Consider the following 112,227-nt stretch of genomic DNA (forward strand, 5'->3'; position numbering starts at 1 on the left):
CGGTGTCGTCAGCCTTATCGGCCCCGACCCTGCGCACTGTTCAGCTTCGCGCGAAGCCCAACTCCAGCAGATCGAAGCACGCGCCAAGCCGGGAGACGTGGTGTTCCTGGCCTCGCTGCGCATGCCGGAACTCACCGGACGTGAGTGGCGCGAGGGTGAAACAAAACTGGTCGATGACGCATTGAGCGAACTGAGCGCCGAGAACATCGACGCCGCACGAGCGTCCGCCGACAAGGTGCTGAGCCGATTGCAGGCGGCACGGCTCACTGTGCTGATTGACGCCCCCAAACCGCTGTTCAAAGCCGCGCCCAATCGTTGCTCGGACTGGTTCAACCGCATGAACCCGGTGTGCGCGCCAGGCCTGACCCTGCAGCGCGAGCAACTGGAACGCCTGCGTGCACCGCAAATGAAGCTCCTCAAGCAACTGACGGCGGCCTATCCGGGCCTGAGGGTGTGGGACCCACTGCCGCCGCTATGCCCAGGCTCCACCTGCTCAGCCTATGACGACGATGCCAAGCCGCTGTTTTTCGACTCCAACCACCTCAGCGGGCACGGCAACCGTGTCCTGGAACCCGCATTCACTGAAGCCCTGCTGAAGCTATGGGAAGTGCCGCCTACTGAATGATCAGGTTGTTGAACAACAGATCTTCGACCACCGGTTTGCCGGTCTCGTCGTTCATCACTTGCTGGGTTTGTTTCAGGGCTTCCTGGCGCAGTTTCTCCTTGCCCTCAACGGTGCTCATGGTCTCGTTGGTCTGCTGGGTAAACAGCGCCACCAACTGGTTACGAATCAACGCGTCGTTGGCTTTGACCGCTGCGGCGGCTTCGGTGCCGGTCACGCGCAGGGCGATATCAGCCTTGAACACCTTGAGCTTCGCCGTACCGTCCAGGCCGTAGTTACCCACGAACGGCGGGCTCAGGCTGATATAGCTGACCTTCGGCGCCTCGCCTTCTTTGGCTTCTTCGGCCTGGGCTGCCATGGGCAAGGTCAGGGCTAGCATCAACAGGATCCACGCTTTCACAGTTCATTCCTCAAATTCGGTGCCGAGTAGCATAACGCTAGTAAGGCTGAGCACAAGCTTATGGCGACTTATCAGGGCCGGGCATGCTCGTTGACCCACGGGCCTACCCTCCTACACTTATCGGCCACGACACCAAAAGGAATAGCCCGATGAAAGCTGTGCTGTGCAAAGCCTTCGGCCCCGCCGAAACCCTGGTGCTGGAAGAAATCGCCAGCCCGGCGATCAAGAAGAACGAAATCCTGTTGGAGGTGCATGCGGCGGGGGTGAATTTCCCGGACACCTTGATCATCGAGGGCAAGTACCAGTTCAAGCCGCCCTTTCCGTTTTCGCCGGGTGGCGAGGCGGCCGGCGTGGTCAGCGAAGTGGGTGAGAAAGTCAGCCATTTGAAAGTCGGCGACCGGGTCATGGCCCTCACCGGCTGGGGCAGCTTTGCCGAGCAGGTCGCGGTGCCGGGCTATAACGTGCTGCCGATCCCGCCAAGCATGGACTTCAACACCGCCGCCGCCTTCAGCATGACCTACGGCACCTCGATGCATGCGCTTAAACAACGCGCCAACCTGCAACCTGGCGAAACCTTGCTGGTGCTCGGCGCGTCCGGCGGTGTAGGCCTGGCCGCCGTGGAAATCGGCAAGGCCATGGGCGCCCGCGTAATCGCCGCCGCCAGCAGTGCCGACAAACTTGCCGTGGCCAAGGCCGCCGGCGCCGATGAGCTGATCAACTACAGCGAAACCAGCCTGAAGGATGAGATCAAGCGCCTCACCGACGGCAACGGCGCCGATGTGATCTACGACCCGGTGGGCGGCGACCTGTTTGACCAGGCCATCCGCGCCATCGCCTGGAACGGCCGCTTGCTGGTGGTGGGTTTTGCCAGCGGGCGCATTCCAGAGCTGCCGGTGAACCTGGCGCTGCTCAAGGGCGCGGCGGTAGTCGGGGTGTTCTGGGGCTCTTTTGCCCAGCGCCAGCCGCAGGATAATGCGGCGAACTTCCAGCAATTGTTCACCTGGTATGGCGAGGGCAAGCTCAAGCCACTGGTGTCGCAGGTGTATCCGCTCGAACAGGCCGCCCAGGCGATCAATGACCTCGGCCAGCGCCGGGCGGTAGGCAAGGTCGTCGTCCAGACCCGCTGACCGACCTGCAATGCAATCAAATGTGGGAGGGGGCTTGCCCCCGATTGCAGTGGATCAGTTGACACATCTGTTGACTGAATCACCGCTATCGGGGGCAAGCCCCCTCCCACATTTAGATCTCCACCCGCCTCAGAAACCGTTTGCGACCACCACTTATCTATTCGCGACATGTTCGTAAGAGAACATGCACTTGCGCTCATTTCCCGTGTTTGCCGCCAAGATGCAATGCTATTTTCGGTAACGAAACTGTAACATTCGCATCCGCAGTCAAAACAAGAAATTTGGAGCTCTTGAATGTTTGCTTTCTTTCGTCCTGCCGCGCACCAGGCACCCCTGCCTGAAGAAAAAATAGACAGTACCTACCGACGACTGCGCTGGCAGATCTTCGCCGGTATTTTCTTTGGTTACGCCGGTTATTACCTGCTGCGTAAAAACTTCTCCCTGGCCATGCCTTATCTGATCGACGAGGGTTACACCCGCGGTCAACTGGGCCTGGCAATGTCGGCCATTGCGATTGCCTACGGCCTGTCCAAGTTCCTCATGGGCCTGGTGTCCGACCGTTCCAACCCTCGCTACTTCCTGCCTTTCGGTCTACTGGTGTCGGCAGGCGTGATGTTCATTTTCGGTTTCGCGCCCTGGGCAACGTCCAGCGTGACCATGATGTTCATTCTGCTGTTCATCAACGGCTGGGCCCAGGGCATGGGCTGGCCGCCAAGTGGGCGGACCATGGTGCACTGGTGGTCGCAGAAAGAACGCGGCGGCGTGGTTTCGGTGTGGAACGTGGCGCACAACGTCGGCGGCGGCCTGATCGGCCCGTTGTTCCTGCTGGGCATGGCCTTGTTCAACGACTGGCACGCTGCCTTCTACGTGCCGGCCACTGTGGCCTTGGCGGTAGCGGCCTTTGCCTTCATCACCATGCGCGATACCCCGCAATCGGTCGGCCTGCCGCCCATCGAGAAGTACAAGAACGACTACCCGGAAGGCTACGACGCCAGCCATGAAGAAGAATTCAGCGCCAAGGAAATCTTCGTCAAATACGTGCTGCGCAACAAAATGCTGTGGTACATCGCCTTCGCCAACGTGTTCGTTTACCTGCTGCGCTACGGCGTGCTGGACTGGGCGCCGACCTACCTGAAGGAAGCCAAGCACTTCGACGTGGATAAAACGTCCTGGGCGTACTTCTTCTACGAGTGGGCAGGCATTCCAGGCACGCTGTTGTGCGGCTGGATGTCGGACAAGATCTTCCGTGGCAACCGTGGCCTGACGGGCGTGGTGTTCATGGCACTGGTGACCGTGGCAACCCTGGTTTACTGGCTCAATCCGCCGGGCAACCCGATGGTCGACATGATTGCGCTGTTCTCCATCGGCTTCCTGATCTATGGCCCGGTGATGCTGATCGGCCTGCAGGCGCTGGAACTGGCCCCGAAGAAAGCCGCCGGTACGGCTGCGGGCTTCACCGGTCTGTTCGGTTACCTGGGTGGTTCGGTGGCCGCGAGTGCGGCGATGGGCTACACCGTGGACCACTTCGGCTGGGACGGTGGTTTCGTACTGCTGATCGGCGCGTGCCTGCTGGCGATCGCATTCCTGATCCCAACGCTGTGGCACACCAACAGCGTCAGCTCGGCGCGTTAATCGCCTGAGCAACCCTTTGCACACCGCTTGAGCCGCGCCTCCAGATTCTTATCTGGCATGGCGTGGCTACGCAGGGCGTTCACGGTCTGCTCGACATAATCGCGCGTAGTGCCGTAACGCCCGCAAGCGCTTTGCAACACGTGATTAAGGATGACGTCGGGTAAATTGCCTGCGTAACTGGGCAAATGCCGTTCCAATACAAACCCCAATGCCTGCACCTGACTGCCATCTTCCAGACGGCAGCTGAGCCAGTGTGGCCGGTACGACGGGTATGGCATCTCGCGCTGCCACAAGGCGTAAAGCGAGGCCTCCAGCTGATCCTCCGGCAAGCGGTAGGCGAACCCGCTGCACGAGCCACCGCGATCCAGCCCAAACACCAACCCCGGCGTTTCCGGCGTACCCCGATGCTCGTGGGACCACAGATACAGGCCCCGGTGATAACCGTGGACCCGTGCCCGCAGCCGCTCGGCGGACGAGCACTCAGGACGCCAGATCAGCGAACCGTACGCAAATAACCAGACCGGCCCACCCTTGTGCCGGCCCATGGTGGCCTGCATCGAGCTCATCAACTGTTCGTGAGTGAGTTGCGGCCCCAGATCGAGCCGCGGAGGGTAAGCCAATTGCTGAAGATCGGTTTCAATGGCGGTCATGGCGAAAAGCGGTACGCCTCCTGTGTGTTACCAGTTGTAAGCAACTTTACCGTAATAAAACGCGCCGCTGTAACCGTACGGCGAAAAAGTGCTATAGGCCAAATTGCCACCGCTGCTGGCGAAGGCGTTGACCTTCTCCGGGTATTTATCGGTGACGTTGTCGCCGCCCAGGGTGAAGGTCCAGTTCTTCAACTTGTAGTCGGCCGACAAATCCAGCACCCAGGCTGCCTTGAAGGTCTGGTCGTTGACCTTGTCCGCCTGGTAGCTGGTGAATTCACCATAGCGCACCAGATTGCTGTGCAGTGCCCAATTACCGAACGTGAAGTCGTTACCCAGACTCAGCTTGTGCTGGGGCGTGGTATCGCCGAGCAAACCGATGCGCTCGCGGCGGTCCACACGCACCAGGTTCGCACCAAGGCTGTCGAGGATGGCCGGGTTGGGTTTCACATCGGTCACTTTGGTGTGGTTGTAGTTGTAGCCTACGGTGCTGTTCCAGCGCACGCCGCTGTCGAACAGGTAGCGATAGTTGGCCACCAGGTCAACGCCATCGGTGCTGGTGTCGGTGGCGTTGGTGAAGTAGCGGGCGGTGGTGTAGTCGATGTTGCCCACGCCGTTGGCCTGCAGATAGGCCCGCGTCGCCGCGTTTATGCCAAGGTTGGAGGACAGGCTGATACGGTCACGGATGTCGATGCGGTACACATCCACCGTCACCGTCAGGTCATCGGCCGGCTCAAGCACCAGGCCCAGGCTGTAGTTGCGCGACTTCTCGGCCTTGAGGTCCTCGGCGCCGAGCAAGCGCGCCACCTGGCTGTTGGCCGGGAAGGTGCCGGCTTCCTGGATGGTACTGCCGATCAATTGCGACGAGGTGTAGGCAAAGTTCTGCTGCGCCAGGGAGGGCGCGCGGAAACCGTTGGAAACACTGCCGCGCAAGGCCACTTGCGGAGTGAAGTCATAGCGGGCTGACAGCGAGCCGCTGACATTGGAGCCGAAATCACTGTAATCCTCATGACGCACGGCGGCCGAGGCGCTGAGTTTTTCGGTGAAGTTGGTTTCCAGGTCCAGGTACTGAGCCCAATTGTGACGCGAGCTGGTGCCGGCATCGGCATCCCGGAAACCGCCCAGCCCGGAGCTGCCGCTCTGGAAGTAGGATGCCGGCTCGCCGGCTTCGATTTCATAGCCCTGGTGCAGGTATTCGCCACCAAACGCCACGGACACCGGGTACGGCAGCCAAACCACATCAAACTCACGGGACAGGTCCAGGCTGACTTGTTTCTGGTCGTTACTCAGGGTGCCGTTGTCGAACTTGCGCGGCGTGGCCAGGCCCAGGGAGGTGTTGATGGTTTCGGTGCTGAGTGCGTACTGGTTCTTGCCGTAGTTGGCCGACAAGTCGTAATGCCAGTCGTAGGCCAGCAAGCCGCGCAAGCCCACCACCAGCGAGGTGTCTTCGAGGTTGCCCTTGATCAACGGCAGGTAACCGTTGGGGTTGAGCGCAGGGATATTGTTGGCCGCATTGCTCGCCCGGTAGAACGCCGCTGTCTCGCCGCGCCGCTTGCTGTAGCCGCCGAAGGTGTAGAACTCGGCCGAGTCGTTGAAGGAATATTCGGAGTTGAACTGGAACTTGCCTTCATTGGTAGCCGGCTCGCCCTGACGGAAAACACGCTGGCCGTAGGTGGTAGAACCGACACTGCCCGCACGGTAGTCATCGCCGGCGCGGTTGGTGTAATCGTTGTCGGCGCCTTCGGCAGAGAGGTTGATAAAGCCGTTGTCGCCCAATGCCAGGCCGGTGTTGCCGCTGACGTTACGCTGGATACCGTCGCCCTTCTTGTATTCGCCGAACTTGGTGGAGATCGAGCCGCCGTGGTCGGCGTGCTTGAGGATCACGTTGATCACCCCGGCAATCGCATCCGAGCCGTAGCGCGCCGAGGCACCGTCGCGCAGCACTTCGATATGGTCCACCGCCGACAGCGGGATCGCATTCAGGTCCGCCGGCGCCGAGCCACGCCCCACCGCACCGCCCAGATTGACGAAGGCACTGGTGTGGCGGCGCTTGCCGTTGACCAGCACCAGCACCTGATCGGGTGACAGGCCACGCAATTGCGCAGGTCGCACCAGCTCGGCGCCATCCACCAGGCTTGGGCGCGGGAAATTGATGGATGGAATCAGGCGCGCCAGCACCGCGCCCAGCTCATCGGAGCCGGTGCTGCGCAGGCTTTCGCCGGAGATCACATCAATGGGTGACAGCGACGCACTGGCCGTGCGCTCCTGAGCACGGGTGCCGGTGACGATTACCGTGTCGAGTCTGGGTGCATCGGTGGCGGACGTTTCGGCCGCAAAGACTGGATTGAAACCCACAGCGGTCAGCAAATTGGCCGACAAAATCGCCATGTACAGCGCGTGTTTGTTGTAGCTCCCCATACCGCTCCCCTTGGAATCAAGACCCGGCGCTTCAATGCGCTGAGTGCGTACGATCGATCCGGCTGGCGGGCGGTGGCGGTCAGTTGTTGGTTATTGGCAGAAAATCGGTAGTCCGTTGCGTTATAGCTTAAAGATATTCATGTAACAAATTAAATACCTTTAAAGAATAAGCGAATGCATAAGCCCGGCACCCTTTCGTCAGGATTATGTGCAGCAATCCCGCTAGTTTCAGCCCCGGTTCAGCCTGGGCTCGCATCAAACCGTCAAAATAGTGCGCACATCACGACCCACTTAGCCGCCCATCAAACCGACTACCGAGGTCGCACCCATGAAAAGATTCCGACTGCCTGGCCTGTTATTGCTGGCCCAGGCCACCACCGCGCTGGCCAGCGAAGCGCCCGTTACCGAAGACGACAAAGGCTTCTGGTACGCGCAGACCAGCGTCTATACCCGCCACTTCGCGCCGGATAAGGACCACAACAACAACCAGGACCTGATTGGCCTGGAGCGCAATGAGGCATCAGGGTGGGTGTATGGCGGGGCGACCTTTCGCAACTCGTTCAGCCAGCGCTCGTACTACGCTTACGCGGGCAAGCGCTATGACATGAACGACTATCCGGTGTACCTGAAGGTTACGGGCGGGGCGATCCAGGGCTATCGCGGCAAGTACCGCGACAAGATCCCCTTGAACCGTTTCGGCGTGGCGCCGGTGATCATTCCGTCAGTAGGCACCTATTACGGGCCGGTGGCGGCGGAGTTGGTGTTGCTGGGGTTCAATGCGGCGATGGTGACGACCGGCGTGCGCTTTTAAGGGCGCGGCGCGTAGGCGAATACGTCGGCGCGCATCTGGTGCGCATCCATGCCAGCGTCGACCAGCGCATCCAAGGTGCCGTAGATCATCGCCGGTGAACCGCTGGCGTAGACGTGTACAGACTTGAGATCGACGATGTCCTCGCACACGGCTTCATGGAGCAAACCGCAGCGCCCTTCCCAGCCGCACAAATCGCTGACGACTTTGTGCAGGAACAGGTTAGGCAATTGCAGCCACTGGTCCCAGTGCTCGATATCGTAAAAGTCTTCCGGGCGACGCACGCCCCAGTACAGGTGCACCGGGTGCTTGAAGCCGGAGGCGCGGCAATGTTCGATCAGGCTGTGCATCTGCGCCATGCCGGTGCCGGCGGCGATCAACACCAGCGGACCGTCCGGCAACTCGGCCAGGTGAGTGTCACCAAACGGCAGTTCTACGCGGGCCATCCGGTTACGTTGCAGTTGTTCCAGCAGGCTGCGCGCACTGTCCTCGCGGGCCAGCACATGCAGTTCCAGCTCGCGTCCGGCGTGAGGCGCCGATGCCAGGGAAAAGGCTGATTTCTCGCCATTTTCCCGTTCGATCATCAGGTACTGCCCGGCGTGGTAACGCACCGTCTTGCCGGCCGGAGCCCGCAGGCGCACGCGCCACACATCACCACCGACCTCTACGCATTCACTCAATTGGCACGACAACTTGCGCAACGGCAACTCTCCCGGCGCCAGCACGCCATCCCACAACACAATGCAATCTTCCAGCGGTTCGGCGATGCAGGTGTAGAACTCACCGTGATCGCGTACCTCACCGGCTTGCTGCACCCGACCTTCCACCAGCAGCGCGGCACACACATGGCACACGCCGTTGCGACAGGCCTGGGGGCATTCGTAGCCCAGGCGGCGCGCGCCTTCGAGGATTCGCTCGCCGGGGACCAGCTCCAGCACAGCGCCGGAAGGTTGCAGGGTTACACGCATCAATCTATTCCCAATTCTTTCCACATCGCATCGACGCGCGCGGTCACGGCTTCATCCTTGACGATCACCCGACCCCATTCGCGGGTGGTTTCACCCGGCCATTTGTGGGTGGCATCCAGGCCCATCTTGGAGCCAAGGCCAGATACCGGCGACGCGAAGTCGAGGTAGTCGATCGGCGTGTTGTCGATCATCACCGTATCGCGCTTGGGGTCCATGCGCGTGGTGATGGCCCAGATCACGTCGTTCCAGTCGCGGGCGTTGATGTCGTCGTCGGTGACAATAACGAACTTGGTGTACATGAACTGTCGCAAAAACGACCACACACCCAGCATGACGCGCTTGGCATGGCCCGGATACGACTTCTTCATGGTCACGATGGCCATGCGATACGAACAGCCTTCCGGCGGCAGGTAGAAGTCGGTGATTTCCGGGAATTGCTTTTGCAGGATCGGCACGAACACTTCGTTGAGTGCCACGCCGAGAATCGCCGGCTCATCCGGTGGACGGCCGGTGTAGGTGCTGTGGTAGATCGGCTTGATCCGGTGGGTGATGCGCTCGACGGTGAACACCGGGAAGCTGTCGACTTCGTTGTAGTAGCCGGTGTGGTCGCCGTAAGGGCCTTCGTCGGCCATCTCGCCAGGGTGGATCACGCCTTCGAGGATGATTTCAGCAGTGGCCGGCACTTGCAGGTCGTTGCCACGGCACTTCACCAGCTCGGTGCGGTTGCCGCGCAGCAGACCGGCGAAGGCGTATTCGGACAGGCTGTCCGGCACCGGGGTCACGGCGCCGAGGATGGTGGCCGGGTCGGCGCCCAGGGCCACGGAGACCGGGAACGGCTGGCCGGGGTGTTTTTCGCACCACTCACGGAAGTCCAGCGCGCCGCCACGGTGGCTCAGCCAACGCATGATCACCTTGTTGCGGCCGATCACTTGCTGACGGTAGATGCCGAGGTTCTGACGGTCCTTGTTCGGGCCTTTGGTGACAGTCAGGCCCCAGGTGATCAGCGGGCCGACGTCGCCAGGCCAGCAGGTTTGCACCGGGAGCATGGCCAGGTCGACGTCATCGCCCTCAATGACCACTTCCTGGCACACGGCGTCCTTGACCACCTTGGGCGCCATGGCAATGATCTTGCGGAAGATCGGCAACTTCGACCAGGCGTCCTTCAAGCCCTTGGGCGGCTCGGGCTCCTTGAGGAAGGCCAGCAGCTTGCCGATCTCGCGCAGTTCGCTGACCGACTCGGCGCCCATGCCGAACGCCACGCGGTCGGGCGTGCCGAACAGGTTGCCGAGCACCGGAATATCAAAGCCGGTCGGGTTTTCGAACAGCAGCGCCGGGCCCTTGTTACGCAGGGTGCGGTCGCAAATCTCAGTCATTTCCAGCACCGGGGACACCGGCACCTGGATGCGTTTCAACTCTCCGCGCTGCTCAAGTTGCTGCACGAAATCCCGAAGATCCTTGAATTTCATTAACCATGCCACCCGTAAAATAGGCGTACATCCTACCTGCTCTGAGGCTGGCTGGCAGCCTATCGCGGTGCTTTTGGGTGCCAACGGTGCTTAAAAAGCAGGCGAAAAAAAATGGCGCCCCTGAGGGCGCCATTTTTTCGGACCTGAAACGTCGTATTACTTACGCTTCATTGACAGGAAGAACTCGTCGTTGGTCTTGGTGGTTTTCAGCTTGTCGATCAGGAACTCGATGGCCGCGACTTCGTCCATCGGGTGCAGCAGCTTGCGCAGGATCCACATGCGCTGCAGTTCGTCGTCGGCTGTCAGCAACTCTTCGCGGCGGGTGCCGGAACGGTTGATGTTGATCGCCGGGAACACACGCTTTTCTGCGATGCGACGGTCCAAAGGCAGTTCCATGTTGCCGGTACCCTTGAACTCTTCGTAGATCACTTCGTCCATCTTCGAACCGGTTTCAACCAGTGCGGTGGCGATGATGGTCAGCGAGCCGCCTTCTTCGATGTTCCGCGCAGCGCCGAAGAAACGCTTCGGTTTCTCCAGGGCGTGGGCATCGACACCACCGGTCAATACCTTGCCGGAGCTCGGGATCACGGTGTTGTAGGCACGGGCCAGACGGGTGATGGAGTCGAGCAGGATCACCACGTCCTTCTTGTGTTCGACCAGGCGCTTGGCCTTCTCGATCACCATTTCGGCAACCTGCACGTGGCGGGTTGGCGGCTCATCGAACGTCGAGGCAACCACTTCGCCGCGCACGGTGCGCTGCATTTCGGTTACTTCTTCCGGACGTTCATCGATCAGCAATACGATCAGGTGAACTTCAGGGTTGTTACGTGCGATGTTCGCTGCAATGTTCTGCAGCATGATCGTTTTACCGGCTTTCGGCGGTGCGACGATCAGGCCACGCTGGCCTTTGCCGATCGGGGCGCACAGGTCGATTACACGACCGGTCAAGTCTTCGGTGGAACCGTTACCGGCTTCCATCTTCATGCGCACGGTCGGGAACAGCGGGGTCAGGTTCTCGAAGAGAATCTTGTTTTTCGCGTTCTCTGGACGATCGAAGTTGATCGTATCGACCTTGAGCAGGGCGAAGTAACGCTCGCCTTCCTTCGGAGGGCGGATCTTGCCAACGATGGTGTCACCGGTGCGCAAGTTGAAGCGACGGATCTGGCTCGGCGAGACGTAGATATCGTCTGGGCCGGCGAGATAGGAGGCGTCTGCAGAGCGGAGGAAGCCGAAGCCGTCCTGGAGAATCTCCAGCACGCCATCACCGGAGATTTCCTCGCCGCTTTTCGCGTGCTTCTTGAGCAGGGAGAAAATCACGTCCTGCTTGCGCGAACGGGCCATATTTTCTATGCCCATTTCTTCGGCCAGTTGGAGCAGGTCGGTAATCGGCTTTTGCTTGAGTTCAGTCAGATTCATATAGGAATGACGTAATCATTTATGGAGGGGGGGAAATTAAGCTTTTGGCTTAATGAGGCCGCGCCGCAGAGAAGGCGACAGGATCGCGTACTAATCGAAAAGGAATGCGTCGGCGACGGCTTGCAGGGGGCAGTGGAGAAACCAGTGCGGGGCCGAATGTACCACCTGAGTTTCGGAGCGTCTAGCCCTGTTTAACGAAAAAGCCCCGCGATTTGCGGGGCCTTTTTGACGACGCTTAGATGTTGGCGTCGAGGAAAGCTTGCAGCTGGGACTTCGACAGCGCGCCCACTTTAGTGGCTTCGACGTTGCCGTTCTTGAACAGCATCAGCGTAGGAATACCGCGCACGCCGTGCTTGGCCGGGGTTTCCTGGTTATCGTCGATGTTCAGCTTGGCAATGGTCAGCTTGCCTTCGTAAGTGGTTGCAATGTCGTCCAGGACCGGAGCGATCATTTTGCAAGGGCCACACCATTCAGCCCAGTAGTCAACCAGCACCGGGCCGTCAGCCTTGAGTACTTCGGCCTCAAAGGTCGCGTCGGTGACGTGCTTGATAAGATCGTTGCTCATGGATGTCTCCGGATTGTAAGCAAAAAAAACGTTGCCCATCATAGCCGCCCTTCCCCCGTTCAGGAAGCCGCCTCTGATTGAGTCTTGCTATGGTGGTGCATGAGTTTGGGTATGGCCCGACTCACGGCGTGACAGGCGTCACGAAGGCAATGCCCGTACGCAACGCCGCGTTCCGTACGTGCTCCTGCATGGTTTTCTGTGCCGCCGCACTGGCGCGGCGGGCCAGTGCGCGCAGTATCTTGCGATGTTCCTGCCAGGTTTCCATGGCCCGCTCTGGCCGGATGAACGGTAGTTTCTGGCTCTCCAGGAACACCTCGGCGCTGGCACTCAGGATACTCACCATTGCCTGGTTGCCACTGGCCAGCAGGATGCGCTGGTGAAATTCGAAGTCCAATCGCGCCGCCGCTTCGAAGTCGCCGGCCTTGAGCACCTTGCGCATCGCCTCGACGTTATCCTCAAGACTGTCCAATTCATCGATGGTCAGCGTCACCGCCGCCAGCCCCGCCGCAAAGCCCTCCAGGGCATAGCGCAGCTGGAAGATATCCAGCGGCGTGGCCTGAGCCGCGAACGGCCAGGCAAATCCCGGCGCCTCTTCAGCCGCCTGCACGAATACACCTTTGCCCGGCTGCACGCTGACCAAGCCCAAAGCACTCAAGGACGACAATGCCTCGCGCAACGACGCCCGACTCACGCCCAACTGCACCGCCAGGTCGCGCTGGGACGGCAATGCGTCGCCCGGCACAAAACCCTGTTCCTTGATCAGTTTGCGGATGGCCTGCAGGGCCGCTTCCGGTACGGCTTGGGCGATGGAATTCATAAAAAACTCAAGGTTCCAGACAACTGAGTGGCTAGTTGTAAAGCTAATCGCGGCCGGCGGCAAGCCACGCCCCAAAGGGGCTCGCGGGGTTTTATCGGCGCTCGAAAAGAGTGCGAAAAGCTCACTCACTGTTCAGACCAGTAAGACCACAGCACCTCAACAAATCCCAGCCCCGCACGCCATTCCCTGCGTGCTGGCATGGGCTATGCACTGAGCAAATTCAGAAAATTCCTTCGCCCTTCTCGGAGAGTTGCCATGACCAAGCGCTACAGCGCCCTGCTCACTGCCCTGTTTGCCAGCCTGATGCTCATCCAGGCACCCGCCCAGGCCAACGGTCTGGACGATATTGTCGCCCGTGGCACCCTCAAGGTCGCCGTGCCCCAGGACTTCCCGCCATTCGGCTCGGTCGGCCCGGACATGAAGCCACGCGGCCTGGATATCGACACCGCCAAGCTGCTGGCCGACCAACTCAAGGTCAAACTGGAGCTGACCCCGGTCAACAGCACCAACCGCATCCCGTTCCTCACCACCGGCAAGGTCGACCTGGTGATCTCAAGCCTGGGCAAGAACCCTGAGCGGGAAAAGGTCATCGACTTCTCCAAGGCTTACGCGCCGTTCTACCTGGCGGTGTTCGGCCCACCGGATGCCGCCATCAGCAGCCTCGACGACCTCAAGGGCAAGACCATCAGCGTGACCCGTGGCGCCATCGAAGACATCGAGCTGACCGCCGTAGCGCCCAAGGAAGCCACCATCAAGCGCTTCGAAGACAACAACTCGACCATCGCCGCCTACCTGGCCGGCCAAGTTGACCTGATCGCCAGCGGCAACGTGGTGATGGTCGCGATCAGCGAACGCAACCCAAAACGCGTGCCGGCGCTGAAGGTAAAACTCAAGGACTCGCCGGTGTACGTCGGCGTAAACAAAAACGAGCCGGCGCTGCTGGAGAAGGTCAACCAGATCCTGGTCGCGGGCAAGGCTGACGGCAGCCTGCAAAAGAACGCGATGCAGTGGCTCAAAGAGCCGCTGCCTGCTGATCTCTGATACGACGGAGCTGACTTCATGGCGTATCAATTTGACTTTGTACCCGTGCTGGCCAATACCGACCTGCTGCTGCGCGGCGCGCTGTTCACCCTTGAGCTGACGGCCATCGGCGCGATCCTCGGCGTGGCCCTGGGTACCGTCGGCGCGGTGGTGCGGGCATGGAAGATCCAGCCGTTTGCCTGGTTCTTCGGCGTCTATGTCGAGTTGATCCGCAACACGCCGTTCCTGGTGCAACTGTTCTTCATCTTCTTCGGCCTGCCGTCCCTGGGGCTAAAGATTACCGAGTGGCAGGCGGCCGTATTGGCGATGGTAATCAACCTGGGGGCCTACTCCACGGAGATTATCCGCGCCGGCATCCAGGCCATTCCCCGTGGGCAGCTGGAAGCTGCAGCAGCGTTGGCGATGACGCGCTTCGAGGCGTTCCGCCACGTGGTGCTGCTACCGGCGCTGGGCAAGGTGTGGCCGGCCCTGAGCAGCCAGATCATCATCGTGATGCTCGGTTCGGCGGTGTGTTCGCAGATCGCCACCGAAGAGCTGAGCTTCGCCGCCAACTTTATCCAATCGCGCAATTTCCGCGCATTTGAAACCTATGCCCTGACCACCCTGGTGTACCTGTGCATGGCGCTGATGATTCGCCAGTTGCTCAACTGGATCGGCCGCTGCTTTGTGATGAGGAACAGCCGATGAGTGATTTTTCCTTCTGGGACATCGTGCGCAATCTGCTGACCGGCTTGCAGTGGACACTGTTGCTGTCGCTGGTGGCGTTTATCGGCGGCGGCCTGATCGGCTTGCTGGTGATGACCATGCGCATCAGCAACAAGGTGTTCGCGCGCAATGTTGCGCGCACCTATATCGAACTGTTCCAGGGCACGCCGCTGCTGATGCAACTGTTCCTGGTGTTCTTCGGCATCGCCTTGCTGGGAATTGATATTTCGCCCTGGCTGGCGGCAGCGATTGCCCTCACTTTATTTACCAGCGCCTACCTCGCCGAAATCTGGCGCGGCTGCGTCGACTCCATCGCCCACGGGCAGTGGGAAGCCTCGGCCAGCCTGGCGCTTAATCCGCTGGAGCAACTGCGCTATGTGATCCTGCCCCAGGCGCTGCGCATTGCCGTCGCGCCAACGGTGGGGTTCTCGGTGCAGGTGGTCAAAGGCACCGCAGTCACCTCGATCATCGGCTTCACCGAATTGACCAAGACCGGCGGCATGCTCGCCAACGCTACCTTCGAGCCCTTCATGGTCTACGGCCTGGTGGCCCTCGGTTACTTCCTGCTCTGCTACCCCTTGTCCCTCAGTGCGCGCTATCTGGAAAGGAGACTGCATGCCTCTGCTTAGAATTTCCGCCCTGCATAAGTATTACGGCGATCACCACGTCCTCAAAGGCATCGACCTGACCGTTGAAGAAGGCCAGGTGGTAGCGATCATCGGCCGCAGTGGCTCGGGCAAGTCCACCTTGCTGCGCACCCTCAACGGCCTGGAATCGATCAACGACGGCGTGATCGAAGTCGACGGCGAATACCTCGACGCCGCCCGCGCCGACCTGCGCAGCCTGCGGCAGAAAGTCGGTATGGTATTCCAGCAGTTCAACCTGTTCCCGCACCTTACGGTGGGCGAAAACGTGATGCTCGCCCCACAAGTGGTGCAGAAAGTGTCCAAGGCCAAGGCCGCGCAACTGGCAAGACAAATGCTTGAGCGCGTGGGACTGGGCGAGAAGTTCGACGCCTTTCCTGATCGCCTGTCCGGCGGCCAGCAACAGCGCGTCGCCATTGCCCGCGCCCTGGCAATGTCACCCAAAGTGCTGCTGTGCGACGAGATCACCTCGGCCCTGGACCCGGAGCTGGTCAATGAGGTACTCAGCGTCGTCCGTCAGTTGGCCAAGGACGGCATGACCTTGATCATGGTGACCCACGAGATGCGTTTCGCCCGAGAGGTTGGCGACAAGCTGGTGTTCATGCACCAGGGCAAGGTGCATGAAGTTGGCGACCCCAAAAGACTGTTCGCCAACCCGCAAACCCCAGAGCTCGCCAACTTCATCGGTTCAGTGGAGCAGCCGGGCTGACCAGTTCGAAATGACCCTGCCCTTCCAGCAAGGTCTGGCTGCGCACCTGCAAAACGTCGGCGGGCAGCTCGGTGTCGATGTCGACCTGGGCGGTCAGTCGCTTTCCGGCCACCGGTGCCACAAGGACCTGGCCCGGCAATAACTGCCCGTTGACAGCTTCACCGGGCAGATGTGCCACCCCCCACGTGACGGGCTGCCCATCCACCTGGGCATGCTTGAGGGTCAGACGAAAGCGCCCCTCACGACCAAAGCGAAAACCTTGCCCATCGGCCGCCCCGACAAACCGCAATGCCATTGCCGAAGGCTCTGCACAGAGTACGCTCAGGTGCACCGTGCGCGTTCCCAGCGGGAAGGATGCGCTTGGGGCCAGTGTCTCCTTGCGAATAACGCCATAGTCGATACGGGGCTGACTGACGGACACCCGGCAATTTTCAGCCCGTACACCCTGGACCATCAACAATGTGCACATCAGTGCAAAGCCCATACCTTTGCGATCAGCGGCCATGGCACACCGCCGATGCTGTCTCGTAGAACGTGTCATTGTCACGCGGGGTCTCGGTGGCCAGATTCAGCAGGCAGGTAGAAGAGTCCGGCAATGAAACTCGCAGGCTTTGCTCGTTATTGGCGTCGTTCAGGAAAATCATGCCCTCGCCCACCACGCTGGTCAGGAAGCGATTGTTGTTGTCGAACACCGAAGCGCCCTGAGGCAGCGGCCGACCCTGTTGATCAACGGCGGAGAGCAACATGCGGCGCACTGTCACCACATCAAACGCCAGGCTGTTGACCGACCCTCGGCCCGCGGCGAGCACCTGGGTGCCGTTCTTCAGGTCAACACGCTTGGGCAGGGACTGGGTTTGCACTTCGATGCGACTATTGGTGTAGGCCGGCAAGCCGGGGATCACGGCTTGCCCACTGAAGTCGGTCCATACCGGTCCGTGTGGGGTGTCGATTTTCGCGGCGCTGAGCTTGCCCACCGATGCGATGCCAAACGTGTCCTGCACGGCATACGGCGAGAACGTCAACCCACCTTCGTGAGCCACCATGCCGCCTTGCAACTGCCCGGTATAGCTTGTACCCAGCGGGTCCCGATTGACCCCCAGGCCGACGCGGGTGTATCGCGGCATCAGGTCCACCTGACCCCGAACCGATTGCTCCCTGGCACTGAGGTCACGTTCGATACCCACGTCGTAATTCACATACTCATTGACCCGTTCACTGAGCGCGACGCCTGCACGGGCCTGCTTTCCACGATGACTGGTATAGCTGTTCAGGCGACGATCACTGCCCAAGGGCACGCTGACCTGCAAACGCACGGACAGGTCATCGTCCTGGGCGGTGTCGCGCCGCCGGCCTCCACTCGCAGCATCACGGCGTACCTGGCTACCGCCCACTTGCGAGTCGGCGATCAACGCGACATCGGCGTGGCGAAACGACTTGTTCCATGAAGCGAACACATGGTCTGTAGCGTGCCCGTCAAGCTGCGCGCTGCGGGTGTAGCCCAGGGAGAATGCCCCCAGCGTGTTATCGACCCAGCTCAGGCCTGCCGTGTACTGATGACTGAAGCGCGACCCCAGTTCGTCGGCGTTACTCGGGCGACCCGCTTCCAGCACCTCGCGATACCCACGGGTCTGGGTGGTTGCGCTGAGACTGAGGTCGAGATTGCCGTACACCGGGCTGCTCACCGACACACTGCTGCGAGACCCGGATACCGCGTTGCGACTGTCCCGGGACACGTTATGACGTACGCCCACGGAAACCCGCTGGAAAAACACGCTGCTGAGGGTGCCGCCGGCCGACCAGTATTCGTCGGTATTCAACAGGCCAACGCCGGCCGAGGAGTCGCGGCCCAGGCCCCACGTGCCGCTGGCCATGGCGACTACCGGCGACGGCGCCTGCTCTTGCTCGTTTTCACGCACCTTGCCAAGGGAGAAGTAAAAGCCCGGCGCCGCTGGCGCAGCTCCTGCGAAAGAGGCGGCAGGCACCACGAAACTGCGCCTGGCGCCCCGTACATCGATGACGCTGACCTCCAGGTCGCTGGTGCCATTGAGCAAGGGCAGGCCCGTCAGCCTGAAAGGGCCTTCAGGCACCAGCGTGCTGTGAATCAGCACGCCTGCCTGGCGTACTTCAATGCGTGACTGGCTTTGGGCCAACCCTTCTACCACGGCATTGTTGCTGCCCGCCGGCGCCCGCGACTGGCCATCGGGGGAAAACTGCACACCGGACAATTGAATCCCACTGAACAACGGGTTGTTACTGGCGAGTTGGCCTACCTGGAAAGTCGACTGCAACGCAGCGAGGTCTCGCTGGGCATAGGCATACAGGTGCTCGGTACGGGCCACACCATTGTCAGATACATAGAATTGACGACTGCGAACAATCCAGTCACCCACGTTGAAGCCCGCCTCGGTATGGGCCGAGACGAACCGGCTGGGCCCACTGCGCGAATGGCTGTCGAAACCCTGCACGTCATAGTTGAACAACGCCGCCGTACCGCCTCGGGCAAATTGTCCGGCCTCCCATTGCGGCGCACGCAGTGATCCGGTCGGTACCACCAGCGCCACCTCGTCGCTGCCGGGGCGCAGTCGCACCATCGTCGTCGGGAAAGCGCCGAGGAAGTCATGGCAGGCCTGGTCCGCATCAGTCCCCTTGCCAAGCATGCCGCTGGGCGTTACCAACCCGGCTTTCTCCAGCAGCCCAGGGGTAAAACACAGCTGCCCGTTTGAACCGAACCGTGCATCCACCAAGCCAAGGGGGTTCCCGTTAACCCGCAGCCCCACCACCTGAACACCCTCGCGAAAACGCGCCGCACTACGGAAGTAGTCAGACACTTTCGGATCAATGCCATGGGTGGTGAGCGCCGCCAGATCGAACCCCTCGCCCAATTCCAGCGCGGGAGCAAGGCCAGGCAAACTCCATAACGTCGCAAATCCCACAAGCAGCGTGGGTCGGCGGGGCCACAACGACGTCATACGTTTGTTACTCGACAGGTTTGTCATGGAACGATCAATCCCCATTGGCATTGATCGGGGCGCGGTAGTTGTCCGCCGCAAACCCGTAGACCGTGGCCGGCTGGATATTGACGGCAGTCACACCCGCCAACGGCCCATCAACGCTCAACGCCAGCGCTTCCCCCGGCAATAGATAGGCGCGCGGCAGCGTTGCAACGATTTGTTGAGGCAGCAACTGCACCTCCGGCGCCAGGCGCACCACGTAAGCGCTGTCGTTATGAACCGTTAGGCGCTCCCCCACCTGCTTCCACTTCAGCAGCTCCCAAGGGGTGTGATGCAGAAGTAAACCTCGTGGGTGCAGGATCAGCGGCAAGTTCTGTCGCAGGGTGATGCCGATGGTCGTACCGCCAGGGGCTTTAGCCTGGGGAATGCCCTCGAAGGAAACGCGTTTCAACCGCTGGGTCTTCAAGGGCTCTTTCAACGTGCTGATGAAACGCACCAACTGGGTTTCACCTGCCTCTACGCGCGTAATGGGCGGCGTCACAATCAGCAGCGGCTCCACGTCCTCGGGCACGTTCTCGACGACAGAATGAAGCAGCGCCGGTGCCGCATCGGTATTCTTGATGTTTATGGTGGCTTCGCCCTGCTCTTCATAGAGCACAACCAGGGTAGTTTCCGGCAACATGCCGTCCGCCATTGCAAAACTTGCGAAATACAAACACACACTTGCACACAGCAACCGCACATTACTTATTGCTGAAAAACTAAGCACTCAGTACTCCCCGCAACATTTAAGTTGACGATTGACGCCCACATAAAAACAGCCGACAAGAAACATAGGGTTTCAGGCCGGCTGTAGTTCAGTCGCTTAGATGTAATTCAACTCAAGCGTTGCACGCCCATCAAGGGTAATGTCACGGCTCAGGTCCAGATCCTGACCTTTGTTGATCACCGCCCTCACAGCAATAGTTCCGGTCAACTGAGTGATCATGGCGGGAACCGCGGTTGTACTGCTGCGCCACGAATGTTGACTAGGCGACTGGGCAACTTTGCCGTCGCTGTTCTGCCACGCGCCGGTGCTCACACGTACGATGGGACTGAGCACTGTGGACGACGACCGGAGGTCCTTGAGGGTAACCGCAAAGCCGCCGGTCCTGCGACCAGAGGCGCTCCCCAAGCCGTAGTTATGAGCCTCGGTATAACCTGCCCCCAGTGCATTGAGGATGCCTGGCACTTTGCTGCCAGCCTGCAGGTCGACAAACTTCAGCCCGAACTGAGCAGCCGTGGTGCCACAGTTGATACTCAGGGGAGTGGTCATTTCCGCGAGCGGGTTGAACGCCGTCGGAAGCAGTTTGCCCGAAGGGATGATGCCGTAGTTGATAATGCCGCCACCGGTCATGCTGAGGTTGCAGGCGGCAGGTTTGATCGTACCCCTGACGATCAGTTCTGCACTGGTGGATGCCTGAGCGTTAAAGGCCGCAGCCAGATAAGCAATACCAAGAGTCAATCCAACAATTTTCTTCATATTCGACCTGTCACTGAAAGTTTTCAGGCGTATTTATTTTTGTCTTGAATTCAAACCATAAATAAATAACACCACGGCAAAATTGCCGAGTGACAGTCTGTCTCTTTGGCACTTACCTAAAGAATAAGACAACCCTTTAATTGGTGTCGGAGCGATAAAAATAAACTGTCATCCGTGCCTTCCCCATCAGTAGGCTTGAGCAAAATAATGAATAGAACACTGACTCACAGGCTGTAGGCCAAATCAAAGCTAAGCGTAAAAGGCCCCTAAGTTAAAATCCCCTACAGTGGCTCGCGCACTTGCGAGCAGCAGCTTAAGACGACAGCCTACACTTCCTACAAACAACACCTACAGACGTCGCCGGCGACATTCCCGAAGCACAACGCGTTGGCGTCAGCGGTCGATCGTGGCACGATGGTCAGGTTATCGACCGAGACCCCCAAACCATGCCGCAATCCCAAGCCAAGAATCTGTCCCTGATCGCCGCCATCGACCTGGGCTCGAACAGCTTTCACATGGTCGTGGCCAAGGCCCAGAACGGCGAAATCCGCATCCTTGAGCGGCTCGGAGAGAAAGTGCAACTGGCTGCCGGGATCGACGACGCGCGCCAGCTCAATGAAGAATCCATGCAACGCGGGCTCGATTGCCTCAAGCGTTTTGCCCAACTGATCAACGGCATGCCCCTGGGCGCGGTGCGGATCGTCGGCACCAACGCCCTGCGCGAAGCGCGCAACCGTGGCGAATTCATCCGCCGCGCCGAGGAAATCCTCGGGCACCCGGTAGAAGTCATCTCCGGTCGTGAAGAAGCGCGCCTGATCTACCTCGGCGTGTCCCACACCCTGGCCGACACCCCCGGCAAGCGCCTGGTGGCGGACATCGGCGGCGGCAGCACCGAGTTCATCATCGGCCAGCGTTTCGAACCACTGCTGCGCGAAAGCCTGCAGATGGGTTGCGTCAGCTATACCCAGCGCTATTTCAAGGACGGCAAGATCACCCCGGCGCGCTACGCCCAGGCCTACACCGCAGCGCGGCTGGAGATCATGAGCATCGAGCACGCCCTGCACCGCCTGACCTGGGATGAAGCCATCGGCTCATCCGGCACCATCCGGGCCATCGGCCTGGCCCTCAAGGCCGGTGGGCATGGCACGGGCGAGGTCAACGCCGAAGGCCTGGCCTGGCTCAAGCGCAAGCTGTTCAAACTCGGGGATGCGGAGAAAATCGACTTCGACGGCATCAAGCCCGACCGCCGCACCATTTTCCCGGCCGGCCTGGCGATTCTCGAAGCCATCTTCGACGCCCTTGAACTGCAACGCATGGACCACTGCGACGGTGCCCTGCGTGAAGGCGTGCTCTACGATCTGCTGGGCCGCCATCACCACGAAGACGTGCGTGAACGCACCCTCAGTTCGCTGATGGAGCGCTATCACGTTGACCTGGAACAAGCGGCACGTGTAGAGCGCAAAGCCCTGCATGCCTTCGACCAGGTGGCCGAGGATTGGGACCTGGAAGACGGTGTATGGCGCGAGCTGCTGGGCTGGGCCGCCAAGGTGCATGAAGTGGGCCTGGACATCGCCCACTACCATTACCACAAGCACGGCGCCTACCTGATCGAGCACTCCGACCTGGCCGGTTTTTCCCGGGAAGACCAGCAGATGCTTGCGCTGCTGGTACGCGGCCATCGCCGAAACATCCCCAAGGATAAATTCGCCGAGTTCGGTGATGAAGGCATCAAGCTGATCCGCCTGTGCGTGCTGCTGCGCTTCGCGATCCTGTTCCACCACATCCGTGGCACCCAGGAAATGCCCCAGGTCAAACTGCGTGCCGATGGCGACAGCCTGGAAGTGATGTTCCCCAAAGGCTGGCTGGATGAAAACCAGCTGACCCAGGCGGACTTTGCCCAGGAAGCGGAGTGGCTGACGCGGGTGGGGTTCAGCCTGAACCTGCGCTGACTCGATCCAAAGAACACCGCAAAAAAAATGTGGGAGGGGGCAAGTCGAATCGTCGCACCGCCCCTCCCACATTTTCAGACCTTATTGCGTGTCAGTTCACCGCAAGAATCGGGCTGCCCAACTTCTCCAGCAACGTCGCCTGCGCGCTGCGCGGGTTCTGGTTGCCGGTTGGCGTGTTGCGCACGTAACGACCGTCCGACTGCAGGCTCCAGCTGTGGGTATTGTCGGTCAGGTAGCTTTCCAGCTCCTTCTTCACTCGCATGATCAGTTTCTTGCCTTCCACCGGGAAGCAGGTCTCCACACGCTTGTCGAGGTTGCGCTCCATCCAGTCGGCACTGGAGAGGAACATCTGCTCTTCGCCGCCGTTGAGGAAGTAGAAGACCCGCGTGTGCTCCAGGAAGCGGCCGATGATCGAGCGCACATGGATGTTGTGCGACACCCCGACAATGCCCGGACGCAGGCAGCACATGCCACGCACCACCAGGTCGATGCGCACGCCGGACTGGCTGGCCTTGTACAGCGCGCGGATGATCTTCGGATCGGTCAGCGAGTTGAACTTGGCAATGATGTGCGCCGGTTTGCCATCGAGGGCGAACTGGGTCTCGCGGGCAATCATGTCGAGCATGCCCTTCTTGAGGGTGAACGGCGCGTGCAGCAGCTTCTTCATGCGCAATGTCTTGCCCATGCCGATCAACTGGCTGAACAACTTGCCGACGTCTTCACACAAGGCGTCGTCGGAGGTCAGCAGGCTGTAGTCGGTGTAGAGCTTGGCGTTGCCGGCGTGGTAGTTGCCGGTGCCCAAGTGGGCGTAACGCACAATTTCGCCGGCTTCGCGGCGCAGGATCAGCATCATCTTGGCGTGGGTCTTGAAGCCGACTACGCCGTAGATCACCACCGCGCCGGCCGCTTGCAGACGGCTGGCCAGTTGCAGGTTGGATTCTTCGTCAAACCGCGCACGCAATTCGATCACGGCCGTGACTTCCTTGCCGTTACGCGCGGCGTCCACCAGCGCATCGACGATTTCCGAGTTGGCACCCGAGCGATACAGGGTCTGGCGTACGGCCAGGACGTGTGGGTCCTTGGCGGCCTGGCGCAGCAGGTCGACCACCGGGGTGAAGGACTCGAACGGGTGCAGCAGCAGGATGTCCTGCTTGCTCACGACGCTGAAGATGTTCTCGCTGTTTTGCAGCAGTTTCGGAATCTGCGGAGTGAACGGCGTGTATTGCAGCTCCGGATGGCTGTCCAGGCCAGTGATGCTGAACAGGCGCGTCAGGTTCACCGGGCCGTTGACCTGGTACAACTCGGTCTCGCTGAGGTTGAACTGCTTGAGCAGGTAGTCCGACAGGTGTTTGGGGCAAGTGTCGGCCACTTCCAGGCGCACTGCATCGCCGTAGCGCCGCGAGAACAGCTCACCGCGCAGGGCACGGGCCAAGTCTTCGACGTCTTCGGAGTCCAGCGCCAGGTCGGCGTTACGGGTCAGGCGGAACTGGTAGCAGCCCTTGACCTTCATGCCTTGGAACAGGTCATCGGCGTGGGCGTGGATCATCGACGAGAGGAATACATAGTTGTCGCCAGCGCCCCCCACCTCTTCCGGTACCTTGATGATCCGTGGCAACAGGCGCGGGGCCGGGATGATCGCCAGGCCGGAATCGCGACCGAAGGCGTCGATACCTTCCAGCTCGACGATAAAGTTGAGGCTTTTGTTCACCAGCAACGGGAACGGGTGCGTCGGGTCGAGGCCGATAGGAGTGATGATCGGCGCGATCTCGTCGCGGAAATAGCGGCGCACCCACGTCTTGATCTTGGTGGTCCAGTGACGGCGGCGGATGAAGCGGACCTGATGTTTTTCCAGCTCCGGCAGCAAAATATCGTTGAGGATCGCGTATTGGCGGTCCACATGGCCGTGCACCAGCTCGCTGATGCGCGCCAGTGCCTGGTGCGGTTGCAGTCCGTCGGCACCGGCTTGTTCACGGGCGAAAGTGATCTGCTTTTTGAGGCCGGCGACGCGGATCTCGAAGAACTCGTCCAGGTTGCTGGAGAAAATCAGCAGGAATTTCAGGCGCTCCAGCAACGGGTAGGACTCATCCAGCGCCTGTTCCAGCACGCGGATGTTGAATTGCAGTTGCGACAACTCGCGGTGGATATACAGGCTGCTGTCATCCAGGTTGGTCACCAGGGGCGCCGGCGCCGGCGCTGGCACTTCGGCCACCACGGCAGGCGGGGCCGGCTCCAGCTCGGGAGGTGTCTCGGTGACTTGTTCAACCACCGGGTGAGCGTCTTTTACTGCAACTTCGGAGAGTCCTTCGGTATTCATCGAATGTTCCTGTGAGGGCTATTGTTGCTCTCTAAGCAATTGGGCGGCGCGGGCGGCAAAGTAGGTCAGAATGCCATCAGCCCCCGCGCGTTTAAAGGCCGTCAGGGATTCCAGAATCACCCCTTCACTCAACCATCCGTTCTGTATTGCAGCCATGTGCATCGCGTATTCGCCGCTGACCTGATAGACAAAGGTCGGCACCTTGAATTCATCTTTGACCCGCCAAAGGATGTCCAGGTACGGCATCCCCGGCTTGACCATCACCATGTCGGCGCCTTCGGCCAGATCGGCCGCCACTTCGTGCAAGGCTTCGTGGCTGTTGGCCGGGTCCATCTGGTACGAGGCCTTATTGGCCTTGCCCAGATTCAGCGCCGAGCCCACCGCATCGCGGAACGGGCCGTAGTAGGCGCTTGCGTACTTGGCCGAGTACGCCATGATCCGCACATTGACGTGGCCTGCCAGCTCCAGGGCTTCGCGAATCGCCTGGATACGTCCGTCCATCATGTCCGACGGTGCAACCACCTGGGCGCCTGCCGCAGCGTGGGACAAGGCCTGCTTGACCAACGCATCGACGGTGATGTCGTTCTGGACATAACCCTCTTCGTCCAGAATGCCATCCTGGCCGTGGGTGGTGAACGGGTCCAACGCCACGTCGGTGATCACGCCCAGCTCCGGGAAACGCTCGCGCAGGGCGCGGGTAGCGCGCTGGGCAATCCCGTCCGGGTTCCAGGCTTCGGCAGCGTCGAGGGACTTGAGTTCGGCCGGCGTGACCGGGAACAGCGCCAACGCCGGAATCCCCAATTCGACCCAACCCGCCGCCTCTTCAAGCAACAGGTCAATAGTCAGGCGCTCCACCCCCGGCATCGACGCCACCGCTTCCCGACGATTTGCGCCGTCGAGCACAAACACCGGCAGGATCAGATCATTCGTCGTCAGGACGTTTTCACGAACCAGACGGCGTGAAAAATCATCACGGCGATTGCGACGCAGACGAGTGGCGGGGAACAGGCGATTGGCAGGGGTAAAGCTCACGACAGACTCCTGAGCCCGGGTTTACGGGCGAGCGTTGCAGTTATAAGCGGCCATTATGACGAAGGTATGACAGTTGTGCTTATCGATGCGACCTGTAGTCGCATTCGTCGTTTATGTAGGAATTGTTCACTTCGTGACACATCTCGATACTTTCATGAATGTTCACGAAGGCGTAGGCTGCGCGTTCATTTCGCCAGCACCCAGACCATGCTTCAACAATTTCTGCATGACTTCGGCTACTTTGCCCTCTTCCTCGGGACCTTCTTTGAAGGCGAGACCATTCTGGTGCTCGCAGGCTTCCTGGCGTTCCGTGGCTACATGGATATCAACCTGGTGGTGGTCGTTGCCTTCTTTGGCAGCTACGCCGGCGACCAGCTCTGGTATTACATGGGGCGCAAGCATGGCCGCAAGCTGCTGGCACGCAAACCGCGCTGGCAATTGATGGGCGACAAGGCGCTGGAACATATCCGCAAACACCCGGATATCTGGGTGCTGAGCTTTCGCTTCGTCTATGGATTGCGCACAGTGATGCCGGTGGCGATTGGCCTGTCAGGCTACCCGCCACTGCGCTACCTGATCCTCAACGGGATTGGTGCTGCGATCTGGGCCGCGGCCTTGGGTGCGGCGGCTTACCACTTCGGCGCAGTGCTGGAAGGCATGCTCGGCAGCGTCAAAAAGTACGAATTGTGGGTCCTCGGCGCATTGTTGCTGCTGGGCTTTGCCCTGTGGCTGCGCCGCCGCTTCAAGAACGCCCGCATTGCCCGCCAGGCCTGTGCCGACGCCAAGGCCAGGCTCGCAGCCGAGCCGGCCTCGGTCGAAGCGCCTAAGACACCAGTCGAGTAAGCCGGCTTCTACAGCAGTAGAGGCCGATCACGCTGAGCAGGCTGTAACTCAGCAGCCCCAGCCAGCCAAGGTGGCTGGCCGGCCACAGCCCGACCTGCGGCGCCAGCCACACCAGCGGCACATTCAGCGCCAGGCGCGCCAGCTCGGCCTTCAAGGCCCACGGGCGATTCTCCAGGGCCACGCCCAAAGTAAACAACCCCAGCGCCATCCCACTCCAGCCCAAGACCAACGCTGCCGTGGGCAAACCCTCGCCGACATTCATCAAATAGCTGCCAAACCCCACATATGCCGCAAACTGCAGGGCGATGTACACCTGTTGGCGCACGTCCAGCGGCACTTCGAATTTTCGGAACTGGCTCAAGTCGGGCTTGGCCAGGGGGTATTTGGCCTGCACGTCCGCCGGACGCCAGCCGGTGCGCATGAACCAGATGCGCAGCTTGTCCCACTTGCTCTCGGTACGCCGTGCATCGCTCCACAGCTGCGCATAGAACTGCAGGTTGGCCCACAGCGGGTTCCAACTGGCCAGGGGCGTGGTCACGCCGAAAACCACCGGTTCGTTGTCGTCTTCTTCCTGGAAGGTGCCGAACAGCCGGTCCCAAAAAATGAACACCCCGCCATAGTTGCGATCCATGTAGAGAGCGTTCTGTGCATGGTGGGCCCGATGATTGGACGGCGTGACGAAGCACCACTCGAACCAGCCGAGCTTGGGCACATGGCGGGTGTGCACCCAGAATTGATAGAGCAGGTTGAGGGACGCCACGCTGATGAACACCACCAGCGGCACGCCGAGCACGGCCAGAGGCAGGTAGAAGACCCAGCTCAACAGGAAACCCGTGCTGGTCTGGCGCAGGGCGGTGCTGAGGTTGTAGTCCTCGCTCTGGTGGTGCACCGAGTGCGCGGCCCACAGGATGTTGCGCTCGTGGCCCATGCGATGCAGCCAGTAGTAGCAGAAGTCGTAGAGCACAAAGGCGAAGACCCAGGACCAGACGCTCTGGGTCGGCAGCTCGATCACGGCCAGGTGCTTGAGGGCGAATGCGTAGGTCAACAGCCCTACGCCCTTGGTCAACAGCCCGGTAGTGGTGGACAGCACGCCGGTGCTGAGGCTGTTGATGGCGTCCGCCACCCTGTAGTTGCGCTGACCACGCCAACGGTCGGCGAGCAGCTCCACTACGATCAAGGCAATGAAAAACGGTACCGCGTAAGGCACGAAGTCCATGGGCTAGTCCGGTCTATTTTTGTTACATCAAGATTAGGTGCAGAGGCGTGAGATCCCATTGGCAACAGGTTACAAATTAGTAGACATTTAACGCCAAGACTCCAGGAGAAATGCCCATGAGCAAAAAGATTGCAGTGATCCTTTCCGGCTGCGGCGTGTATGACGGCGCAGAGATCCACGAAAGCGTGATCACCTTGCTGCGCCTGGACCAGCGCGGCGCTCAGGTCCAATGCTTTGCCCCCGACATGCCACAGTTGCACGTGATCAACCACCTCACCGGCGAAGAAATACCCGAGTCGCGCAATGTGCTGGTGGAATCGGCGCGCATTGCCCGAGGCGAGGTGAAAGACATCAAAGAGGCCAATGCCGAAGACTTCGATGCGCTGATCGTGCCCGGCGGGTTTGGCGCGGCCAAGAACCTGTCGGACTTTGCGGTGAAAGGCGCCGAGTGCAGCGTCAATCCACAGGTGTTGGCACTGGCCGAAGCCTTTGCCGAGGCCGGCAAGCCGGTGGGGCTGATCTGTATTTCACCGGCCCTGGCTGCCAAGATCTACGGCCCCGGTGTGACCTGCACCATTGGCAACTGTGCCGACACTGCCGCCGCACTGGACAAGATGGGCGCCATCCACCAGGAGTGCGCGGTTGAAGACATCGTCGAAGACAAGGCGCGCAAGCTGGTGAGCACTCCGGCTTACATGCTCGGCAAGAGCATCAGTGAAGTGGCCTCGGGCATCAACAAACTGGTGGATCGGGTGCTGGAGCTGACCCACGAAAACGACTGACCCGCTCACAAAGCACTCAATTGTGGTGAGCGGGCTTTCCCGCGCGAGGCAAGCTCGCTCACCACAGGAGTCAGGCCGGGCGCATCAACTTAGTGAGGATGCGGTCCAGGGCATTGGCGAACGCCTGCTTATCCTTCTCACTATGGGGCGGTGGCCCGCCGCCCATCTGGCCTTGCTCACGCAGATCGGTGAACAGGTTACGCACCGCCAGGCGCTCACTCATGTTCGCGGGGCTGAACTCCTTGCCCCGTGGGTCAAGCGCCGTGACGGCCTTCTTGACCAGGCGATCGGCCAACGGCACATCGCTGCAGATCACCAGTTCGCCGGGCACGGCGTGCTCCACCAGGTAATCATCCGCCGCGTCCGGGCCGCTGGGCACCACAATCAGCTTCACACAGGCAAAGCTCGGCTTGATCTGACTCTGCCCGGCCACCAGCACCACCTCGAACTGGCGCTTGAGGGCAAACTTGACCACCTGGTCCTTCGCCGCCCGAGGGCAGGCGTCGGCGTCGATCCATACCCGCATGATCAAGCCGCCACGCGGCGTTTTTCGGCCAAACGGCTGCGGCCATACAGCACCACAATCGCCAGGATCGCCACCGCCTGCGCGCTCAACGAATAGGCGTCGGCGTGGATGCCCAGCCAGTCGAAGTCAAAGAACGCCACCGGCCGCGTGCCGAAGATGCCGGCTTCCTGCAACGCCTTGACGCCATGCCCGGCGAAGACCACCGACAGTGCGCACAACAGCGCTGCGTTGATGCCGAAGAACAGCGCCAGCGGCAACCTTGCCGAACCGCGCAGGATCACCCAGGCCAGGCCCACCAGCAGCACCAGCGCTGTGGCGCCGCCCGCCAGCACAGCGTTGTGCCCGGCCGGCCCGGCTTGCAGCCACAGGGTTTCGTAGAACAGGATCACTTCGAACAACTCGCGGTATACCGAGAAAAACGCCAGCACGGCGAAACCGAAACGCCCACCACCGCCCACCAGGCTGCTCTTGATGTAGTCCTGCCACGCCGCTGCATGGCGGCGGTCGTGCATCCACACGCCCAGCCACAGCACCATGACACTGGCGAACAGGGCCGTGCAGCCTTCAAGCAATTCGCGCTGGGCGCCGCTCACGTCAATCACGTACGCCGCCAAGGCCCAGGTGGCCAAGCCCGCCAGCAGCGCCAGGCCCCAGCCGACGTTAACGCTGCGCACCGCCGATTGCTGGCCGGTGTTACGCAGGAAGGCGAGGATCGCCGCCAGCACCAGAATCGCTTCCAGGCCTTCGCGCAGCAGAATCAGCAGACCCGAGATGTAGCTCAACGACCAACTCAAGCCGTCGCTGCCCAACAACCCGGCGGATTCGGTGAGTTTGCCTTTGGCGACGTCCAGGCGCTGCTGCACCTGCTCAAGCGGCAAGCCGTCCTGCAGCGATTGCCGATAGGCCATCAGGGCCTTCTCGGTGTCCTTGCGCACGTTGGCGTCGACGTTGTCCAGGGAGCTTTCCACCAGCTCGAAGCCTTCCAGATAAGCCGCTACGGACAGGTCGTAGGCTTGTTCGTGGTCGCCATTACGGAACGCGGCGAGGCTCTTGTCCAACGTCGTCGCGGTGTAATCGAGCAATTGCGCCGGGCCACGCTTGACCTGCGGCGGCTGCGCCCGCTGGGCGCGGAAGGTGGCGGCAGCGGCCGGGCCGTTGGCGGCCAACACTTCGTTGGGGGTTTGGCGTGCCAGATCGGCGAGGTTGAAGGGCTGCTCACTTTTTGCCGCCGTGGGGTCAGCGGTGAAGCCGGCGATGTAAGTGGCCAGGTCCCAGCGCTGACGGTCGTCCAACTGGTCGGCGAAGGACGGCATATCGGTGCCTTCGACGCCCAGGCCCAGGGTGTTGTAGATCGCGTAGAGGCTCAGGCGATCCAGCCGCGTGGCATCCCGCAGGTTGGCAGGCGGCGGCGTCATGCCCACGCTCGCCGGGCCATCACCGGCGCCGGCCGTGCCGTGGCATACCGAGCAATGCTGGGCATAGAGCGGTGCGCCGCGTGTCGGGTCCGGCGTGATGACCGGGGCCTGGCTGACTTCATACGCCACAGCCAGCTTCGCGCCCAACTGACGGGCCTGACGAGCGACAATCGCGCCGTCCTCGTGCGCTTTGACGGCTGACAGTAACTCATCAACACCCTTGACCAACTCGGCGCGCTCAGGCTTTTGCGGCAAGTCCGCCACCAGCCCCTGCAACACCCCGAGAAACTCCACCTGCTCGCGGTATTCCGAATCATCCACCACCTTGCCCGCCTCCACCGTCGGCGGATAGTCAGCGCCAATGTAGTCCAGTAAATGCAGGGCTTGTGGCGCGCCTTCGGCAGTCGCGGCCAACAGGTTGAAGCTGCACGACATCAACGCCGGCAACAACAGCCAGGCGAGAAAACGGAAGGGGGCAGTCATGAATGAATCTCAAAGGGAAATACGAAGTAACACATTGTTAGGGCTTCAGGGGTTTGACTCAAGCCGTAAGTGATCTGGCGTGGTCAAGCACGACGACTTTAACGCGAAGTGGTGGCATTTTTGTGGGCAGCATCACGGCAAAAAGCCATTGTTTTGCCAGTAACGGCGCCTATAATGCCGCGCCCTGTTAGTGCGAAAGGGAATTTCATTCCTCGTTTTTATGAGGAATTACCACACCGGCTGACTACTTTCAGGGAAGAAGCTGCATGGCACTTCGCGCCTTACCTCCGCTCGCGCTCGTGGCGGTCACCTTGCTCTCCGGCTGTTCGATGTTCCGCAGCTACGACTCCGAGCTGCAAGCCACCAACCAGCAACTGGCCAGTGGCAATGTCGACAGCGCCTTGACCCTGCTGGAAAAGAACAATACTGGCGAAGACAAGGACCTTCTGTATTACTTCGAGAAAGGCGAGTTGCTGCGAGCCAAGGGCGACCTGACCGGTAGCCAGACCGCCTGGCGCAGGGCCGACCTGCAAGTCTACACGTGGGAAGAATCGGTCAAGTTCGACAGCGCACGGTACCTTTCCCAGTTCGGCAGCTTGCTGGCCAACGACAAAGTGCGTCGCTACGAAGGCTACGACTACGAAAAAGTCATGCTGACCACCCAGATGGCCCTGAACCTGCTGGCCCTGAATGACTTCGACGGTGCACGCACCGAAATCAAGAAAACCCACGAACGCGAAGCCGTGATCGCCGACCTGCGCGACAAGCAATACCTCAAGCGCGAGGATGAAGCCGAGCGCCAAGGTGTGACCACCCAGATGAAAGACCTGAGCGGTTACCCGGTGGAAGCCCTCAACGCGCCGGAAGTGGTCGGCCTGAAAAACAGCTACCAGAGCGCCTTCAGCCATTACCTGGCCGGTTTCGTCTACGAAGCCCTGGGTGAAAAAGACCTGGCCGCGCCTGGTTATCGCAAGGCTGCGGAGCTGCGCCCTGACACCCCGCTGCTGGAAAAGGCCCTGCTGGATCTCGACAAGTCCAAGGTCGGCGCCGATGAAACCGACGTGCTGATCGTGGTCCAGAGCGGCCTGGCGCCGGCCCGCGATTCGATCCGCCTGCCGCTGCCAATCCCGATCAACGGCAACCTGGTGATCACCCCGCTGTCTTTCCCGGTGATCAAGGCCGACCGCTCCACCGCGACCTTCACCCAGATTGGCGTCGACGGCCAGCAACAGAACCTCACGGCCCTCAATAGCACCACAGCCATGTCGCGCCGAGCCCTGCGCGATGACATGCCCGGCATCATTCTGCGCACCACCGTGCGTGCGGTCACCCGTGGCGTGGCACAAAACAACCTGAACAGGACCAACCCCATGGCGGGCCTGGTGCTGGGCATCGCCTCGGCCGTGACCGAAGGCGCCGACACCCGCACCTGGCGCACCCTGCCGGACATGACCCAAGTCACCCGCCTGCGCCTCAAGCACGGCGAGCATCAGGTCAGCCTGCCCAACGCCCTGGGCGGCACGCGAGTGATGGTCAAGGCCGACCAGCGCTACCAGGTCATCACCCTGCGCGTGGTCGGTAACCAGGTGTTTGCCGGTGGTCTTGCGGCGCATGTGGTACCGAGCACGCCGCCCCAGGCCATCGCCACCCTCAAACAACCTTAAGGAGCACGCTATGCGTCGTTTCATCCTCGGCGCCCTGGCGCTGATCCTGCTCGCCGGCTGCGCCACCCCGCCGCCGCCGGAACCCGGCAGTGCCGCGAGCAAAATCGTGGTGATGGGCAAGTTCAAGGGCGTCGCCGTCGGCGCCATTCGCGTCGCCCGCGAGAACGGCTTTCTCACCGCCAAGGTGCAGTTGAGCAATATCACCAGCAGTAACCAGACCCTGTATTACCGCTTCGCCTGGCTGGGTGCCGACGGTTTCCCAGTGGGCGATGAAGACACTTGGAAGGTGCTGAACCTTTACGTCAATCAGGCCACCTTCCTGCCGGCCATCGCCAATCTGCCCCAGGCAGCGGACTTTCGCCTCGAAGTCAAAACCCCTTGAGCCGTCCATCCTTCTTGAGAGATTTCTCCATGTTTGCACGCGTTTCGATGCTCGCCGTGGTGGCCGTCCTGGCCAGCGGTTGCTCCAATACTTCGCCCGTGTTGGGTAGCAAGAACATCAACTACGGCGATACCAAGGCCGTGGAAACGGTCACCAACGAGTTCGGTTCCACCGACCTGCAGATGATCGCCGAAAGCATGACCCGCTCCCTGGCCCAGTCCGGCATCCTGCAAGGCCGCCCGGTGGTGCAGGTGTATGACGTGAAGAACAAGACCAGCGAGTACATCGACACCCGCGAGATCACCACGTCGATCAAGACCCAGTTGATGAAGACCGGTACCGCACGCTTTGCCAGCGACAACACCGACATGCAAAGCCAGGTCGACCAGCTGAAACTGCAGAACCAGAGCGGCCTGTACAAGAAGTCCACCGTGAGCAAGACCGGCAACATGATCGCGGCCAAGTACCGACTGGAAGGCTCCATCAGTTCCATCGTCAAGCGCAGCGCGGACTACAAAGACGTGTTCTACAAGTTCAGCCTGCAACTGATCGACGTCGAGAGTGGCCTGGCCGAATGGATGGACGAAAAAGAAATCCGCAAGACCACGGAGCGCTAAGCAATGCGTGCATGGATCGGTTTGATCGGCCTGCTGTGCGCCTTTGGCGCGTCGGCGGCGCCGAAGATCGCGGTGACCGACCTGGCCTACGAGGCGCGGGTTGAGGAATACATCCACCAGGTCTCGGCCAGTAACAATTTCCAAGCCAGCAGCTACCAGGCCAGCGGCGCGGCGAGCTACAGCGAGTACGAAAGCCGCAACAGCTACATCGAGCAGACCGAGCTGCGCAAATTCAGTGGCGACATCAAAGGCGAGATCCTCAAGTCCCGCCAGTTTCAACTGGTGCAGGGCACGCCTTACACGGCCGATGCCAAGGGCGACGTCTACGACGTGATCAAGCGCATCAAGGCCGGCCACTTCAAGGGCGCGGACTACGTGCTGTTCGGCACGCTGTCAGACATCGACTTCACCCAGGACATCAACGCGCTGGACCACACCAACAGCTACTCGGCGGTGCTGGGCCTGACGCTGGTGGCGGATTTCAGCCTGATCAACACGCGCACCTTTGAAATCACCTCGGCGTTTACCGCCATGGGCGAAGGCCAGGACACCAAACTGGTGAGCAGCCGTGACCAACGCATAAGCCTGAACCGGCCACGGGTGGTGAAGGAAGTGTCGAAGACGTTGGGTGAGGATGTGGCGCGGCAGTTGGCGGAGCAGTTGGGTGGCGGCTATCAAGCGCCTGGCCAGCCGGTGTTGCGTAATAACCTGCCAAGGGATGAAGCGCCGAAAATCCTGCGCTGAGCCCAAGCTTTACAACCAACCACAAAATCAATGTGGGCGGGGGCTTGCCTCATCCCACACTTTGATTGCGTTTCGTCAGCTCAAGCCGTTGCGCGATGCAGGCTGGCGAGGAAGCCCGCTGCCCCCACAAACAACCCCGCAAACGTGCGGTTCACACGCTTCTGCTGCTTCGGCGTGCGCAACAGGCGCAGCACCTTGGACGCCAGCCCCGTGTACCCCGCCATCACAATCATATCGACGCTGATCATCGTCGCACCCAGGATCAGGTACTGGATCAGCAACGGTGCCTGCGGGTTCACGAACTGCGGCAGTACCGCCAGCATGAACACCAGGGCTTTCGGGTTGCTGGCGTTGACCAGAAAACCGCGGAACATCATCGCCATCGGTTTGCCGATCGCGCGTGGCGCGGCGTCATCGCTCATGTCCATGGGCAAGGCGCGCCATTGCTTGACGGCCAAGTACACCAGGTAGGCCACGCCGAACCATTTGATCGCATAAAACGCGGTGGACGACGCCGCCAGAATCGCACCCAGACCACCCGCCACCACGGCAATCTGCATCGCCAGGCCCAGTTGCAGGCCAATGGCGTTCCAGTAACCGCGCACAAAACCATATTGCAGGCCGCTGGACATCGAGGCGATGGCACCGGCGCCAGGGGAAAGGGAGATGATCCAACTGGCCAGGAAAAAGGCCAGCCACGTATCGAGTGCCATTGCACACCTCGGGAAGGAATTAGCGATTGTGTCTTAAGCTAACTCCGCAGGCAGAAGGCTGGCTATAGATTTTTACAAGATGTGAGTACTAGCGGTCGCCCGGAAACACATGGGTGCCTGGCCAGCGCCGCACGGAACGTTGGAAGAACAGGCTGTTGGGCACTTGCACCATCGCGCTGTCAGTCCCGGCCTCTGCGACCTCGACCAACGTGGTGTAGAGCAGGTTGATTGCTACCACACGGCCTTTCACACCCGGCTTGTCGACGGTATCCACCAGCTCGACGATGTCACCAATGCGGAACGGCCCGACCGTGAAGATCAGGATCGCGCACAGCAGGTTCGACAGCACCGACCACATCGCGAAGAACGCCACGGCGGCAACCGCAACAAACCCCGACAACGCGGTCCACAGCACCGTGGCCGACACGCCCAGGCGACCCAGCACGAAGATCAGCGCACTGCCCATGATCAGCCAGCGCAGGCCGCCGCGCAGTGGCATCAACAGTTGCGGCGGGAACGGGTAGCGCTCACCCAGGCGAGTCAGGCCTTTGGCAACGAAACGCTGGGCGAGGTAAGCGCCCAGCAGGATCAGCAGGATTTGCACACCGATCCACACAGGCTCGACCCATTGCGTCGGGATCGGCAATTGCAACGCTTCCATCAGGACAGCGCCTCCAGCTCCGCTTGCAGGGTTTCTAGCAGTTCGAGGGCTTCCATCCAGGTTTCCTCCAATTGCCCTTCACGCACCTTGAGCTTGGCCTGTTCGGCCAGCAGGTCGCGCAGCTCATCCTTGCGCGCAGCCTCGTACACCGCACTGTCGCCCAGGCTGGCTTCGATCTTGGCCAGGCGCTCGTGCAGCTTGCCCAGCTCGGCTTCCAGCTTGTCGGCTTCGCGCTTGTGCGGTGCCAACTGTTGGCGCAAGGCCGCAGCAGCCTGACGTTGAGCCTTCTTGTCGGTTTTGTCCGGGTTGATCGGCGTGTTGCTGACCGGTGCGTTGCGCAGACGGTAATCCGTCAGCCAGCGTGCGTAGTCATCCAGGTCGCCGTCGAACTCTTCGACTTTGCCATCGGCCACCAGCAGGAAGTTGTCGGTGGTGCTCTTGAGCAAGTGGCGATCGTGAGACACCACCAGTACCGCACCACTGAATTCCTGCAGGGCCATGGTCAGCGCCAGGCGCATTTCCAGGTCAAGGTGGTTGGTGGGCTCATCGAGCAGCAGCAGGTTCGGACGGTCCCAGGCGATCAGCGCCAGCGCCAGGCGCGCCTTTTCACCACCGGAGAAGTTCAGCACCGGCTCATCGATGCGCGCGCCACGGAAGTCGAAACCACCGAGGAAGTCCCGCAGGGTCTGCTCGCGCTCGGTCGGTGCCAGGCGTTGCAGGTGCAGCAGCGGGCTGGCTTTGGAGTCCAGGGAGTCCAACTGATGCTGGGCGAAGTAGCCCACCACCAGGTTCTCACCACGGGTCAGGCGGCCGGCCAGGGGTTGCAGCTCACCTGAAAGGTTCTTGATCAGCGTCGACTTGCCCGCACCGTTAGGGCCGAGCAAACCGATGCGCGCACCTGGCGTGAGCTGCAGCTTGACCTTCTCCAGGATGGTTTTGTCGCCATAACCCAGGCGGGCATCCGAGAGGTCCAACAGGGGGCTGGAGATCTTCACCGATTCGCGGAATACAAAGTCGAACGGCGAATCGACGTGGGCCGCCGACAGTTCTTCCATGCGTTCCAGGGCTTTGATCCGGCTCTGGGCCTGACGGGCCTTGGTGGCCTGGGCCTTGAACCGGGCGATGTAGCTTTCCATGTGCGCACGTTGCGCTTGCTGCTTCTCGAACGCCTGCTGTTGCTGGGCCAGGCGCTCGGCACGGGCACGCTCGAACGCAGTGTAGCCGCCCCGGTAGAGCGTGATTTTCTTCTGTTCGACGTGGGCGATGTTGTCGACCACGGCGTCGAGGAAGTCCCGGTCGTGGGAAATCAGCAGCAAGGTGCCCTGGTAGCTCTTGAGGAAATCTTCCAGCCACAGGATCGCATCAAGGTCCAAGTGGTTGGTCGGCTCGTCGAGCAGCAACAGGTCCGAGGGGCACATCAGCGCCTGGGCCAGATTGAGGCGCATGCGCCAGCCGCCGGAGAAGTCGGCGACCGGGCGGTCCATTTGCTCGTTGGTAAAGCCAAGGCCGGCAAGCATCTTGCGAGCGCGGGCATCGGCGGTGTAGCCGTCGGCGCTGTCGAGTTCCGAGTGCAGGCGGGCCTGAGCGGCGCCGTCCTGGGCTTTCTCGGCCTCGGCCAGGTCGTGTTGCACCTGGCGCAGACGCAGGTCGCCATCGAGCACGTAGTCGATCGCGATGCGGTCCAGGGTGTCGATCTCCTGGCGCATATGGGCGATGCGCCAGTCGGCCGGCAGCAGGCAATCCCCGGAATCCGGGGTCAGCTCACCCAGCAACAGGGCAAACAACGTGGATTTGCCGGCGCCGTTGGCACCGATCAGGCCGGCTTTGTGACCGGCGTGCAGGGTCAGCTCGGCGTCTTCGAGAAGACGTTGCGGGCCACGCTGTAATGTTAGGCTTTGAAGTCGGATCATAATGGCGGCGGAGTCTACCAGCTTCGTTGGCCAATGGCTTGGGTGTGAATATGTGTGCTGACCTGTGGAGCTTTGCCCTCTCGACTTACGCCCGTCCGGGTGTGGAGGCCGCGTGTCTGCGTTTGCAGGAACAAGGAGCGGATGTGTGCCTGCTGCTGTGTGGGGCGTGGCTGGAACATCGCGGGGCGGCGCTGACCTGCGAGCGCGTGCAGGCATTGAAACAGATCGCCGGACCCTGGCAGGCACACGTCATCGAACCGTTGCGAAAGGTGCGCGTGCAATGGCGGGTGTTGGCGCAGCGGGATGAACAGCTGTCGGCGTTACGGGAGCGGGTCAAGGCCCTGGAGTTGGAGGCGGAACGCGAGCTGCTGTCACGCCTGGAAGCGCTGGCAAAGACATGGTCGAGCGCAGAAGTGATGGAGCATCAGAAATGGTTGGAAGGACTGGTGGCTGAGGCTGCCACCAACCTTGACCACGACGCGCTGCAACACTTGCGCGTCGTGGCCACCGGCACTTAGGAAGCGCTGGTTGGAGTGGTGCTTGGTGCTGCCGGTGCAGGGGTGCTGCTGGCCGGGGCGCCTGGAGCGGTGGAGGCAGCCGAAGTAGCCGCAGGTGCTGCTGGCTTGGCGGGTGCTGGCTTGGCGGCTGGTTTGGCAGCGACGGTTTTGGCAGCTGGCTTGACGGCGGGTTTTGCAGCAGCAGTTTTAGCAGCTGGCTTGGCGGCTGGTTTTGCAGCAGCAGTTTTAGCAGCTGGCTTGGCGGCTGGTTTTGCAGCAGCGGTTTTAGCAGCTGGCTTGGCGGCTGGTTTTGCAGCAGCAGTTTTAGCAGCTGGCTTGGCGGCTGGTTTCGCAGCAGCAGTTTTAGCAGCTGGCTTGGCGGCTGGTTTTGCAGCAGCGGTTTTAGCAGCTGGCTTGGCGGCCGGTTTTGCAACAGCAGTTTTAGCAGCCGGCTTGGCGGCTGGTTTTGCAGCAGCAGTCTTGGCAGCTGGCTTGGCGGCTGGTTTTGCAGCAGCAGTCTTGGCAGCTGGCTTGGCGGCCGGTTTTGCAACAGCAGTTTTAGCAGCAGGTTTGGCGGCCGGTTTTGCAGCGGCAGTCTTGGCAACTGGCTTGGCGGCTGGTTTTGCAGCAGCGGTTTTAGCAGCTGGTTTGGCGGCTGGTTTTGCAGCGGCAGTCTTGGCAACTGGCTTGGCGGCTGGTTTTGCAGCAGCGGTTTTAGCAGTTGGCTTGGCGATCGCTTTAGCAGGTGCGCGCGCGCCCAGTGCCTTCGCTACAGCTTCTTTCACACGACCGACGCCCTGGGCCAGTTTCAGGCTTTCCTGAGCATCTTTCTTGAGTTGGGAAATGTAGGCGCGGGTTTCAGCCTGGCGATCCTTGAGGGCGTCCAGCAGGTCCTCAAGTTCTTTGACAGCGTCTTTGGCTTTGGCTTGTGCCTTGGCCTTGCCGGCAGTAGCGGCGCCCTGCAGTTTGGTGCGGGATTTGTGCAGTTTTTCTTGCGCCTTACCGCGTTGTTTTTCCAATTTGGCGAGCAGTTTTTCTGCATCGGCCAACGCTTGGGAGCACGCGCTTTCCAGATGTTCGAGCAGGCTGCTCGACAGTTGTTGGAGTAAGTGCAACGGGGTATTAACAGGCTTCTGTTTGGCCGACATGGTTTACCTCCTGGCTGACGTGGGTGCGGCTCATACTAGCCCTCTGCTCTTACCGCCGCTAGGGCATGTTGACAGTATCGTTTGCCATGCGTTGCACGGTACGAAAATTCTTATTGATATAACGAAAATACGCGGCACTTTTTACCCATTCACACTGGCATAATCCGTCGCACTTCAGGCGGGAGAATGCCCATGTCGCGTTACCTTTTTCTTGTGCTGGGCTTGGCAATTTCCGTGGCCAATGCGAGCGAGCAATCACCTGCCAAAACGGCAGACCAAGACCAGCACGACCTTGCCTACAGCCTTGGCGCCAGCCTCGGTGAACGCCTGCGTCAGGAAGTACCGGACCTGCAGATCCAGGCCTTGATCGACGGCCTCAAGCAAGCCTATCAAGGCAAGCCGCTGGCGCTGGATAATGCACGCATCGAACAGATTCTTGCCCTGCACGAAGCGCAGGCCGAAGCCGACGCTCACACCCCCAAAAGCGAAAAAGCCCTTGCCGCTGAACAGCAGTTTCTGGCCAAGGAAAAAACCGCGAAAGGGGTGCGCGAATTGGCCGATGGAATCCTGCTCACCGAACTGGCACCTGGCAGCGGTAGCAAGCCCGGCGCGAATGATCAGGTTCAAGTGAAATACGTGGGCCGCTTGCCCGATGGCACGGTCTTCGATCAGAGCACACAGCCCCAGTGGTTTCGCCTGGACAGCGTGATCGACGGCTGGAGCAGCGCGTTGCAACAGATGCCCGTGGGAGCGAAATGGCGCGTGGTGATTCCATCCGCCCAAGCCTATGGCGCCGACGGTGCAGGTGAGTTGATCCCGCCTTACACACCATTGGTATTCGAGATCGAATTGCTCGGCACTCGCCACTGACCCAATAAAAAACGGTGCGCCATGCGCACCGTTTTTCCAACTGCCGTTGAGGATCAAGCCTGAGTGGCTGACTCTTCCTTGTGGGCGTTGTGCAGCACTTCGATCAGGCAGTCTTCCAGTTCGAAACGCTCGTGAAGCAGTGCGCCCAACTCTTTGAATTTTTCGGCAACACACTTACCGGCATCACATAGGTCGGTGAACGCCAGTAACTTCTCGGTGATAACATCGATGCGCGGGTAAATGGTCTCGGCCAGTTCCAGACCACGCTTATCGTCGAAGGCTTCTGCCTCTTTGGTCAGTTGTTCGTAGACGCCGAAATGACCGGCCGACACGTAGTCCACCAGCACTTCACAAAACTCCTGCAACGGCTTGCCATTCTCAGCCAGCGCTTCAGGCTTGGCGCCAAGCGCATCAAAGGAGCGAACCAGTTCGTGACGTGCCTTCAGCCAGCTGTCGATCAGCTTGTGCACCCCACCCCAGCGTTCCTGAGCATTCTGACAACTTTCCAGCATGATGATCTCTCTTCCCTATAGGGGCGCTGCCGCCTGATGCCCACGCAAAACTTCAAGGATCAAGCTGCAGCGGGACAAAGCCGCATCTGACAAACAAACGGTTTTGATAACGCGTGCGGGCCAGATTATGCCCGCACGACTATGGCTTCAAGGTACGCAGGAGAGAAAGTTCATACAAGTGTTTAATCCCGCCCTACAAACCACGACCTCCATTCAGCGCTCTACCTGATGCAATGGACGGCTCAAAAACAGCCGAGAAAACTGTATGGCCCCAAGGGTCAACATGCCCAGGAAGAACAGCAGGCTCCACTCGGGAACGCTCAAGTCAAACAGCGTCCAGCTGATTTCCACACAATCGGCAGTGCCTTCAACCACCAATTTCAATGCCTGCCACATGGACAGATCTTGGACCATATGGCTCAGGCTGGGCCAGCAATGGGTCGCCTGATCCGGTGCGGCATTTTGCAGCAGCACCTGGCGCACTGCGGTGATGGCGCCCAACAACGCACACACCATGCTCGCCAGCCCATACAGGTAATAAGTGGAACGCCTGGGGTTGTGGACAACCGCGACCAGATTGACGAGCAGGAATGCGGCCAGAAATACCCGTTGTATCTGGCACAGGAAGCACGGACGCAACGATGCACCGAACTCAAGATAGAAGGACGCGCCCAACGTCAGTGCGCCTGCGATGAACGCAATAAAAAACAAGGAGCGTGAAGGGGCCAAAGACATGCTTTATCCGCACCGCGAGAGATAGGTGGTTACGGTAGAGGAAAGGCCCGACCGCTTTCAATACGCGACAGAGCAGACAATTCTGTGAGGGCCTAGGGACATCCCGCAAAAGGATGGAAGACTTCGAGCATCCAGGCGTAGGAGTTTGCAATAAAGCGCTCCAGAGCCTACATCCGCAGGACATGAAGGGTTAGCTCTCAGACGAATCCGAGCCAACCCTCTCTCCTTTCCTACATCAAACGCGGGCGGCAACTGGCAGTGGAGACGCCAGCAAGCGGTTATCCAACAAGCCCAGACCTTCCTGAAACAGTTGATTGCTGCGCTCGGTATCACCCAGCTGGGCCAACAACCGCGCCAGCTCGGCACACGCCTCAGGATTGCGCTGCACGTGCAGGCTGCTTTCCAGATAGTCCCGCGCCTTGCCCCAAAGGCTGTTTTGCAGGCACAGACGCCCCAATGTCAGCAGCAGGCTGGCATCACCTGGGTGATCCTTGAGCCACCCCTCGGCAAACTTCAATTGCCGGGCCGGATCACTGCCACGCAGCAGGCCGTAGAGACGAATCAGGTGGCTGTCGTAATCACGCTTGATAGCACTGCGCAACGCCTCCTCCGCCTTGGCATCGGCGCCCAGCTGGCGCAGTTGCTCGGCGTAGGCCAGAACCAACTGCGGCTCCTGGCGCTGGGCCGAAGTGAGTTGTTGCCAGGCCCGTTCAAGGGACTGCAAACCCGCTTCGCCCTGTTCTTCGCGCTGGGCTGCCAGACTCAGGTTCTCACCCCAGGCACGGCGCTCCAGCTCGGCCAGTTCGCTGGCAGGCAGCACTTTGTCCTTGCGCAGTTCCGGCAACAGTCGGATGACCGACGACCAGTCGCCTCGTTGCTGGTGCAGGCGCTGCAATTGGCGCAGCACCTGGGCGTTATGGGGATGACGCTCGTGCATGGCCTGCAAAGTGATCAGCGCACCATCAGTGTCACCACGGTCCAATTGCAATTGCGCATGGCTCAAAGCGACCGCCAGTTCTGCTTGGGGCTGACGCTCAAGCGCACGCTCCAGCAACCCGTCGGACTCTTCATAACGCCCCAGCTCATTCGCCGCCCGGGCAGCGCCAAGGTAGTAAAGCAGCGGTTGGCGCTCAGCTTCGGCGGCACGGTGCAGATGCCGCTCAGCGCTGGCCCAGCGGCCTTCGGCAAGGTCCATCTGACCCTGCTCGATAGCGATCTGCACACGGCGACTGCGGTTACGCCGAGACCACGGGTTGACCACGCCACCGGAGGTGGTCACCAGGCTCAGCAACACGCGGATCAGGTAGATGGCGAGGCCGATGGCAAACACGGCCACCACGGTCGCCCATAGGCTCGACTCGTAATGCAGCACATGAGGGTAGGTAATCAGCACGTAGCCGGTGTGTTTCGAAATGCCCACAGCGAGTGCCAGGGCGATCGCAATCGCCAGCACCAGGATCACATAGAAACGCTTCATCGGGTCTACTCCTGCTTCGCCGACGAGGCCGCCGGGTTGCCAGCCGCCGCCTTGGCTTCATCAGCAGACAGATGACGACGTTCGAGGTACGCCTGCACTGCGGCCAGGCTCGCCGCCAGATCCGGTGTCACCACCGACACGGCTTTGGGCTCAAGTTCGGCGATACGCGCCAGCATCGCTTTGCTTTGCGGGTTGTCCTGGTTGAAGTTGTCCTGCAACACGCTGCGCGCTTCGCCCAGCGATCGGCTGTACACCGCCGACTCGCCATTGAGCGCCGCCCATTGGGCTTGCTCCAACGCCAGGCTCAGGGCCAGGCGAACTTGGTTCAAGCCCTGGCCGGCAAGCAGCGGCCGGATGTTGTCGTCGGGGTTGAAGTCGATGCGGAAGTAGCGGGAAATCTGTTCCCACCACTGGCTCCAGCGGTTATCCGTATCCGTGCTTGGACGCCCCTGGGAAGCGGGCTCGGTGAGCTGATATTCGGGGGCAATGGCCGCCAGCTGAACAACCTGGTCACGCAAGGCTGCCAATTGCAGGTACAACCCGGTACGGTCCGGCTGCTCGGTACTGCGCAACGCGGCCAGGCTCTTGGCCAATTGTTCACGGGCGGCGTAGGAACCTGGATCGCTCTGCTCGCGAAGAATCTCATCGGCGCCCTGGACCAGCGCTTGGGCACTGTTGATATCTTGCAGGGCGGACAACCGCAGGCTCGCCAGACGGATCAAGTGCTCGGCCTCGGCGAGGCGCCAGTCCTTGCGGCTCGCCCCGAGCACGGTTTCCAGGCGCTGGTTCAGGCGCTGCTGATCACCTTGCAGCTGGGCGACCAGACGGCGGCGCTCTTCCAGTTCGTCCGCACCCGGCAACTGGGCAAGACGTGCAGCCAGTTGCTGCTGACTTTGCTTGAGGGATTGGGATTGGTCGTCCAGGGTCTGCACCTGACCCAACTGCTGCTGGCTGCTGGCTTGCAGGGCGCGGACCTGCCAGATCCCCCAGCCGCCGGCGGCAACGCCAGCGGCGCCAAGTAGCAGCGCGACAACTGCCAGGCCATTGCCACGGCGCGGCGTGGTGACCGGTGACTCAACCGGCGCATCGAGTGCGGGTTGGGTTTCATCTTTAGGCAAGGCTGTTTCGCTCACGTATCCGTCCTTTGCGTATCAGAGAGTGGGAACGGCATGACTCCGTAACGCCACTAACAAAGCCGCGGCACTCGCGCCGCGACAATCCACAACTTTTTCTGCGCCAGCAGCCCGCGCCATCTCGGCGACGCGTGGGCTGGGCACGAACAACGGCAGCTGTGCCACCTGTGGCCAATGGGAGCCGGCCAAGGCTTGCAGGTGCAAAAAACCCTGCCCACTGCTGACCACCAGCCCGTTCAAGCGTTCCAACTGGATACGTTGCACCAGCACACCGGCGTCATAGTCTGGAAGAAAACGGCGGTACAACTCCAGATAGTCGACACTAGCACCTTGCTCGCGCAAACGCTCCGCCAGCAGCTCTCGTCCGCCCTCGCCCCGCAGGATCAACACCCGCGAACCAGGGCGTGCAGCAGCCTCGCGCAACGCCGGCAGCTGAAGCAAGGCCTCGCTGTCGTCGCCAGTTTGGGGATAGTGAACGTTCAGGCCATGATCGGCCAGTACCTGCGCTGTTGCCGCGCCGACGCTGAACCAAGGCATTGGCGGCGCGGGACGAAAAGCCAATTGCTGCACGGCTAGGCGCGCAGCGGGCTTGCTCACCACGATCACCGCGCAATAGCGGTCCAGGTCGCGCCATACAGCCAACTGTCCGGGCGTGATGGGTAAAGGCTCAGTGTCGAGCAAGGGCAAGCTGCTGCTGAAAATGCCGGCTTCAGACAACGACACCGCCAGGGCTGTCGACTCCTCGGCAGGCCGCGTCAGCAGCACTCGCCATCCGCTCACTGCGGGCCGGCCTCACCGTAGACTTTTTGCAGGATGGCACCGGCGCCTTTATCCAGCAGTTCTTCAGCGACCTGGATGCCCAGGGCCGTGGCATCACGCTGCGGCCCGCGCACCTCTGCCGTCAGCAAGGTGCCGCCGTCGGGGTCGCCGACCAGTCCACGCAGCCACAGGTTTTCACCTTCAAGCACGGCGTAGCAGGCGATGGGCACCTGGCAGCCGCCATTGAGGTGTTTGTTCAGGGCACGCTCGGCCGTGACGCGCACTTCGGTATCGTGGTGATCGAGAGGCTTGAGCAGCGCGTGGATTTCACGGTCGGCGGTGCGGCATTCGATGCCCACGGCGCCCTGCCCGCCAGCAGGCAAGCTGTCTTCGACGCTGATGGCCGAGGTGATACGGTCTTCGAAGCCCAGGCGGATCAGACCGGCAGCGGCGAGGATGATCGCGTCATATTCGCCGGCATCCAGCTTGGCCAGACGGGTGTTGACGTTGCCGCGCAAAAAACGGATCTGCAGGTCCGGGCGACGGGTCAGCAACTGCGCCTGGCGACGCAAGCTGGAGGTGCCGACGATGCTACCCAGCGGCAGCTCATCCAGGGACGCATAGGTGTTGGAAACGAAGGCATCACGCGGGTCTTCGCGCTCGCAGATACAAAAAAGGCCCAGGCCTTCGGGGAAGTCCATGGGCACGTCTTTCATCGAATGCACTGCGATGTCGGCTTCGTTTTCCAGCAGCGCCGTCTCCAGTTCCTTGACGAACAGGCCCTTGCCACCGATCTTCGACAGCGGCGAGTCGAGCAGCTTGTCGCCGCGACTGACCATGGGCACCAGGGACACCGTGAGGCCGGGATGGGCCTGCTCAAGGCGTGCTTTGACGTATTCGGCCTGCCATAGGGCCAGGGCACTTTTACGGGTGGCGATGCGGATTTCGCGAGAGGACATGGATCAATCCGTACTGGGTAGATACGGCAGATAATAACAGCTCAGGCAAACGCGCTTTGATTTGAATCAGCAAGTGCGGGGCCTCCCTGGCCACGTCGCACCGGGATAAGGAATGCAGACCTCACTGGAGCCCTCGGACTAAAGCTGCTGCATCATTTTGCGCACGCCGGCGACATGGCGTCGGCTGACAATCAACGCATCGCCGTTAAGCCCTTTGAGGAACAACTGGAAGTGCCCAAGGGGTGTGCGTTGCAGGCGCTCGATGCGCTCGCGGGCCACCAGTGCGTTGCGGTGGATACGCACGAAGCGGTCACCGAACTCATCCTCAAGGGCCTTGAGCGGCTCATCGAGCAACACTTCGCCGGCCTCATGTCGCAGGGTCACGTACTTGTGATCGGCAATGAAGTAAACCACCTGGCTCAGCGGAATCAGCTCAATGCCTTTGCGTGTACGTGCGCTGATGTGGCTGCGCGGCCCGTTACCACTTTGGGCGGCAGGCTGGGTCAAGGCGGCCAGTTGAGCGCGGTTGGGGCGCTCGGCTTTCTTCAGGGCCTTGAGCAAGGCGTCGCCAGTCACTGGCTTGATCACAAAGCTGACGCCACTGGCTTCCAGTGTCTGTTCGGCAAACTCTTCCTGCGCGGCGCACAACACCACGGCAGGCGGCGATTCCCGCTCGCTCAGCCGGGCGGCAACTTGCAGGCCATCGAGGCCCGGCATGCGGATATCGAGCAACACCAGGTCCGGCTTGAGGCTGTCGATCAGCGTCAACGCCTCCTCCCCGTTGGAGGCACTGGGCTCAAGGACTGTATAACCCTCAAGCTCACTGACCAAGCGGGTCAGTCGCTCGCGGGCTTGGGGTTCGTCATCAACGATCAGGACATTCATATAGCGCTGGATTCCTGCGTGAGTCTCGCACAAGGATAGCGTAGACAGGTGCGGTGACTTGCGTCACAGCGATCCACGCTAAGACTAGCGCGAGCGGCAAAAAGTGCCCCGACAGCGGCACCCATATTTACCCGGACCTGTTCAATAGCGCCCAAAACCTGCTGCCATCGGGCATCGTCGTAGGGTTTGCTGATACACAATCCGAATACCCCCCTTTTAAATGGATAGTCAGGCTCTGACCGCAATACCCGACTTTGGTGCATTCACACACTATCAGTCCAACTGTAGACGCTCACTGGAACGATATTGCTCAATCGTCAAATATCGTTTCAATAAACACCTGCCTCCAGTCTCTTCCCGGACGCGGTCGGCGGCAAGGCACTTAGCCATCCTTTGCACAAATATAAATGCCGACGACCCGCAGCACCGCCTCCACGGGCAACCCTGTTATTATCGCCGGCAGACTTCCACGCCTCTTTATTAAGCAGACCACGAGCGAATCCATGAGCACCGACAAGACCAACCAGTCCTGGGGCGGCCGCTTCAGTGAACCCGTCGACGCCTTCGTCGCCCGCTTCACCGCCTCCGTCACCTTCGACCAGCGCCTGTACCGCCACGACATCATGGGCTCCATCGCCCACGCGACGATGCTGGCCAAAGTCGGTGTACTGACCGACGCCGAACGCGACAGCATCATCGACGGCCTGACCACCATCCGCGGTGAGATCGAGGCCGGTACGTTCGACTGGCGCGTCGACCTGGAAGACGTGCACATGAATATCGAGGCCCGCCTCACCGACCGTATCGGTGTGACCGGCAAGAAGCTGCACACCGGTCGTAGCCGTAACGACCAGGTGGCCACGGATATCCGCCTGTGGCTGCGCGACGAAATCGATCTGATCCTGTCCGAAATCACTCGCCTGCAAAAAGGTCTGCTGGAGCAGGCTGAGCGCGAGTCGGACACCATCATGCCCGGCTTCACTCACCTGCAAACCGCCCAGCCTGTGACGTTCGGCCACCACCTGCTGGCCTGGTTCGAAATGCTCAGCCGCGACTACGAGCGCCTGGTGGATTGCCGCAAGCGCGCCAACCGCATGCCGTTGGGCAGCGCCGCGCTGGCCGGCACCACTTACCCGATCGACCGTGAGTACACCGCGCAATTGCTGGGCTTCGACGCCGTAGGGGGCAACTCCCTGGATGGCGTGTCGGACCGTGACTTCGCCATCGAATTCTGCGCCGCCGCCAGCATCGCGATGATGCATCTGTCGCGCTTCTCCGAAGAGCTGGTGCTGTGGACCAGCGCGCAATTCCAGTTCATCGACCTGCCGGACCGTTTCTGCACCGGCAGTTCGATCATGCCGCAAAAGAAAAACCCCGACGTGCCAGAGCTGGTACGTGGCAAGAGCGGCCGTGTGTTCGGCGCGCTGATGGGCTTGCTGACCCTGATGAAAGGCCAGCCGCTGGCCTATAACAAAGACAACCAGGAAGACAAGGAACCGCTGTTCGACGCCGCCGACACCCTGCGCGACTCGCTGCGTGCCTTTGCCGACATGATCCCGGCGATCAAGCCAAAACACGCGATCATGCGCGAAGCGGCCTTGCGTGGGTTCTCCACCGCGACTGACCTGGCGGACTACCTGGTGCGCCGTGGCCTGCCGTTCCGTGACTGCCACGAAATCGTCGGCCATGCCGTGAAATACGGCGTGGACACCGGCAAGGACCTGGCGGAAATGAGCCTGGAAGAACTGCGCACATTCAGCGACCAGATCGAACAGGACGTGTTTGCCGTGCTGACCCTGGAAGGCTCGGTGAATGCCCGTAACCACGTCGGCGGCACTGCGCCGGCGCAGGTGAAGGCAGCTGTGTTGCGCGGCCAGGAATTGCTCGCCAGCCGCTAAAAGCATCGCAGGCAAGCCAGCTCCCACAGGAAATCGCATTCCAATGTGGGAGCCGGGCTTGCCCGCGATAGCGTCCTGCCAGACGCCAAAATCTATTTCTTGGCCGCGATCATCGCCATAAACGCCGGCATCGCCGCCTCTCTGTCCGCCGCCACTTTCTGAGCGTTGGGCATGGCGTGCAACCTTTCCAGCAACGCCTTGGCCGCCGGCATTTCAGCCAGCAGATCCAGGCCAAACAGCTTCTCGCCCACCGCGCAGGCGAGGTTCACGCTGTACATGAAATACAAATCGGCAATCGTAAAGCTCTCCCCCGCCACATACGGCGCGAACTTGCCGTGCCTGCCCAATGAACCAAAACCCAACAACAACTCGGCCTTGGACTTCTCCTTGATCGCCTCCGGCACCGGCATGCCGAAGAACGCTTCGGCAAAACAAGCGCGGGCAGGCAGCTCGATGTACAGCTCGATTTCACGGCACAGCGCAAGCACCTGGGCGCGCTGGAATGGCTCGGCTGGCAACAGCGACGGACCTTCCTGGGTTTGCTCGATGTATTCGAGGATCACACTGGTTTCGTTGATAAACCCCTGCTTCACGCCCAGCGCCGGCACCTTGCCACGCGGGCTCACGGCCAGGGCTTCTGGGGTTTGACCAGCGTAAAAAGGCACCTCTTCGAAAGGCAACCCTTTCTCCAGCAGCGCCAGCTTGACCATGTTGTAGTAGTTACTGACCGAAAATCCGTAAAGCTTGAGCATCGCAAAGCCTCCAGGCCGTGTGCGGGGTTGGCTGCAGGAGTTATAGATCCTGGGGCGCGGCCTGACCAGCAGCATCACCTGCCTGAATGGGGGTAGACTGGCGCCCTTTCCTTGAGGAGCCTGCCATGAGCGAGCCGACCGATATCGATAACGACGAAGAAGAATTCACCGAAAACACCCTGATCGAAGCAATCGAGAACCAGATCGAAAGCGACAACCCGCCTGCCGCCAAAGCTACCTTCAACAAGTTGACGTTGGTGGGTTATGAGCGTGAAGAGATCCTGAATCTCATGGCCCACGTGCTCGCATTCGAGATTGACGCAATGCTGGAAGAAGACCGCGCCTTCAATACCGACTGGTATGAAACCGCGCTGCGGGCGTTGCCTGAGTTGCCGCCGGAAAAGGAATAACCCCGGCACACCGCAACACGCTGGACAGTTCGGCAAAGTGCGTTCACCTTATGGTCTGCTAGCCTCTAATAAATTTTAGAAAGTCTGGAGTCCTTATGTCGTATACCCCTGAGTTGGTTGCCGAACTGGAAATCCTTGTACTCTTTCCCTTGGACAGCACCAAGGAAGGTCTGAAAGTCCACCAGACCGCCGCTGCCACTGCTATCGCCGCTGCCAAGCGACTCCATGCAAAAGGACTGATCGACCAGCCGGACGGAGGCTACCTCACCAGCCTTGGCCGGGACGCTGCGGAGCAGGCCCAAACCCTGCTGACCATTTTGACCACTGCCAACACCAAAGAAGCCGCCTGATACCGACTACCGCCCATGGAGTCCGCCCATTGCGGATTCCGAGGGCTTTGCTGTGCACGTGAGAAAATTCTGGCATCAAACGCTGCTTTCCCTCTAAAACTCCTACGCCACTGACTGTAAACTCCTACACGGCCGCCCACGTCGGGCTCTGCGAGCCACGAGTTCGACATGACCCGCACCCATGAAATCCGCCCGGACCTGGACGAAGGCATCGACCGCAAGGTGCTGGCCCAACTGCGCGCGCGCTTCATGGCCCTCAACGAAGGCCGCATGGCCCGTGCAGTCGAAGGTCTGACGCCGCGCCAACAAAGCGTGTTGACCCTGCTGCCGCTGTTTTTCCACGTCAATCATCCGCTGTTGCCCGGCTATGTATCGGGCAGCACGCCGGCCGGGCTGTCGAACTTCGAACCTGACGCCCAGGCCCTGGCCGAAGCCCAACGCCTGACCCGCTCGTTCTCTTACAAGCCGCGGCCGGTCAATCAGCCCAAGCCGATCCATGGCCTGTTCCTGATGGGCAGCCTTGGCACCCTGGCCCAGGCGGATCAGAGCGACATGGACGTGTGGGTCTGCCACGCTCCCGACCTGAGCGAAAACGAGCAGGCCGAACTGCGTAAGAAATGCCAGATGCTGGAAGCCTGGGCCCTGACCATGGGCGCCGAGGCGCACTTCTTTCTGATCGAGCCGACGCGCTTTGTGCTCGGTGAACGCGACACCCAGCTGAGCTCCGACGACTGCGGCACCACCCAGCATTACCTGCTGCTGGACGAGTTTTACCGCACCGCCATCTGGCTGGCCGGGCGCACGCCGATCTGGTGGCTGGTGCCGGTATACGAAGAAACCCGTTACGCCGAATTCACCCATACGCTGCTTTCCAAGCGGTTTATTCGCGCCGATGAAACCCTCGACCTGGGCCACCTCGCGCATATTCCCCCCGGCGAATTCATTGGCGCGGGGCTGTGGCAACTGTTCAAAGGCATCGAGTCGCCTTACAAATCGGTGCTCAAGCTGCTGCTGACTGAGGTCTACGCGAGCGAGCACCCGAACGTGCACTGCCTGAGCCTGCGCTTCAAGCGCGCGGTGTTCGCCAACCAGATGGACCTGGATGAGCTGGACCCGTACATCGTGGTGTACCGCCGCATCGAGGAATACCTCCAGGCCCGCAACGAGCCGGAACGCCTGGAGCTGGTGCGCCGTGCGCTGTACCTGAAGGTCAATCGCAAACTCACCGCCGGCCAACGCAGCACCAGTTGGCAGCGACTGTTGCTGGAGCGCCTCGCCCACGAGTGGGGCTGGGACCAGCGTCAACTGGCCCTGCTGGACAGCCGCAGCCAATGGAAAGTGCGCCAGGTGGCGTCAGAGCGTCGTGCGCTGGTCAGCGAGCTGAACTACAGCTATCGCTTCCTGACCCAGTTTGCCCGTACCGAACAGACCGTCAGCCTGATCAACAAGCGCGATCTCAATGTGCTGGGCCGGCGTCTGTACGCCGCCTTCGAGCGCAAGGCCGGCAAGGTCGAGTTCATCAACCCCGGCATCGCCCCGGACCTGGCCGAAGACACCCTGACCCTGGTGCAGTCGCCCAACCGCAAGGAACCGGGCCAGCACCATTGGGGCCTGTACAACGGCAACCTCACCGCGCTGGAATGGGAGCACTTCGCGCCGATCAAGCGCAGCCGCGACCTGCTGGAGATGCTCACCTGGTGCCATCGCAATGGCGTGATCGACAGCAGCACGCGCCTGGCGCTGCACCCCGGCACCAGCGACATGACCGAATTCGAGCTGTTCAACCTGCTGGGCAGCCTGCAGCAGACCGTCGCCCTGCCCCTGACCAGCGTCGATGAAATCAGCCTGCTGCGCTCGGCGGTGCCCGAGGAGGTGTTGCTGCTGATCAACGTCGGCGTCGACCCGCTCAAGCATCACCGCGACCTGAATATCCTGATGACCACCGAGCGCACCGATTCCCTGAGCTATGCCGGGGTGCGCGATAACCTGGTGCTGACCCTGGACCAGGTCACGCTCAACAGCTGGAACGAGGTAATGGTCAGCCGTTACGACGGCCCGCACGCCTTGCTCGACTGCCTGCGCGACTACCTCAACCAACTGCCGCCGGACCACCTGCCACGGCTGCGGGTGCGCTGCTTCTGTCACAACCGTGCGCAATTCATTGCCCAGCGCGTGGAAGAAATCTTCGACACCGCGCAGAACCTGCTGCTGGGTCAGTCCAATCACCGGTACTTGCTGCAAGTCCAGCAGCACTACCACGTGATGGAGTTGACGCCGGGCCAGGCCACCCACGTGTCACTGGCAACCCAGGACGCGCTGATCGCCTACCTCAGTGAAGAGCTGGCCAGCTACAGCCCATTGCATCTGGATTCCATGGCGCTGGAAGACCACGACTTGGCGCTGCTGTTGCCCATGGGCATGGCCGATTGCGTGCAGGTGTTCTATCGGGTCAATGAAGGTTTCGCCGAGCTGTATGTGCTGGATGAGTTCAACGCACTGTGGCAACAGCGCCTGCCGTTTCATGATGAGCAGAGCCTGTTGGCGCCGTTGCAGCGCTTCCTGCAATCAATCATCTATCGTCGCGAGGCGTTGTCGCCGCTGGACACGCAACAGCCGCTGGGCGCGGCGCAGACCTTGTATTACCAATTATTGCCGTCAGGCAACGGCCGCGCACGCGGCATCGAGCCCCGCCCGACGCCGCACAACCCGACGAACAAACCGTTTTACGACGTGCAGGCGATTATCGGCAAGGCAGCACCCGGCCAAGTGGGCATCACGCTGTACTGTAATCAACGGGAGTTTTGCGAATTGGAGTTCGGCGACCAGCTATTTGCCGTGGTCGCCCAGGAGATCGTCGGGCAGCGCCGGGAAACCGAACGCTACCGCTGCTACATCACCGACCTTGATCTATCGGGCCTACTCGGCGATGTGCAGAGCCCGAGCAACCTTTACCTGCGTTACAAGGCCGAGCTGGAGTTGTCGCTGAATGCGGCGCTGAGCCAGATTTAAAGCGGGAACGCTCCGCCATCCTTGGGTTGGCCTTCAACGCTGAGCAATTCAAGCTTCAGCGTCTTGCCGCCCGGTGCAGGCCAGTCGATGTGCTGGCCCACTTGCAGGCCGAGCAATGCGCTGCCCACTGGCGCCAGGACCGAGATTTTGCCTTCATCGGCATTGGCGTCTTTCGGGTAGACCAGGGTCAGGTGGTAGTCCTTGCCGCTGCCTTGCTCACGGCAATGCACGCTGGAGTTCATGGTCACGACACCCGCAGGCACTTCATCGTGACCGACCACGTCTTCGGCGCGGTCGAGTTCGGCTTGCAACGCTTCGACGCCGGGAGTTGCGTCGCCCAAGCGGTCGATCAATTGCTCCAGGCGCTGCACGTCAAGACGGGTGAGGATGATGGACGGTGCGGTGGTCATGATTCAGGCAGACTCCTTTTTTCTGCACAAAAAAGCAAAACCCCGCCAAAAAAAGGCGGGGTTCTCACGGGCCTCGGTGAGTTGAGGCGTACCCGGACACTACCACAGCGTCACAAATAAACAAGACAGCCTCAGGTGTTCGCCCTGCGCTGCTCGGCCTCGGCACAGATCACCCGGCGCCGCGCATCGTCGGCGGAGCGCCATTCGCGGATGTCTTCGACGTGGCGAAAGCAGCCGAGGCAGACTTTTTGCTCGTCCAGGCGACACAAACTGATACAAGGTGACGGCACCGCAGGGCTCACATTGCTGAACAGCGGCTTGGGCGGGCGGACAGGTACAGGCTGGGTCACAGTCAAATCTCGTCGAAATCCAGCTCTTCGCCGGTATATCCCTGGACCAGGCGCGTGAGCATCTCGCCCAGCAGCTCTTCACTCTTGTCGCATTGCCATTTGCCGCTTTCTTCGTCGTAGTCGAAGTGAACGCCACCGGAACGCGCCGCCAACCACAACTGACGCAGCGGCTCCTGGCGGCTGAAGATCAACTGTTGGCCGCTGTCGAACTTGACGGTCAGCACGCCGGCCGAGTTTTCCAGGTCCACGTCCAGGCCGCTGTCGTCGAAAATATCTTCCAGCGCCTGCTGGGTCGAATCCACCAGGTCGTGAAAACGGGCTTCGGTCAAACTCATTGTGGCAACCTCAAAAGTGTCTGGTTTTGCTCAAGCGCCGCACGATACGGGCGAGCTTCGCCGATTGCAAAGGATACCGATTTCGCTACCGATGACGGTACGAAATATCCTCTGCCAGCGTAGCCTGCTTCACCTTCGTGTCGGCAAACCCCCGCCGGACGGGTATTTCAGCGCATAGGCAAGCTGGCGGGTGGTCGGTATACTCGGGCGCAATTAATGCATATTCAAGGATTTCGCCATGAAGCGCCTGATCTCTTCCCTTGCTGCGCTCGTCGCGGTCGCTTGCCTCGTTAGTGCCTGTGGTCAAAAAGGCCCGCTGTACCTGCCCGATGACAGCAAAGACCCGAATGAACAGGCGCAATCGTCGCAAAAGCCATCCAAAGCGCATAAGCACGACACCTACGAATAAGGGAACTCCATGGACGCTTTTAACTACCGGGACGGCGAGCTGTTCGCGGAAGGCGTGGCGCTGTCCGCGATTGCCCAGCGCTTTGGCACCCCGACGTACGTGTACTCCCGCGCTCACATCGAAGCGCAATACCGCTCCTTCACCGACGCACTGGACGGCGTACCGCACCTGGTGTGCTACGCAGTCAAGGCCAACTCCAACCTGGGTGTACTGAATGTCCTGGCGCGTCTGGGCGCTGGTTTTGACATCGTGTCCCGTGGCGAGCTGGAGCGAGTACTGGCGGCTGGCGGTCAGGCTGACAAGATTGTGTTCTCCGGCGTCGGCAAGAGCCGCGAAGACATGCGCCGCGCCCTCGAAGTCGGTGTGCATTGCTTCAATATCGAATCCACCGACGAGCTGGAGCGCCTGCAAGTCGTAGCCGCCGAGATGGGCGTTCGTGCGCCGATCTCCCTGCGCGTCAACCCGGACGTCGATGCCGGCACCCACCCGTACATTTCCACCGGTCTCAAAGAGAACAAGTTCGGCATCGCCATTGCCGACGCCGAAGATGTGTACATCCGCGCCGCCCAACTGCCAAACCTGGAAGTGCTGGGTGTCGACTGCCATATCGGCTCGCAACTGACCAGCCTCCCGCCGTTCCTTGATGCCCTCGACCGCTTGCTGGCGTTGATCGACCGCCTCGGCGAGTGCGGCATCTACCTGCACCATATCGACCTCGGTGGTGGCGTGGGCGTGCGCTATCGCGATGAAGAGCCACCGCTGATCGCCGACTATATCCAGGCCGTGCGTGAGCGCATTGAAGGCCGCGACCTGACACTGATGTTCGAGCCCGGTCGCTATGTCGTCGCCAACGCCGGCGTGCTGCTGACCCAGGTCGAGTACCTCAAGCACACCGAACACAAGGATTTCGCCATCGTCGACGCGGCGATGAACGACCTGATCCGCCCGGCGCTGTATCAGGCCTGGATGAATGTCACCGCAGTGACGCCTCGCGACAGCGAAGCCCGCGCCTATGACATCGTCGGCCCGATCTGCGAAACCGGTGACTTCCTGGCCAAGGATCGTCAGTTGGCCCTGGAAGAAGGCGATCTGCTGGCCGTGCATTCGGCCGGTGCCTACGGGTTTGTCATGAGTTCCAACTACAACACCCGCGGCCGTGCCGCCGAGGTGCTGGTGGACGGTGATCAAGCGTTTGAAGTGCGTCGCCGCGAGACGGTAGCCGAGTTGTATGCTGGCGAAAGCCTGCTGCCGGAGTAAGCCATGCTGCTGCGTTTTACCAAGATGCACGGGTTGGGCAATGATTTCATGGTCCTGGACCTGGTCAGCCAGCACGCGCACATCCTGCCCAAGCACGCTAAACAGTGGGGCGATCGGCATACCGGGATTGGTTTCGACCAATTGCTGCTTGTCGAAGCGCCGAGCAACCCGGAGGTGGATTTCCGCTATCGGATCTTCAACTCCGACGGCTCCGAAGTGGAGCAGTGTGGCAACGGTGCGCGCTGCTTCGCGCGCTTCGTGCTGGACAAGCGCCTGACTGCCAAGCGCCAGATCCGCGTCGAGACCAAGAGCGGCGTGATCGAACTGGATATCCGCAGCGACGGCCAGATCAGCGTCAACATGGGCGCGCCACGCCTGGTGCCGGCGGATATTCCGTTCCAGGCCACCGAGCAGGCCGTCAGCTACGCGCTGGATGTGGACGGCCAGTCGGTGGACATCGCCGCCGTGTCCATGGGCAACCCCCATGCCGTACTGCGGGTCAACGACATCAACAATGCCCCCGTGCATGAACTGGGGCCGAAGATCGAACACCACCCGCGCTTTCCGGCGCGGGTCAACGTGGGTTTCCTGCAGGTGATCGACCGTTCCCGCGCGCAATTGCGTGTATGGGAACGCGGCGCCGGCGAAACCCAGGCATGCGGCACCGGTGCTTGCGCCGCTGCCGTCGCCGCGATCAGCCAGGGGTGGATGGATTCGCCGCTGCTGATCGACCTGCCCGGTGGACGCCTGTCCATCGAATGGGCAGGCCCTGGCCACCCGGTGCTGATGACCGGGCCGGCCTCGCGTGTATACGAAGGACAGGTCCGTCTATGAGTGAGCCCAGCTAATGACCGATAAGCCTCAAGTACCCGCACCCGCAACCCCGAGCGAAAGTCTGGAGGCCGCTGCTGTCGCGGCGTACCTTGAGGCGAACCCGGATTTCTTCGTCGAGCACGAAGAACTGCTGCCGGCGTTGCGCATCCCCCACCAGCGTGGCGACACCGTGTCGCTGGTGGAACGACAGATGAAGATCCTGCGCGAGCGCAACATCGAGATGCGTCACAAGCTCTCGCACCTGATGGACGTCGCCCGCGACAACGACCGCCTGTTCGACAAGACCCGTCGCCTGATTCTTGCCCTGATGGACGCCACCAGCCTGGAAGAAACCGTGATCGCGGTAGAAGACAGCCTGCGCCAGGACTTCCAGGTGCCATTTGTCAGCCTGATCCTGTTCAGCGACAACCCGATGCCGGTGGGCCGTTGGGTCAGCGGCAGCGACGCGCAGACCGCGATTGGCGGCCTGTTGTCCGAGGGCAAGAGCATCAGCGGCACCCTGCGCGAGCACGAGCTGGACTTCCTGTTTGGCGCCGAACAGCGCAAGGAGATCGGTTCCACTGCAGTGGTCGCCCTCAGCCATCAAGGTTTGCATGGCGTGCTGGCCATCGCGAGCCGTGATCCCGCGCACTACAAAAGCTCGGTGGGCACGCTGTTCCTGACCTATATCGCCGAAGTGCTGGGCCGCGTTCTGCCGCGCTTCACCACCGCCCTGCGCGCGGTGCGCTAGCCATGGAACGGCAACTGGACGCTTACTGCGCTCACCTGCGCAACGAGCGTCAGGTGTCGCCCCACACGCTGGAAGCCTACCGACGGGACTTGAACAAGGTCCTGGCCTACTGCGAAAAACAGCAGGTCACCAGTTGGAAGGCCCTGGATATCCAGAACCTGCGCAGCCTGATCGCACGCCTGCACCACGCCGGCCAGTCCTCGCGCAGCCTGGCGCGCCTGCTGTCGGCTGTACGCGGGCTCTATCACTACCTCAACCGCGAAGGCCTGTGCGATCACGACCCGGCCAACGGCCTGTCTGCGCCCAAGGGCGAACGGCGCCTGCCCAAGACCCTGGACACCGACCGCGCCCTGCAATTGCTCGACGGCGCCGTGGAAGACGACTTCCTCGCCCACCGCGACCAGGCGATCCTGGAGCTGTTCTATTCCTCGGGCCTGCGCCTGTCGGAACTGACCGGCCTGAACCTGGACCAGCTGGACCTGGCGGACGGACTGGTGCAAGTCCTCGGCAAGGGCAGCAAAACCCGCGTGCTGCCGGTGGGCAGAAAGGCCCGCGAAGCCCTGCAACTGTGGCTGCCGCTGCGGGCGCTGGCCAACCCGGCGGACGACGCCGTGTTTATCAGCCAGCAAGGCCGGCGCCTGGGGCCACGGGCGATTCAGGTGCGGGTCAAGGCCGCCGGCGAGCGCGAACTGGGGCAGAACCTGCACCCGCATATGCTGCGGCACTCCTTTGCCAGCCATATGCTGGAGTCATCCCAGGACCTGCGCGCCGTGCAGGAGCTGCTCGGCCACTCCGACATCAAGACCACGCAGATCTACACCCATCTGGACTTCCAACACCTGGCAACGGTGTACGACAGCGCCCATCCACGGGCCAAACGCATCAAGGGCGGCGACTCATGAGTATCAAGCTGATCACCTTCGACCTGGACGACACGCTCTGGGACAACGTACCCGTCATCATCAGCGCCGAAGCGTCGATGCGCGAATGGCTGGCCGTGCATGCCTCCAAGGTCGGTGATCTGCCGCTGGAGCATTTCGCCAGCCTGCGCCAACAGGTATTGCAACGTCATCCGGAGCTCAAGCACCGCATCAGCGTGTTGCGCCACCGGGTGCTGATGCACGCCTTCGAGGAGGCCGGATATCCACAGCCGCAAGCCACGGAGATGGCCGATGTTTGCTTCGAAGCGTTCATTCACGCCCGCCACCAGATCAGCGTGTTTCCGGAAGCCGAGCCGATGCTCAAAGCCCTGCGCCAGCACTTCCTGCTCGGCGTGATCACCAACGGCAATGCCGATGTGCAGCGCGTTGGTCTGGCGGATTATTTCCATTTCGCCCTGCGTGCTGAAGATATCGGGATTGCCAAACCGGATGCGCGATTGTTTCAAGAGGCGTTGCAGCGTGGTGGCGTGGACGCCAGTGCGGCGGTGCATGTTGGCGACCATCCGGGCGATGACATCGCCGGGGCGCAGCAGGCTGGGTTGCGGGCGGTGTGGTTCAACCCGACGGGCAAGGTGTGGGAAGGCGATAAGCACCCGGATGCGCAGATTCGCAGCCTGACCGAATTGCCAGCACTGCTACGCAGCTGGCAATAACACTGGAGATCCAAATGTGGGAGGGGGCAAAACCCCTCCCACATTTGGATGATCACAAAGCTCACAGGCATGAAAAAGCCCGCAGCGACGGCGGGCTTTTTCTTACAAGCAGGTGACTGACCTCAGATAGGTCGGCTGCCGTACTTGTTATCCGGCTTCTTGGGTGGGTCTGCCACCACGTTAGCCTCGACTTCCTGCACTCTGCCGCCTTTAGCGAGGAATTCTTCCATCGCACGGGCCAGGGCATCGCGCTCTTTGTTCTTGGCCTCAACGCTCGGCAATTCATCTACCGAAACAGCTGCCTTGGCTTTGCCTTTGGCCGCCGGGGCAGGTGCATCATCGCCACCGTCGTCGTCCGCAACGTCTTCCGCTGCAGCTTCAAGACCTTCTTCGGTGTCGTCTTCGTCACCTACTTCGAGTTCGTCGTTTTCCAGATCATCGTCGCTCATGTTCTACCTCATGACTTGCGAAAAGCAGATTAGTTATAGCCCAGCTTCGCCCTCTGTCGAGGTCGCCGGAGAAAAATCAACATCCACTGGATAACCAGTGGCTTATGCCCCATCACCGTGCAAGGTGGCGAGGACTTTACGAGCACCGCCATGATCACGGTGCTCGCCCAGATAAACACCTTGCCAGGTCCCCATCGCCAAGCGGCCGGCCTTGACCGGCAAACTCAGCTGGCAGCCCAGGAGACTGGCCTTGAAGTGCGCCGGCAGGTCATCCGGACCTTCGTCGTTGTGTTCGAACCCGGCACGGCCTTGCGGCACCAGCGCGTTGAAAAAACGTTCGAAGTCACGGCGAACCGCCGGGTCGGCATTCTCGTTGACGGTCAACGAGGCCGAGGTGTGCTGCAACCACAGGTGCAACAGGCCCACACGACACGCCTTCAATTCAGGCAAGCCGGCGAGCAACTCATCAGTCACCAGGTGAAAGCCCCGGGGCTTGGCCCGCAGGGTAATCAGGGTCTGTTGCCACATACAGTTCTCCGCCCATCGGCGCGCATTCTAGCGCGCTCAGGGAAAAAACAAAGTGTCGAATACGCCTACATGCCTGTAAGACATTCGCACGGTGAAAAGTGCCGTGCGCGCCCGATCACAAAGTCAGCGCAAAAAACCGCACAGCCTCTTACGACTGACAAACGCCAGGCAAAAAAATGCCCGGCAAGCCGGGCATCTTTTTAACGCGTACTTACAAGTTGTAGCCGCGTTCGTTGTGTTGCGCCAGGTCGAGGCCGACAGCCTCTTCCTCTTCGGTAACACGCAGGCCCATGACCATGTCGAGTACCTTGAGGATGACGTAGGTGACGATGGCCGTGTAGATCACAGTGAAGCCGACACCTTTGCACTGGATCCAGACTTGAGCCGCGATGTCAGTCACGGTGCCGAAGCCGCCCAATGCGGGGGCTGCGAACACACCGGTGAGGATCGCACCGACGATACCGCCGATACCGTGCACGCCGAATGCGTCCAGGGAGTCGTCGTAGCCGAGCTTGCGCTTGAGGCTGGTCGCGCAGAAGAAGCAGACCACGCCCGCCACCAGGCCGATCACCAGGGCGCCCATTGGGCCAACGGTGCCAGCGGCCGGTGTAACGGCCACCAAGCCAGCCACCACGCCCGAGGCAATGCCCAGTGCGCTTGGCTTACCGTGAGTGATCCACTCGGCGAACATCCAGCCCAGCGCCGCAGCAGCGGTAGCGATCTGAGTCACCAGCATCGCCATGCCGGCGGTGCCGTTGGCGGCAGCAGCAGAACCGGCGTTGAAGCCGAACCAGCCGATCCACAGCATTGCCGCGCCCACCAGGGTGTAACCCAGGTTGTGCGGTGCCATTGGGGTGGTCGGGAAGCCTTTACGCTTGCCGAGCACGATGCACGCCACCAGACCAGCTACACCAGCGTTGATGTGCACCACGGTGCCGCCGGCGAAGTCCAGCACGCCCCAGTCCCACATCAGGCCGCCGTTGCCGCTCCAGACCATATGCGCGATGGGCGCATAGACCAGGGTGAACCAGATGCCCATGAAGATCAGCATCGCGGAGAACTTCATGCGCTCAGCAAAGGCACCCACGATCAGCGCCGGGGTGATGATGGCGAAGGTCATCTGGAAGGTGATGAACACCGCTTCCGGGAACAACGCCGCAGGCCCGGTGATGCTGGCCGGGGTCACGCCCGCCAGGAACGCCTTGCCCATGCCGCCGAAGAAGGAATTGAAATTGACCACACCCTGTTCCATACCGGTGGTATCGAACGCAATGCTGTAGCCGTAGACGACCCACAGGATGCTGATCAGGCCAGTGATGGCGAAGCACTGCATCATCACCGACAGAATATTTTTGGAGCGGACCATGCCGCCGTAGAACAGCGCCAGGCCGGGGATGGTCATGAACAGCACCAGTGCGGTGGCGGTCAGCATCCAGGCGGTGTCGCCGGAGTTGAGGACTGGAGCAGCCACTTCGTCTGCCGCCATGGCCAGGCTTGGCATTACGATGGACAACAGGGCTCCGAGCCCTGCGAATTTACGCAGAGTCATATTGTTTTCTCCTGGGGCGTTGGGGTTTGGCGGCTTAGATTGCGTCGGTATCGGTTTCGCCGGTACGGATGCGAATAGCCTGTTCCAGATTGACCACGAAGATCTTGCCGTCACCAATCTTGCCGGTGTTGGCGGCCTTGGTTATCGCCTCGATAACCCGGTCAAGATCCTTGTCGTCAATGGCGACATCAATCTTCACCTTCGGCAGGAAATCGACTACGTATTCCGCGCCGCGATACAGCTCGGTGTGACCCTTCTGCCGACCGAAGCCCTTGACCTCAGTAACGGTAATGCCCTGCACGCCGATCTCGGACAACGACTCGCGTACATCGTCCAACTTGAACGGCTTGATGATGGCAGTGACTAGCTTCATGAAAACTCTCTCCCGAATTGGTGGACTTGCCCCAGGAAAACAAACCCGTCTCAAGTCTAAGCGCAGTGCCTGGCTTTGTAACGCATCGTCGCAAGGGCAGTTGCCATTGGGACGCCAGCGAACCACTGGTGACGAAACCTGTACCCCTGATCCGTCGGCGCACTGCATTCGTCACAGCGACTGCATCAGTGCATGGGTCATGATCGTCTAAGCAGAAACCTTGCCAGCTCCGTAAAAATCACTGAAATCAGTCCCTTGCCCGCTTAACCCCACCCACGGGGCTACTTGGCGGCTGCAATGCGCACGAAAACAGTGCGACGCCGCCCGGCCCGATGCGCGAAAAGCGTGCGCCGCAGGCCGTGAAAAAGACTATAGACGCTGCGTGATACACTGCCCGCCAACAGTTTTCCGGAATATTTCCCATGCTCGCGCCCAAAGACCTCCTCGACGCCCTGAGCGGCCACGCCTCTCGCCTGTTCAGCGGCGAAACCCCGCTGCCCCGCAATGAAATCGAAAGTCAGTTCAAGGCTTTGCTGCAAAGTGGTTTCAGCAAGCTTGATCTGGTCAGCCGGGAAGAATTTGACAGCCAGATGGTGGTGCTCGCCCGCACCCGTGCGCGACTGGAGAGTCTGGAGGCCAAAGTCGCAGAGCTGGAAGCGCGGTTGACACCTGCGGCTGAATAAATGCGATCAGTGTGGGATGGGGCCAGTCCTCTCCCACCTTTGCTCTGGATACGTTCTGTAAAACCTCCCCGCCTCGCCCTTCTCCACCTCGTCTACCCTTGAAAAACCGCAGGAAGCGGCCTCCCATTTCAAGGAACGAGCATGTCCCTCGCCATCGTCCACAGCCGCGCCCAGGTCGGCGTAGAAGCCCCCGCCGTCACCGTCGAGGTGCACATGGCCAATGGTTTGCCGTCCTTGACCCTGGTGGGTTTACCCGAAACCGCCGTCAAGGAAAGCAAGGACCGCGTTCGCAGCGCCATTCTCAACTGCGCCCTGCAATACCCCTCGCGCCGTATCACCCTCAACCTCGCGCCCGCCGACCTGCCCAAGGACGGCGGGCGTTTTGATTTGGCGATTGCATTGGGGATCCTCGCCGCCAGTGTGCAAGTGCCGGCGTTGATGCTCGATGACGTTGAATGCCTGGGTGAGTTGGCGTTGTCCGGTGAAGTGCGCGCAGTCAAAGGTGTGTTGCCAGCGGCTTTAGCGGCGCGCAAGGCCGGGCGCACGGTGATAGTGCCGCGGGCGAACGCGGAGGAAGCGTGCCTGGCGTCGGGTTTGAAAGTGATTGCAGTGGATCACCTCCTGCAGGTGGTGGCGCACCTCAATGGGCATGTGCCGATTGAGCCCTACAAGTCCGATGGCTTGCAGTACCTGAACAAGCCGTACCCTGATTTGAGCGAAGTGCAGGGTCAGCTGGCCGCCAAGCGGGCATTGCTGATTGCCGCAGCGGGCGCACATAACCTGCTGTTCAGTGGGCCACCGGGTACCGGCAAGACCTTGCTCGCCAGCCGCCTGCCCGGTTTGCTGCCGCCGCTGAGCGAACAGGAGGCCCTGGAAGTGGCGGCCATTCAGTCGGTGGTCAGCCTCGCCCCACTGAGCCACTGGCCGCACCGGCCGTTCCGCCAGCCGCACCACTCGGCGTCAGGGCCGGCATTGGTGGGCGGTGGGTCGAAACCGCAGCCAGGGGAAATCACCCTGGCGCACCATGGCGTGCTCTTCCTGGACGAATTGCCGGAGTTTGATCGCAAGGTGCTGGAAGTTCTGCGCGAGCCATTGGAGTCGGGCCATATCGTGATTTCCCGCGCCCGCGACCGCGTGAGTTTCCCGGCGCGCTTTCAGCTGGTAGCGGCGATGAACCCCTGCCCTTGCGGTTACATGGGTGAGCCCACTGGGCGTTGTCGCTGCACGCCGGAACAGATCCAGCGGTATCGCAACAAGCTGTCTGGCCCCTTGCTGGATCGGATCGACCTGCACCTTACCGTGGCGCGTGAAACCACTGCGCTCAATCCCACCCAGCAGGCTGGAGAGACCACGGCAACGGCCTCAGCCCTGGTGGCCGATGCGCGGGAGCGTCAGCAACAGCGCCAGGGCTGCGCCAACGCCTTTCTTGATCTGCCGAGGCTGCGTGAGCACTGTCAGTTGGCGAAAGCCGATGAAAGCTGGCTGGAGAGCGCCTGCGAGCGGCTGACTTTGTCGCTGCGGGCGGCTCATCGGTTGCTCAAAGTAGCGCGCACCCTGGCGGATCTGGATCAAGTGGACAATATCAGCCGGGACCATCTGAAGGAGGCGCTGCAATACCGCCCGGCTGCGATCAATTGAGCCTGGCGCCTCCCACATTTTGTACCGCAATGGCTTCAGCGGAAACGATCCACTTCATGCCGCAAGCCAGCCGCCAACGTCTCCAGTTCCTTGGCTGTAATCGCCAGGTTCGACACCACTTCCCGCTGCTCGCTGTTGGCCAGCGCGATGCTCTGCAAGTTGCTGCTGAGCAACGTCGCGGTGCTGCTTTGCTCTTGGGTTGCCGTGGTGATCGCCGCGAACTGCTGGCCGGCCGAACGGCTCTGTTCGTCGATACGCGCCAGGGCCGAGGCCACGTCGGCGTTGCGCGACAGGCCTTCCTGCATCAGCGTGTTGCCGTGTTCCATGGTGCTGATGGCATTACCGGTCTCCCGCTGGATGCTCTGGATCATCCCGGAGATTTCATCGGTGGCTTCGCGGGTACGCGAGGCCAGGTTACGTACTTCGTCAGCCACCACGGCAAACCCACGACCTTGCTCACCGGCGCGAGCCGCCTCGATGGCGGCGTTGAGCGCCAGCAGGTTGGTCTGCTCGGCGATGGAGGTGATCACACCGACGATGCCGCCGATTTCCTGAGAGCGCTGGCCGAGGGTATTGATCACCGTGGCCGTGCTGTTCAGCGCGGTCGCGATATGCTCCAGCGACGACGACGCCTCTTGCATCGAGGTGCGGCCGATACGGGTTTGCTGGGCATTCTCTTGGGCCAGACGCTCGGTGTTGCCCATGTTGTCGGCGATATTCAGCGACGTTGCACTGAACTCTTCCACCGCGCCAGCCATGCTGGTGATTTCGCCGGACTGCTGCTCCATGCCGTCATAAGCCCCGCCGGACAACCCGGACAGCGCCTGGGCACGGCTGTTGACCTCTTCGGCCGCCTTGCGGATGTGGGAAACCATGGTCGACAGCGCTTCACCCATCTGATTGAAGCTGCGGGCCAGTTGGCCGATTTCATCATGGCTGGACACGTTGAGACGCGCACTCAAGTCGCCCGCGCCCAAGGCTTCGGCCTGGCGCACCAGGTCGCTCAAGGGTTGCAGTTTGCTGCGCAGCAGCCACACCGTAGCGCCTACCGCCAGCAGCATCGCCAGCACGCTGCCGATCACCAGGCGAATGCCTACTGCCCAGGTCACCGCGCGGATTTCAGCCTTCGGCATGCTCGCGACCACGGCCCATGGGCCGCCATCGAAGGGCACCGAAACGCTGTAGAAGTCTTCGTTCTTGTCGCTCCAGAAGTGGCCTTTGCCTGGGGTCTTGGCCAAGTCCAACATCACAGGAACCGCTTGATCCAACGCCTGCACACCGGCTGGCGGCACCAGCCAGCGCTTCTGCTCGTCGAGCAACGCCAGGGAACCGGTATGGCCGATGCGGAAGCGCTTGAGGTTCTCGAACTGCGCGGCCTGGGCGTCGGTGTAGTCAAAACCGATGAACAGCACGGCGATCACTTTGCCGCTGCTGTCGCGCACGGGGCTGTACTGAGTCATGTAGGAGCGGTCGAACAACACCGCGCGGCCGATATACGCCTGGCCACCGAGCACACGCTGGTAAGCCGGGCCCTGGCGGTCAAGCACAGTGCCAATGGCGCGGCTGCCGTCCTGCTTGGTCAGGGAGGTGCTGACGCGGACAAAGTCGTCGCCGCTGCGCACGAACACGGTGGCCACGCCGCCGGACATCTGCTTGAACTCATCCACTTCACTGAAGTTGTTGTTGAGCACTTCGCTGCCCAGCAACAAGCTCGGCGTCTGGACCCCGGCCACCGCGACCATCTGGTCTGCCTGCACCCGCAACCCGGCGCTGAAGCGCTTCTCAAACAGTCCGGTCAGACGCTGGGTGCTCTCGCGCAACGTGCTGTGGAACGTATTGAGTTGGTCGGCGAGCAATCGCGCTTCGCTGGCCAGGTGCTCCTCGCGGGTATCGAGGTTGGCGGAATCAAGGGAACGCAAGGCGAACACGGTACTGCCGCCGATGGCGACAGCCAGAATCACGGCTAATGCGAGGCCTAACTGCGAGGCGATCCGGGCGCGGGGTTGAGACATGACAGCTCCTGGCCGAGGCCAGGATCATCCTGATCTCATAGCGCTGCTCGGCAAATTATCTGGTGGGAAACGTTGGAGCACGATGGTTCCAACACACCTACTTCGGCTGCGCCTGGCAATACTTGAGCGAATCGCAGGGGTATCACGCAAACGGTTGCGTGATGAAGCACGAACCCTTCAATTGAGGCGTTCGACGGAAGGTAAAACCATGGAATGCACCTCGCTCTGGAGGAAATCCGCCAGGCGCCGCAAGCGTTCACCACCCGGACGGGTTTTCGGCCACACCAGATAGTAACTTTCCCCACTCGCAACCGCCGTCGGCCACGGCAGACTCAAGCGTCCCTGCGCGACATCTTCGGCCACCATCAGCAGATCGCCCATGGACACGCCATAACCACGAGCGGCAGCAATCATGCCCAGTTCAAGCGTATCGAACACCTGCCCGCCCTTGAGCGATACCTGGTTCGACAGCCCCATGCGCTCCAGCCATTTGCGCCAGTCCCTGCGGTCGGGCGTGGGGTGCAGCAACTCGGTAGCGGCCAGGCGATTTACGTCCCAAGGGCCATCGTTCAACAGGTTCGGCGCGCCCACGGGTATTAACAACTCAGGGAACAAGTAGCTGGCCTCCCAGTCCGCCGGAAAGTGCCCATAGCTCAACAGCACCGCACAGTCGAAAGGCTCTTGATTGAAATCCACTTCATCCACATTCATCCAGGCGCTGGTCAGTTGCACTTCATTGCCCGGTTGTAACGCCCGAAAGCGGCTGAGCCGCGCCAACAACCAGCGCATGGTCAGGGTGGACGGCGCCTTCATGCGCAGGATGTCATCTTCGGCGTTCAGGGTATGGCAGGCCCGTTCCAGCGCCGCGAACCCCTCGCGCACACCGGGCAACAGCAGGCGCGCTGATTCGGTGAGCTGAAGGTTACGGCCACTTCGCTGGAACAGGCGGCAGGCGAAATGCTCTTCCAGCGTGCGGATATGTCGGCTCACCGCACTCTGGGTAATCGACAGTTCTTCGGCGGCACGGGTAAAGGAGTTATGCCGGGAGGCTGCTTCAAATGCCCGTAACGCATAAAGAGGAGGAAGACGACGCGACATAAGGAAAGCTCCGACAGCAGGACGCCTAAACCCTACCAGAATCAATCTGGCATGAGTTTTAATCATGCGAATGATCGCTTTTATCCCTTTGTGCAATGGGCTGAGAGGGCCGAGAATCGAACCCTCCCGACCCTCCGACTTTCTGAGTGTGATGATCATGCAGCATCCGGCACGTACCGAACTCTGGGCCATCCTGCGGCTGTCAGGGCCGTTGATTGCTTCACAGTTGGCGCACATGCTGATGGTGCTGACCGACACCCTGATGATGGCGCGCCTGAGCCCCGAAGCCTTGGCCGGTGGTGGCCTGGGCGCGGCTAGCTATTCGTTCGTGTCGATCTTCTGCATTGGGGTAATCGCCGCCGTGGGCACCTTGGTGGCGATCCGTCACGGCGCCGGCGACATCGAAGGTGCTACTCGCCTGACCCAGGCCGGGCTGTGGCTCGCCTGGCTAATGGCGCTGGCTGCGGCGCTGCTGCTGTGGAACCTCAAGCCGGTGCTGCTGATGTTTGGCCAGACCGACACCAACGTGCAGTCGGCGGGGCAATTTCTGACCATGCTGCCATTTGCCCTGCCCGGCTACCTGAGTTTCATGGCTTTGCGCGGCTTCACCAGCGCCATCGGCAAGGCCACCCCGGTGATGGTGATCAGCCTCGGCGGCACGGTGCTGAACTACCTGCTCAATCACGCGTTGATCGAAGGCATGTTCGGCCTGCCGAAACTCGGCTTGATGGGTATTGGCCTGGTCACCGCCATCGTCGCCAATGGCATGGCCCTGACATTGATGTGGTACATCCGCAGCAACCGTGCTTACGCCGCCTACCCGCTAAGCACCGGCCTGCTGCGCCTCAATACCCAATACCTGCGTGAATTGTGGCGCCTGGGCCTGCCGATTGGCGGCACCTACGCGGTCGAAGTCGGGCTGTTTGCCTTTGCCGCGCTGTGCATGGGCACCATGGGCAGTACGCAACTGGCGGCGCATCAGATCGCCCTGCAGATCGTCTCGGTGGCATTCATGGTCCCTGCGGGTATGTCCTACGCGGTGACCATGCGCATCGGCCAGCACTATGGAGCCGGGCAATTGTTGCAGGCGCGCATGGCCGGTCGCGTCGGCATCAGCTTTGGGGCGACGATAATGTTGGGATTTGCCGTGGTCTTATGGCTGTTTTCCGACCCGCTGATCGGCCTGTTCCTCGACCATGACGACCCGGCGTTCCACGAGGTGATCGTGCTCGCCGTCAGCCTGCTGGCCGTCGCGGCCTGGTTCGAGTTGTTCGACGGCGTGCAGACCATCGCCATGGGCTGCATCCGGGGGCTCAAGGACGCCAAGACCACCTTCCTGGTGGGGCTGGGCTGCTACTGGTTGATCGGCGCGCCTTCAGCGTGGTTGATGGCGTTCACGCTGGGCTGGGGGCCAACCGGTGTATGGTGGGGTTTGGCACTCGGCCTGGCCTGTGCGGCGGTAAGCCTGACCTGGGCGTTCGAGGCGAAGATGAAGCGGATGATTCGCCAGGAGCCTGAGGTTCAAGCCTCGTTTCAGGCTGCACAAACAGAGTAAAACCCTACCCTTCCACCGTTGATTGGGTTTGCAGGTCAGCAGCCCAACAGCGCCTGCTGGCCCTTGCCGAATGTGAGGTAATCCACCAACTCCGGCAGGGGCAGCGGTTTGCTGATCAGGTAACCCTGGGCCTGGTCGCAACCGAACAGCCTCAGCAACGCGAGCTGCTCCGGGGTTTCCACGCCCTCGGCCACCACTTCCAGGTTGAGGTTGTGGGCCAGGTTGATCATCGCGTGCACCAGCTTGCGGTTCTCTTCGCGCTCTTCCATGCCGCCGACAAAACTCTTGTCGATCTTCAACAAGGCAATCGGCAGGCTGTTGAGGTGCACGAACGAGGAGAAACCGGTGCCGAAGTCGTCCAGGGAAAACCGCACACCGAGCCGGCCGAGGGCGTCCATGGTCTGCTTGACCAGATCGCTACGGCGCATTACGGCGGTTTCGGTCAGTTCGAACTCCAGCCATTGCGCCTCTACGCCGCGCTCAGCGATCAATCGGCTGAGGGTTGAGAGCAACTGGCTGTCCTGGAACTGGCGGAACGACAGGTTGACCGCCATGTGCAACGGCGGCAGGCCGCGCTCACGCAGGTCTTGCATGTCGCGCAGGGCGCGGGAGATTACCCAGTAGCCCAACGGTACGATCAGGCCGCTCTGTTCGGCCAAAGGCACGAACTCGCTGGGCGGCAACAGGCCGCGCTCGCCGTGGCGCCAGCGCACCAGGGCTTCGAGGCCAACGATGTGGCCGTCATCCAGGTCCAGGCGCGGCTGGTAATGCAGCTCCAGTTCATCGCGGCGCAAGGCGCGGCGCAGTTCACTTTCCAGATCGGCGAGGCTGCGCGCGTTGCGGTTGATGCGTTCGTTGAAGATATGGAAGGTACAGCCTTGGGTGCTCTTGGCTTGCTGCATGGCGATATGGGCGTGCCACATCAATGGGTCGGCGCCAGCGCGGGCGCGGGCATGGGCCACGCCCAGGCTGCAACCGATCAGCAGGCTTTCGCCATCCACCCAGTACGGCTCGGCCATGGCTTCGGTGATGCGCTCGGCCATCCACTCTGCGCGTTGCGGTGCGCGGCGGGTGTCAATCAGCAAGGCGAACTCGTCGCTGCCCAGGCGTGCCAGTTGGTCGCCGATTTCAAGTTGGCTCTTGAGCCGCGAAACCACTTGCAGAATCAAGCGGTCGCCAGCCTGGTGGCCGAGGGCATCGTTGGCGTGGCGGAAGTTATCGAGGTCCAAGTGACCGAGGGCCAGACCGCGGCCTTCGTTCTCGGCCAGCCGCGCCGCAAGGAGGGTCTGGAAGCCCTGGCGGTTGGCGATACCGGTGAGCGGGTCTTGCTCGGCCAGGCGTTGCAGGGTGTTTTCCAGCACGCCGCGCTCACGCACATGACGCAGGCAGCGGCGCAGTATGTCGGCGTCCAGTGCATCACGGATCAGCCAGTCACTGACGCCAAGCGGCGAAACCAGCGGCTCCTGCTCCAACAGCAACACGCACGGCAAGCTGCACTGGCCAGGGCCGGGTTGCAGGCTGGACGTGGTCAACAGCACGGCGCTGGCGTCATCGTCGAACAGACGACTCACCGAGTCCCAGTTTGGCGCGCTGATCAGCACAGCCCCATCGCCCATCGGCGCCAGGCACTCGCGCAACAACGCTGCCCACTCAGGCGTATCGGCCAGTAGCAGCAAACGCAAGGGTTCGACAGGCGTAGACAAGCTAGCTCCCTAGACTCTGCAAAATTTCGTTGGCGGCGGGCATTATGACGTGCGGCCTGATAATCACCAATGATAGGGGTTATCAAATGCGCAGGTGTAAGCATTTGTCGCTGTTTTAAGCGTAAAAAGCCTCGACATCCTGCGGCAAAGTAGCAAAACCGGCAAATTTAGATCGAGTGGTACGTCACACCGTCGATCCAGGGCAGCAGAATCTTGCCAGCCTGTTAAAATGCCCGCCCTTTTGAACAACGACTCCCGAAATTCTGTATGTCCCGACTCAATCCCCGGCAGCAAGAAGCCGTGAACTACGTCGGCGGCCCTCTATTGGTGCTCGCCGGTGCCGGTTCCGGCAAGACCAGCGTGATCACCCGCAAGATCGCGCACCTGATCCAGAGCTGTGGCATCCGCGCCCAGTACATCGTCGCCATGACCTTTACCAACAAGGCCGCGCGCGAGATGAAGGAGCGGGTCGGCACCCTGCTCAAGGGTGGCGAAGGCCGTGGCCTCACGGTGTGTACCTTCCACAACCTGGGGCTGAACATCATCCGCAAGGAGCATGCGCGGCTGGGCTACAAGCCGGGCTTCTCGATCTTTGACGAGACCGACGTCAAGGCCTTGATGACCGACATCATGCAGAAGGAATACGCGGGCGACGACGGCGTCGACGAGATCAAGAACATGATCGGCGCCTGGAAAAACGACCTCATCCTGCCGCCCGAAGCCCTGGAAAACGCGCGCAACCCCAAGGAACAGACCGCCGCCATCGTCTACACCCACTATCAGCGCACGCTCAAGGCGTTCAACGCGGTGGATTTCGACGACTTGATCCTGCAGCCGGTCAAGCTGTTCCAGGAACACGCCGACATCCTCGAAAAGTGGCAGAACAAGGTGCGCTACCTGCTGGTGGACGAATACCAGGACACCAACGCCAGCCAGTACTTGCTGGTGAAGTTGCTGATTGGCAAGCGCAACCAGTTCACCGTGGTGGGTGACGATGACCAGTCGATCTATGCCTGGCGCGGCGCCCGTCCGGAAAACCTGATGCTGCTCAAGGTCGATTACCCGTCCTTGAAAGTGGTCATGCTGGAGCAGAACTACCGCTCCACCAGCCGCATCCTGCGCTGCGCCAACGTGCTGATCTCGAACAACCCCCACGAGTTTGAAAAACAGCTGTGGAGTGAGATGGGCCACGGCGACGAAATCCGCGTGATCCGCTGTCGCAATGAAGATGCCGAAGCCGAGCGCGTGGCCGTCGAGTTGCTCACCTTGCACCTGCGTACCGATCGGCCCTACAGCGACTTTGCGATTCTGTATCGCGGCAACTACCAGGCCAAGCTGATCGAGTTGAAGTTGCAGCACCACCAGATTCCGTATCGCCTGTCGGGGGGCAACAGCTTTTTCGGACGCCAGGAAGTAAAAGACCTGATGGCCTACTTCCGCCTGATCGTGAACCCGGACGACGACAACGCCTTCCTGCGCGTGATCAACGTGCCGCGCCGGGAAATCGGCTCGACGACTCTGGAAAAGCTCGGCAACTACGCCACCGAACGCAAGATTTCGATGTACGCCGCCACCGACGAGATCGGCCTGGGCGAGCACCTGGACACGCGTTTCACCGATCGCCTGGCGCGCTTCAAGCGCTTCATGGACAAGGTGCGCGAGCAATGCGCCGGCGAAGACCCGATCAGCGCCCTGCGCAGCATGGTCATGGACATCGACTATGAAAACTGGCTGCGCACCAACAGTTCCAGCGACAAGGCCGCGGATTACCGCATGGGCAACGTCTGGTTCCTGATCGAAGCGCTGAAGAACACCCTGGAAAAAGACGAAGACGGCGAGATGACCGTCGAAGACGCCATCGGCAAGCTGGTGCTGCGCGACATGCTCGAACGTCAGCAGGAAGAGGAAGACGGCGCCGAAGGTGTACAGATGATGACCTTGCATGCCTCCAAGGGCCTGGAATTTCCCTACGTGTTCATCATGGGCATGGAAGAGGAAATCCTCCCGCACCGCTCCAGCATCGAAGCCGACACCATCGAGGAAGAACGGCGCCTGGCCTACGTCGGCATTACCCGCGCGCGTCAGACCCTGGCCTTCACCTTTGCTGCCAAGCGCAAGCAATACGGCGAGATCATCGATTGCGCCCCCAGCCGGTTCCTGGATGAACTGCCGCCGGATGACCTGGCCTGGGAAGGCAATGACGACACCCCGACCGAGGTAAAGGCCGTGCGCGGCAACACCGCCCTGGCGGACATACGCGCGATGTTAAAGCGCTAGAATCGACTACTTTTTAATCTACTTTCGGCGCAGAGCGCGCCATTAGAGGAAGCTTTCCGTGGAAGCACTGCACAAGAAAATTCGCGAAGAAGGCATCGTGCTTTCCGATCAGGTACTCAAGGTCGACGCCTTTTTGAACCACCAGATCGACCCGGCGCTGATGAAGCTGATCGGTGATGAATTCGCCGCGTTGTTCAAGGACTCGGGCATCACCAAGATCGTCACCATCGAAGCCTCGGGTATTGCACCGGCGATCATGACCGGGCTGAACCTCGGTGTGCCGGTGATCTTCGCCCGCAAGCACCAGTCCCTGACCCTGACTGAAAACCTGCTGTCGGCGACCGTTTACTCGTTCACCAAGCAAACCGAAAGCACCGTGGCCATCTCGCCGCGCCACCTCACCAGCAGCGACCGCGTGTTGGTGATCGACGACTTCCTGGCCAATGGCAAAGCGTCCCAGGCGCTGATTTCGATCATCAAGCAGGCCGGTGCAACCGTTGCCGGCCTGGGGATCGTGATCGAGAAATCGTTCCAGGGTGGCCGTGCGGAACTGGATGCGCAGGGTTATCGGGTTGAGTCGCTGGCGCGGGTGAAGTCGTTGGCCGGTGGCGTAGTTACGTTCATCGAATAACCTCGATTCAAAATATGGGAGGGGGCTTGCCCCCTCCCATATTTGCCTTGTGTTGCTTGTTAGTGCGCGGTGGCTTGGAGGCCGGCCAGTAGCAGGCGCTGGTATAAGTCTTCTTTCAGCCCCTCCGGTTTATCCAACCGCATCCGCTTCAAATGCTCGGGAAACGCTTGCGGTTCCGGCGCATCCAACGCCGCCTTACCCAACTCCAGAATTTCCGTCAGCTTGAATTTGCTCTTGAGCCAGTTCAATGCGCGCAACAGATCCCGCTCTTCATCCGTGAAATCGCTGCCCAGCGGGTACTCCGGAAACAAACGCCGATGCCGCGCCTGAATCCCCTTGAGCCGCTCCGGTGTGTTGTCGATAAATCGCGGATCGAGCTGGAAATCCTTGGGCAACTTGCCCGCCTTTTGCGCCTCTTCGATCAGGTCATCCTGGAACCTGGAGTCGGTGATATTGAGTAACGCCTCAATCACCTTGGCATCCGTCTGACCGCGCAGATCGGCGATTCCATACTCGGTGATGACGATATCCCGCAGGTGCCGAGGAATAGTGCAGTGCCCATAATCCCAGACGATATTGGAGCTGACCTCTCCGCCCGATTCGCGCCAGCTGCGCAAAATCAGGATCGACCGCGCACCTTCCAGCGCATGGCCTTGGGCCACAAAGTTGTACTGCCCGCCTACGCCGCTGAGCACGCGGCCGTCTTCCAACTGGTCCGCCACACCCGCGCCGAGCAACGTCACCATGATCGCGCTGTTGATAAACCGAGCATCCAGGCGCTGCAAACGCTTAAGTTCTTCCTGGCCGTACAGCTCGTTGATGTAGCTGATGCGGGTCATGTTGAATTCAAGGCGCTTGGCGTGGGTCATTTCCTGCAAGCGCTGGTAAAAACTGCGTGGCCCGAGGAAGAAACCACCGTGGATGGACACACCGTCAGGCTGCGCCGCATCGTCCAGCAAGCCGGCATTGGCCTGTTCCTGGGTCGCGATATCCGGGTATACCTTGCGCCGCACAATTCCCGCATCCGCCAGTACCAACAGGCCGTTGACGAACATTTCGCTGCACCCGTAAAGGCCGCGGGCGAAGGGGTCGACACCGCCTTCGTGGCTGATCAACGGTGCCCATTGGTACACATCCAGGTCGGTCAGCAGCAGGCGGAATGCTTCATTATCGGCCTGGCGCGCCAGTAAGGCGGCGGTCAGCGCATCGCCCATGGAACCGATACCAATCTGCAAGGTGCCGCCATCGCGCACTAGCGTGCTGGCATGCAGGCCGATGAAATGGTCCTGGAACCCCACCGGCATGTTCGGTGTGGAGAACAGCGTGGTGCTGTCCTTTGCATCGATCAGGTAGTCGAACGCATCCATGCCCAACTCGGAATCGCCCGGCATGTAGGGCAAATCGGTGTGAACCTGGCCAACGATCAGGATGGTTTCCCCCGCGTCACGGCGCTTGGCGACCATCGGTAACAGGTCGAGGGTGATATCCGGATTGCAGCTCAGGCTCAGGCGGTCTGGGTGCTCGGCGCTGCTCGCGACCAACTGCGCCACCAGGTTCAGGCCTGCGGCATTGATATCGCGGGCGGCGTGGCTGTAGTTGCTGCTGACGTAATCCTGTTGGGCCGACGTACTGTGCAGCAGACTGCCGGGCTGCATGAAGAACTGCTGCACGTGGATGTTCTTCGGCAGGCTGTCTGAATGCAGGGCAGCGAGAAACTCCAACTCGGGGTAATCCCCAAACACCCGCTCGATAAAGGGTTCGAGAAAGCGCTTCTGCAAGCCATCGCCCATCGTTGGCCGGCCCAGGCTCAGCGCGGTGTAAATCGTCAGCGCCCGCTCCGGCAGCTTGGCGACACGCCGGTACAGCGCGTTGACGAACAGATTGGGCTTGCCCAGGCCCAGCGGCATGCCCATGTGGATATGCGCCGGCAAACGCGCCAGTACGTCGTCAACTGCTTGCTCGATTGAACACAACTGCACCATCCGACCCTCCTGAACATTCCATGATTAGGGGTTGGACCGAGCTTGCCGGGTCTTTGCTGCAATCACCAGCCCGAAACCTAAATCACAGGCACAAAAAAGCCGCTCGTAAGCGGCTTTTTTGGCGAAGATCGGCTAATTACAGGCCGGACATCTTCTTGATCGCCCCTTTAAGCTCTTCATCCGAGCAATCCGCACATGTGCCTTTAGGCGGCATGGCGTTGATGCCGGTGATGGCCTTGGCCAGGATGCCATCAAGGCCGCCCTGGTGGTCGGCGCGTTCTTTCCAGGCGGCGGTGTCGCCGATTTTCGGCGCGTTCAGCAGGCCGGTGCCGTGGCACGCGTTGCAGTGTTTGGCGATGATGTCATCCGGGGTTTTCGCACCACCACCGCCTGCGGCCACGGCGACTTCCATGCCTTTGCATTCCTGGCCCTGGACGCAGACCTGGCCCACGGGCTCCAGGCGCTTGGCAATGTCATCATTGGTCGCAGCTTGTGCGCTCACAGCCCATAGGGCCAGTACGGTTGCTGGTGCAGCCAGCATTTTCATAATTAGGTTCACGCGTTCACCCTCAATGGTGGCTATTCACGCCTGCGGCCACGGTTTCGCAGGCGGCGAAAGTATAACGGTTAGCCCGCCGGGCTGAAACAACCCTATTAAATAAAGGGAGATTCAACCTTGCGGAATACAGCCAGGGTGTCTCTGCAACGCTGGCAGGACGCCTCTATTCTTAAAAGTTCGCGGGTGTGGCTGCGCTGATTAGTCGCGCCGGTACGTCGAACGGATTGCGAAAACGATGAGGCTTGGTACTTTCAAAGTAGTAGCTATCGCCGGCTTCGAGCACAAAAGTTTCAAGACCGACCACCAACTCCAGGCGACCTTCCAACAGAATCCCGGTTTCTTCGCCTTCGTGGGTGAGCATTTCTTCACCGGTGTCGGCGCCAGGCGGGTAGATCTCGTTGAGAAACGCGATGGCCCGACTCGGGTGCGCCCGACCTACCAGTTTCATGGTGACGGCGCCGTCAGAGATGTCGATCAGCTCATTGGCTTTATAGACGATCTGGGTCGGTATTTCCTGGAGGATCTCTTCGGAAAAGAACTCGACCATCGACATGGGAATGCCGCCCAGCACCTTGCGCAAGGAGCTGATCGAGGGGCTGACACTGTTTTTTTCGATCATCGAAATGGTGCTGTTGGTGACACCCGCACGCTTGGCGAGCTCGCGCTGGGAAAGACCCTTCAGTTTACGGATGGATTGCAGTCGTTCGCCGACGTCCAATGCAGGAGCCTCCTAGGATTCAGGCTTTGTTGTAATTGAGCGTTATCATGGCGACAGCGTTCAGTATTTACAACACTTGGGCCTAAATCCCAGGGCGCGGTGTTCGTGCCTGACGCTCAAGCCTCGCAATAGAGCCTTGGCACTCGACGCAGGTTGCAGAAGATCTGGTAGGGAATGGTCTCGGCGGCAACTGCGACATCACTGGCAAGGATGTGCTTGCCCCACAACTCCACCGTGGAACCCAGACCGGCCTGGGGCACGTCCGTCAGGTCGACACATAGCATGTCCATGGACACACGCCCCAGCAATTGGCTGCGCTGCCCAGCCACCAGCACCGGCGTGCCGGTGGGCGCGTGGCGCGGGTAACCGTCGGCATACCCCATGGCAACCACGCCGATGCGCATCGGTTTGGGCGTGATGAACCGGGCGCCGTAGCCCACAGGCTCGCCGGCCGGCAGTTCGCGTACGCAGATCACTTTCGATTCCAGGGTCATCACCGGCTGCAGACGTGCGGCAATGGCGTGGTCTTCGCCAAATGGCGTCGCGCCGTAAAGCATGATGCCGGGGCGCACCCAGTCGCTGGACATGCTCGGCCAGCCCAGCACCGACGGCGAATTGCGCAGGCTGACCTCAGCCGCCAAGCCTTGGCGCGCCGCCTCAAACACCGCGACTTGCTCATTGCTGCTGACGCAATCGAGTTCGTCGGCGCGAGCGAAGTGGCTCATCAAGACAATTTTCGCGACTTTGCCGCTGGCCAGCAGGCGCTGGTAGGCCTCGTGATAATCCTTGGGGTGCAGGCCGACGCGATGCATGCCCGAATCCAGCTTCAGCCAGATCGTCAGGGGTTTGCCCAGCCTGGCCTGTTCGATCGCCTCCAGCTGCCACAGCGAATGCACCACGCACCACAGATCATGCTCGATGATCAGCGGCAGTTCGTCGGCTTCAAAAAAACCTTCCAGCAGCAGCACCGGTGCACGAATCCCGGCAGCGCGCAGCTCCAGGGCTTCCTCGATACACGCGACGGCAAACCCATCAGCCTCGGCTTCCAGCGCCTGGGCCACCCGCACGGCACCATGGCCATAGGCGTCGGCCTTGACCACGGCAAGGGCCTTGGCCCCCGTGACTTCACGGGCCAATTGATAGTTGTGGCGCAGGGCTTGGAGGTCGATCAGGGCACGGGCTGGACGCATGGCGGCAGGCTTCTAGGCGGCAAAGTGAAGAAAAACCGGCACCGACCAACTGCTTCGGCACCGGGAGAGGGATCTTGGTTTAAGGCAGCGCGGCCACAACGGACAGCTCTACCAGGATTTCTGGCTCACACAGTTTGGCTTCAACCGTGGCGCGGGCCGGAGCGACGCCCTTTGGCAGCCACGTGTCCCACACCGCGTTCATGCCGGCGAAATCGGCGTCGATGTCTTTCAGGTAGATCGTCACGGACAAAAGCCTGGTCTTGTCGGTGCCGGCCAGGTCCAGCAAGCGCTCGATATTGGCCAGGGTTTCACGGGTCTGCTGTTCAATTGCGGCGTTCATGTCGTCACCGACTTGCCCGGCCAGGTACACGGTACCGCTGTGGACGACGATCTGGCTCATGCGCTCATTGGTGAGCTGGCGCTGGATTGACATGTTGTGCGGACTCCTGGTGGTTGCCGTAACGGGAAATATCGAGGCCCGCGGCACTGATTTGCGGGGTTTTCCTGGCCATCAGATCAGCCAGCAAGCGGCCGGAGCCGCAGGCCATCGTCCAACCGAGGGTGCCATGGCCAGTGTTCAGGAACAGATTCTTGAAGGGAGTGGCACCGACAATCGGTGTGCCGTCGGGGGTGGTCGGGCGCAGGCCGGTCCAGAACTCGGCAGCAGCCAGATCGCCGCCCTGAGGATAAAGGTCGTTGACGATCATCTCCAGGGTTTCGCGCCGACGCGGGTTAAGCGACAGGTCAAAACCGGCTATTTCAGCCATGCCACCGACACGGATGCGGTTGTCGAAACGGGTGATCGCGACCTTGTAGGTCTCGTCAAGGATGGTCGAAGTCGGCGCCATCGCCGGGTTGGTGATCGGCACGGTCAGCGAGTAACCCTTGAGCGGGTACACCGGCGCCTTGATCCCCAGCGGCTTGAGCAGCTTCGGCGAGTAGCTGCCGAGGGCGAGCACGTAGCGGTCGGCGGTTTCCAGCTTGCCGTCGATCCACACGCCGTTGATACGATCACCGGCATGGTCGAGGCGCTGGATATCCTGTTCGAAGCGGAACTCCACGCCCAACTGCTTGCACATGTCGACCAGGCGAGTGGTGAACATCTGGCAATCGCCGGTCTGGTCGTTAGGTAGACGCAGGGCACCGGCGAGAATATCGGTGACGCTGGCCAGGGCCGGTTCAACGCGGGCAATGCCGGCGCGGTCGAGCAGTTCGAAGGGCACGCCGGATTCTTTCAATACGGCGATGTCTTTGGCGGCGCCATCCAACTGGGCCTGGGTGCGGAACAGCTGGGTAGTCCCCAGGCTGCGGCCTTCGTAGGCAATGCCGGTCTCGGCGCGCAATTCGTCGAGGCAGTCGCGGCTGTACTCGGACAGGCGCACCATGCGCTCCTTGTTCACTGCATACCGGCTGGCGGTGCAGTTGCGCAGCATCTGCGCCATCCACAGGTATTGATCGATATCGGCCGTGGCCTTGATTGCCAGCGGCGCGTGGCGTTGCAGCAGCCACTTGATTGCCTTGAGCGGCACGCCCGGTGCGGCCCATGGCGAGGCATAGCCCGGCGACACCTGGCCAGCGTTGGCGAAGCTGGTTTCCATGGCAGCGGCTGGCTGGCGGTCGACCACGACCACCTCGAAACCGGCCCGAGCCAAATAGTAGGCACTGGTCACACCAATGACGCCGCTACCCAAGACCAGAACGCGCATTTTTATATCCTCATCGCGGCTTGGCCGCCGACGTGTGTTGTTCGAGCAATGATGAGCGCAGTATAAAAAGCAATCACCAGTGCATTTCACTATATAAATGCCTATATTTGGCGACAATTCTCGGCAGAAACCCTTTTCACAGAGGCGTATCCCCTATGCGTACCAACACCCAGACCAAGCGGGAGCTGGACAAGATCGACCGCAATATCCTGCGCATCCTGCAAACCGACGGGCGTATCTCGTTCACAGAGCTGGGTGAAAAGGTCGGGCTGTCGACCACGCCATGCACCGAACGGGTCCGCCGGCTGGAGCGCGAAGGGATCATCATGGGCTACAACGCGCGGCTCAATCCCCAGCATTTGAAGGGCAGTCTGCTGGTATTTGTCGAGATCAGCCTCGATTACAAATCCGGCGACACCTTTGAGGAATTCCGCCGGGCCGTGCTGAAACTGCCCCATGTGCTGGAGTGTCATTTGGTGTCCGGCGACTTTGACTACCTGGTAAAAGCGCGGATTTCCGAGATGGCGTCGTACCGCAAATTGCTGGGCGACATTCTGCTCAAGCTGCCCCACGTGCGCGAATCCAAGAGCTATATCGTGATGGAAGAGGTGAAAGAGAGCCTGAACCTGCCGATCCCCGACTGACTGACACAGTTGATCGAGTAAAGCCGCTACACCAGCACCTGCCGGGTACTCGCCATGTACTCGTGGATCTGCTTCTCCACCCTCGGGTGAATCAGCTCCACCGGCCCCCGCCCATTGGGACATGGCAAGGTTTTGGTCGTGCCAAACAAGCGGCAGATCAACGGCCGCTCGTCATACACCGTGCAACCGTTGGGCCCCAGGTGCACACAGTTCAGCTCGTCCATTGCCGCGTCCTGTTCGGCAGCAGTCTTACGCGGCAGTCGCGACATTTCCTCGGGCGATGTAGTCACTGGCCCACAGCAGTCGTGGCAACCGGGGACGCACTCGAACGAAGGAATCTGACGGCGCAATGCGCTGACTTTCTGACTGTTGCAACTCATCGAAGCAGGTACCAAACGGCGAATAGGCGTAGATTCTGACGCAAAACGCACCGCACAGACAGCTTCGTCCGACCGCTGTATCCTGCGTCAAATTTTCCAAACAGGGATGCTCCCCATGACCGCCAGCGCCCGGCACACCGCTTCCTACTACGCCGCCAGCAGCCTGCCGCAGCCCGATTACCCGGTGTTGACCGGCGAAGTGACTGCCGACGTGTGTGTGATCGGCGGGGGTTTTTCCGGGCTTAACACCGCGCTGGAACTGGCCGAGCGTGGTTTGCGCGTGGTGTTGCTGGAGGCGCGCAAGATCGCCTGGGGCGCCAGCGGGCGTAATGGCGGGCAACTGATTCGCGGCGTCGGCCACGGCCTGGACCAGTTCACCAATGTGATCGGCAGCGATGGCGTGCGCGAGATTAAGCTGATGGGCCTGGAAGCCGTCGAGATCGTGCGTGAGCGCGTCGAGCGCTACCAGATCCCCTGCGACCTGACCTGGGGCTACTGCGACCTCGCCAACAAGCCTCGCGACCTGCACGGGCTCGCCGAAGACGCCGAAGAACTGCGCAGCCTCGGCTATCGCCATGAAGTGCGCCTGCTGCAAGCTACCGAGATGAGCAGCGTCATCGGTTCCGACCGCTATGTGGGCGGCATGATCGACATGGGGTCAGGCCACCTGCACCCGCTGAACCTGGCGCTCGGCGAAGCGGCCGCCGCGCAGCAGTTGGGCGCGCAGTTGTTTGAGCAGTCCGAAGTGACACGCATCGACTACGGCCCCGAGGTCAAGGTGCACACCGCCCACGGCCACGTGCGTGCCAGGACCCTGGTACTGGCCTGCAACGCCTACCTCAACGGCCTCAACCCGCACCTGAGCGGCAAAGTGCTGCCCGCCGGCAGCTACATCATCGCCACCGAACCCTTGAGCGAAGCGCAGGCCGCCAATCTGTTGCCGCAGAACATGGCGGTGTGCGATCAACGGGTGACGGTGGACTATTTCCGCTTGTCCGCCGACCGTCGCCTGTTGTTCGGCGGCGCCTGCCACTACTCCGGCCGTGATCCCCAGGACATCGGCGCCTACATGCGGCCGAAAATGCTGAAGGTGTTCCCGCAGTTGGCCGACGCGAAAATTGACTACCAGTGGGGCGGCATGATCGGCATCGGCGCCAACCGCTTGCCGCAGATCGGTCGGTTGGCGGATCAACCCAACGTGTATTACGCCCAGGCTTATGCGGGCCATGGCCTCAACGCCACACACCTGGCGGGCAAGCTGCTGGCCGAAGCCATCAGCGGCCAGCAGCAGGGGCGTTTCGATCTGTTCGCAAAGGTGCCGCACATCACCTTCCCCGGCGGCCAGCACCTGCGCTCGCCGCTGCTGGCGCTGGGGATGCTCTGGCACCGCCTCAAAGAGCTGGTGTGATCAACCGCGCCAGAAAGGCTTCAAGCCTTCCTGGCGCGCCTGCTCGGCAGTCAGTCCGATATCCTGCAATTGCTCGCAGGTCAGGCTCAGCAAAGCCTTGCGCGTGTGGCGACGGTGCCAGAACAGGCTCCAGCGGTTACCCGTGAGCGCAGACAGTGCCCGCTCCTGCCCTGCTTCCAGTTCCTGACTGTGTAGCGCCAGCCGCACATCGCTCATGCCGTTCATGTTGTTGCCCCTCAGTGGCGTGTTGCCTTGAGTGACAAGCATGGGCGAACGGCAAAAACCATTACAGATTCAACCTACCTTTATTAAATCCATACAGACACTGCCTATGGGCCAGTGAATCCTGTATTTTCTCTCTATCTGTACTGGTCCACTGGGAGCGACCGTCATGACCCTTTATGTCAATCTCGCCGAATTGCTGGGCACCCGCATCGAACAGGGCTTCTATCGCCCCGGTGATCGATTGCCGTCCGTGCGGGCCTTGAGCGTCGAACATGGGGTCAGCCTCAGCACCGTGCAACAGGCTTATCGCCTACTGGAAGACAACGGCCTGGCGATGCCCAAGCCCAAGTCCGGCTACTTCGTTCCCGTTGGCCGCGAGCTGCCGGCCCTGCCGGAAATAGGCCGCCCCGCCCAACGCCCGGTAGAAATCTCCCAGTGGGACCAAGTGCTGGAACTGATTCGCGCTGTGCCGCGAAAAGACGTCATACAGATGGGCCGGGGCATGCCGGATGTATTGTCACCCACCCTCAAACCCCTGCTGCGAAGCCTTGCCCGCGTCAGCCGGCGCCAGGATCTGCCGGGGCTGTATTACGACAACATCCTCGGCTGTATGGAACTGCGTGAGCAAATCGCCCGGCTGTCGTTGGATTCCGGCTGCCAGTTGACCGCCGAAGACATCGTGATCACCACCGGCTGCCATGAGGCGCTGTCCGCCAGCATCCACGCCATCTGTGACCCCGGCGATATCGTCGCGGTGGACTCGCCGAGCTTCCACGGCGCCATGCAGACCCTCAAGGGACTGGGCATGAAAGCCCTGGAAATCCCCACTGACCCCATCACTGGCATCAGCCTCGAAGCCTTGGAGTTGGCCCTGGAGCAGTGGCCGATCAAAGTCATTCAGTTGACCCCCAACTGCAACAACCCGTTGGGCTACATCATGCCGGAGGCACGCAAACGCGCTTTGTTGACCCTGGCACAGCGTTTTGACGTGGCGATCATCGAAGACGATGTGTATGGCGAATTGGCCTACAGCTACCCGCGCCCGCGCACCATCAAATCCTTCGACGAAGATGGCCGCGTGCTGCTCTGCAGTTCCTTCTCGAAAACCCTGGCGCCGGGCCTGCGCATTGGCTGGGTGGCACCGGGGCGCTACTTGGAACGGGTGCTGCACATGAAATACATCAGCACCGGCTCCACCGCGACCCAACCGCAGATCGCAATTGCCGAATTTCTCAAGGGTGGGCATTTCGAGCCGCATTTGCGGCGCATGCGCACCCAATACCAGCGCAATCGCGACTTGATGCTCGATTGGGTCAGCCGCTATTTCCCGGCGGGCACGCGCGCCAGCCGCCCCCAGGGCAGCTTCATGCTGTGGATAGAACTGCCGGAGGGCTTCGATACTCTGAAACTCAACCGGGTGCTCATAGAACAAGGTGTCCAGGTCGCCGTGGGAAGCATCTTTTCTGCATCGGGCAAGTATCGGAACTGCCTGCGTATGAACTACGGTGCCAAGCCAACCCCGCAGATTGAAGAAGCGGTGCGCAAGGTCGGTGTCGCGGCGATAAAGATGTTGGCCGAGTCGGCGGACTGACCTTTCGCGAGAAATCGCCGTCATATGCCGACAACCGCCCTGAACTGGAAGCGCCTCCCTTGATGATTCGACGGCTTTTACCGTTTTGCCTGTTGGGAGCCCTGACCCTGGGTGGCTGCGCCACAGTGAGCACACCGCGTATCCCCAGCGACGCACTGCCGGCAGCACAGTCGTCGTTCGGCCGCTCGATCCAGGCCCAGGCCGCGCCTTACCAGGGCCGCTCCGGTTTCCGCCTGTTGCCCAACAGCAGCGAAGCCTTCATGGCCCGCGCCGAGCTGATCCGGAACGCCCAGACCAGCCTCGATCTGCAGTACTACATCGTCCACGACGGCATCAGCACGCGCATGCTGGTGGATGAACTGCTCAAGGCCGCCGACCGTGGCGTGCGTGTGCGCATCCTGCTGGACGACACCACCAGCGACGGCCTCGACCAGATCATCGCCACCCTCGCCGCCCACCCCAAGATCGAGATTCGCCTGTTCAATCCCCTGCACTTGGGGCGCAGCACCGGTGTGACGCGGGCCATGGGCCGCCTGTTCGACCTGTCGCTGCAACACCGGCGCATGCACAACAAGCTGTGGCTGGCGGACAACAGTGTGGCCATCGTCGGCGGGCGAAACCTGGGGGATGAATATTTCGACGCCGAGCCAAACCTGAATTTCACCGATATCGACATGCTCAGCGTAGGGCCGGTGGCCGAGCAGCTCGGGCACAGTTTCGATCAGTACTGGAACAGCGCCCTGAGCAAACCGATTGACGATTTTGTCTCAAACAGCCCCTCTAAAGGCGACCTGGCTGCCGCGCGCGTGCGCCTGGAGGCGTCGTTGGCCGAGTCACGCCAGCAGAATCACGCGCTGTACAACCGCCTGCGCACCTACCAGACCCAACCGCGCATGGACATCTGGCGCCGCGAGCTGATCTGGGCCTGGAACCAGGCGTTGTGGGACGCACCGAGCAAGGTGCTGGCCAAGGCCGACCCGGACCCACGCCTGCTGCTGACCACCCAACTCGCGCCGGAGCTGGAAGGCGTCAACCATGAGCTGATAATGATCTCGGCGTACTTCGTACCGGGGCAGCCTGGGCTGGTGTACCTGACGGGGCGCGCCGACGCGGGTGTATCGGTGAGCCTGTTGACCAACTCCCTTGAAGCCACCGATGTGCCGGCCGTGCACGGCGGCTATGCGCCTTATCGCAAGGCGCTGCTGGAGCACGGGGTCAAACTCTATGAACTGCGCCGCCAACCCGGCGACGGCGGTGGCAGCAGCCCGCACCTGTTTCGCCGGGGCTCCTTCCGAGGTTCGGATTCCAGCCTGCACAGCAAGGCCATGATCTTTGATCGGACGAAGTCGTTTATCGGCTCGTTCAATTTCGACCCCCGCTCTGTGTTGTGGAATACCGAAGTCGGCGTCTTGGTGGACAGCCCCGAACTGGCGGAACACGTGCGCAACCTGGCGTTGCAAGGCATGGCACCCGCCTTGAGTTACGAGGCGAAACTGCAGGACGGCAACGTGGTGTGGATCACCGAAGATGACGGGCAACTGCACATGCTGACCCGCGAGCCTGGCAGTTGGTGGCGGCGGTTCAATGCGTGGTTCGCCACCCGCGTCGGCCTGGAACGCATGCTCTGACACAACGCAAATCCTCTGCGGGAGGCCGCAAGCCCCTCCCACAGAGGATCGCATTTCAAATCAGGCTGGCTGTGCGGCACCGAATGCGCCCTGGCGCAGCAATAGCACGACCAACCCCAACGCCCCCGCCGCCATCAACAGCGGCAGGGCATGCCCGTTGATCCACTGGCTGCCCGCCCCGGCCACCAGTGGCCCGATCAGGCAACCGATGCCCCACAGCTGGGCGATGTGGGCATTGGCGCGCACCAGCGCATCGTCGCGATAACGCTCGCCGATCAGGATCAGCGACAGGGTAAACAACCCACCGGCACTGGCGCCGAACAACACCCATATCGGCCAGATCAACAGCGTGTGCAACGTCAACGGAATCGCCAGGCTGGACACCAGCAACAACACAGCACAACTCAGGAACAACGTGCGCCGTGGCAGGTAGTCGGCCAGCGCACCGATGGGCAGTTGCAGCAGCGCATCGCCGACCACCACCGTGCTGACCATCGCCAAGGCAATCTCGGCGGTAAAGCCTTGTTGCAGGCAATACACCGGCAGCAGCGTCAAGATCATCGCTTCGAACGCGGCGAACAGCGCCACCGCCCAGGCAATCGCCGGCAGGCTGCGGCAAAAGCGCCACAGCTCGACGAAAGTCACGCTGAACGAATCGGCGGTGGGTGCGCCGGAGCGTCCCAGCAATGCCAGCGGGGCAATCACCAACAAAGCCACGCCGACCCAGATGCCATAGTCATGGTCGGTGCCGATCACGCCCAGCAGCAGTGGCCCGGACAGCTGGCTCAAGGCATAACTGCAGCCATACAGCGCCACCAATCGGCCACGCCACTGCTCCACCACTAACTGGTTGATCCAGCTTTCACCGAGGATAAACACGATGGTCAGGATCACCCCGATCATCAGGCGCAGCACCAGCCATATCGGGTAGCTGGGCAGGATCGCCAGTAAACCGATGGACACCGCACCGCACCACATACACAGACGCATCAGATTGGCAGTGCCGAGCCATGCGGCCAGCCGGCTGGAGACCTTGGCGCCAAGCAATACGCCGAACGCCGGCATGGCCGCCATCACACCAATGGCGAAGCTGCCGTAGCCCCAACCTTCCAGACGCAGGGACACCAGCGGCATGCTGACACCCAGCGCCAAGCCGACGCTAAGTACCGAGGCCAGGACGGCGAAATAGGTCGCCCAACGCATTGCCACGCTCCTGTGGATAATTCTTGAGAACACACAAAACAGTGTGGGAGGGGACTTGCCCCCGATGGCGGCGGGTCCTTGAGCACGTTAAGTGCCTGACACACTGCTATCGGAGGCAAACCTCCTCCCACCTTCGACCTGCGGTGTTGCTTAGAGCTTGATCCAGGTCGACTTCAGTTCGGTGTATTTGTCGAACGCATGCAGCGACTTGTCGCGACCGTTACCCGATTGCTTGAAGCCACCAAACGGCGCAGTCATGTCGCCGCCGTCGTATTGATTGACCCACACGCTGCCGGCGCGCAGGGCCTTGGCGGTCAGGTGCGCTTTGGAGATGTCAGCGGTCCACACGGCGGCAGCCAGGCCATACACCGTGTCGTTGGCAATCTTGATCGCCTCTTCGGCGCTGTCGAAGGTGATCACCGAAAGTACCGGGCCGAAGATCTCTTCCTGGGCGATCTTCATGGCGTTGGTCACGCCGTCGAAAATCGTTGGCTCGACGTAGGTACCGCCGGTTTCTTCCAGGATGCGCTTGCCGCCGGCCACCAGTTTGGCGCCATCGGCGTGACCTGCTTCGATGTACGACAGCACGGTGTTCATCTGCTGGGTGTCCACCAACGCGCCGACGGTGGTTGCAGGGTCCAGCGGGTTGCCGGGCTTCCAGGCCTTGAGCGCCTCGATGACCAGCGGCAGGAATGTATCTTTGATGGAGCGCTCCACCAGCAGGCGCGAGCCGGCGGTACAGACTTCACCCTGGTTGAAGGCAATGGCGCTGGCTGCAGATTTCGCGGCGGCTTGCAGGTCCGGGGCGTCGGCGAACACGATGTTCGGGCTTTTGCCGCCGGCTTCCAGCCATACGCGCTTCATGTTCGACTCGCCGGAGCGGATCAACAGCTGCTTGGCGATCTTGGTCGAGCCGGTGAATACCAGCGTGTCGACGTCCATGTGCAGCGCCAGCGCATTGCCGACGGTGTGGCCGTAGCCCGGCAGCACGTTGAACACGCCTTTCGGAATACCGGCTTCAACCGCCAGGGCCGCGATACGGATGGCGGTCAGCGGGGATTTTTCGGACGGCTTGAGGATCACCGAGTTACCGGTGGACAACGCCGGGCCGAGTTTCCAGCAGGCCATCATCAGCGGGAAGTTCCACGGCACGATGGCGCCAACCACACCCACCGGCTCGCGGGTTACCAGGCCCAGTTGATCGTGCGGCGTGGCAGCGACTTCGTCGTAAATCTTGTCGATGGCCTCGCCGCTCCAGCTCAGGGCATTCGCCGCGCCGGGTACGTCGATGTTCAGGGAGTCGCTGATCGGCTTGCCCATGTCCAGGGTTTCCAGCAGCGCCAGCTCTTCGGCATTGGCCTTGAGCAGCGCCGCGAAACGGATCATGGTGGCTTTGCGTTTGGCCGGCGCCAGGCGCGACCAAGCGCCGGAATTGAAGGTGGCGCGGGCATTTTCGACGGCGCGCTGGGCGTCGGCGGCGTCACAGCTGGCAACAGTGGCCAGCAGACGGCCATCGACCGGGCTGATGCATTCGAAGGTGTCACCGGAAACAGCGGCGGTGTATTCGCCATTGATGTAGGCGCGGCCTTCGATCTTCAGATCCTTGGCGCGTTGTTCCCAGTCGGCACGGGTCAGGGTGGTCATGCGAGTGTCCTCCTCTTGTTGAATACAAGGGCCAGGCGATGTCCCCCGGCAGCCTCAAAGAATGCTTGCCCGCCAGCCAACTGTTCGGCTCAAAGGCAGTTGCCACCCTAAACCAGCGGCTGGGGATGTTTCAATATATTTGACATAACGCCGGTAAACGCCCTTGCGATGTTCATTTTAATAAACATAGACTTTGGGCTCTCCAACCCCAGGCCAGACGGGACACGCACATGAGCATCCAGGACATCGTCGACTTCAGCCAAGCCACCACCGCCCCCGACCGCTATCGCCCTGCCGCCGAGAAAATCCTCAAGGGCGATCCCGAGCAGACGGTCTACAACCACTACAACAGCCCATGTGGCCAGATGAGTGCGGGGGTCTGGGAAGGTGAGGTCGGGCAGTGGAAGGTCAGCTACACCGAGCATGAGTACTGCGAGATCGTGCAGGGTGTGTCCGTGCTGCGCGACACAGAGGGCAACGCCAAGACCTTGCGCGCCGGCGACCGCTTCGTGATTCCCGCCGGCTTCAGTGGCACCTGGGAAGTACTGGAACCCTGCCGCAAGATCTATGTGGTGTTTGAACAGAAGGCCTGATCAACCAAATCCCACGCAAAAAAAAGCCCGACTCGTGAGAGACGGGCTTTTTTTCACAAGGAAGAAAATCAATTACTTGATTTTGCCTTCTTTGTAGATCACGTGCTTGCGAACGCGCGGGTCGAACATTTTCTTTTCGAGCTTGTCCGGGGTAGTACGCTTGTTCTTGTCGGTAGTGTAGAAGTGACCAGTACCGGCGCTAGAGATCATTCGAATCAATTCACGCATGATAGAGCTCCTTAGATCTTGCCAGCGGCACGGATTTCGGCCAGCACGACAGTGATGCCACGCTTGTCGATGATACGCATGCCTTTAGCAGATACACGCAGGCGAACAAAACGTTTCTCTTCTTCAACCCAGAAGCGGTGATGCTGCAGGTTCGGCAGGAAACGACGACGGGTTTTGTTATTTGCGTGGGAAATGTTATTCCCAGTCACCGGACCCTTACCGGTAACTTGACAGACTCTCGACATGCCTCAGCCCTCTAAAACCACATGCCCAACCCGGCATGGGTTGGCCGCTTAATCTCTCAGTCATTTGGCGCCAGGCGCCGCGTTTCTTTAAGGGTCTTACCGGCTACACCTACAGTGAAGGAACCGGGCCCCTAGAAAAGAGCGCTGCTTTATACCAGAAAGACCCTGACGCAACAACAGCGAGTGTGTTTTTACCGGAGTAAATCTCGGCCGTTGACGCCAGAACCGTTGCCAGGAGGGGCCGCTACAACAGCCGACCGCTCGTCGCACAGAATGATTTTCAGCGCCCGCGTGCACCGTGAAGTGCGCGACGAAACTATCTGAGGCGCCATCAAAACAGCATTTGAGCCAAAAGCACAGGCAAAAATGGGCTAGTCATTTATCAATCAGAGCACTACGGTAGGACTTTTCCAGACTGCACTCGCAGATGGGCCTTCGATCTGCAAAGGAAACCGAATATGCGCCTCGCTGCCCTACCGCTGTTGCTTGCCCCTCTTTTTATCGCTCCGCTGGCCTATGCCGCCACCAACCTGAGCGTGTGCACCGAGGCCAGCCCCGAAGGGTTTGATGTGGTGCAGTACAACTCGCTGACCACCACCAACGCCTCCGCGGACGTATTGATGAACCGCTTGGTGGACTTCGATGCCCCCAGCGGCAAGCTGGTGCCAAGCCTGGCCGACAGCTGGGACGTGTCGCCGGACGGCCTGACCTACACCTTCAAGCTGCACCCGAATGTGAAGTTCCACCGTACCGAGTACTTCACCCCCAGCCGCAGCCTGACCGCCGAAGACGTGCGCTTCAGCTTCGAGCGCATGCTCGACCCGGCCAACCCGTGGCACAAGATCGCCCAGAGCGGTTTCCCTCACGCCCAGTCGCTGCAACTACCGACACTGGTCAAGAAGATCGATGCGCTCGACCCACTGACCGTGCGCTTCACCCTGGACCATGCCGACTCCACCTTTCTCGCCGCCCTGAGCATGGGCTTCGCCTCGATTTACCCGGCCGAGTACGCCGACAAACTGCTCAAGGCCGGTACGCCCGAGAAGCTCAACAGCCAACCGATTGGCACCGGGCCGTTCATTTTCAGTCGCTTCCAGAAAGACGCCGTGGTTCGCTACAAAGCCAACCCGGACTACTTTGGCGGCAAACCGGCTGTGGATAACTTGATCTTCGCGATCACACCGGACGCCAACGTGCGCTTGCAGAAGCTGCACCGCGATGAATGCCAGATCGCCCTGTCGCCCAAGCCGCTGGATGTGGGCGAGGCCGAGAAAGACCCGGCCCTCAAAGTAGAAAAAACCGCCGCATTCATGACCGCATTCGTGGCGATCAACAGCCAGCACCCTCCCCTGGACAAGCCCGAAGTGCGTCAGGCGATCAACCTGGCCTTCGACAAGGCCAGCTACCTCAAAGCGGTATTTGAAGGCACCGCCGAAGCCGCCAACGGCCCTTATCCGCCCAATACATGGAGCTACGCCAAGGACTTGCCGGGTTATCCACAGGACCTCGACAAGGCCAGGGCCCTGCTCAATCGCGCCGGGCTCAAGGATGGCTTCAAGACCACCATTTGGACACGCCCCACCGGCAGCCTGCTGAACCCCAACCCGAACCTCGGCGCGCAACTGCTGCAAGCCGACCTGGCCAAAGTCGGCATCCAGGCCGAGATCCGCGTGATCGAATGGGGCGAGCTGATTCGCCGCGCCAAAGCCGGCGAGCATGACCTGCTGTTCATGGGCTGGGCCGGTGACAACGGTGATCCGGATAACTTCCTGACCCCGCAGTTTTCCTGCGCAGCGGTGAAATCCGGGACCAACTTCGCGCGTTACTGCGACCCTGCGCTGGACAAGCTGATCAGTGCCGGCAAGACCACCAGCGAGCAAGGGGTGCGCAGCAAGCTGTATCAACAGGCCCAGGCGCAGATCCAGCAGCAGGCGTTGTGGCTGCCGCTGGCGCATCCGACCGCTTTTGCCCTGGCCCGCAAGAATGTCGAGGGATACCAGGTGAGCCCATTCGGGCGCCAGGACTTCTCGAAGGTCAGCGTCAAGCCCTGAACCATGGCCCCCACCGCAAAGGGTGGGGGCTACATCCATCCGTACTCCGCCATCGACAATGGATCACCATCCCCCACGATGATGTGATCCAGCACCCGCACGTCCACCATCTCCAGCGCTTTCTGCAGGACTTTGGTCAATTTTCGATCAGCAGCACTCGGCTCCACGCTTCCCGAAGGATGGTTGTGACACAAGATCAACGCCGCCGCGTTGTAGGCCAGTGCGCGTTTGACCACCTGCCGGGGATACACCACCGCGGCGTCGATGGTGCCCTCGGATAATGCCTCGAAGCCCAATACCCGATGTTTTGAATCGAGAAACAGGCAGCCAAAGATCTCGTGGGGCTCATGGCGCAACAGCGCCTTGAGGTAACCCCGCACGACCTCCGGGCTTTCCAGCACTGACTCACTGCGCAAGTGTTCGGCCATATGCCGCCGGGACATTTCCAGTACCGCCTGCAGTTGGGCAAACTTCGCCGGCCCCAAGCCCAGTTGCTGGTTGAACAGCGCCTGGTTGGCCTCCAGCAGCGGGCGTAAGCCACCAAATTGGGCGAGCAGATGGCGCGCCAAGTCCACCGCGCTCCGACCGGCTACACCTGTGCGCAGAAAGATTGCCAACAACTCGGCATCTGACAAACTTGCCGCGCCCCATGCCAAAAGCTTCTCCCGCGGACGCTCTGCCGCCGGCCAGTCACGAATACTCATCCCACCTCCCTGTGCATGTGCGCCGCTGCTGCCTGACAGACGCTGTGTTATCGTAGGCCCTCTTTTTTGCGTGCGATTTCACCTGGGGAGGGGAGATCGCAGGCGTCACTGAACTGGCTTCACTGAACTGGAAAGGCAAACCAATGCAGCGTCTGTATCGGAAACGCATCGTTCTCGGCGTCGGCGGCGGCATTGCCGCCTACAAGAGCGCAGAGTTGGTTCGCAGGCTCCTGGACCAAGGCGCCGAAGTGCGCGTGGTCATGACTCGTGGCGGCAGTGAGTTCATCACCCCCCTGACCATGCAGGCCTTGTCCGGCCACCCGGTTCACCTGGACCTGCTGGACCCGGCGGCGGAAGCCGCCATGGGCCACATCGAACTGGCCAAATGGGCCGACCTGGTGCTGATCGCCCCAGCCACCGCGGACCTGATCGCCCGCCTCGCCCAAGGCATTGCCGACGACCTGCTGACCACGCTGGTACTGGCCACCGACGCCACCGTGGCCATCGCCCCGGCCATGAACCAGGCCATGTGGCGCGATCCGGCCACCCAGGCCAACACTCAACTCCTGCAAAGTCGTGGCCTCAAGGTGTTCGGCCCGGCGTCCGGCAGCCAGGCCTGCGGCGACGTGGGCATGGGCCGCATGCTCGAAGCCACCGATCTGGCCCAGTGCGCCGCCGAGTGCTTCCAGCACCTGGCCCTGACCGGCAAGCACGTGCTGATCACCGCTGGCCCGACCCAGGAAAACATCGACCCGGTGCGCTACATCACCAACCATAGCTCAGGAAAAATGGGCTTTGCGCTGGCAGAAGCGGCGGTCGAGGCAGGCGCACGTGTCACCTTGATCACCGGACCGGTGCATTTGCCGACCCCTGATCGCGTCACGCGAATCGACGTAGTCAGCGCCCGGGACATGCTCGCGGCCTGCGAAGCAGCCATTCCCTGCGACCTGTTTATCGCCTCGGCAGCGGTTGCGGACTACCGCCCGGAAGTCGTCGCCCCGCAAAAGCTCAAGAAAGACCCTACAAGCGGCGACGGCCTGCTCCTGCAAATGGTGCGCAACCCGGACATCCTGGCCACCATCGCCACCCGTCCAGACCGCCCGTTCAGCGTCGGCTTCGCGGCCGAGACCGAGCACTTGCTGGACTACGCCGCACGCAAATTGAAAGACAAAAACCTCGACCTGATCGTTGCCAATGATGTCGCCAACCCGAGCATCGGCTTCAACAGCGAGGAAAACGCCTGCAGCGTGATTGACCGCGACCTGCACGCCACCCTTTTCACCCAGACCAGCAAGGGCAAGATTGCCCGCCAGTTGATCTCTTTTATCGCCCAACGGCTGAACCAGGTTTAATTTCCATGCACGCTTTGCAAGCCAAGATCCTCGACCCACGCATCGGCACCGAATTCCCACTGCCGGCCTACGCCACCCCTGGCTCCGCCGGCCTGGACCTGCGCGCCATGCTCAAGCAGGACACCCTGCTTGAGCCGGGTCAGACCGTCCTGATTCCGACCGGCCTGTCGATCTACGTGGGCGACCCTGGCCTGGCGGCGCTGATCTTGCCGCGCTCCGGCCTGGGTCACAAACACGGCATCGTACTGGGCAATCTGGTCGGCCTGATCGACTCGGACTACCAGGGCGAGTTGATGGTGTCGTGCTGGAACCGTGGCCAGACTGCCTTCAACATCGTGGTCGGCGAGCGCATCGCCCAGCTGGTTCTTGTGCCGGTGGTGCAGGCGCACTTCGAACTGGTGCATGAGTTCGACGAAACCCAACGCGGCGCAGGCGGCTTCGGGCATTCCGGCAGTCTCTGACTAAGCTGAACCTGGCCGGGTGCTTCTGCCCGACCAGACGCCACCGCATGGCTTTTCAGGATGAAGAATGCGCGGAATTTATCAGCGAGATTTCCATAGTGAAATCAATGCATTACGCAAAAAAGAGCCAGGCCGCCAAACGCCGATGGCATTTTTGCACCACGAACTCTCTGCCGAAAACACCGTCATACCCTTCAGTTTGAGCCTACCGGTCAGCCACATTAAGGCCAGCCTTGCCCCCTTCAGATGGAGTTTCCCCCCGCGATGAGTACCGCAGCCCGAGTAGCCCCGACATTCCCCGACAGCATTTTTCGCGCCTATGACATCCGTGGCGTGGTGCCCAAGACCCTGACCGCCGAAACGGCCTACTGGATTGGCCGCGCCATCGGCGCCCAGAGCCTCGCCCAGGATGAGCCCAACGTTTCGGTCGGCCGCGACGGTCGCTTGTCCGGCCCGGAACTGGTGGAACAACTGATCCAGGGCCTGGCCGACGCCGGCTGCCACGTCAGCGACGTCGGCCTGGTACCAACGCCGGCGCTGTACTACGCCGCCAATGTCCTGGCCGGCAAGTCCGGGGTGATGCTCACCGGCAGCCATAACCCGTCGGACTACAACGGCTTCAAGATCGTCATTGCTGGCGACACCCTGGCCAACGAACAGATCCAAGCCCTGCATACCCGCCTGAAGACCAACGACCTGACCAGCGGCAAAGGCAGCATCACCAAGGTCGACATCCTGCAGCGCTACTCCGATGAAATCACCCGCGACGTCAAGCTCGCCCGCCGCCTCAAAGTGGTGGTGGACTGCGGCAACGGCGCGGCCGGCGTGATCGCGCCGCAACTGCTCGAAGCGCTGAACTGCGAAGTGATTCCGTTGTTTTGCGAGGTCAACGGCAACTTCCCGAACCATCACCCGGATCCGGGCAAACCTGAGAACCTGGTGGACCTGATCGCCAAGGTCAAGGAAACCGGCGCCGACGTCGGCCTGGCCTTCGACGGTGACGGCGACCGCGTCGGTGTGGTGACCGAGACCGGTGAAATCGTGTTCCCGGATCGCCTGTTGATGCTGTTTGCCCGTGACGTGGTGGCGCGCAATGCCAACGCCGAGATCATCTTCGACGTGAAGTGCACCCGCCGCCTCACCCCGCTGATCAAGGAATATGGCGGTCGCCCGCTAATGTGGAAGACCGGCCACTCGTTGATCAAAAAGAAAATGAAGGAAACCGGCGCGCTATTGGCCGGCGAAATGAGCGGCCACGTGTTCTTCAAAGAGCGCTGGTTCGGCTTTGACGACGGTATTTACAGCGCTGCGCGCCTGCTGGAGATCCTCAGCAAGGAAAAATCCACCGCCGAAGAGCTATTCCAGACCTTCCCGAATGATATTTCTACGCCAGAGATCAATATCCATGTGACCGAGGAGAGCAAATTCAGCATCATTGACGCACTGCACGATGCGCAATGGGGCGAAGGCGCCAACCTGACCACCATTGATGGTGTGCGAGTCGATTACGCCAAAGGCTGGGGCCTGGTTCGCGCGTCCAACACCACACCGGTGCTGGTCCTGCGTTTCGAGGCGGATACCGAGGCTGAGTTGCAGCGCATCAAGGACGTGTTCCACGCCCAGTTGAAACGTGTTGCCCCTGATCTCCAATTACCGTTCTGATTTTTTTCCGGAGCCCTGAATGACCCTCGAACGCGAAGCCGCTGCCAACACCGCCAAGGTCCTGTCCGAAGCGTTGCCTTACATTCGACGCTACGTCGGCAAGACGCTGGTGATCAAGTACGGCGGCAATGCCATGGAAAGCGACGAGCTGAAAACCGGCTTTGCCCGCGACATCGTGTTGATGAAAGCCGTCGGGATCAACCCCGTGGTAGTACACGGTGGCGGCCCGCAGATCGGCGACCTGCTCAAGCGTTTGTCGATCGAGAGTCACTTCATCGATGGCATGCGCGTCACTGACGCGCAGACCATGGACGTGGTGGAGATGGTCCTCGGCGGCCAGGTGAACAAAGACATCGTCAACCTGATCAACCGCCACGGCGGCAGCGCCATCGGCCTGACCGGCAAGGACGCTGAGTTGATCCGCGCGAAAAAACTGACCGTCACCCGTCAGACGCCGGAAATGACCCAGCCGGAAATCATCGACATCGGCCAAGTGGGCGAAGTGATCGGCATCAACACCGACCTGCTGAACCTGCTGGTCAAAGGCGACTTCATCCCGGTGATCGCGCCCATCGGCGTGGGCGCCAATGGCGAGTCCTACAACATCAACGCCGACCTGGTAGCGGGCAAGGTTGCCGAAGCGCTGAAAGCTGAAAAGCTGATGCTGCTGACCAACATCGCCGGCTTGATGGACAAGGAAGGCAAGGTGCTGACCGGCTTGACCACCCAACAGGTGGACGAGTTGATCGCCGACGGCACCATCTACGGCGGCATGCTGCCGAAGATCCGTTGCGCGCTGGAAGCGGTGCAAGGCGGCGTCGGTAGCTCGCTGATCCTGGATGGCCGCGTGCCGAACGCGATCCTGCTGGAAATCTTCACCGACACCGGTGTGGGCACGCTGATCAGCAACCGCAAGCGTCCTTAAAAACGCAGAAAACAAATGTGGGAGGGGGCTTGCCCCCTCCCACATTACTTGCTGTATCAGACGCCGAATTGCTCGCGGTACGCACGCACCGCCGGCAGATGCTGCTTGAGCTGCGGATCATCTTCCAGGAACTGCAACACCTGGTTCAACGACACGATACTCACGACCGGAATGCCGAAATCGCGCTCCACTTCCTGGATCGCCGACAATTCACCGTTGCCGCGCTCCTGGCGGTTCAGTGCGATCAACACGCCAGCGGCCTTGGCGCCGTCCTGGGAAGCGATGATCTGCATCACTTCACGGATTGCGGTACCCGCGGTGATGACATCGTCGATGATGAGCACGTCGCCGGTCAGCGGCGCGCCCACCAGGCTGCCGCCTTCGCCGTGAGCCTTGGCTTCCTTGCGGTTGAAGCACCAAGGCAGATCCCGCCCGTGATGCTCAGCCAAAGCCACTGCCGTTGTGGCCGCCAGGGGGATACCCTTGTAGGCCGGGCCAAACAGCACGTCGAAGGAAATACCGCTTTCAACGATGGCTGCCGCGTAGAAACGACCCAGCTGAGCCAGGGCCGAACCCGAGTTGAACAGGCCAGCATTGAAGAAGTACGGGCTGGTGCGCCCGGACTTGAGAGTGAACTCACCGAAGCGCAAAACGCCGCGATCGATGGCAAAACGAATGAAATCGCGTTGATACGCCTGCATGAAAAAAGCCTCAGATACCACGGATTTAGCTAATTAGGTAGACGGCGTGTATCATACACGCACGCGATTTTTGGGGCCATTTATGCGGATCATCAGTGTGAACGTTAATGGTATTCAGGCTGCAGTCGAGCGTGGTTTGCTCAGTTGGCTGCAAGCTCAGAATGCCGACGTCATCTGCCTGCAGGACACCCGCGCCTCCGCCTTTGAACTGGACGACCCAGCCTTCCAACTGGATGGCTACTTCCTTTATGCCTGCGATGCCGAAGTGCCCACCCAAGGTGGCGTGGCTTTGTACTCGCGGTTGCAACCCAAGGCGGTCATCAGCGGCCTCGGCTTCGAGACAGCCGACCGCTACGGGCGCTACCTGCAAGCCGATTTCGACAAGGTCAGCATCGCGACCTTGCTGCTTCCTTCGGGGCAGAACGGCGATGAAGACTTGAACCAGAAGTTCAAGCTAATGGACGATTTCGCCCGTTATCTGGATAAGCAGCGGCGTAAACGTCGCGAGTACATTTACTGTGGCTCGCTGTACGTGGCGCAACAGAAGCTGGATATCAAGAACTGGCGCGACAGCCAGCAATCCCCAGGCTTCCTGGCGCCGGAACGGGCCTGGATGGACGAGATTGTCGGCAATATGGGCTATGTGGATGCCCTGCGCGAAGTCAGCCGTGAAGGCGACCAGTATAGCTGGTGGCCGGATAACGAACAGGCCGAGATGCTTAATCTGGGCTGGCGTTTCGACTACCAGTTGCTGACCCCAGGTCTGCGCCGGTTTGTTCGCAGCGCACGCTTGCCACGCCAGCCGCGCTTCTCGCAACATGCGCCGCTGATCGTGGACTACGACTGGACACTGACCATCTAAGGTCTTTCTCCAGGCACAAAAAAACCGACATCGCTGTCGGTTTTTTTGTGGGCGATCATTATTTGACCAGACGCCAGGTCCAGGGGTATCGGTAAGCCGTGCCGTTATTGGCTTTAACGCCACCAATGATGGTCAGCACCAGCGCTGCAACCACCAGCACCAACATCAGCACAAAGCCGATCACCACAAAACCCAGCACCATGCAGACCAGCCAGGCGATGGCCACGGTAATCTGGAAATTCAGGGCTTCCTTGCCCTGATCATCGATAAGCGGGTCCATATCCTTCTTGATCTGCCACACGATCAGCGGCCCCAACAGGCTGCCAAAGGGGAATACCAACCCCAGAAACGCCGCGAAGTGACACAACATCGCCCACTGGCGAACTTCCTTGGTCGGTGCCGGGACCGGCATTTGACTGTCACTCATGGCGCTTCTCCTTGAAGGCGGCTTAGTCAGCCAGTGCGGCGTTCTGCAGTTCGAAGATTTCGGTCATGCCTTTCTGGGCCAGGGCCAGCATTGCATTCAGTTCGGCCGGCTGGAATGGCGCGCCTTCGGCGGTGCCCTGCACTTCGATGAAACCACCGGTGCTGGTCATCACGACGTTCAGGTCAGTCTCGGCAGCCGAGTCTTCCAGGTAGTCCAGGTCCAGCACAGGCTCGCCCTGGTACATGCCAACCGATACGGCAGCGATCATCTGCTTGAGCGGGTCGCCGCCTTTCAGGCCGCCACGTTTCTTGATCACTTTCAGTGCGTCGACCAGGGCCACCATCGCGCCGGTGATGGACGCGGTACGGGTGCCGCCATCGGCCTGGATCACGTCGCAGTCTACGTACAGGGTCACGTCGCCCAGCTTGGACATGTCCAGGGCTGCACGCAGGGAACGACCGATCAGGCGCTGGATTTCCAGGGTGCGGCCGCCCTGCTTGCCACGGCTGGCTTCACGCTGGTTACGCTCGCCAGTGGCGCGCGGCAGCATGCCGTACTCGGCGGTCAACCAACCCTGGCCCTGGCCCTTGAGGAAGCGCGGCACGCCATTTTCGACGCTGACGGTGCAAATCACCTTGGTATCGCCAAACTCGACCAGTACAGATCCCTCGGCGTGTTTGGTGTAGTTGCGGGTGATGCGGATCGAGCGGAGCTGATCGGCAGCGCGACCACTTGGACGTTTCATAGGGGATACCTGTACTGAGGACGAAAAACTGCCGGGCATTATAGAGCCGCGAACCGATTCGGGGCACTGCTAAAAAATCCGGTTACGAATGGACAGCCTATCGCCCATTGTTTGGGCGCGCTCGCCCCACTGCGCTACAATCCTGCGCCTTCTTAACCATCAGCCCGTGTTTTCGGGGCTGCATCGCGAGGTACCTCCATGGTGCACAGCATGACCGCCTTCGCCCGCGTCGAAAAAGCCGGCGCCCAAGGCACCTTGAGCTGGGAGCTGCGCTCGGTCAACAGCCGCTACCTGGAGCCGCACCTGCGCCTGCCGGAATCATTCCGCGACCTCGAAGGCGCCGTGCGTGAAGCCCTGCGCCAGGGCATCTCCCGCGGCAAGCTGGAATGCACCCTGCGCTTTACCGAAGAGACCACCGGCAAACCACTGCAAGTGGATCGCGAGCGCGCTGCGCAACTGGTCGCCGCCGCCGAGACCATCGCCGGGCTGATCAAGCAACCCGCCGCATTGAACCCCCTGGAAGTGCTGGCCTGGCCAGGCGTGCTGGTGGCCGATGCCACCGACCCGCAAGCCCTCAACGCCGAAGCCCTCGCCCTGTTCACCCAGGGCTTGAAGGAACTCAAGGCCGGCCGCGAACGCGAAGGCAGCGAACTGGCCCGCCTCATCAACGAGCGCCTGACCTCGATAGAAGCCGACGTGATCACCTTGCGCGAGCTGGTGCCGCAGATGCTCGCCACCCAGCGCCAGAAGGTCCTCGACCGCTTCACCGACATGAAGGCAGACCTCGACCCGACGCGCTTGGAGCAGGAAATGGTCCTGCTGGCCCAGAAGAGCGACGTCGCCGAAGAGCTGGATCGCCTGAGCACCCACATCCTCGAAGTGCGCCGCGTACTCAAATCCGGCGGCGCCGCCGGTCGGCGCCTGGACTTCCTGATGCAGGAACTCAACCGCGAAGCCAATACACTCGGCTCCAAAGCTTTCGACCCGCGCAGCACTACGGCTGCGGTCAACCTCAAAGTGTTGATCGAGCAGATGCGCGAACAAGTACAGAATATTGAGTAAGGCAACCTTCATGACCCACAGCACCGGCACCCTTTACATCATTTCCGCCCCTTCGGGCGCGGGCAAGAGCAGCCTGGTCAAGGCCCTGACCGACGCTGACGAACAGATCCGCATCTCGGTCTCCCACACCACCCGCGCCATGCGCCCGGGCGAGGTGAACGGCGTGCACTATCACTTCGTCGAGCGCACCGAGTTCGTCAAGATGATCGAACACGGCGACTTCCTGGAGCGCGCCGAGGTATTCGGCAACCTCTACGGCACCTCGCAAAGCCACCTGCAGCAGACCCTGGACGAAGGCCACGACCTGATCCTGGAAATCGACTGGCAGGGCGCCGAGCAAGTACGCAAGCTGATGCCCCAGGCGCGCTCGATCTTCATCCTGCCGCCTTCGCTTGAAGCCTTGCACCAGCGCCTGACCAACCGCGGGCAGGACAGCGACGAGATCATCGAAGGGCGCATGCGTGAAGCCGTCAGCGAAATGAGCCACTACGTCGACTACGATTACCTGATCATCAACGACGATTTTTCCCACGCACTGGATGATCTGAAGGCAATTTTCCGCACTAATCAGCTCCAGCAAAAGCGTCAACAGCAGCGTTTCGGTAAGTTACTGGCCGAATTACTCGGCTGATTAGCGCTTCCCAAAACCGCTGCAAGGGCTTTACATTGGCACTTGCAGCGGTTTTGCGAGGGCTTGCGAAAAATCAGCGCTTCCCTAAACGCTGGTGATTTTTTAAACTGTTTAGTCCGCTCGCCCAACCGGGCAGCGCGCATCTTGCATCCGCTCCGAGGAATATCATGGCCCGCGTAACCGTTGAAGACTGCCTAGACCACGTGGCAAACCGCTTTGAGCTGGTCATGCTCTCTACCAAGCGTGCCCGTCAACTGGCCACTGGCGGCAAAGAGCCTCTGGTCCAGTGGGAAAACGACAAGCCTACCGTTGTAGCCCTGCGTGAAATCGCTGAAGGCCTGATGAGCTACGAGTTCATCGCCAACGCTGAAATCGTTGAAGACGAACCGCTGTTTGCAGCGTTCGAGGACGAGTCCAACGAGGCCGTCTAAGCCTATGCCTGGTCGACGTAGCACGGCGCGGGGTCAAAGCCTTCGGCAGGAGTTCACATCTTGCCGAGCATAGACGCCCTCGCCGATCGCTTATCGACCTACCTCGGCCCCGACCAGGTCAACCTGGTCCGCCGAGCGTATTTCTACGCCGAACAAGCCCACGACGGCCAACGCCGCCGTAGCGGTGAGGCGTATGTCACCCATCCTCTTGCGGTGGCAAATATTCTCGCTGACATGCACATGGACCATCAGAGCCTGATGGCCGCGATGCTGCATGACGTGATCGAAGACACCGGCATCGCCAAGGAAGCGCTCAGCGCGCAATTTGGCGAAACCGTGGCCGAACTGGTCGATGGGGTCAGCAAACTGACCCAGATGAACTTCGAGACCAAGGCCGAAGCCCAGGCGGAAAACTTCCAGAAGATGGCCATGGCCATGGCCCGGGATATCCGGGTGATCCTGGTCAAGCTGGCCGACCGGCTGCACAACATGCGCACGCTGGAAGTGCTGTCCGGCGAAAAACGCCGGCGCATCGCCAAGGAAACCCTGGAAATCTACGCGCCCATCGCCAACCGGCTGGGCATGCACGCCATTCGTATCGAGTTCGAAGACCTCGGCTTCAAGGCCATGCACCCGATGCGTTCGGCGCGCATCTACCAGGCGGTCAAGCGCGCCCGTGGCAATCGCAAGGAAATCGTCAACAAGATCGAAGAGTCGCTAAGCCACTGCCTGGCGATCGACGAGATTGAGGGCGAGGTCAGCGGCCGGCAGAAGCACATCTACGGCATCTACAAGAAGATGCGCGGCAAGCGTCGGGCCTTCAACGAAATCATGGATGTGTACGCATTCCGGATCATCGTCGACAAGGTCGATACCTGCTACCGCGTGTTGGGCGCTGTACATAATTTGTACAAACCCCTGCCGGGCCGCTTCAAGGACTACATCGCGATTCCCAAGGCCAACGGCTATCAGTCACTGCATACCACGCTGTTCGGTATGCACGGCGTGCCGATCGAGATCCAGATCCGCACCCGCGAAATGGAAGAGATGGCCAACAACGGCATCGCCGCCCACTGGCTGTACAAATCCAGCGGCGACGAGCAGCCAAAAGGCACCCATGCCCGCGCTCGCCAGTGGGTCAAAGGCGTGCTGGAAATGCAGCAACGTGCCGGCAACTCGCTGGAATTTATCGAAAGCGTGAAGATCGACCTGTTCCCGGACGAGGTCTATGTGTTCACGCCCAAAGGCCGGATCATGGAGCTGCCCAAAGGCTCCACGGCGGTCGACTTCGCTTACGCGGTGCATACCGACGTGGGCAACAGCTGCATCGCCTGTCGGATCAATCGTCGTCTCGCCCCGCTGTCTGAGCCGCTGCAAAGCGGCTCCACCGTGGAGATCGTCAGCGCACCGGGCGCACGCCCGAACCCGGCATGGCTCAACTTCGTGGTTACCGGCAAGGCGCGCACGCACATTCGTCACGCCCTCAAACTGCAGCGTCGCTCCGAGTCCATCAGCCTAGGCGAACGCCTGCTGAACAAGGTACTCAACGGCTTCGACAGCGCCCTGGACAAAATCCCGCAGGAGCGCGTGCAAGCGATGCTCCACGAGTATCGCCAGGAAACCGTCGAGGACCTGCTGGAAGACATCGGCCTGGGCAACCGCATGGCCTATGTGGTCGCTCGCCGCCTGCTGGGCGAAGGCGAGCAGCTGCCAAGCCCCGAAGGCCCGCTGGCGATTCGCGGCACCGAGGGCCTGGTGCTCAGCTATGCCAAGTGCTGCACGCCAATCCCGGGCGACCCGATTGTCGGCCACCTGTCCGCAGGCAAAGGTATGGTCGTGCACCTGGACAACTGCCGCAACATCACCGAAATCCGTCACAACCCGGAAAAATGCATCCAGCTCTCATGGGCCAAGGATGTCACCGGCGAATTCAACGTCGAGCTGCGCGTGGAGCTGGAACACCAGCGCGGCCTGATCGCCCTGCTGGCCAGCAGCGTCAACGCGGCCGACGGCAATATCGAAAAAATCAGCATGGACGAACGCGATGGTCGCATCAGCGTGGTCCAACTGGTGGTCAGCGTTCACGACCGCGTGCACCTGGCCCGCGTGATCAAGAAGCTGCGCGCCTTGACCGGTGTGATCCGCATCACCCGCATGCGTGCATAACCCACCCTCTTACAAGGAGTCATTCATGACCAAGACTGTTATCACCAGCGACAAGGCCCCGGCGGCCATCGGCACTTATTCCCAGGCGATCAAGGCGGGCAACACTGTCTACATGTCCGGCCAGATCCCGCTGGACCCGAAGACCATGGAACTGGTGGAGGGCTTCGAAGCACAGACCGTGCAGGTCTTCGAAAACCTCAAGTCTGTAGCCGAAGCGGCGGGCGGTTCGTTCAAGGACATCGTCAAGCTGAACATCTTCCTCACCGACCTGAGCCACTTCGCCAAGGTCAACGAGATCATGGGCAAATACTTCGAACAGCCTTACCCAGCCCGCGCCGCCATCGGCGTTGCTGCCCTGCCAAAGGGCGCACAGGTTGAGATGGACGCGATCCTGGTCATCGAGTAAAACACCCGGCGCAGCCTTCACAGGCCGCGCCGACTTCGTTTTAGAAGGATTTCATGATGCGCAAAGCGCTTGTAGCCACTTCGTTGCTCGCCCTGATGCTCGGCGGCTGCGCCAGCAACCCGGCCGACCTGGATGTGAGCGGCACCTGGATCAACCAGGTCGCCATCGATGCGGCAGCCAAGGGCGGCCCTTTGCGTGAAGCACTGCAGAGTTTTGGCCCGAACCTCGAATGGGAGGTCAATTCCAAGGCTGCGCAGGCGCGCTACTACAACGGTTTTGAAGTTGCCGAAGGCAAGCTGCTCGGCGAACAATCCGGCGCCTGGAGCGTGGATTTCTACGGCAGCTCCGCCACTGAACTCAAGCGCAAAGGCAAGCAGCTGCTGCAAGTGGCCAACGACAACGAGCCCGAACAGCTATTTGCCCGCGCCAAAGACCCCGCCCCTGAAGGTGCGCCACTGGGCGCGAACTTCGAACGCGCACTGTATGCGGCCTATATGGGCGGCGACTGGAAAATCACTGACGGCTTCGGCAACGGCGCCACTGTGCAGTTTCAGGCTGACGGCAAAGTTGCAGGCTTACCGGGTGTCGACCGGTACTCGCTGTGCCTGGCAGGTGATTGCGCTTCAATGAGCGGCGGCTACGACAGTATGTGGCTGCAACTCAACGGCGTGGGCAATCCATGGATTTTTGTCCGCAAAGGCAAACAGCTGGAAATTTTCCAGGCAGTCAACACCGCACAGGCCGACGAAGTACCTTCGTTTACACCTGGGCCACGACAGTGGCTGCTGGAAAAACCGTAAAAAAGGAGCCCTCGCAGACTGTGTGAAAACCTAGCAATCTGCGCAGAGCTCAAAGAAAATGCTCCGTATCGAAAGATACGGAGCATTTTTCGTTATGGCGTACATCCAGGGCGAATCTCGCAGCCAGACCAGCCTGTTCCCGGTCTCGCTGGAAGAACTGATCCCCGAGGATCACCTCGTTCGAGTCATAGACTTCTACGTGGCCAAGCTGGATCTGGTGCAGTTGGGGTTCGATAAGGCGTTGCCCAAAGGCACCGGTCGCCCCTCTTATGATCCTGCCGATCAGCTAAAACTCTATCTCTACGGCTATTTCCAGCGAAAGGTGATCGGATCTATCAGGCCGCCGTCGACGACTGCGCCAACTGCGCGCTGAAAGCGCAATGCACTGGAGCCCAGCGTCGTTATGTCTCACGACATGCCCATGAAGAGGCTTTCGAGCGGATGGAGCAAAGGATGCAGGCGCATCCTGAGATGATGGCCAACCGAAGATCCATCGTTGAGCACCCCTTCGGCAACCTCAAACAGTGGCTATTGGGTAATGGTCGTTTCTTGCTGCGGCAACTTGAGGGGACGAAAGCTGAAATGGCCTTGGCGGTGAATGCCTACAACCTGAAACGAGCGATTAACGTGCTCGGGGCCCGCCAACTGATGGCGCTAATGGGCTAGAAGGCCTTTTTTCGCCTGTCGCCGGCATAAAAACAAACGCCCCGAACGAGTCGGGGCGTTTGTTGGGCCGGCCTTCAGTGCGTTTTCACACAGTCTGCTCGGGCTCCTTTTTCGGTTAGCGCTTTCCTTCAAGGATTGCAGCATAGCCTTCACGAAAGCTTGGATAGGTCGGTTTCCATCCCAATGCCTTGACCCGGGCATTGCTGCACTGCTTGCTGCCCGCACGCCGCACACTGGCGTCTTCGGACCATTCGGTCACACCCAGGTACTCGCGCAACCAGTCCACCACTTCGGCCAGTGGCGCAGGCGCGTCGTCGACACCGATATAGAACTTGTCCAACGACCCACCCTGTTCCACATGACGCAACAAAAACGCCAGCAAGCCCGCCGCATCATCCGCGTGAATGCGGTTGCCATATAAAGGTGGGTCGATTGCTACGCGATAGCCTTGGCGAACCTGGGTCAGCAGCCACTCGCGGCCGGGGCCATAAATGCCGGTCAGGCGCACAATGCTGGCTGGGATGCCGCTATTGAGCGCGACCTGCTCAGCCTCCAGCATCACCTGCCCGGAATACCCCTTCGCTTGAGTCTGCGACGTTTCGTCGACCCGCTCGCCATTCTGCTGTCCGTAAACACTGCTGCTGGATACAAACAGCAGGTGCTTCGGCACTTGGCCGTAATCATCCAGCCACTCCAACACATGTTTCAGTCCTTGTACGTAAGCGGCGCGATAACCGGCTTCGTCGTGATCCGTGGCGGCAGCGCAATACACCAGGTAATCCACCCCGCCGGTGGGCCAGGTGTCAGGACAATCTTTGTTGAACAGGTCGCCGGCAATGCCGATCACGCCGTCGGGCAGACGCGAAATATCGCGGCGCAGGCCATGAACCTCCCATCCCGAGCTCAGCAATTGGCTAGCCAGGCGACTACCCACATCGCCGCATCCGGCAATCACAACAGAAGGTGCGGACATCACAAAACTCCATTCTCAAAGGTCTAGATTAGCCTTCTCGGCTGACCAGCGGCCAGAAAAAGTCCAAATAAAGTTACTGTATTACTTCTGTTAACAAGAATTACTTGCAATAATGACCACCCATTTGTCCTCGGCCGTTTAGGGTCTGGTAGGACGATCACTCATTTTTCCTCTCAGGTCCGGCCAGCATGACACGTAATACAACCCCCGCTTCGCCAACCCCGTCCCGCGCCTGGCGCGCGATTGCAGCGCTGGTGTTCAGCGTATTGCTGGCACCGACCGCCGCATTCGCTGATGCCACCGCCCCAGCCACCCCGGCTGCCGCCGAGCACAACGCTACAGCCCCGGCCGCTCCCGCTGCTGCGCCAGCCGCCACCGACCCGGCCCTGGCTGCAGCCCCTGCTGCCGCCGACGAAACCGGCGTAGTACTGGAAGAAGACAACACGCTGGGCATGGCCCACGACCTTTCCCCATGGGGCATGTACCAGAACGCAGACGTCGTGGTGAAAGCCGTGATGATCGGCCTGGCCATCGCCTCGATCATCACCTGGACCATCTGGATCGCCAAAGGCTTCGAGCTGCTGGGTGCCAAGCGTCGTCTGCGTACTGAAATCGTCCACCTGAAAAAAGCCGCCACCCTCAAGGAAGCGAGCGAAAGCGCGACCAAGAAGGGCACCCTGGCCAACACGCTGGTGCACGACGCGCTGGAAGAAATGCGCCTGTCGGCCAATACCCGCGAAAAAGAAGGCATCAAGGAGCGCGTTGCATTCCGCCTTGAGCGCCTGGTTGCAGCCTGTGGCCGTAACATGAGCAGCGGCACCGGCGTCCTCGCCACCATCGGTTCTACCGCACCGTTCGTCGGCCTGTTCGGTACCGTGTGGGGCATCATGAACAGCTTTATCGGCATCGCCAAAACCCAGACCACCAACCTCGCCGTCGTTGCCCCAGGCATCGCCGAAGCCCTGCTGGCAACCGCCCTGGGCCTGGTTGCGGCAATTCCTGCGGTGGTGATCTACAACGTCTTCGCCCGTTCGATTGCCGGCTACAAAGCCCAGGTATCGGACGCGTCGGCAGAAGTCCTGCTGCTGGTCAGCCGCGACCTCGATCACCTGCCTACCGAGCGCAGCTCGCAACCGCACATGGTGAAAGTGGGGTAATCGGCCATGGGCCTGCATTTGAATCAAGGCGACGATGAACTCGTCGAGAACCACGAAATCAACGTCACGCCGTTTATCGACGTCATGCTGGTACTGCTGATCATCTTCATGGTCGCCGCACCCTTGGCCACCGTGGACATCAAGGTCGATCTGCCCGCGTCCAGCGCAAAGCCTGCGCCGCGGCCTGAGAAGCCGGTGTTCCTCAGCGTCAAGGCAGACCAACGCCTGTTCCTGGGCGAAGAAGAAGTCAAAGCTGAAACCCTGGGCCAGGTGCTCGACGCCAAGACCCAAGGCAAAAAAGACACGACGATCTTCTTCCAGGCCGACAAGGGCGTGGACTACGGCGACCTGATGAGGGTGATGGATGCCCTGCGGGCAGCCGGCTACCTCAAGGTAGGCCTGGTCGGACTTGAGACGGCAGCCAAGAAATGATCACGACGCGCCACAAACTGACGCGTTATGGCACCAGCCTTGCCGTCGTGCTGGGCGTGCATGCCGTCGCGATTGCTATCGCGCTTCATTGGTCGGCGCCGCACACCGTGCAGTTGCCACCGGCCGCCATGGTCATTGACCTGGCGCCGATGCCTGCGCCGCCGCCACCGGCCCCGCCGAAAGTGGTCACGCCACCGCAGCCGCCTGCACCGGTGGAAGAGTTGCCTTTGCCGAAACTGGCAGAGGCACCCAAGCCAACGATCCAGGTGCCCAAGCCGGTCAAGCCCAAGCCCAAACCTCAGCCGCCCAAGCCGGTAGAGAAAAAGATCGAGCCGCCCAAGGAGAAACCTTCCGAGGACCCGCCGAGCGATGCTCCACCGACCCAAGCGCCAGCCGAAAAATCGGCCCAGCCGGTTCCAGGCCCGTCGCCGCAGCAAATTGCAGCCAAGGCATCCTGGGAAGGCACGCTGCTGGCGCATCTGCAGAAGTACAAGAAGTACCCGCCAGGAGCCCAGGCGCGTGGCAAGGAAGGCCTGAACCGCCTGCGCTTCGTGGTCGATGCCGAAGGCAATGTGCTGTCCTACGAGTTGGTGGGCCGCTCCGGCAACGCCGACCTGGACCGTGCAACCCTGGACATGATCCGTCGTGCCCAGCCACTGCCCAAGCCACCGGCCGATATGGTGAAAAGCGGCAGTGTCGAGATCGTTGCACCGTTTGTGTACAACATCGAGAAACGTCGCCGCTGAAAATAACTGTGGCAAGGGGCAACCCTTGCCACAGTCAGCAAAATCCTCTGCATTCCCCGCTCAATCCCCAACAAACTTCTGATAACGTGCGTCTATCGATTGCAGCCGGTATGCTTGGCCCGCAACCTCATGGACGCCCGCTATGACTCTTACAGAATTACGCTACATCGTTACCCTCGCCCAAGAGCAGCACTTCGGCCACGCGGCCGAGCGTTGCCACGTCAGCCAGCCGACGCTGTCGGTGGGCGTGAAAAAGCTTGAAGACGAACTCGGTGTGCTGATTTTCGAGCGCAGCAAAAGCGCCGTGCGCCTTACGCCCGTGGGCGAAGGCATCGTTGCCCAGGCCCAGAAAGTCCTGGAACAAGCGCAAAGCATTCGCGAGCTGGCCCAAGCCGGCAAAAACCAGCTGACCGCACCGCTGAAAGTCGGCGCCATCTACACCGTCGGCCCTTACCTGTTCCCGCACTTGATCCCGCAACTGCACCGCGTCGCGCCGCAGATGCCGCTGTATATCGAAGAGAACTTCACCCACGTGCTGCGCGACAAACTGCGCAACGGCGAGCTGGACGCCATCATCATCGCGCTGCCGTTCAACGAGGCCGACGTGCTGACGCTGCCCCTCTACGACGAGCCGTTCTACGTGCTCATGCCCGCCTCCCACCCGTGGACGCAGAAAGACACCATCGACGCCGGCCTGCTCAACGACAAGAGCCTGTTGCTGCTCGGCGAAGGCCACTGCTTCCGCGACCAGGTGCTGGAAGCCTGCCCGACGCTGACCAAAGGCAACGACGGCGCCAAGCACACCACCGTGGAATCCAGCTCCCTGGAAACCATTCGCCACATGGTTGCGTCCGGCCTGGGCATTTCGATCCTGCCGTTGTCGGCGGTGGACAGCCATCACTACGCCCCTGGCGTGATCGCAGTGCGACCGCTCACACCGCCGGTGCCGTTCCGCACGGTGGCAATCGCCTGGCGTGCGAGCTTCCCACGGCCTAAAGCGATTGAGATCCTCGCCGACTCGATCCGCCTGTGTTCGGTGGCCAAGCCGCCTGCTGCGAGCTAAGCAACGGTATGACAGAGCTGTCGCAGGTGTCGGTGACGGCACTCAAGGGTGTCGGTGAAGCCATGGCCGAGAAACTGGCCAAGGTCGGCCTGGAAAACCTCCAGGACGTATTGTTTCACCTGCCCCTGCGTTATCAGGACCGTACCCGCGTGGTGCCCATCGGCCACTTGCGCCCAGGGCAAGACGCGGTAGTCGAAGGCACCGTCAGCGGCGCCGACGTGGTCATGGGCAAGCGCCGCAGCCTGGTCGTGCGCCTGCAGGACGGCACCGGCGGCCTGAGCCTGCGCTTCTACCATTTCAGCAACGCGCAGAAGGAAGGCCTCAAGCGCGGCACGCGCGTGCGCTGCTATGGCGAAGCCCGGCCCGGCGCCTCAGGTCTGGAAATCTACCACCCGGAATACCGCGCGATTACCGGCGACGAACCGCCGCCGGTGGACACCACCCTCACGCCCATCTACCCGCTCACCGAAGGCCTGACCCAGCAACGCCTGCGCCAGCTGTGCACGCAGACCCTGACGATGCTTGGCCCGCAAAGCCTGCCCGACTGGCTGCCACTGGAGCTGGCTCGCGACTATCAACTGGCACCACTGGACGATGCGATTCGCTACCTGCATCACCCGCCGGCCGATGCCGATGTCGACGAATTGGCCCTGGGTCACCACTGGGCCCAACATCGCCTGGCCTTCGAAGAATTGCTCACTCATCAGCTGTCCCAGCAACGCCTGCGCGAAAGCATGCGTTCCCTGCGCGCCCCGGCGATGCCCAAGGCCACGCGCCTGCCTGCGCAGTACCTGGCCAACCTCGGGTTTGCGCCGACTGGCGCCCAGCAACGTGTCGGCAATGAAATCGCCTACGACCTCAGCCAGAAAGAACCCATGCTCCGGTTGATTCAGGGAGATGTGGGCGCAGGCAAAACCGTGGTCGCCGCCCTCGCCGCCTTGCAGGCGCTGGAAGCCGGTTACCAGGTCGCATTGATGGCACCCACCGAGATCCTCGCCGAGCAGCACTTCATCACCTTCAAGCGCTGGCTCGAACCCCTGGGCCTGGAAGTCGCGTGGCTGGCCGGCAAACTCAAGGGCAAGAACCGCGCAGCGTCACTGGAGCAGATCGCCGGCGGCGCACCGATGGTGGTGGGCACCCACGCGCTGTTCCAGGACGAAGTGAAGTTCAAGAACCTGGCCTTGGTGATCATCGACGAACAACACCGCTTCGGCGTGCAGCAGCGCCTGGCCCTGCGCCAGAAAGGCGTGGGCGGCCGGATGAACCCGCACCAGCTGATCATGACCGCCACGCCGATCCCACGCACCCTGGCCATGAGTGCCTACGCCGACCTCGACACCTCGATCCTCGACGAACTGCCGCCCGGCCGCACCCCGGTCAACACCGTGCTGGTCACCGACACCCGGCGTGTCGAAGTGATCGAGCGGGTACGCGGCGCCTGTGCCGAAGGGCGCCAGGCTTACTGGGTGTGCACGCTGATCGAAGAGTCCGAAGAACTCACCTGCCAGGCTGCCGAGACCACCTACGAAGACCTCACCAGCGCCTTGGGTGAACTCAAGGTGGGCCTGATCCACGGGCGCATGAAGCCCGCCGAAAAAGCCGCCGTGATGGCTGAATTCAAGGCCGGCAACCTGCAACTGTTGGTGGCCACCACGGTGATCGAAGTCGGCGTAGACGTGCCCAACGCCAGCCTGATGATTATTGAAAACCCCGAGCGCCTGGGCCTGGCGCAACTGCACCAACTGCGCGGCCGCGTCGGTCGGGGCAGCGCCGCCAGCCACTGCGTGCTGCTGTATCACCCGCCGCTGTCACAGATCGGCCGCCAGCGCCTGGGCATCATGCGCGAGACCAACGACGGGTTTGTCATTGCCGAAAAAGACCTCGAACTGCGCGGCCCAGGCGAAATGCTCGGCACCCGCCAGACCGGCCTGCTGCAATTCAAAGTCGCCGACCTGATGCGCGACGCCGACTTGCTCCCCGCCGTGCGCGATGCGGCGCAAGCCCTCATGGAACGCTGGCCGGATCACGTCAGCCCGCTGCTCGATCGCTGGCTACGCCATGGGCAGCAATACGGCCAAGTGTGACGCCTGACTCACTTAAGCGACCTACAGGTGTATCAAGCTGGTTATACTTCGGTGACTGTACGAAATTGGATCAGGCCATGTCAGAAGTTGCCCTCGCCACAGCCCCACTGACCGCCCCGCCGGTCATTCGGGCTCTGCTCGCAAAACTCGCCATCCCCTACACGGAAGTCGCAGAACACCCTGGCCTGAATCCTGCGCGCAAGGTGCAGGCCGTGCTGCTGGAAGACGCGGTGGGCGCACTGATGGTGCTGTTCCCCC

111 protein-coding genes and 3 pseudogenes (2 of these 114 cut by a window edge) are annotated in these 112,227 nt (G+C 61.0%); 57 read left to right on the plus strand and 57 right to left on the minus strand.

Translation table 11 applies throughout. The features are described 5' to 3' along the window. Positions 1-625, plus strand: the 3' end of a protein-coding gene (locus tag AB3G88_RS27275; RefSeq protein ID WP_480452484.1) for an acyltransferase family protein. The gene continues 1,358 nt to the left of window position 1, outside the view; only the last 625 of its 1,983 coding nucleotides appear in the window; its start codon lies off the left edge, out of view; its stop codon occupies positions 623-625. Here the strand turns inward: AB3G88_RS27275 and AB3G88_RS27280 are convergent. Continuing rightward, positions 615-1,022, minus strand: coding sequence for a flagellar basal body-associated protein FliL (locus AB3G88_RS27280; protein ID WP_099585937.1), 408 nt, complete (start codon positions 1,020-1,022; stop codon positions 615-617). The two genes, AB3G88_RS27275 and AB3G88_RS27280, sit on opposite strands and share 11 nt — an antisense overlap. Positions 1,023-1,171: 149 nt before the next feature. On the opposite strand from AB3G88_RS27280, the gene AB3G88_RS27285 reads away from it, so the two are divergent. Both AB3G88_RS27285 and glpT read left to right on the plus strand, forming a co-directional pair. Beyond that, positions 1,172-2,149 (plus strand): NADPH:quinone oxidoreductase family protein, encoded by a 978-nt coding sequence (locus AB3G88_RS27285; protein ID WP_480452486.1) that lies wholly within the window; start codon positions 1,172-1,174, stop codon positions 2,147-2,149. 294 nt (positions 2,150-2,443) lie between these two features. After that, a complete protein-coding gene (gene glpT, locus AB3G88_RS27290; RefSeq protein ID WP_191946732.1) occupies positions 2,444-3,781 on the plus strand; it encodes a glycerol-3-phosphate transporter in 1,338 nt (445 codons plus the stop codon). Here the strand turns inward: glpT and AB3G88_RS27295 are convergent. Continuing rightward, a complete protein-coding gene (locus AB3G88_RS27295) occupies positions 3,778-4,431 on the minus strand; it encodes a gamma-glutamylcyclotransferase (RefSeq protein ID WP_099585940.1) in 654 nt (217 codons plus the stop codon). The genes glpT and AB3G88_RS27295 overlap by 4 nt on opposite strands. A gap of 27 nt (positions 4,432-4,458) precedes the next feature. Further along, on the minus strand, positions 4,459-6,846 hold the full coding sequence (locus tag AB3G88_RS27300) for a TonB-dependent receptor plug domain-containing protein (protein ID WP_480452488.1): 2,388 nt from the start codon (positions 6,844-6,846) through the stop codon (positions 4,459-4,461). Positions 6,847-7,174: 328 nt separating this feature from the next. On the opposite strand from AB3G88_RS27300, the gene AB3G88_RS27305 reads away from it, so the two are divergent. Then, complete coding sequence (locus tag AB3G88_RS27305) at positions 7,175-7,657, plus strand: sn-glycerol-3-phosphate transporter (protein WP_099585942.1); 483 nt, start codon at positions 7,175-7,177, stop codon at positions 7,655-7,657. On the opposite strand, the gene AB3G88_RS27310 is transcribed toward AB3G88_RS27305, so the two are convergent. From AB3G88_RS27310 to AB3G88_RS27330, 5 genes are all read right to left on the minus strand, one after another. Then, complete coding sequence (locus tag AB3G88_RS27310; protein ID WP_480452490.1) at positions 7,654-8,622, minus strand: CDP-6-deoxy-delta-3,4-glucoseen reductase; 969 nt, start codon at positions 8,620-8,622, stop codon at positions 7,654-7,656. The two genes, AB3G88_RS27305 and AB3G88_RS27310, sit on opposite strands and share 4 nt — an antisense overlap. Further along, on the minus strand, positions 8,622-10,088 hold the full coding sequence (gene ubiD, locus AB3G88_RS27315; RefSeq protein WP_038444369.1) for a 4-hydroxy-3-polyprenylbenzoate decarboxylase: 1,467 nt from the start codon (positions 10,086-10,088) through the stop codon (positions 8,622-8,624). Before ubiD ends, AB3G88_RS27310 begins: the two co-directional genes overlap by 1 nt. A gap of 156 nt (positions 10,089-10,244) precedes the next feature. Beyond that, entirely contained in the window at positions 10,245-11,504 is a 1,260-nt protein-coding gene (gene rho / locus AB3G88_RS27320) for a transcription termination factor Rho (RefSeq protein WP_003176825.1), read from the minus strand. Positions 11,505-11,739: 235 nt separating this feature from the next. Beyond that, positions 11,740-12,069: a thioredoxin TrxA gene (gene trxA, locus AB3G88_RS27325; protein ID WP_099585944.1), complete on the minus strand. Its 330-nt coding sequence runs from the start codon at positions 12,067-12,069 to the stop codon at positions 11,740-11,742. 121 nt (positions 12,070-12,190) lie between these two features. Then, positions 12,191-12,886, minus strand: coding sequence for a FadR/GntR family transcriptional regulator (locus AB3G88_RS27330; protein WP_099585945.1), 696 nt, complete (start codon positions 12,884-12,886; stop codon positions 12,191-12,193). A 255-nt stretch (positions 12,887-13,141) separates the two neighbouring features. Between AB3G88_RS27330 and AB3G88_RS27335 the strand changes: the two genes are divergently transcribed. Genes AB3G88_RS27335 through AB3G88_RS27350 form a run of 4 tightly spaced genes read left to right on the plus strand, consistent with a single transcriptional unit; the run spans position 13,142 to position 15,985 of the window. Further along, positions 13,142-13,927 (plus strand): transporter substrate-binding domain-containing protein, encoded by a 786-nt coding sequence (locus tag AB3G88_RS27335; RefSeq protein ID WP_099585946.1) that lies wholly within the window; start codon positions 13,142-13,144, stop codon positions 13,925-13,927. A gap of 18 nt (positions 13,928-13,945) precedes the next feature. Then, on the plus strand, positions 13,946-14,614 hold the full coding sequence (locus AB3G88_RS27340) for an amino acid ABC transporter permease (protein WP_480452493.1): 669 nt from the start codon (positions 13,946-13,948) through the stop codon (positions 14,612-14,614). Then, a complete protein-coding gene (locus AB3G88_RS27345) occupies positions 14,611-15,261 on the plus strand; it encodes an amino acid ABC transporter permease (protein ID WP_191946727.1) in 651 nt (216 codons plus the stop codon). The genes AB3G88_RS27340 and AB3G88_RS27345 overlap by 4 nt, the downstream gene beginning before the upstream one ends. After that, positions 15,248-15,985 (plus strand): amino acid ABC transporter ATP-binding protein, encoded by a 738-nt coding sequence (locus AB3G88_RS27350; protein WP_400528928.1) that lies wholly within the window; start codon positions 15,248-15,250, stop codon positions 15,983-15,985. The genes AB3G88_RS27345 and AB3G88_RS27350 overlap by 14 nt, the downstream gene beginning before the upstream one ends. Here AB3G88_RS27350 and AB3G88_RS27355 read toward each other — a convergent pair. From AB3G88_RS27355 to AB3G88_RS27370, 4 genes are all read right to left on the minus strand, one after another. Beyond that, entirely contained in the window at positions 15,957-16,490 is a 534-nt protein-coding gene (locus AB3G88_RS27355) for a DUF1120 domain-containing protein (protein WP_400528925.1), read from the minus strand. The genes AB3G88_RS27350 and AB3G88_RS27355 overlap by 29 nt on opposite strands. Further along, entirely contained in the window at positions 16,480-18,981 is a 2,502-nt protein-coding gene (locus AB3G88_RS27360; RefSeq protein WP_480452497.1) for a fimbria/pilus outer membrane usher protein, read from the minus strand. The genes AB3G88_RS27355 and AB3G88_RS27360 overlap by 11 nt, the downstream gene beginning before the upstream one ends. A gap of 7 nt (positions 18,982-18,988) precedes the next feature. Continuing rightward, positions 18,989-19,678, minus strand: a complete 690-nt coding sequence (locus AB3G88_RS27365) for a fimbria/pilus chaperone family protein (protein WP_480454479.1) — start codon at positions 19,676-19,678, stop codon at positions 18,989-18,991. A 123-nt stretch (positions 19,679-19,801) separates the two neighbouring features. Beyond that, positions 19,802-20,458 (minus strand): DUF1120 domain-containing protein, encoded by a 657-nt coding sequence (locus AB3G88_RS27370; RefSeq protein ID WP_158879208.1) that lies wholly within the window; start codon positions 20,456-20,458, stop codon positions 19,802-19,804. 446 nt (positions 20,459-20,904) lie between these two features. Between AB3G88_RS27370 and ppx the strand changes: the two genes are divergently transcribed. After that, positions 20,905-22,407, plus strand: coding sequence for an exopolyphosphatase (ppx, locus tag AB3G88_RS27375; RefSeq protein WP_160385030.1), 1,503 nt, complete (start codon positions 20,905-20,907; stop codon positions 22,405-22,407). Positions 22,408-22,498: 91 nt separating this feature from the next. On the opposite strand, the gene ppk1 is transcribed toward ppx, so the two are convergent. Together ppk1 and hemB are read right to left on the minus strand one after the other, a co-directional pair. Then, positions 22,499-24,721, minus strand: coding sequence for a polyphosphate kinase 1 (gene ppk1, locus AB3G88_RS27380; protein WP_112192727.1), 2,223 nt, complete (start codon positions 24,719-24,721; stop codon positions 22,499-22,501). A gap of 18 nt (positions 24,722-24,739) precedes the next feature. After that, positions 24,740-25,753, minus strand: a complete 1,014-nt coding sequence (hemB, locus tag AB3G88_RS27385; protein ID WP_112192728.1) for a porphobilinogen synthase — start codon at positions 25,751-25,753, stop codon at positions 24,740-24,742. A 207-nt stretch (positions 25,754-25,960) separates the two neighbouring features. Here hemB and AB3G88_RS27390 point away from each other — a divergent pair, with 207 nt between their 5' ends. Then, a complete protein-coding gene (locus AB3G88_RS27390; protein WP_099585956.1) occupies positions 25,961-26,596 on the plus strand; it encodes a DedA family protein in 636 nt (211 codons plus the stop codon). On the opposite strand, the gene AB3G88_RS27395 is transcribed toward AB3G88_RS27390, so the two are convergent. Continuing rightward, positions 26,577-27,812, minus strand: coding sequence for a sterol desaturase family protein (locus AB3G88_RS27395; protein WP_112192729.1), 1,236 nt, complete (start codon positions 27,810-27,812; stop codon positions 26,577-26,579). The genes AB3G88_RS27390 and AB3G88_RS27395 overlap by 20 nt on opposite strands. Positions 27,813-27,928: 116 nt before the next feature. Here AB3G88_RS27395 and elbB point away from each other — a divergent pair, with 116 nt between their 5' ends. Further along, positions 27,929-28,594: an isoprenoid biosynthesis glyoxalase ElbB gene (elbB, locus tag AB3G88_RS27400; RefSeq protein ID WP_099585958.1), complete on the plus strand. Its 666-nt coding sequence runs from the start codon at positions 27,929-27,931 to the stop codon at positions 28,592-28,594. Positions 28,595-28,664: 70 nt separating this feature from the next. Here the strand turns inward: elbB and AB3G88_RS27405 are convergent, their stop codons facing one another. After that, entirely contained in the window at positions 28,665-29,120 is a 456-nt protein-coding gene (locus tag AB3G88_RS27405; protein WP_480452501.1) for a YaiI/YqxD family protein, read from the minus strand. Between the two features lie 2 nt (positions 29,121-29,122). Beyond that, the gene (locus AB3G88_RS27410; protein WP_191958828.1) at positions 29,123-31,018 is read right to left on the minus strand and encodes an FTR1 family protein; all 1,896 of its coding nucleotides are present in this window, start codon (positions 31,016-31,018) and stop codon (positions 29,123-29,125) included. 266 nt (positions 31,019-31,284) lie between these two features. Here AB3G88_RS27410 and AB3G88_RS27415 point away from each other — a divergent pair, with 266 nt between their 5' ends. The 4 genes from AB3G88_RS27415 to AB3G88_RS27430 are packed head-to-tail and all read left to right on the plus strand — an operon-like array spanning position 31,285 to position 34,425. Beyond that, positions 31,285-32,682: a COG3014 family protein gene (locus tag AB3G88_RS27415; protein WP_158879212.1), complete on the plus strand. Its 1,398-nt coding sequence runs from the start codon at positions 31,285-31,287 to the stop codon at positions 32,680-32,682. A 10-nt stretch (positions 32,683-32,692) separates the two neighbouring features. Further along, positions 32,693-33,064: a YcfL family putative periplasmic lipoprotein gene (locus AB3G88_RS27420; protein WP_480452505.1), complete on the plus strand. Its 372-nt coding sequence runs from the start codon at positions 32,693-32,695 to the stop codon at positions 33,062-33,064. 29 nt (positions 33,065-33,093) lie between these two features. Next, the gene (gene lpoB / locus AB3G88_RS27425; protein ID WP_099585963.1) at positions 33,094-33,681 is read left to right on the plus strand and encodes a penicillin-binding protein activator LpoB; all 588 of its coding nucleotides are present in this window, start codon (positions 33,094-33,096) and stop codon (positions 33,679-33,681) included. Positions 33,682-33,684: 3 nt separating this feature from the next. Then, positions 33,685-34,425 carry a penicillin-binding protein activator LpoB gene (locus AB3G88_RS27430; RefSeq protein WP_099585964.1) on the plus strand — a complete coding sequence of 247 codons (741 nt, stop codon included), beginning with the start codon at positions 33,685-33,687 and terminating at the stop codon, positions 34,423-34,425. An 80-nt stretch (positions 34,426-34,505) separates the two neighbouring features. Here the strand turns inward: AB3G88_RS27430 and AB3G88_RS27435 are convergent, their stop codons facing one another. From AB3G88_RS27435 to AB3G88_RS27445, 3 genes are all read right to left on the minus strand, one after another. After that, the gene (locus AB3G88_RS27435) at positions 34,506-35,138 is read right to left on the minus strand and encodes a LysE family transporter (protein ID WP_099585965.1); all 633 of its coding nucleotides are present in this window, start codon (positions 35,136-35,138) and stop codon (positions 34,506-34,508) included. A gap of 88 nt (positions 35,139-35,226) precedes the next feature. After that, positions 35,227-35,799 (minus strand): mechanosensitive ion channel family protein, encoded by a 573-nt coding sequence (locus AB3G88_RS27440; RefSeq protein WP_099585966.1) that lies wholly within the window; start codon positions 35,797-35,799, stop codon positions 35,227-35,229. After that, entirely contained in the window at positions 35,799-37,709 is a 1,911-nt protein-coding gene (locus AB3G88_RS27445) for an ATP-binding cassette domain-containing protein (protein ID WP_099585967.1), read from the minus strand. Before AB3G88_RS27445 ends, AB3G88_RS27440 begins: the two co-directional genes overlap by 1 nt. A 50-nt stretch (positions 37,710-37,759) precedes the next feature. On the opposite strand from AB3G88_RS27445, the gene AB3G88_RS27450 reads away from it, so the two are divergent. Continuing rightward, a complete protein-coding gene (locus AB3G88_RS27450) occupies positions 37,760-38,227 on the plus strand; it encodes a TIGR02444 family protein (protein WP_480452509.1) in 468 nt (155 codons plus the stop codon). Here AB3G88_RS27450 and AB3G88_RS27455 read toward each other — a convergent pair. After that, the gene (locus AB3G88_RS27455) at positions 38,224-39,354 is read right to left on the minus strand and encodes an AlgP family protein (protein WP_480452511.1); all 1,131 of its coding nucleotides are present in this window, start codon (positions 39,352-39,354) and stop codon (positions 38,224-38,226) included. The two genes, AB3G88_RS27450 and AB3G88_RS27455, sit on opposite strands and share 4 nt — an antisense overlap. Positions 39,355-39,546: 192 nt before the next feature. Here AB3G88_RS27455 and AB3G88_RS27460 point away from each other — a divergent pair, with 192 nt between their 5' ends. After that, positions 39,547-40,224 carry an FKBP-type peptidyl-prolyl cis-trans isomerase gene (locus AB3G88_RS27460; protein WP_480452513.1) on the plus strand — a complete coding sequence of 226 codons (678 nt, stop codon included), beginning with the start codon at positions 39,547-39,549 and terminating at the stop codon, positions 40,222-40,224. 53 nt (positions 40,225-40,277) lie between these two features. On the opposite strand, the gene rsd is transcribed toward AB3G88_RS27460, so the two are convergent. From rsd to AB3G88_RS27500, 8 genes and pseudogenes are all read right to left on the minus strand, one after another. Next, positions 40,278-40,736 carry a sigma D regulator gene (rsd, locus tag AB3G88_RS27465; RefSeq protein WP_191946714.1) on the minus strand — a complete coding sequence of 153 codons (459 nt, stop codon included), beginning with the start codon at positions 40,734-40,736 and terminating at the stop codon, positions 40,278-40,280. A gap of 213 nt (positions 40,737-40,949) precedes the next feature. Continuing rightward, positions 40,950-41,471 (minus strand): disulfide bond formation protein B, encoded by a 522-nt coding sequence (locus AB3G88_RS27470; RefSeq protein ID WP_099585972.1) that lies wholly within the window; start codon positions 41,469-41,471, stop codon positions 40,950-40,952. 235 nt (positions 41,472-41,706) lie between these two features. Further along, the gene (locus AB3G88_RS27475; RefSeq protein WP_099585973.1) at positions 41,707-42,948 is read right to left on the minus strand and encodes a heme biosynthesis protein HemY; all 1,242 of its coding nucleotides are present in this window, start codon (positions 42,946-42,948) and stop codon (positions 41,707-41,709) included. 5 nt (positions 42,949-42,953) lie between these two features. Then, positions 42,954-44,081 (minus strand): uroporphyrinogen-III C-methyltransferase, encoded by a 1,128-nt coding sequence (locus tag AB3G88_RS27480; RefSeq protein WP_160385029.1) that lies wholly within the window; start codon positions 44,079-44,081, stop codon positions 42,954-42,956. 18 nt (positions 44,082-44,099) lie between these two features. Continuing rightward, complete coding sequence (locus AB3G88_RS27485) at positions 44,100-44,861, minus strand: uroporphyrinogen-III synthase (protein ID WP_480452516.1); 762 nt, start codon at positions 44,859-44,861, stop codon at positions 44,100-44,102. Continuing rightward, positions 44,858-45,799 (minus strand): hydroxymethylbilane synthase, encoded by a 942-nt coding sequence (gene hemC, locus AB3G88_RS27490; RefSeq protein WP_099585974.1) that lies wholly within the window; start codon positions 45,797-45,799, stop codon positions 44,858-44,860. The genes AB3G88_RS27485 and hemC overlap by 4 nt, the downstream gene beginning before the upstream one ends. Positions 45,800-45,937: 138 nt before the next feature. Then, positions 45,938-46,684: a LytR/AlgR family response regulator transcription factor gene (locus AB3G88_RS27495; protein WP_099585975.1), complete on the minus strand. Its 747-nt coding sequence runs from the start codon at positions 46,682-46,684 to the stop codon at positions 45,938-45,940. After that, positions 46,681-46,797: pseudogene (locus AB3G88_RS27500) on the minus strand (sensor histidine kinase); the annotation flags it as partial. The pseudogene AB3G88_RS27500 and the gene AB3G88_RS27495, both read right to left, overlap by 4 nt. A gap of 390 nt (positions 46,798-47,187) precedes the next feature. Here AB3G88_RS27500 and argH point away from each other — a divergent pair. Further along, entirely contained in the window at positions 47,188-48,582 is a 1,395-nt protein-coding gene (gene argH, locus AB3G88_RS27505) for an argininosuccinate lyase (protein ID WP_112192741.1), read from the plus strand. A gap of 92 nt (positions 48,583-48,674) precedes the next feature. Here the strand turns inward: argH and AB3G88_RS27510 are convergent, their stop codons facing one another. Further along, on the minus strand, positions 48,675-49,334 hold the full coding sequence (locus tag AB3G88_RS27510) for a glutathione S-transferase family protein (RefSeq protein WP_480452519.1): 660 nt from the start codon (positions 49,332-49,334) through the stop codon (positions 48,675-48,677). A 125-nt stretch (positions 49,335-49,459) separates the two neighbouring features. On the opposite strand from AB3G88_RS27510, the gene AB3G88_RS27515 reads away from it, so the two are divergent. The 3 genes from AB3G88_RS27515 (at position 49,460) to AB3G88_RS27525 (ending at position 53,103) form a co-directional block, all read left to right on the plus strand. Then, positions 49,460-49,744: a hypothetical protein gene (locus AB3G88_RS27515; RefSeq protein WP_480452521.1), complete on the plus strand. Its 285-nt coding sequence runs from the start codon at positions 49,460-49,462 to the stop codon at positions 49,742-49,744. 95 nt (positions 49,745-49,839) lie between these two features. Further along, complete coding sequence (locus AB3G88_RS27520; RefSeq protein WP_099585979.1) at positions 49,840-50,094, plus strand: TIGR02647 family protein; 255 nt, start codon at positions 49,840-49,842, stop codon at positions 50,092-50,094. 168 nt (positions 50,095-50,262) lie between these two features. After that, the gene (locus AB3G88_RS27525) at positions 50,263-53,103 is read left to right on the plus strand and encodes a class I adenylate cyclase (protein WP_099585980.1); all 2,841 of its coding nucleotides are present in this window, start codon (positions 50,263-50,265) and stop codon (positions 53,101-53,103) included. Here the strand turns inward: AB3G88_RS27525 and rnk are convergent. The 3 genes from rnk to cyaY form a co-directional block, all read right to left on the minus strand. After that, positions 53,100-53,513, minus strand: coding sequence for a nucleoside diphosphate kinase regulator (rnk, locus tag AB3G88_RS27530; RefSeq protein ID WP_099585981.1), 414 nt, complete (start codon positions 53,511-53,513; stop codon positions 53,100-53,102). The genes AB3G88_RS27525 and rnk overlap by 4 nt on opposite strands. A gap of 131 nt (positions 53,514-53,644) precedes the next feature. Further along, on the minus strand, positions 53,645-53,863 hold the full coding sequence (locus tag AB3G88_RS27535; protein ID WP_099586240.1) for a DUF1289 domain-containing protein: 219 nt from the start codon (positions 53,861-53,863) through the stop codon (positions 53,645-53,647). A gap of 2 nt (positions 53,864-53,865) precedes the next feature. Next, on the minus strand, positions 53,866-54,198 hold the full coding sequence (cyaY, locus tag AB3G88_RS27540; RefSeq protein ID WP_480452524.1) for an iron donor protein CyaY: 333 nt from the start codon (positions 54,196-54,198) through the stop codon (positions 53,866-53,868). A gap of 238 nt (positions 54,199-54,436) precedes the next feature. On the opposite strand from cyaY, the gene lptM reads away from it, so the two are divergent. The 6 genes from lptM to AB3G88_RS27570 are packed head-to-tail and all read left to right on the plus strand — an operon-like array spanning position 54,437 to position 59,022. After that, positions 54,437-54,607 carry an LPS translocon maturation chaperone LptM gene (gene lptM / locus AB3G88_RS27545; protein ID WP_010207449.1) on the plus strand — a complete coding sequence of 57 codons (171 nt, stop codon included), beginning with the start codon at positions 54,437-54,439 and terminating at the stop codon, positions 54,605-54,607. A gap of 9 nt (positions 54,608-54,616) precedes the next feature. After that, entirely contained in the window at positions 54,617-55,864 is a 1,248-nt protein-coding gene (lysA, locus tag AB3G88_RS27550) for a diaminopimelate decarboxylase (protein WP_480452526.1), read from the plus strand. A 3-nt stretch (positions 55,865-55,867) separates the two neighbouring features. Then, entirely contained in the window at positions 55,868-56,698 is an 831-nt protein-coding gene (gene dapF / locus AB3G88_RS27555) for a diaminopimelate epimerase (RefSeq protein WP_158879226.1), read from the plus strand. Between the two features lie 13 nt (positions 56,699-56,711). Continuing rightward, complete coding sequence (locus AB3G88_RS27560) at positions 56,712-57,428, plus strand: DUF484 family protein (RefSeq protein ID WP_099585985.1); 717 nt, start codon at positions 56,712-56,714, stop codon at positions 57,426-57,428. A 2-nt stretch (positions 57,429-57,430) separates the two neighbouring features. After that, positions 57,431-58,330, plus strand: coding sequence for a tyrosine recombinase XerC (gene xerC / locus AB3G88_RS27565; RefSeq protein WP_099585986.1), 900 nt, complete (start codon positions 57,431-57,433; stop codon positions 58,328-58,330). Beyond that, positions 58,327-59,022, plus strand: coding sequence for an HAD family hydrolase (locus AB3G88_RS27570; RefSeq protein WP_122305523.1), 696 nt, complete (start codon positions 58,327-58,329; stop codon positions 59,020-59,022). Before xerC ends, AB3G88_RS27570 begins: the two co-directional genes overlap by 4 nt. 122 nt (positions 59,023-59,144) lie before the next feature. On the opposite strand, the gene sutA is transcribed toward AB3G88_RS27570, so the two are convergent. The 4 genes from sutA to glnK form a co-directional block, all read right to left on the minus strand. Continuing rightward, a complete protein-coding gene (gene sutA, locus AB3G88_RS27575; protein WP_032884367.1) occupies positions 59,145-59,471 on the minus strand; it encodes a dormancy-specific transcriptional regulator SutA in 327 nt (108 codons plus the stop codon). Between the two features lie 102 nt (positions 59,472-59,573). Beyond that, complete coding sequence (locus AB3G88_RS27580; RefSeq protein ID WP_099585988.1) at positions 59,574-59,999, minus strand: secondary thiamine-phosphate synthase enzyme YjbQ; 426 nt, start codon at positions 59,997-59,999, stop codon at positions 59,574-59,576. Positions 60,000-60,210: 211 nt separating this feature from the next. Then, on the minus strand, positions 60,211-61,548 hold the full coding sequence (locus AB3G88_RS27585) for an ammonium transporter (RefSeq protein WP_112192747.1): 1,338 nt from the start codon (positions 61,546-61,548) through the stop codon (positions 60,211-60,213). Positions 61,549-61,582: 34 nt separating this feature from the next. Then, positions 61,583-61,921 (minus strand): P-II family nitrogen regulator, encoded by a 339-nt coding sequence (gene glnK, locus AB3G88_RS27590; RefSeq protein ID WP_002555808.1) that lies wholly within the window; start codon positions 61,919-61,921, stop codon positions 61,583-61,585. A gap of 422 nt (positions 61,922-62,343) precedes the next feature. Between glnK and AB3G88_RS27595 the strand changes: the two genes are divergently transcribed. Further along, entirely contained in the window at positions 62,344-62,604 is a 261-nt protein-coding gene (locus AB3G88_RS27595; protein ID WP_099585989.1) for an accessory factor UbiK family protein, read from the plus strand. Positions 62,605-62,745: 141 nt separating this feature from the next. After that, positions 62,746-64,242, plus strand: a complete 1,497-nt coding sequence (locus tag AB3G88_RS27600; RefSeq protein ID WP_112192748.1) for a YifB family Mg chelatase-like AAA ATPase — start codon at positions 62,746-62,748, stop codon at positions 64,240-64,242. A gap of 35 nt (positions 64,243-64,277) precedes the next feature. Here AB3G88_RS27600 and AB3G88_RS27605 read toward each other — a convergent pair whose 3' ends face one another. Both AB3G88_RS27605 and AB3G88_RS27610 read right to left on the minus strand, forming a co-directional pair. After that, positions 64,278-66,254, minus strand: a complete 1,977-nt coding sequence (locus AB3G88_RS27605; protein ID WP_480452531.1) for a methyl-accepting chemotaxis protein — start codon at positions 66,252-66,254, stop codon at positions 64,278-64,280. 177 nt (positions 66,255-66,431) lie between these two features. Further along, a complete protein-coding gene (locus tag AB3G88_RS27610) occupies positions 66,432-67,352 on the minus strand; it encodes a LysR substrate-binding domain-containing protein (RefSeq protein ID WP_158879230.1) in 921 nt (306 codons plus the stop codon). Positions 67,353-67,503: 151 nt separating this feature from the next. On the opposite strand from AB3G88_RS27610, the gene AB3G88_RS27615 reads away from it, so the two are divergent. Continuing rightward, the gene (locus tag AB3G88_RS27615) at positions 67,504-68,907 is read left to right on the plus strand and encodes a NorM family multidrug efflux MATE transporter (RefSeq protein ID WP_158879231.1); all 1,404 of its coding nucleotides are present in this window, start codon (positions 67,504-67,506) and stop codon (positions 68,905-68,907) included. A 35-nt stretch (positions 68,908-68,942) separates the two neighbouring features. On the opposite strand, the gene AB3G88_RS27620 is transcribed toward AB3G88_RS27615, so the two are convergent. Next, the gene (locus AB3G88_RS27620; protein ID WP_099585999.1) at positions 68,943-70,610 is read right to left on the minus strand and encodes a putative bifunctional diguanylate cyclase/phosphodiesterase; all 1,668 of its coding nucleotides are present in this window, start codon (positions 70,608-70,610) and stop codon (positions 68,943-68,945) included. Between the two features lie 267 nt (positions 70,611-70,877). Here AB3G88_RS27620 and rep point away from each other — a divergent pair, with 267 nt between their 5' ends. Then, positions 70,878-72,887, plus strand: a complete 2,010-nt coding sequence (gene rep / locus AB3G88_RS27625) for a DNA helicase Rep (RefSeq protein WP_099586000.1) — start codon at positions 70,878-70,880, stop codon at positions 72,885-72,887. Between the two features lie 58 nt (positions 72,888-72,945). Continuing rightward, positions 72,946-73,518, plus strand: a complete 573-nt coding sequence (locus AB3G88_RS27630) for a xanthine phosphoribosyltransferase (RefSeq protein WP_071485175.1) — start codon at positions 72,946-72,948, stop codon at positions 73,516-73,518. Positions 73,519-73,577: 59 nt separating this feature from the next. Here the strand turns inward: AB3G88_RS27630 and AB3G88_RS27635 are convergent, their stop codons facing one another. The 6 genes from AB3G88_RS27635 to dadA all read right to left on the minus strand — a co-directional run bounded on the left by AB3G88_RS27635 (position 73,578) and on the right by dadA (position 79,673). Continuing rightward, on the minus strand, positions 73,578-75,500 hold the full coding sequence (locus AB3G88_RS27635; protein WP_480452535.1) for an acetyl-CoA hydrolase/transferase C-terminal domain-containing protein: 1,923 nt from the start codon (positions 75,498-75,500) through the stop codon (positions 73,578-73,580). 136 nt (positions 75,501-75,636) lie between these two features. Continuing rightward, positions 75,637-76,047, minus strand: a complete 411-nt coding sequence (locus tag AB3G88_RS27640) for a c-type cytochrome (protein WP_112192751.1) — start codon at positions 76,045-76,047, stop codon at positions 75,637-75,639. Positions 76,048-76,228: 181 nt separating this feature from the next. Continuing rightward, on the minus strand, positions 76,229-76,777 hold the full coding sequence (locus tag AB3G88_RS27645; protein WP_005792468.1) for a cupin domain-containing protein: 549 nt from the start codon (positions 76,775-76,777) through the stop codon (positions 76,229-76,231). A gap of 116 nt (positions 76,778-76,893) precedes the next feature. Continuing rightward, positions 76,894-77,967, minus strand: a complete 1,074-nt coding sequence (gene alr, locus AB3G88_RS27650) for an alanine racemase (protein WP_099586003.1) — start codon at positions 77,965-77,967, stop codon at positions 76,894-76,896. 79 nt (positions 77,968-78,046) lie between these two features. Further along, positions 78,047-78,400 (minus strand): RidA family protein, encoded by a 354-nt coding sequence (locus tag AB3G88_RS27655; RefSeq protein ID WP_099586004.1) that lies wholly within the window; start codon positions 78,398-78,400, stop codon positions 78,047-78,049. Further along, on the minus strand, positions 78,372-79,673 hold the full coding sequence (gene dadA, locus AB3G88_RS27660; RefSeq protein WP_099586005.1) for a D-amino acid dehydrogenase: 1,302 nt from the start codon (positions 79,671-79,673) through the stop codon (positions 78,372-78,374). The genes AB3G88_RS27655 and dadA overlap by 29 nt, the downstream gene beginning before the upstream one ends. 155 nt (positions 79,674-79,828) lie before the next feature. Here dadA and AB3G88_RS27665 point away from each other — a divergent pair, with 155 nt between their 5' ends. Next, positions 79,829-80,317, plus strand: a complete 489-nt coding sequence (locus AB3G88_RS27665; protein WP_003176896.1) for an Lrp/AsnC ligand binding domain-containing protein — start codon at positions 79,829-79,831, stop codon at positions 80,315-80,317. 26 nt (positions 80,318-80,343) lie between these two features. Here the strand turns inward: AB3G88_RS27665 and AB3G88_RS27670 are convergent, their stop codons facing one another. Next, positions 80,344-80,697, minus strand: a complete 354-nt coding sequence (locus tag AB3G88_RS27670; protein WP_099586006.1) for a YkgJ family cysteine cluster protein — start codon at positions 80,695-80,697, stop codon at positions 80,344-80,346. A 115-nt stretch (positions 80,698-80,812) separates the two neighbouring features. Here AB3G88_RS27670 and AB3G88_RS27675 point away from each other — a divergent pair, with 115 nt between their 5' ends. Continuing rightward, on the plus strand, positions 80,813-82,105 hold the full coding sequence (locus AB3G88_RS27675; RefSeq protein WP_099586007.1) for an NAD(P)/FAD-dependent oxidoreductase: 1,293 nt from the start codon (positions 80,813-80,815) through the stop codon (positions 82,103-82,105). On the opposite strand, the gene AB3G88_RS27680 is transcribed toward AB3G88_RS27675, so the two are convergent. Beyond that, complete coding sequence (locus tag AB3G88_RS27680; protein ID WP_480452538.1) at positions 82,106-82,330, minus strand: DUF1127 domain-containing protein; 225 nt, start codon at positions 82,328-82,330, stop codon at positions 82,106-82,108. It lies immediately after the preceding gene. Between the two features lie 166 nt (positions 82,331-82,496). Here AB3G88_RS27680 and AB3G88_RS27685 point away from each other — a divergent pair, with 166 nt between their 5' ends. Both AB3G88_RS27685 and AB3G88_RS27690 read left to right on the plus strand, forming a co-directional pair. After that, a complete protein-coding gene (locus tag AB3G88_RS27685; RefSeq protein ID WP_099586009.1) occupies positions 82,497-83,921 on the plus strand; it encodes an aminotransferase-like domain-containing protein in 1,425 nt (474 codons plus the stop codon). 62 nt (positions 83,922-83,983) lie between these two features. Continuing rightward, on the plus strand, positions 83,984-85,549 hold the full coding sequence (locus AB3G88_RS27690; protein WP_480452540.1) for a phospholipase D family protein: 1,566 nt from the start codon (positions 83,984-83,986) through the stop codon (positions 85,547-85,549). A gap of 60 nt (positions 85,550-85,609) precedes the next feature. Here the strand turns inward: AB3G88_RS27690 and AB3G88_RS27695 are convergent, their stop codons facing one another. Together AB3G88_RS27695 and AB3G88_RS27700 are read right to left on the minus strand one after the other, a co-directional pair. After that, on the minus strand, positions 85,610-86,752 hold the full coding sequence (locus AB3G88_RS27695) for an MFS transporter (RefSeq protein ID WP_112192754.1): 1,143 nt from the start codon (positions 86,750-86,752) through the stop codon (positions 85,610-85,612). A 150-nt stretch (positions 86,753-86,902) separates the two neighbouring features. Next, on the minus strand, positions 86,903-88,396 hold the full coding sequence (locus tag AB3G88_RS27700; RefSeq protein ID WP_099586012.1) for an aldehyde dehydrogenase: 1,494 nt from the start codon (positions 88,394-88,396) through the stop codon (positions 86,903-86,905). Positions 88,397-88,626: 230 nt separating this feature from the next. Here AB3G88_RS27700 and AB3G88_RS27705 point away from each other — a divergent pair, with 230 nt between their 5' ends. Then, positions 88,627-88,989 carry a cupin domain-containing protein gene (locus tag AB3G88_RS27705; RefSeq protein ID WP_480452543.1) on the plus strand — a complete coding sequence of 121 codons (363 nt, stop codon included), beginning with the start codon at positions 88,627-88,629 and terminating at the stop codon, positions 88,987-88,989. A gap of 72 nt (positions 88,990-89,061) precedes the next feature. On the opposite strand, the gene rpmG is transcribed toward AB3G88_RS27705, so the two are convergent. After that, positions 89,062-89,217: a 50S ribosomal protein L33 gene (gene rpmG, locus AB3G88_RS27710; protein WP_003176906.1), complete on the minus strand. Its 156-nt coding sequence runs from the start codon at positions 89,215-89,217 to the stop codon at positions 89,062-89,064. An 11-nt stretch (positions 89,218-89,228) separates the two neighbouring features. Next, positions 89,229-89,462: a 50S ribosomal protein L28 gene (rpmB, locus tag AB3G88_RS27715; protein WP_003176907.1), complete on the minus strand. Its 234-nt coding sequence runs from the start codon at positions 89,460-89,462 to the stop codon at positions 89,229-89,231. Positions 89,463-89,920: 458 nt separating this feature from the next. Here rpmB and AB3G88_RS27720 point away from each other — a divergent pair, with 458 nt between their 5' ends. Continuing rightward, complete coding sequence (locus AB3G88_RS27720) at positions 89,921-91,513, plus strand: ABC transporter substrate-binding protein (RefSeq protein ID WP_480452546.1); 1,593 nt, start codon at positions 89,921-89,923, stop codon at positions 91,511-91,513. 29 nt (positions 91,514-91,542) lie between these two features. Here AB3G88_RS27720 and radC read toward each other — a convergent pair whose 3' ends face one another. Next, positions 91,543-92,217 (minus strand): RadC family protein, encoded by a 675-nt coding sequence (radC, locus tag AB3G88_RS27725; RefSeq protein ID WP_112192758.1) that lies wholly within the window; start codon positions 92,215-92,217, stop codon positions 91,543-91,545. A 143-nt stretch (positions 92,218-92,360) separates the two neighbouring features. Between radC and coaBC the strand changes: the two genes are divergently transcribed. From coaBC to argB, 4 genes and pseudogenes are all read left to right on the plus strand, one after another. Next, positions 92,361-93,569 (plus strand): bifunctional phosphopantothenoylcysteine decarboxylase/phosphopantothenate--cysteine ligase CoaBC, encoded by a 1,209-nt coding sequence (gene coaBC / locus AB3G88_RS27730; protein WP_480452548.1) that lies wholly within the window; start codon positions 92,361-92,363, stop codon positions 93,567-93,569. Between the two features lie 5 nt (positions 93,570-93,574). Next, positions 93,575-94,030 carry a dUTP diphosphatase gene (dut, locus tag AB3G88_RS27735; protein WP_112192759.1) on the plus strand — a complete coding sequence of 152 codons (456 nt, stop codon included), beginning with the start codon at positions 93,575-93,577 and terminating at the stop codon, positions 94,028-94,030. Positions 94,031-94,270: 240 nt separating this feature from the next. After that, positions 94,271-95,692 (plus strand): annotated as a pseudogene (locus AB3G88_RS27740) (phosphomannomutase/phosphoglucomutase); the annotation flags it as partial. A gap of 19 nt (positions 95,693-95,711) precedes the next feature. Continuing rightward, positions 95,712-96,617 carry an acetylglutamate kinase gene (argB, locus tag AB3G88_RS27745; RefSeq protein WP_015886532.1) on the plus strand — a complete coding sequence of 302 codons (906 nt, stop codon included), beginning with the start codon at positions 95,712-95,714 and terminating at the stop codon, positions 96,615-96,617. 56 nt (positions 96,618-96,673) lie between these two features. Here argB and pyrE read toward each other — a convergent pair whose 3' ends face one another. Continuing rightward, positions 96,674-97,318 carry an orotate phosphoribosyltransferase gene (gene pyrE, locus AB3G88_RS27750; protein ID WP_099586019.1) on the minus strand — a complete coding sequence of 215 codons (645 nt, stop codon included), beginning with the start codon at positions 97,316-97,318 and terminating at the stop codon, positions 96,674-96,676. An 82-nt stretch (positions 97,319-97,400) separates the two neighbouring features. Between pyrE and AB3G88_RS27755 the strand changes: the two genes are divergently transcribed. Next, positions 97,401-98,180: a catabolite repression control protein Crc gene (locus AB3G88_RS27755; RefSeq protein WP_003195493.1), complete on the plus strand. Its 780-nt coding sequence runs from the start codon at positions 97,401-97,403 to the stop codon at positions 98,178-98,180. Positions 98,181-98,238: 58 nt separating this feature from the next. Here AB3G88_RS27755 and AB3G88_RS27760 read toward each other — a convergent pair whose 3' ends face one another. Next, positions 98,239-98,607, minus strand: coding sequence for a DUF4870 domain-containing protein (locus AB3G88_RS27760; RefSeq protein ID WP_480452551.1), 369 nt, complete (start codon positions 98,605-98,607; stop codon positions 98,239-98,241). A 22-nt stretch (positions 98,608-98,629) separates the two neighbouring features. Next, positions 98,630-99,352 carry a ribonuclease PH gene (gene rph, locus AB3G88_RS27765; protein WP_016975928.1) on the minus strand — a complete coding sequence of 241 codons (723 nt, stop codon included), beginning with the start codon at positions 99,350-99,352 and terminating at the stop codon, positions 98,630-98,632. A gap of 198 nt (positions 99,353-99,550) precedes the next feature. On the opposite strand from rph, the gene AB3G88_RS27770 reads away from it, so the two are divergent. The 8 genes and pseudogenes from AB3G88_RS27770 to AB3G88_RS27805 all read left to right on the plus strand — a co-directional run. After that, complete coding sequence (locus AB3G88_RS27770; protein ID WP_191946698.1) at positions 99,551-100,414, plus strand: YicC/YloC family endoribonuclease; 864 nt, start codon at positions 99,551-99,553, stop codon at positions 100,412-100,414. Positions 100,415-100,424: 10 nt separating this feature from the next. Then, the gene (gene gmk, locus AB3G88_RS27775; protein WP_092355860.1) at positions 100,425-101,045 is read left to right on the plus strand and encodes a guanylate kinase; all 621 of its coding nucleotides are present in this window, start codon (positions 100,425-100,427) and stop codon (positions 101,043-101,045) included. A 167-nt stretch (positions 101,046-101,212) separates the two neighbouring features. Beyond that, a complete protein-coding gene (gene rpoZ, locus AB3G88_RS27780) occupies positions 101,213-101,476 on the plus strand; it encodes a DNA-directed RNA polymerase subunit omega (protein ID WP_017735757.1) in 264 nt (87 codons plus the stop codon). A 60-nt stretch (positions 101,477-101,536) separates the two neighbouring features. After that, positions 101,537-103,642 carry a bifunctional GTP diphosphokinase/guanosine-3',5'-bis pyrophosphate 3'-pyrophosphohydrolase gene (gene spoT / locus AB3G88_RS27785; protein ID WP_032884411.1) on the plus strand — a complete coding sequence of 702 codons (2,106 nt, stop codon included), beginning with the start codon at positions 101,537-101,539 and terminating at the stop codon, positions 103,640-103,642. Positions 103,643-103,667: 25 nt separating this feature from the next. Then, positions 103,668-104,048, plus strand: a complete 381-nt coding sequence (locus tag AB3G88_RS27790) for a deaminase RidA (protein WP_003176922.1) — start codon at positions 103,668-103,670, stop codon at positions 104,046-104,048. 56 nt (positions 104,049-104,104) lie between these two features. Next, a complete protein-coding gene (locus AB3G88_RS27795; protein WP_099586021.1) occupies positions 104,105-104,848 on the plus strand; it encodes a hypothetical protein in 744 nt (247 codons plus the stop codon). A 94-nt stretch (positions 104,849-104,942) separates the two neighbouring features. After that, complete coding sequence (locus AB3G88_RS27800) at positions 104,943-105,221, plus strand: transposase (RefSeq protein WP_480452554.1); 279 nt, start codon at positions 104,943-104,945, stop codon at positions 105,219-105,221. Next, a pseudogene (locus AB3G88_RS27805) lies at positions 105,167-105,514 on the plus strand (transposase); the annotation flags it as partial. The gene AB3G88_RS27800 and the pseudogene AB3G88_RS27805, both read left to right, overlap by 55 nt. A 115-nt stretch (positions 105,515-105,629) precedes the next feature. Here the strand turns inward: AB3G88_RS27805 and AB3G88_RS27810 are convergent. Beyond that, positions 105,630-106,487: an SDR family oxidoreductase gene (locus tag AB3G88_RS27810; RefSeq protein WP_480452556.1), complete on the minus strand. Its 858-nt coding sequence runs from the start codon at positions 106,485-106,487 to the stop codon at positions 105,630-105,632. A 188-nt stretch (positions 106,488-106,675) separates the two neighbouring features. On the opposite strand from AB3G88_RS27810, the gene exbB reads away from it, so the two are divergent. From exbB to AB3G88_RS27840, 6 genes are all read left to right on the plus strand, one after another. Next, positions 106,676-107,644, plus strand: a complete 969-nt coding sequence (exbB, locus tag AB3G88_RS27815; protein ID WP_112192764.1) for a tonB-system energizer ExbB — start codon at positions 106,676-106,678, stop codon at positions 107,642-107,644. A gap of 6 nt (positions 107,645-107,650) precedes the next feature. Further along, positions 107,651-108,076 (plus strand): TonB system transport protein ExbD, encoded by a 426-nt coding sequence (gene exbD / locus AB3G88_RS27820; RefSeq protein ID WP_480452559.1) that lies wholly within the window; start codon positions 107,651-107,653, stop codon positions 108,074-108,076. Next, on the plus strand, positions 108,073-108,822 hold the full coding sequence (locus tag AB3G88_RS27825) for a TonB family protein (RefSeq protein ID WP_099586024.1): 750 nt from the start codon (positions 108,073-108,075) through the stop codon (positions 108,820-108,822). The genes exbD and AB3G88_RS27825 overlap by 4 nt, the downstream gene beginning before the upstream one ends. Before the next feature lie 142 nt (positions 108,823-108,964). Further along, a complete protein-coding gene (locus AB3G88_RS27830) occupies positions 108,965-109,885 on the plus strand; it encodes a hydrogen peroxide-inducible genes activator (protein WP_003213305.1) in 921 nt (306 codons plus the stop codon). A gap of 8 nt (positions 109,886-109,893) precedes the next feature. Further along, positions 109,894-111,969 (plus strand): ATP-dependent DNA helicase RecG, encoded by a 2,076-nt coding sequence (recG, locus tag AB3G88_RS27835; RefSeq protein WP_112196885.1) that lies wholly within the window; start codon positions 109,894-109,896, stop codon positions 111,967-111,969. Positions 111,970-112,046: 77 nt separating this feature from the next. Next, positions 112,047-112,227, plus strand: partial view of an aminoacyl-tRNA deacylase and HDOD domain-containing protein gene (locus AB3G88_RS27840; protein WP_099586025.1) — the beginning only. 1,220 nt of this gene lie beyond the right edge of the window; the window shows 181 of its 1,401 coding nt (coding positions 1-181); it begins with the start codon at positions 112,047-112,049; the stop codon falls past the right edge of the window.

Source organism: Pseudomonas arvensis (genome assembly GCF_056688935.1).

Bases quoted from the DNA above. Each gene is read 5' to 3' on its own strand.
- AB3G88_RS27415 (WP_158879212.1), top strand. From the start codon at position 31,285: ATGGCACTTCGCGCCTTACCTCCGCTCGCGCTCGTGGCGGTCACCTTG.
- AB3G88_RS27305 (WP_099585942.1), top strand. From the start codon at position 7,175: ATGAAAAGATTCCGACTGCCTGGCCTGTTATTGCTGGCCCAGGCCACC.
- AB3G88_RS27570 (WP_122305523.1), top strand. From the start codon at position 58,327: ATGAGTATCAAGCTGATCACCTTCGACCTGGACGACACGCTCTGGGAC.
- rnk (WP_099585981.1), bottom strand. From the start codon at position 53,513: ATGACCACCGCACCGTCCATCATCCTCACCCGTCTTGACGTGCAGCGC.
- rpoZ (WP_017735757.1), top strand. From the start codon at position 101,213: ATGGCCCGCGTAACCGTTGAAGACTGCCTAGACCACGTGGCAAACCGC.
- AB3G88_RS27685 (WP_099586009.1), top strand. From the start codon at position 82,497: ATGACCCTTTATGTCAATCTCGCCGAATTGCTGGGCACCCGCATCGAA.
- AB3G88_RS27495 (WP_099585975.1), bottom strand. From the start codon at position 46,684: ATGAATGTCCTGATCGTTGATGACGAACCCCAAGCCCGCGAGCGACTG.
- glnK (WP_002555808.1), bottom strand. From the start codon at position 61,921: ATGAAGCTAGTCACTGCCATCATCAAGCCGTTCAAGTTGGACGATGTA.
- AB3G88_RS27445 (WP_099585967.1), bottom strand. From the start codon at position 37,709: ATGATCCGACTTCAAAGCCTAACATTACAGCGTGGCCCGCAACGTCTT.
- AB3G88_RS27580 (WP_099585988.1), bottom strand. From the start codon at position 59,999: ATGTGGCAACAGACCCTGATTACCCTGCGGGCCAAGCCCCGGGGCTTT.
- AB3G88_RS27430 (WP_099585964.1), top strand. From the start codon at position 33,685: ATGCGTGCATGGATCGGTTTGATCGGCCTGCTGTGCGCCTTTGGCGCG.
- AB3G88_RS27335 (WP_099585946.1), top strand. From the start codon at position 13,142: ATGACCAAGCGCTACAGCGCCCTGCTCACTGCCCTGTTTGCCAGCCTG.
- AB3G88_RS27615 (WP_158879231.1), top strand. From the start codon at position 67,504: ATGATCATGCAGCATCCGGCACGTACCGAACTCTGGGCCATCCTGCGG.
- AB3G88_RS27390 (WP_099585956.1), top strand. From the start codon at position 25,961: ATGCTTCAACAATTTCTGCATGACTTCGGCTACTTTGCCCTCTTCCTC.
- AB3G88_RS27435 (WP_099585965.1), bottom strand. From the start codon at position 35,138: ATGGCACTCGATACGTGGCTGGCCTTTTTCCTGGCCAGTTGGATCATC.
- argH (WP_112192741.1), top strand. From the start codon at position 47,188: ATGAGCACCGACAAGACCAACCAGTCCTGGGGCGGCCGCTTCAGTGAA.
- AB3G88_RS27670 (WP_099586006.1), bottom strand. From the start codon at position 80,697: ATGAGTTGCAACAGTCAGAAAGTCAGCGCATTGCGCCGTCAGATTCCT.
- AB3G88_RS27525 (WP_099585980.1), top strand. From the start codon at position 50,263: ATGACCCGCACCCATGAAATCCGCCCGGACCTGGACGAAGGCATCGAC.
- AB3G88_RS27810 (WP_480452556.1), bottom strand. From the start codon at position 106,487: ATGTCCGCACCTTCTGTTGTGATTGCCGGATGCGGCGATGTGGGTAGT.
- AB3G88_RS27635 (WP_480452535.1), bottom strand. From the start codon at position 75,500: ATGGTGCAGTTGTGTTCAATCGAGCAAGCAGTTGACGACGTACTGGCG.
- AB3G88_RS27800 (WP_480452554.1), top strand. From the start codon at position 104,943: ATGGCGTACATCCAGGGCGAATCTCGCAGCCAGACCAGCCTGTTCCCG.
- ubiD (WP_038444369.1), bottom strand. From the start codon at position 10,088: ATGAAATTCAAGGATCTTCGGGATTTCGTGCAGCAACTTGAGCAGCGC.
- AB3G88_RS27450 (WP_480452509.1), top strand. From the start codon at position 37,760: ATGTGTGCTGACCTGTGGAGCTTTGCCCTCTCGACTTACGCCCGTCCG.
- AB3G88_RS27405 (WP_480452501.1), bottom strand. From the start codon at position 29,120: ATGCGGGTATGGATCGACGCCGACGCCTGCCCTCGGGCGGCGAAGGAC.
- AB3G88_RS27605 (WP_480452531.1), bottom strand. From the start codon at position 66,254: ATGTCTCAACCCCGCGCCCGGATCGCCTCGCAGTTAGGCCTCGCATTA.
- AB3G88_RS27755 (WP_003195493.1), top strand. From the start codon at position 97,401: ATGCGGATCATCAGTGTGAACGTTAATGGTATTCAGGCTGCAGTCGAG.
- rho (WP_003176825.1), bottom strand. From the start codon at position 11,504: ATGAATCTGACTGAACTCAAGCAAAAGCCGATTACCGACCTGCTCCAA.
- glpT (WP_191946732.1), top strand. From the start codon at position 2,444: ATGTTTGCTTTCTTTCGTCCTGCCGCGCACCAGGCACCCCTGCCTGAA.
- AB3G88_RS27705 (WP_480452543.1), top strand. From the start codon at position 88,627: ATGAGCATCCAGGACATCGTCGACTTCAGCCAAGCCACCACCGCCCCC.
- AB3G88_RS27770 (WP_191946698.1), top strand. From the start codon at position 99,551: ATGGTGCACAGCATGACCGCCTTCGCCCGCGTCGAAAAAGCCGGCGCC.
- gmk (WP_092355860.1), top strand. From the start codon at position 100,425: ATGACCCACAGCACCGGCACCCTTTACATCATTTCCGCCCCTTCGGGC.
- AB3G88_RS27585 (WP_112192747.1), bottom strand. From the start codon at position 61,548: ATGACTCTGCGTAAATTCGCAGGGCTCGGAGCCCTGTTGTCCATCGTA.
- ppk1 (WP_112192727.1), bottom strand. From the start codon at position 24,721: ATGAATACCGAAGGACTCTCCGAAGTTGCAGTAAAAGACGCTCACCCG.
- dadA (WP_099586005.1), bottom strand. From the start codon at position 79,673: ATGCGCGTTCTGGTCTTGGGTAGCGGCGTCATTGGTGTGACCAGTGCC.
- radC (WP_112192758.1), bottom strand. From the start codon at position 92,217: ATGAGTATTCGTGACTGGCCGGCGGCAGAGCGTCCGCGGGAGAAGCTT.
- rep (WP_099586000.1), top strand. From the start codon at position 70,878: ATGTCCCGACTCAATCCCCGGCAGCAAGAAGCCGTGAACTACGTCGGC.
- AB3G88_RS27345 (WP_191946727.1), top strand. From the start codon at position 14,611: ATGAGTGATTTTTCCTTCTGGGACATCGTGCGCAATCTGCTGACCGGC.
- elbB (WP_099585958.1), top strand. From the start codon at position 27,929: ATGAGCAAAAAGATTGCAGTGATCCTTTCCGGCTGCGGCGTGTATGAC.
- AB3G88_RS27340 (WP_480452493.1), top strand. From the start codon at position 13,946: ATGGCGTATCAATTTGACTTTGTACCCGTGCTGGCCAATACCGACCTG.
- AB3G88_RS27665 (WP_003176896.1), top strand. From the start codon at position 79,829: ATGCGTACCAACACCCAGACCAAGCGGGAGCTGGACAAGATCGACCGC.
- AB3G88_RS27760 (WP_480452551.1), bottom strand. From the start codon at position 98,607: ATGAGTGACAGTCAAATGCCGGTCCCGGCACCGACCAAGGAAGTTCGC.
- AB3G88_RS27600 (WP_112192748.1), top strand. From the start codon at position 62,746: ATGTCCCTCGCCATCGTCCACAGCCGCGCCCAGGTCGGCGTAGAAGCC.
- AB3G88_RS27700 (WP_099586012.1), bottom strand. From the start codon at position 88,396: ATGACCACCCTGACCCGTGCCGACTGGGAACAACGCGCCAAGGATCTG.
- xerC (WP_099585986.1), top strand. From the start codon at position 57,431: ATGGAACGGCAACTGGACGCTTACTGCGCTCACCTGCGCAACGAGCGT.
- AB3G88_RS27470 (WP_099585972.1), bottom strand. From the start codon at position 41,471: ATGTCTTTGGCCCCTTCACGCTCCTTGTTTTTTATTGCGTTCATCGCA.
- AB3G88_RS27460 (WP_480452513.1), top strand. From the start codon at position 39,547: ATGTCGCGTTACCTTTTTCTTGTGCTGGGCTTGGCAATTTCCGTGGCC.
- AB3G88_RS27455 (WP_480452511.1), bottom strand. From the start codon at position 39,354: ATGTCGGCCAAACAGAAGCCTGTTAATACCCCGTTGCACTTACTCCAA.
- pyrE (WP_099586019.1), bottom strand. From the start codon at position 97,318: ATGCAGGCGTATCAACGCGATTTCATTCGTTTTGCCATCGATCGCGGC.
- AB3G88_RS27690 (WP_480452540.1), top strand. From the start codon at position 83,984: ATGATTCGACGGCTTTTACCGTTTTGCCTGTTGGGAGCCCTGACCCTG.
- AB3G88_RS27370 (WP_158879208.1), bottom strand. From the start codon at position 20,458: ATGAAGAAAATTGTTGGATTGACTCTTGGTATTGCTTATCTGGCTGCG.
- AB3G88_RS27395 (WP_112192729.1), bottom strand. From the start codon at position 27,812: ATGGACTTCGTGCCTTACGCGGTACCGTTTTTCATTGCCTTGATCGTA.
- AB3G88_RS27680 (WP_480452538.1), bottom strand. From the start codon at position 82,330: ATGAACGGCATGAGCGATGTGCGGCTGGCGCTACACAGTCAGGAACTG.
- lysA (WP_480452526.1), top strand. From the start codon at position 54,617: ATGGACGCTTTTAACTACCGGGACGGCGAGCTGTTCGCGGAAGGCGTG.
- argB (WP_015886532.1), top strand. From the start codon at position 95,712: ATGACCCTCGAACGCGAAGCCGCTGCCAACACCGCCAAGGTCCTGTCC.
- lptM (WP_010207449.1), top strand. From the start codon at position 54,437: ATGAAGCGCCTGATCTCTTCCCTTGCTGCGCTCGTCGCGGTCGCTTGC.
- AB3G88_RS27560 (WP_099585985.1), top strand. From the start codon at position 56,712: ATGACCGATAAGCCTCAAGTACCCGCACCCGCAACCCCGAGCGAAAGT.
- alr (WP_099586003.1), bottom strand. From the start codon at position 77,967: ATGCGTCCAGCCCGTGCCCTGATCGACCTCCAAGCCCTGCGCCACAAC.
- AB3G88_RS27360 (WP_480452497.1), bottom strand. From the start codon at position 18,981: ATGACAAACCTGTCGAGTAACAAACGTATGACGTCGTTGTGGCCCCGC.
- lpoB (WP_099585963.1), top strand. From the start codon at position 33,094: ATGTTTGCACGCGTTTCGATGCTCGCCGTGGTGGCCGTCCTGGCCAGC.
- AB3G88_RS27330 (WP_099585945.1), bottom strand. From the start codon at position 12,886: ATGAATTCCATCGCCCAAGCCGTACCGGAAGCGGCCCTGCAGGCCATC.
- AB3G88_RS27355 (WP_400528925.1), bottom strand. From the start codon at position 16,490: ATGGCCGCTGATCGCAAAGGTATGGGCTTTGCACTGATGTGCACATTG.
- AB3G88_RS27350 (WP_400528928.1), top strand. From the start codon at position 15,248: ATGCCTCTGCTTAGAATTTCCGCCCTGCATAAGTATTACGGCGATCAC.
- AB3G88_RS27640 (WP_112192751.1), bottom strand. From the start codon at position 76,047: ATGAAAATGCTGGCTGCACCAGCAACCGTACTGGCCCTATGGGCTGTG.
- AB3G88_RS27475 (WP_099585973.1), bottom strand. From the start codon at position 42,948: ATGAAGCGTTTCTATGTGATCCTGGTGCTGGCGATTGCGATCGCCCTG.
- AB3G88_RS27410 (WP_191958828.1), bottom strand. From the start codon at position 31,018: ATGACTGCCCCCTTCCGTTTTCTCGCCTGGCTGTTGTTGCCGGCGTTG.
- ppx (WP_160385030.1), top strand. From the start codon at position 20,905: ATGCCGCAATCCCAAGCCAAGAATCTGTCCCTGATCGCCGCCATCGAC.
- exbB (WP_112192764.1), top strand. From the start codon at position 106,676: ATGACACGTAATACAACCCCCGCTTCGCCAACCCCGTCCCGCGCCTGG.
- dapF (WP_158879226.1), top strand. From the start codon at position 55,868: ATGCTGCTGCGTTTTACCAAGATGCACGGGTTGGGCAATGATTTCATG.
- recG (WP_112196885.1), top strand. From the start codon at position 109,894: ATGACAGAGCTGTCGCAGGTGTCGGTGACGGCACTCAAGGGTGTCGGT.
- hemC (WP_099585974.1), bottom strand. From the start codon at position 45,799: ATGTCCTCTCGCGAAATCCGCATCGCCACCCGTAAAAGTGCCCTGGCC.
- dut (WP_112192759.1), top strand. From the start codon at position 93,575: ATGCACGCTTTGCAAGCCAAGATCCTCGACCCACGCATCGGCACCGAA.
- cyaY (WP_480452524.1), bottom strand. From the start codon at position 54,198: ATGAGTTTGACCGAAGCCCGTTTTCACGACCTGGTGGATTCGACCCAG.
- sutA (WP_032884367.1), bottom strand. From the start codon at position 59,471: ATGAGCGACGATGATCTGGAAAACGACGAACTCGAAGTAGGTGACGAA.
- AB3G88_RS27510 (WP_480452519.1), bottom strand. From the start codon at position 49,334: ATGCTCAAGCTTTACGGATTTTCGGTCAGTAACTACTACAACATGGTC.
- AB3G88_RS27825 (WP_099586024.1), top strand. From the start codon at position 108,073: ATGATCACGACGCGCCACAAACTGACGCGTTATGGCACCAGCCTTGCC.
- AB3G88_RS27655 (WP_099586004.1), bottom strand. From the start codon at position 78,400: ATGTCAATCCAGCGCCAGCTCACCAATGAGCGCATGAGCCAGATCGTC.
- exbD (WP_480452559.1), top strand. From the start codon at position 107,651: ATGGGCCTGCATTTGAATCAAGGCGACGATGAACTCGTCGAGAACCAC.
- coaBC (WP_480452548.1), top strand. From the start codon at position 92,361: ATGCAGCGTCTGTATCGGAAACGCATCGTTCTCGGCGTCGGCGGCGGC.
- rpmB (WP_003176907.1), bottom strand. From the start codon at position 89,462: ATGTCGAGAGTCTGTCAAGTTACCGGTAAGGGTCCGGTGACTGGGAAT.
- AB3G88_RS27300 (WP_480452488.1), bottom strand. From the start codon at position 6,846: ATGGGGAGCTACAACAAACACGCGCTGTACATGGCGATTTTGTCGGCC.
- AB3G88_RS27515 (WP_480452521.1), top strand. From the start codon at position 49,460: ATGAGCGAGCCGACCGATATCGATAACGACGAAGAAGAATTCACCGAA.
- AB3G88_RS27610 (WP_158879230.1), bottom strand. From the start codon at position 67,352: ATGTCGCGTCGTCTTCCTCCTCTTTATGCGTTACGGGCATTTGAAGCA.
- rsd (WP_191946714.1), bottom strand. From the start codon at position 40,736: ATGCTGGAAAGTTGTCAGAATGCTCAGGAACGCTGGGGTGGGGTGCAC.
- AB3G88_RS27595 (WP_099585989.1), top strand. From the start codon at position 62,344: ATGCTCGCGCCCAAAGACCTCCTCGACGCCCTGAGCGGCCACGCCTCT.
- AB3G88_RS27310 (WP_480452490.1), bottom strand. From the start codon at position 8,622: ATGCGTGTAACCCTGCAACCTTCCGGCGCTGTGCTGGAGCTGGTCCCC.
- AB3G88_RS27440 (WP_099585966.1), bottom strand. From the start codon at position 35,799: ATGGAAGCGTTGCAATTGCCGATCCCGACGCAATGGGTCGAGCCTGTG.
- AB3G88_RS27675 (WP_099586007.1), top strand. From the start codon at position 80,813: ATGACCGCCAGCGCCCGGCACACCGCTTCCTACTACGCCGCCAGCAGC.
- rpmG (WP_003176906.1), bottom strand. From the start codon at position 89,217: ATGCGTGAATTGATTCGAATGATCTCTAGCGCCGGTACTGGTCACTTC.
- AB3G88_RS27795 (WP_099586021.1), top strand. From the start codon at position 104,105: ATGCGCAAAGCGCTTGTAGCCACTTCGTTGCTCGCCCTGATGCTCGGC.
- AB3G88_RS27285 (WP_480452486.1), top strand. From the start codon at position 1,172: ATGAAAGCTGTGCTGTGCAAAGCCTTCGGCCCCGCCGAAACCCTGGTG.
- AB3G88_RS27420 (WP_480452505.1), top strand. From the start codon at position 32,693: ATGCGTCGTTTCATCCTCGGCGCCCTGGCGCTGATCCTGCTCGCCGGC.
- AB3G88_RS27520 (WP_099585979.1), top strand. From the start codon at position 49,840: ATGTCGTATACCCCTGAGTTGGTTGCCGAACTGGAAATCCTTGTACTC.
- AB3G88_RS27295 (WP_099585940.1), bottom strand. From the start codon at position 4,431: ATGACCGCCATTGAAACCGATCTTCAGCAATTGGCTTACCCTCCGCGG.
- AB3G88_RS27695 (WP_112192754.1), bottom strand. From the start codon at position 86,752: ATGCGTTGGGCGACCTATTTCGCCGTCCTGGCCTCGGTACTTAGCGTC.
- AB3G88_RS27830 (WP_003213305.1), top strand. From the start codon at position 108,965: ATGACTCTTACAGAATTACGCTACATCGTTACCCTCGCCCAAGAGCAG.
- trxA (WP_099585944.1), bottom strand. From the start codon at position 12,069: ATGAGCAACGATCTTATCAAGCACGTCACCGACGCGACCTTTGAGGCC.
- rph (WP_016975928.1), bottom strand. From the start codon at position 99,352: ATGAAACGTCCAAGTGGTCGCGCTGCCGATCAGCTCCGCTCGATCCGC.
- AB3G88_RS27720 (WP_480452546.1), top strand. From the start codon at position 89,921: ATGCGCCTCGCTGCCCTACCGCTGTTGCTTGCCCCTCTTTTTATCGCT.
- AB3G88_RS27790 (WP_003176922.1), top strand. From the start codon at position 103,668: ATGACCAAGACTGTTATCACCAGCGACAAGGCCCCGGCGGCCATCGGC.